Below are 111,473 nucleotides of genomic sequence, written 5' to 3'. Positions count from 1 at the left end.
ATGTTCCGCTCCGCCTCCTCGAAGGCACGGATGAACTCGCGGCCGATGATTCGACGCTTCTCCTCCGGGTCGCTGACATCGGCAAGGGCGGTCAGGAAGCGCTTCTTCTCATCGGCCACGTACAGCTTTGCGCCGGTGGCGGCGACGAAGTCCCGCTCGACCTGCTCGGCCTCTCCTGCGCGCAGCAGGCCGTGGTCAACGAACACGCAGGTGAGCTGCTCCCCTACGGCCTTCTGCACCAGGGCCGCGGCGACGGCGGAGTCCACGCCTCCCGACAGGCCGCAGATGACCTTCGCGTCGCCGACCTGCTCGCGGATCGCGGCGACCTGCTCCTCCACGATGTTCCCGGCCGTCCACTCCGGCGTCAGTCCTGCGCCCTGGTAGAGGAAGTTCTCTATGACGCGCTGCCCCTGCGGGGAGTGCCGAACCTCGGGGTGCCATTGGACGCCGTAGAGCCGACGCTCATCGTCGGCGAAGGCCGCCACCGGCGCGGCCTCGGAGGAGGCCAGCACCTCGAAGCTCTCGGGCGCCGCAGTGACCGCGTCGCCATGGGACATCCACGTGGTCTGAAGCTCATCCGTGCCGGAGAGCAGCCCGTGCGGGGCCGTGGTGGCGCGAACCTCGGTCTTGCCGTACTCGCGCTGGCCGGTGCGGGCCACCTCGCCGCCCAGGGCATGCGCCATGGCTTGGAAGCCGTAGCAGATGCCCATCACGGGGATGCCCGCGTCGAAGAGATCCTCGTCCACTCCCGGCGCCCCGTCGGAGTAGACGGAGGACGGGCCCCGGACAGGATGACGGCCGATGGCTTCCGGGCAATGATCTCGGCCGCGGAGAGGGTGTGCGGCACCACCTCGGAGTAGACCCGGGCCTCGCGGACCCTCCGGGCGATCAGCTGGGCATACTGGGCGCCGTAGTCGACGACCAGAACTGTCTGTGCATCATCCTGTGCGCGCTCCCGCGCCGGGGTCTCGAAACTCACCCACGCATCCTATCGTCCGCAGAGCCCGCTGCTCCCCGGGAACGGCCCTGCTCAGTATCGCGAGACAGCGTTCGGGTTCTCCTTAAGATCCTTGGTCACCAGGCTCGCCACCTTGCGCTCCACGAAGAAGCTGAAGAAGGGGATGAGCCCGCCGGAGATGATCAGGAGCATGCGGGCTGCTCCCCACCGCAGCATGTACCAGAGGCGGAAGCCCGCCACCAGATACACGATGTAGGCCACGCCGTGGGCCTGGGCGATGAGCGTTGAGACCGACCGGGCGTCGACCACAGTGTCCGGACGGTGGAATCCGATGCTGTTGCTCTCGTACCTGAGTCGTGCCTCCGATGTAGATCTCCCAGCCCGGCCACATGTGCCACCCGAAGAGGGACCCGCTGATCAGTATCTTGGCGACCATGATGAGCAGGAAGATGCCGGTGATGAAGGCCATCACGCGGTAGAAGCTGAACGCGCTGCGGATCTGCTCGTGCGTGCCGAGGTAGCGGCGCTGTCCCTTGCCGGGCCGGGGCGGCGGGGTCCCGAGATCGGCGGCGTTCGGCTCAGTTCTGTGCTGCTCAGTCATTGCTGTCCTTCTGCTGTGATGTCTCGGAGGCGTGGAGCGCTGCCAGCTGCTCGGCGCGCCACTTCTCCTCCCACTCTCGGTCGAGCCTCTCCTCCTCGAGCCTCCGAAGATGAGCGTCCTTGACCAGTCGCCACCACATGAAGAAGGCGAAGCCGGCGAAGAGCGTCCATTCCAGGGCGTAGAAGAGGTTCAGCCAATTGATGTTGGAGGTCTCCGGCTGGGTGTCCACCCACACCTGCTCCAGCCCCATCGACTCGGGCTCCACGACGTCGCCCGCGAACTCCATGTCGAAGGCGACCACGAAGCCGGAGTAGGAGTCCTCCTCCCACAGGTTGATGAGCTCCGCGGTGGACAGGGTCGGAAGGCCGCGGGGCGGCAGGCCCTCGCGCGAACCGGGGCCCGGCGCCTCGGGCGGCAGCAGACGCCCCTGGGCGCTCAGCTCTGGGAGGCTCTGCCCCTCCGCAAACTCGTCGGCCTCCGCGGCCCACTGGGGTCGTCGGTCCATCCGAGCACCAGCGGTATGACTTCGCCGTCGGGCGCACCGTCCACGCGCATCGCGGCCACGGCCCAGTAGCCCTCCTGCTCACCCTGGATGCGGGAGGCGATGAGCGCCTGAGTGTCGGGGACGATCTCACCGTCCAGGGTGACGATGCGGTCCGCCTCGTAGATCGTCATGCTGCGCTGGGGCTCGTAGACCTCGGTCAGCGCCACGGGCGTGTTGAGCTCTTCGGTGCTGACGATCTCGTCCTCGCTGCGTGACTCGCCGAACTGCCACGCCGACATGACCACAAAGACGGTCGCCAGCAGCAGCGCGAGGATCAGCGTTCCGATCCATTTCGGCTGCAGGGCGGTGTGGAGCACCCGTCGATTCTACGCGCGCACGCTCCTTCACTTCTACACGCGGTAGAAGAAGGGGCGCCGTTCAGCGGCTCCTCGATTTCGGGTATCACGCCCCGGTGCCAAGATGGGCCTATGCGGCTGGATCATGTCTCTTACGCAGTTGGACCCGACGGGATGGACGCCACGGTGGCCACCATCACCGAGGCTTTGGGCGTGGAACGCGTCAAGGGCGGAATTCACCCCGGTTCGGAACCACGAATGCGATCATTCCCTGGAGAACTGCCAATACTTCGAGATTGTGCAGGTTCTGGACCACCCCAGCGCGGACAAGGCACCCTTCGGGCAGGCCGTCCGCAACAGGTCACAGGTCGGCGGAGGCTGGATGGGATGGTGCGTCGCCGTCGATGAGCTCTCCCCATTCGAGGAGCGCCTGGGACGCAAAGCCGTTCCGGGAAACCGCAAGTTCCCCGACGGCCAGGAGCTCACGTGGGAGCAGATCGGGATCAAGGGGCTCATCGCTGATCCCCAGGTGCCCTATCTCCTGCGCTGGGACGACGGCACTGACCACCTGCACCCCTCCCGCGCATACGAGAAGGACGGCCTCTCCCCGAGGCGCGCCTGACCCGACTCTCCATCGCTTACTCCCGGGAGCGTGTGGCCGACTGGCTGGGCTCCCCGACGCAGACCCCTTCGACGACGTCGACGTGGAATGGGTCGCCCCTCAGGCACTCCCGGCCTGATGAGCGTCACCTTCCAGACGCCCAAGGGCGAGGTCACTCTCTGAACCCATGGCGTTCTCCTGAACACCCAAACGGTGGGCGACGACGGCGCCCCGTGGTGTTTCTGCCCGGCCTCTTCGGCCAGGGCAAGAACTTCTCGACGATCGCGAAGAATCTCCGCCCGGAGCTGAAGTCGGTGCTGGTCGATCTGCCCAATCATGGGGACTCGGACTGGACCGAGACTTTCGACTATGTCGAGCAGGCCGATCTGATCGCCGAGCACCTGAAGGACGGCATTGCCGCCCAGGGGCCGGTGGCCCTGGTCGGACACTCCATGGGCGGCAAGACCGCCATGGTGCTTGCCCTGCGGCACCCGGACCTGATCAGCCGCCTCACCGTCGTGGACATATCGCCGGTTGACCGTCCGGAGATGGATGAGTTCGAGCATCTTCTCGACGCGCTGCTCGGACTCGACCTCAGCGAGACGGAGTCCCGCAGGGACGCCGACGAGCAGCTGAAGGGCCCCATTCCCAAGACATGGTGCGCGGGTTCCTGATGCAGAGCCTGAGCACCGGCAGCGACGGGCTCCGGTGGAAGCCGAACCTCAGACTGCTGCGCGAGTCCCTGCCTGCCATAGGAGGGTTCCCTCAGATGGAGGCTCAGTACGATGGCCCCGTGCTGTGGATTGCCGGGGCGGAGTCCGATTACGTGGACAGCGATCAGCACGGTGATGCCATGCGCGAGCTCTTCCCCGCACCCGCCTGTTCACGGTCAAAGACGCTTACCACTGGGTCCACGCCGAGCAGCCCGACATCTTCACTGAGATTCTGAAGGGCTTCCTCACGGCCGACCGGTAGGTCTGGATGCCCGCCCCATCAGGCAGCGCACCTGCTCCGGAGCCTCTACGCACGCTTCCTCTCGGACTCAGCCCCTTCTCCCTGGTTCGGCGGCGCTCGTCCACGGACTTCTTCAGGGCCTCCATGAGATCGACGACGTTGCCCTCGCCATCATCATTCTCATCGGTCTCGCCGAAGGTCGCCTCGGTGTCGATGTCTTCACCTGACTCGAGCTTCTCCTCGATGAGGGTCTGAAGCTGGTGCTGATACTCGTCGGTGAACCGCTCCGGCTCGAAGTCCTCCGAATAGCTCTCCACGAGAGACTCGGCCATCTCCTGCTCCTTCTTCGACACCCTGGAGTCAGGTATGTCGAAATCGGGCTCACGCAGCTCGTCCGCCCAGCGCAGACCCTGGAGCACGATGACGCTGTCACGGATGCGCAGGACGCCCAAACGGGTCTTGGAGCGCAGCGTGAATGTCACCACGGCGACCCGCTCAGCCTCATTGAGCGTCCGTCGAAGGAGAACGTACGCCTTCGCGGACTTCCCTGCGGGCTCGAGGTAGTACGACGTGTCGAGCACCATCGAATCGATCTGGTCCTCGGGCACAAACTGCTCGACCGATATTTCCTTGGAGTCGTCCGCCGGCAGGTCGGAGATCTCATCCTTCGTGATGACCACCGACTTCTCACCGTCGTCGTATGCCTTGTCGATGTTCTTGTAGTCCACCGCCTCGTCGCAGACTTCGCACCGGCGCTGGTACCGGATGCGCCCGCCGTCGGCGTCGTGCACCTGGTGCAGGGACACATCGTGGCTCTTCGTCGCCGAATACAGCTTGACCGGCACAGACACCAGGCCGAATGAGACCTCACCAGACCAGATCGCACGCACCGGAGCAGCTCCTTCATCATCACGTCAGAAATTTTAGGAAGAATGGCACCGGCACCTTGATGCTCAGTGGAGGATCCGTGGGCCGACGCTGAACAGCCCTGCCGACCGTCACCGCTCAGACCTGCTTAAGCATGCTCGCCTACCCGGATCAGGGGCAGAGTCCTTCGTCTGCTTGAGCCGACGGCGCTCGCTCTCGACGTCGTAGTCCGCCGCGGGCCACTTCAAGCCGAGGTCGGCGAGCGCAGCGATCAGCAGCTCCTGCACAGCAAGCCGCGAATACCACTTGCGGTCCGCGCCGATCACGTGCCAAGGGGCGTGATCGGCATCAGTGGCTTCAATGAGCTGTGCGTAGACATCCTGGTACGTCTGGAACTGCGTCCGGGCATCAGCGTCAGAGGGGTCGTACTTCCAGTGCTTGTGCTCACGGTCCAGTCGAGAGAGCAGGCGCTCGAGCTGCTCATCCGCCGAGATGTGCAGCATCACCTTGACGATGACGAATCCGCGTCGGACGAGCTCCTGCTCGAAGAGCTGCAGCGCCTCCGTGCGCCCCTCCAGGTCCTGCTCGCCCAGAGTTCCGCTCACTGCCGGAACGAGGACGTCCTCGTAGTGGGAGCGGTCGAACACTCCGACGTGGCCGGGCCCCGGAAGTGCCGCGATGATTCTTTCGAGGTAGTGCTGACGGCTCTCCTCCTGCGTCGGCCTGCCGAACGCGGCGACGTCGACGCCGAGCGGGTCCATCGCCCCTGCGACGGACGAGACCATCCCACCCTTGCCCGAGGAGTCCATTCCTTGGAGCACCAGCAGGACCCGAGGCCCGCGCTCCACGGCCTCGAGCGCCTTCTCGACGTCCGGGGCGAACAGCTTCTCGCGCCGGGTGGCCTCCTTCGAGCTGCGCCGCTTCACCCGCGCAGCTATGCCCTTCTCCACGGCACGGCGCTCCTCCTCCGGGGCGGCTGCCACATGGGCCCACAGCAGCTCCTGCAGGTCGGCCAGCAGCTCGCCGCGCTGATCCAGGAGCTTCTTTCCGGAGGATTTGCCGCCCTCGAAGCCTCTGCGCCGACGGGTCGGCACCTCAGCCAGATCGAAGGGGCGCTGTACTGTGCGGGTCTCCAGAGGTCGCGCGGATCCTCGGCGAATGGCTGACCTTTGTGCGCACGCGGCCCACGGACTCCCGTGAGCTCTGCGTCCAGCGCAGACTCGCTGACTGGCATGTCGACCTCATTCCTTGCTAATTCTCAGTGGACGCTCAGCTGAGAATCCCACTCTGGGCTAGACACTCCGTCCCTGAACTCTGGAAACCGCCTGGGAGGCAGCCGATGGCCACGCGCCGACAGACCGTCAGCGTGGACGGACGTCAGCTGCGCGTCACAAGCCTCGACAAGGTCCTCTACCCGGCGGTAAGCACCACCAAAGCTGAGGTGCTGGAGTACTACCACGCGGCTGCCCCCGCCATGCTGCCCCTGCTGGCCGGACGGCCCGTGACCCGCAAACGATGGCCGGACGGCACCGGGGCGGGGACTTCTTCCGCAAGAACCTGGAGGACTCGGCACCCGAGTGGGTCAGGGCGGTCAAGGTGCAGCACTCCGACCACGTGAACACCTACCCTCGCAGACTCTGCGGCGGTGCTGGCCTGGTTCGCGCAGGTCGCCGCACTGGAGCTCCACGTCCCCAGTGGCGGGCTGATGCGGCAGCGGATGAGCCTCAGCCTCCCGGCAGCATCAACCCGGATCGGCTCGTGCTGGACTTGGATCCCGGATCCGGCGCCGCACTGGCGGAGTGCGCCCAGGTGGCCCGATGGTGCCGAGACCTTCTCGACTCGATGGGACTCCCCTCCGTGCCGGTCACCTCAGGGTCCAAGGGCATCCACCTCTACGCCGCACTGGATGGGGCCTACACGTCAGCGCAGGTCTCAGAGGTGGCGAAGGAGCTGGCCAAGGCCCTGGAGAAGGACCACCCGGACCACGTCGTGTCCGAGATGCCCAAGGCCAAGCGCAGCGGCAGGGTTCTCATCGACTGGTCTCAGAACAATTCGAACAAAACCACAGTGGCCCCCTATTCGCTGCGCGGCCGCGAGCGTCCGTGGGTGGCCGCGCCCCGCACCTGGGACGAGCTGGAGGACCCTGAGCTGAGGCACCTCGACCTCCACGACGTCATGGACCGCCTGGATCGCGGAATCGACCCCATGGAGGAGTTCTCGGCAGGCTCCGAAGGGGCACCGGAGGACACGCTCACCGCATACCGCTCGATGCGCAGCGCTGACAAGACCCCGAGCCGGTTCCCGAGGCGCGCCCCGAGCCGCGCACCGGAGACCCGATCTTCGTCATTCAGGAGCATCACGCTCGTCGGCTGCACTTCGACACCCGCGTGGAGCACGGCGGCGCACTGGTCTCCTGGGCTGTTCCCAAGGCCCCGCCGCTGAAGCAGGGAGCCCAGCGGCTCGCCGTCCAGACCGAGGACCACCCCATCGAGTACGCCGAGTTCCAGGGGACCATACCCAAGGGCCAGTACGGTGCCGGTGAGATGACGGTCTGGGACCGAGGGACGGCGCAGATCGAGAAGTGGGAGCCTGGGAAGATCATCGTCGTGCTCCGCGGAGAGCCCGACGGCGGTCTGGGCGGTACTCCTCGCCGGTACGCGCTGGTGAGGACCGGCAGGGGAAGGACGACGACCAGTGGATCATGCGGCTCACCAAGGAGCAGCCCTCGACGGACGGGAGGAGGAGCCGAGAGTCTCCGGAGGAGCACCGTCGCGCTGAGTAGGCACCCTTTCCCCGGCCGCTTCCCTCCCCGATGCTCGCCTCCTCGGCAAGCCCTCCGACATCAGGGGCGGAGGCTGGGTGTTCGAAGCGAAGTGGGACGGGTACCGGGTCATCGCCGCCGTCGACGAGTCGGGTGAGGTCCAGCTGCGCAGCCGAAACGGCCATGACATGACCTCCACGTTCCCGAACTGGAGGAGCTGGCCCAGGCAGTCCCGGCTTAGCACCGTCCTGGACGGAGAGGTGGTCGCCCTGAACAGCCGCGACCGTCCCGACTTCGGACGGCTGCAGAAGCGCGGAAAGCTCACCGCGCCGCGGGAGGTAGAACGCGCCGCCCGAGGCAACCCCGTGCATTACATGGCATTCGACCTCCTCCGTACGACGAAGCACGGCGACCTGCGGGGAGAGACGTACGCACGACGCCGAGAGCTGCTGGCTCAGGTGCTCAGTCCGACACGGCACGTGCAGCGGCCCGATGACCTGGGAGAAGACCTGTCCCACGCCATGGAGGTCTCCCAGGAGTTGAGTCTCGAAGGCGTCGTGGCCAAGCGCACCAAGGATGCGTACGACGCGGGTCGGCGCTCCGAAGGATGGGTGAAGCTGAAGCACGCCCAGCACGCCGACCTGGTCATCGTCGGCTTCCGCAGAGGTGCAGGGAGCCGGAGCTCCACCTTCAGCTCTCTGCTGGTCGCAGTGAAGAACGACGCCGGGGACCTCGTATACGCCGGACGAGTGGGCACCGGCTTCTCGGACAGTGAGCTGAAGCGGCTCAGGACCACGCTGAACGGCCTCACCCGCAAGACGCCGCCCTCGAGGGCGTGCCTGCCGAGGACAGCACGGACGCAGTGTGGGTGACCCCACCCTCCGCGCCGAAGCGTCCCATGCCGGATTCACACAGGAGGGACGCCTCCGCCACGCTGCCTGGCGGGGCCTGCGCTGAGCGCCGAAGCATAGGCTGACCCCATGGAGATCAAGGATTCCGCTGCCGACTACCCCGTGACCCACCGCAGAAGCCTGGCTTCGACGCCCATCTTTGAGGTGATCGAAGACCGCTTCGATCTGGGCGGCGAAGAGCTCACCCGCGGGTACGTCAAACACTTCAGCGCCGTCGCTGTCCTTGCGCTCAACGAGGACGACGAGCTGCTGCTGCTGCGTCAGTACCGGCACCCCGTCCGCCAGCTCCTCTGGGAGCTTCCCGCAGGCCTGCTGGACGTCGACGCAGAGTCCATGCAGGCTGCGGCGGTCCGTGAGCTCGCCGAGGAGGCCGACATCAGGGCGCATACCTGGCAGACCCTGCTTGACCTGCACGTCACGCCGGGCATGAGCGACGAATCGACCCGCATCTACCTCGCCCAAGGCCTTGAAGATGTCCCTGAGGCCGATCGCCATGCCCGCCAGGGCGAGGAGGCCGAGATCGTGCCCAGGTGGGTGCCTCTCGACGAGGCCGTTCAGCCTCGTCCTCACCGGTGAGCTCCGGAACAACCTCGCGGTCACCGGCATCCTCGCGCTGCAGGCCGCCCGGTCGCAGAAGCAGAGCCTGCGGCCGTGGGACGCTCCGTTTCGCAGCCACCCGCGCAGCATCCAGCCGTAGTGCGCAGAGAGGCCGGGTGCCCGTGGGGCTCCCGGCCTCTCTGCGCTTCAGCCTCCGCTCAGGCGAGGATCACTCGTAGTTGGACTTATTGATCTCCGCGATGAGCTTTTCGCGCCGCCTGTCCTGGACGACTGCAAGGCGCTCCGCGCGACGTTCCCTACGGGCCTTGGTGGGCCAGGTTGCAATGATGATGATCAGCGAGACCAGCACCACGAATGCAAGCCCCAGATCGCGGCATCGATCCAGAACTGATTGGGGTAGAGGGCCAGCAGGCCGGATTCGGCGCCGTCGAAGGACCACGGGTTGTCAGTCCAGAAGAACGCCGCCCGGTGGAACTCGGCGAAGAACGCCTGCCAGTCCAGGATCGCGAGGACACCTGCGGCCACGATCAGGGCGAGCGTCACCCACGCACCGGCGAAGAGACCTCGGGCGAATCCGCCCGGCCGCCATGCACGAAGCATGAGCAGGAACAGCAGCACCAGCAGTGCCAGGACCAGCCCGGCCGTCACGATCCACCAGACGACCAGCTTCACATCGAACATGTGAGCCACCTCGTCGGCGGTGAAGAGCTGCTCCCCGTCGTAGAGCACATTGCTCAGGTATTCCGTGCTTGCAATGTTGAACAGGTAGTCCATGCCGTAGGAGCCGTAGAGCTCCCGGTCTGCGGTGGACAGGCCCCAGGCGCTGCCGTCCGAGGGGAACCCCGGACGGTTGTAGGTGACCCACAGGAACAGCGGCGACGCCACGAACCTGACCGCAGCCGCGATGATCAGAACCGGTGTGAAGATGGCGATCAGAACCGTCAGGAAGCGGGAGACGCCGCGCTTGGACTTGCGCACCTCTTCATCGATGTCCGCATCGGTGATCTCTTCGTCCGCCGGGCGGGCAGCCGCGGTGGTGGTAAGCGCGCCTGCGGCCCGCTCAGGACGATGCGGCTCATCAGCAGCCGGCGCGTCTGCATGGGTGGGGTGGGTCCGGCCCGGATCGGACTGAGCCGGAACGTCGGTCCGGGTCCGCTCCGCCGACGCTCCGGCGGCCGACGCTGCGTCGCGGTCCTCCGGGAATGTCGATTCGCGATGGGGCTCATCAGCGGCCTCGGTCTCTGGGCGTGAGGACACGTCGGCCGCGCTCAGCGGCGCATCGGCAGAGGCCGATGAGGCTGCATCGGCCCGGTCCTCGCCGGTGGTCGCCTTGGCCGCAGCAAGCTCCTCGCTGAGGGACCGGGTCCGCTGGGGCTTCGCCGGGCCGTCGCCGGGGTCGGCTCCTCCGCTGCGGTTAAGCTGTCCCGTCGGCGCAGCCGAAGCTGCCTGCGGCTCGTCCGCACGCTCAGATGCCGGGGAGCCTCTGGCTGTCCCGAGTCGAGGCGGTCCTCAGGAAGTCGGGCTCGTCCGCGGCGAACGCCCCGTAGTCCAGCCCGGACTCGAAGTCGTCGTCTGCCGCGTCGTGATGCCGCTGCTCGTCAGGATTCTGGCTCATGGCTCCAGACTAAGCGCGCGGGCGGTGTTTGAGGCCCTAAAACGCCCGGAGAGTCCCAAATGGAGGCGGGGCGGCCTCCCTCATCATGCAGTGAGCTGGTGATGACCGCTGTCGTACTCCCCAGGGAGCCCGTTCTGCCTGCCCGCGCGGCCCGGGAGCCGACAATGATCGTGTAGGCCCAGAAGGCGCCGAGGGCGAGCACCCCTATGGCGATGCGAAGCCAGTAGGGAAGGTCGGAGGGGGTGACGAAGCCTTCGATGACCCCTGCGACCAGAAGCACGAACACCAGGCCCACCGCCACGGTGATCAGACGCATGGCCTCTTGGACCAGAGAGTCCGCGCGGCGCATTCTCCCGGCGCGACCCATGACCAGAAGATGCGCAGTCCCGCTGCCCCGGCCACGAACACCGCGGTCAGCTCCAGCAGCCCATGGGGAAGGATGTACACCCAGAAGTCGGCGGCAGCCCCTGCTCATGCATCACGCCGCCCGCCATGCCCACTCCCACGGCGTTGACCATCAGGACGAACGCCGGATAGATCCCCGTCACCCCGAATGCCACGCACTGCACCGCAATCCATGCGTTGTTCGTCCACACCTGGGATGCGAAGGCGGAGTTGGGGTGCTCATAGTAGTAGTTGACGAACTCGTCCTGGGCGTACGCCTGCCTCTGCTCCAGCGGCTGAAGCAGATCCAGCTGGGGATGAGTGGCCGTCCATACTCCCAGAGTGACGGCAACGGCCAACCAGACGGCCGTGACGGCCAGGGTCAGCCACCGGAGACGATAGAGCGCGGTAAGCAGGCTCTGCGTCACGAAATAGGCTGCCGCCGCGACCGGAGGAGGGCCGCTTCCGGTCAGATGCGCCCGTGCTCGCCCCAGGATGGCGGAGAGCTCCGCGGCCGCAGGCGAGTCAGGCTCGGAGGCCTGGACCATCGACAGGTGCACAGAGGCGCGCCGGTAGAGCATCAGAAGCTCATCCGCCTCCTCCGCAGTGAGCCTGTGCCGACGTGCCAGGGCCGCCAAGCGGTCCCAGCTGCTGTGGTGCACGCGCAGGAACGCATCGATGTCCATGGCCGCTAGGCTAGCGTGCATGCGGCGCAGTGTGCTCACCTCCGAGGCGGTATCCCTGGACCTGCCCGCGGTCTCCTGATCACCCGGGAGCGTCTCTTCTGCTGGACCTCCTCCTCTATGGGCTCCTCCTCCTGGTGGCAATGATTCTGCTGGGCGCCTTCGGGGCCGCGTTCGGCGCGAATGAGGCGGCGGCCGTCGCGTCGGTGACTGCGGTGACGCTGCTCTGCCTGGTGGCCGTGCCCGTGGCGGTAGAGACGCTCTCGCGCGGCCGCTCAGCGGGCAAGTTCGTCTTCGGCATCCGTGTGGTGCGCGACGACGGCGGCTCGATCAGGTTCCGGCATGCGCTGCTGCGCGGGCTCGTCCTCGTCCTGGAGCTCTTCACCATGGGTCTGATCTCTGTGGTCTGCGCCCTGGCTACTCGCAGGGGCAAACGCCTCGGCGACCTCGTGGCCGGCACCTACGGCATCGCAGCGCGTCACTCGAGAGTCCAGCCCATGATGCTGCCTGTGCCGCCGAGGATGGCGTCCTGGACACAGGTCGCTGACATCGGGCGTCTGCCGGAGGATCTCGCCGTTCAGACAGGACGGCTCCTGCGGACTGTGGAGCAGTCGGGGCGGGCACGGAACATGCGCGCCCTCGAGGCTGTGGGGCATGAGCTCGCCGCCGAAGTGCGGCAGCATGTGTCGCCCCAGCCGCCTACCTGCTCGCCCCTGGAGCTCCTCGCGGCTGTCATGGCGGAGCGGAGAAACCGGGAGCATCAGCGGCTGGTCAGGTCCCAGGGCCGCCAGCAGCGCCTGGCTGCCAGGCTTGAGCGCATCTGAGCCTGAGGCGCGGATGCGCTAGATGAGGCGCAGGTGTCCTCGGTGGGCCGTCGGCTCTGCGGAGTCGGGGTGCCCTGAGGGTGCCGTCAGGGGGCGGGCTTCTGCCGGGCCGGCGGGACGCTCTCGTCGCCGCGGTCCGTGGCTGCTCTCTGCCGCGATGGCCCCCGCACCGCATCGGCGAGCGCCAGGAGGTCTCCGTCCTGCTGCGCTTCGCGGGACGGTGCGGTCCGGTAGTCCAGACGCAGCACTTCCCAGCCTCGGGGTGCGCTCACCGTGTCGGCGTGCGGAGCGCACAGATCGTAGGTGTGCGGCTCGGCGTAGAGGCTGATCGGCCCGACGACGATCGTCGAGTCCTGATACGAATACGTCAGGGTCGCCGCTGCCGGTCCCTCGCAGCCGCTCTTGCTGCACCGTCGCTTAGAATCCACCCGGCTGACCCTAGACCCCGGATCAGCGGCGCAGCGTGACCGGCACGCTGGAGGGTCGGATTCGACGGAGGGACCTCCCAGCACGCTGAAGCGCCCATCGGCGTCGCGCAGAATGATCGCGGCGTGGACTTCGCCCGACGTCTGCTCGATCTCCGCCGCGTCCCCGCCCGTCTCGAGGTCGATCTGCGTCGAGGAGCGGGCTGGCACCTCCACCTGCTCGCCGCTCTCCAGAGTCACCGACGCATCCTCCTCGCCAGGGTTGAACAGGTGCAGCGCAGCGTCATCAGCCTCCCCGGCATGAGGTCTCCGGGCTGCACTGGAGCAGAGGACGCCGCCCAGCTGAAGTCCGGGGCGGGCGCAGCCGTCTCCTCCTCAGGGTCCTGGTCGACCTCAGTGGGCAGCCCGGTCACGGGATCCCACTCGACCACCGGCTCCTGCTCGACCACCGTCACCACCTCCTGGCCGTCCCCGCAGTGCGCACTGCCGCGTAGCTGGGGACGGGGTCCTGATCAGCCCCGGACTGCACCGACGTCCTCACCAGCACGTCATAGACCCCTGCGTCTTCGATCCCCTCGATGCTCACCACACCGAGAGCTCCCTGCTGCTGGGTGAGCACTCCGGGCGTCTCCAGGATCACCTGACCCTCGGGCCCGAAGACCTGAAGCTCGACGGTGAGCTCACCCGGCTCGTCCGATGCGGGAGCGTAGAGCCACAGCTCAGCGGGTTCGGTCTCGGCCCCTGCCTCCGGCATAGGAACCCCGGCGAAAGTGTGGGCGGCCTCAGGAGCAGACTGGGCGGGCAGGAGCTCCGCACCCTGGCTGGTGCTGCCGGATGCTCTCGAAGAGCGCAGGCTGGAGGCCACGGGCGCCCCTGACGCGGTGACTTCGACGACGAAGGGCTCGTCGCCTTCGGCCAGCGCGGACATGCTGACCTCTCGCTCCTCTTCGGGAGGCACCAGGACGGTCGTGGAGCCCAACGCTCCCCGCTCCCCTCTGCGCCGAACGTGACGACCTCAGCGGTGGCGGGACGGTCATACGGATTGGTGACGGTCAGGACCGAATCGGCTCCGCTCCCCGTCTCGGGGCCCATGAAGAGCTGGCTGCGCTGCGGGCGTGCGCATGGCGATGACGCGACCCCGGCGGACTCCCCTCGTCGGCCTGCTGGATGGTGGCGGTCAGGACGTCCTCCTCGCCGCCGGACTCCAGAGGCACCCTCTCAGCGCTCACTCCCTCAGGAGCAGCGGGGCAGAGCTCCGGCTGACCTCCGTAGTTGGTCTCGACGGTCTGAACGGGTGCCGCCCCGTCTCGCGGTCCTCCGTGGAGAAGGCGCTCCATGCCGCTGATCCCGCACCGAGTGCGGCGATGGTGAGTCCGACGGTGAGCGCGAGACCCCGGACGCTCCCCGCGGCGCCTGCGGCTGGCGGCGTGCCGGGCGGAGGCCGTCCGCGGCGCGGCCGATGAGTCATCTGGTGCGACGAGGTGCTGGGCGTCCTGCCCCGGAGCGGGGCTGCGCCTCTCCCTGCGCGCAGCGCGGCGGGCGTCGCGACGCTGTCGGCGCAGCTTGCGTGCCACCCGGCTCATGGGTCGTCCCCAGCGCGTGGGTTGAGGGGACCCTGACGGCTCGACCCGGCGTGCAGCTGCTCCCGCGAGGCGATGGGCAGAAGGCGCCAGCTGCGGGGCAGCGGCAGAGCGATCAGCACGACCAGCACCAGCAGAGTGCCCACGAAGACCAGGATCGGAAGCTGAAGGGCCGATCGGTGGCCCACGGTCAGCGAGCTGCCGGTGAGCTCCTCGGCAGCAGCGTCCTGCGGCAGGTGAAAGCGGCGCATCCAGGGAAGCTGCTCCGCGCCCGTGGAGCCTTCTGTGGCCGCGGCCAGGGGCTCACCGTCGAGCTGGGCGTTCCATCCCCGGGCGCGTTCGACGGAGAGCTCAAGGAACATCTCCTCCTGCGCATCTGCTGCGGAGATCCAGTCGTCCTCTGAGATGCGTGTCTGCACCCTGTGCCGGTCGCCGGGAATCTGCGCGAGGACTGACCCGTCCGCTGTCACGATCCGCGCCCACGAAATCTGCTCCTCGGCCCGCCAGAGGGGCCCCGGTCAGTCATCCCCACGCTCACCAGCCCCTGGGCCGTCTCGGCAGCTCCGGTGAGCGTCTCGTCCCCGTCCGGGATGAGAATGTGCCCGATGGCAAGCTCCTGCATCAGAGGTCCGACCCTCTCGCTTCCGGGGTCAGGAGGGCTCCGACGAGCTCTGCGGTCCGCTCGTCCGGAGCGTCGAGCTCAGCCTCTGCGCTGTCGGATGCGACGAAGAGGGGCAGGCCGTCCACTGACACAGGGGTGCGGTGAGCATCGAGGGTGCGGCCCTGCCCTGCCGTCAGCTCGGCCTCCACCATTCCGTCTGAGCTGCCCAGAATGAGAGTGCGGAGCTGCTGCGGGCCTGTTCCCTGATCTGCGGCGGAGGCGGGGATGTCGCGCAGACTGCCGCGTTCGACGAGCACAGGCTGGTGGTGCACGGCCGTGATGGTGCGGTCTGAGAGCTCGGCGGTAAGCAGGAGCCTCGGGGCGGCCCATAGGACTGCTGCCGCGAAGACGCCGAGCACCAGTAGCGTGGAGGCGACGGGGAGGAAGCTGCCGCTGGCGCCCGCGGCCGTCGCGGTCCGCAGGGCCATGAGTGCGCACAGGGTGAGGCACAGCAGCGTCGCGGAGACCAGAGGCCCTGTATGGGCTGCGACGAGCTCGCTGCCTGCTGCTCCTGCCGTGAGCCTCGAGGTGGCTGCTGAGAGCAGCAGCGCAGCGAGCGCTGAGAGCCCGGTAAACAGCAGCACACGTCGCGCGGGGGCTGCGACCAGAGCAATGGCCGCAACCGCCAGCAGCGGCGCACCCATGAGCAGCGCGAGCCGGAGGGCCCAGAAATCACCTTCGAGGAATGCTGGCAGCCACGATGCCTACCCGGGCGCTGCGCCGGGCAGCCCCGCAGCCGGGTCGAACGCCTGCGAGTGGCCGAGCAGCTGCTGCCACAGCGGAGCGGACTCTCCCGCAGCATCGGGCGATACGGTCCGGCCCGGCTCAGCGAGCAGAACTGCTGCGAGATTGGATCCTCGATCCAGCGCGGAGACGAGCATCGGCCCGAAGAGAGCAAGCGCGGGAAGCGGCAGCAGCCACGCAGTGCGAGCGCCCCTGCTGCGCATGAGTCCCGCCGCGAAGCAGACGACGACGGTCAGGATGAGCAGAACGGGAGCAGCGGCGCAGACCACGGCCAGCAGAAGCGCCGCACCAGCTGCCGACTCCAGACCGGACCCCCGGCACGGCGGCGCTGCAGAGCACGCACGCCCAGAACGACCGCAGCGGGGAGCACTATGTGAGCCACCACAGCACCTACGCGTCCCTGGTCCCCGGCGATCTGCAGGGCGGGGCCAGGGCCCAGATGAGCGCGGCGAGCATTCGGTGGAAGGCTCGCCTGCTGACGAGCCCAGCCGCCCACCAGGCGGTCGCCGCACTCAGCGGGGCGCTGAGAATGACGATCCAGAGCAGGACGCCGGAGGCATGTCCCAAGGACACCAGCGAAATGAGCAGCAGGACTGCCGAGAAAGGGTCGGCCGCGGACCGTTCGCCCAGGAGTCGGCTGCCAGGAAGCTGGTGGCGTGCTGCCACGTCTCAGCGATGCTCACCGAGACCGGAAGGCTTGCGCCGCCTCCGAGCGACCCTGCCGTCAGCAGCTCCCGGCTGCCGATGAGCGAAACTCCCGTGAGCGCTGTCAGGACGACGAACAGGCCCAGCCTGTCCTCGGACGGGCGGGCAGGCATCTCATCGAACTCGCCGCCCTGCGCACCCACGTCAAAGAGGCTCTGCCCCTCAGCGAGGTCCTCATGGGTCCCCGACCCCGTCCCGCGTCGGACCTGAGGCGCCAGCGTCTCGGCGGTGACGTCACGGCCTCGCTGGACGCTCAGCTGCCTGCGGGAGAGCGTCTGCGGGGAGGCGAGGACGCTCTGCGCGGGCACGATGAGCCTGCGCCGCCTTTCGGCCCGAGCGCCTGAACCTGCGCAGGTGGCCGATCAGCGGGAGGCGAAGAAGTGCGGATGCCGAGGCGCCGAGCTGGCTGAACCCGGCGGTAGGCGCCTTGCAGCTGATGAGGGCCAGGCACCGCAGCAGAGCCAGCACCCACTGCCCGAGCCACAGCGGCAGCACGGCAAGAAGGTGAGCATCTGCGAGGCGGGACATGATCTGCGCACGGCGCTGCTCCCCAGGCAGCCACAGTCCTCCGCCGAGCCGGTGGACAGCCTCTCGCTGAGGCGGCTGGTCCTGGTACATCCGGGCGCGCGGGGCGACAGCCGCCTGAGCCCCACCTCGCGCGCCCTGGCGCAGAACCTTGCGGCCGAGTATTCGGGCGAGAGCCCGGATCAAATCCTCCGAGATCTCCGAACAGCCCGGCGGACACGAGCATCCCTGAGCCGGACACCGCGGGCACCGCATCGCGGCCGTCGTACTGGCCCTGGTCGAGCTCCAGGGGCTCCGTGAGGCTGAGCACCTCACCATTGGGCGCCGCATACAGTCCCACATCTGAGATGCGGTCCTCTGCGAAGCCGGCGTGCAGCTGCTTCGCGCCCACGATCTCGAAGGGAGGGACGATCCCTCCTCCGCCATGCCGCCTGTCCTCCGAGACCAGGAGCCTCTTCTCCAGCTCCCGGAGCGCCTCCGGATGGGGGCGCTGCCGACGGGGAGGATCCACAGCCACTGGTATCGGGGGCGAATCCTTCGCCCAGACCTCGTTCGAGCCTGCGCCACAGGGGCTCTGCTGCACTCCGCCCGGGCCAGTCGTCACCGACTGCTTCGCAGCGCGGCGATCGTCGATGAGCCCCGAACGCAGGGACCGGCTCAGGTCCTGAACACCCGAATAGTCTGAGCCATGGAGCTCCACCACAGAATCGGGACGACGCGTCTGACTCTCCACCGCCTCCCGCAGGGCTCTGAGCGGCCCAGGGTCAGACTCCTCCCCGTCGCCGAAGAGGATGACGGCAGCAATGCTGAGACCGCCGGTGGGGCTGATCAGGCTCTCCGCTTCTTCAGCTTGCGGCGTTCCCGCTCGGAGAGACCCCCAAATGCCGAATCGTTCGTCATTGGCAAGGGCATAGTCGAGGCACTCCTGCTTGACGGTGCAGGCGCCGCAGATCTTCTTGGCGTCTCTGGTGGAGCCGCCCTTCTCAGGAAGAAGGCCTCCGGGTCGGTCTGCGCGCACAGCGCATCGACCTGCCATGCGAGCTCCCCCTCCACCTGCTCCGTGGGCAGAAGGCTGGGCATTCCCACCGTGAGCCGCTGGCTCTCTGCGTCGCCTGGCAGCTCCCGGGGCGCGGACGTCGGAACGGGTGAGCGTCGGGACGGGGCCTCGTCGAGCGAGGTCACCTTGGTCTCGACCTCTTCCTCGACTGCCTTCTCGAGGGCTTCCGCCGCTCGCAGGTATGCCGTCGCCTGATCCTCGATCGAGGCGCCGTGCTCCATGCGATCCGCTGCCGACGGATCAGCCGGGTCTATGAACCAATCGTGAGGGACATCCAGCCCACGGTGCCGCGCCGCTGACTCACCTTCGGTTTCGCCGGTATTCAGCTCGGCTGCGTGCTGTGCCTTCCCCATACGGTGCGGGCCTCCCCAAAGTCGTCAATCCTGTCGCACTGCTGCGTTCGCTTGCCTCGCGCTTAATTACACGGGCGTAAGCACTTCGCCGTCAAGTGGCCCCGGCGTGTCTGCGCGCGGACTCCATCCCGCCTGCGCGATGATCTGCGGTCACTACACTGAGGCGCATGGCTTCCCTCACCCTCGGCAGCTCCCTGAAGAGCCCAGCCGCACCTACTCCGACCTTCTGGACCGGCTCAGCGCCTCACCCCGCCCGGCAGCCGTCTGGTACGACGGCCACTCGGGCGAACGCGTCGAACTCTCCGGCCGAGTTCTCGCCAACTGGGCCGTGAAGCTGATCAACCTCCTCTCCACGGAATGGGAGATCACACCCCAGACTCATCTCATCGTGGACATGCCTCCGCACTGGAAGGCCGCGGCAGTCCATGTCGCGGCCCGAGCACTGGGGCCCGCGGCCGTTCGCTGCGACGCGGCAGCGGACCCGGAGCAGCTGGTGGTGACCTCTGACCCGCAGAGCTGGATCGCAGGCGGAACAGAGTTCGACGAGCTGGCGGGGGTCTCCCTCGGACTCTTGGACAGCTCTTTCGAGGAGGTAGGCGGCGAGCCTCTGCCCGCGTGGGCGCTGGACATCTCAGCTGAGGTGCGTCAGCACCCGATCAGCTGGTGCAGCCTCTGGAGCCGGTCCTCTGCCCCGGTTCGGCAGGATCGTCCTCGTCGCTGCTGATCACGCAGTGGGACGACGTCGCAGCCGAAGCTATGGTGTCGACGCTGGCCGGAGGGGGACTGTCGTGCTGTTCCAGGGCAGCCAAGAGGGCGACGCCTGGCAGCAGATGCTTCGCCAGGAGGGCCTCTCCGGCGCGTGATCCGGCAGGGTCCTGTGCCGGGGTCAGTCCTCGGGGTCGGGCCGAGGATGTCCGCATCGCTGATGGCGTGGGGCGTCTCCACGGAGCCCGTCCGGGCAGCGGATTCCGCTGCATCGGCGTCGCCCGTGAAGACCCAGAACTTGTAGGCCACGAACCTGAAGACCATGGCCAGTCCCATGCCGATGATGGAGCCCGAGACGAACGAAGCCTCCGGAGAGGTCAGTCCGAGGATGTAGAAGCTGATGGCGACGCACCCGGATTGAATGGCCAGCCCGATGAGGTTCATCAGCACGAACATGACCAGTTCGCGGGTCTTGGTCTTGGTCCTGCGGTGCCGGAAGGTCCAGTAGCGGTTTCCGAGCCAGGAGAACAGCGTCGCAACAGCCACAGCGATGGCCTTGGCCTTCACATGGGAATCATCCATGGGCCCCGCGATGAGCCACACGAAGATGACGGTGTCGATGACGAATGCCGCGGCGCCCACCGCCCCGAACTTGGCGACCTCTCGCCAGATCCGAGCGATCAGATCGCCCACCCGCAGGTGCAGCGGCCTCATCGAACAGCCTGGACAGCGTCGGGTGCGGAGGCCAGATAGGCCGTCGTCCCGATGTCGCCTCCGAAGCGGATCGCCTCACCTGGGGCCAGGAAGACGGACTCACCGGGTCCCAGCGTCACATGAGCCGGTCCCTCATCCGCCGGATCCCCAGCACCGTCAGCTTGCCTGCGGTGCACAGAAGGATGCCGGGCGCGTCGACGAGCCGCCGGCTCTTCACATCTCCGTGGGTCTCCACCGAGAAGCGGGTCAGCGCGAACTCCTCGAAGGGAGGCCGGTAGGCGAGCTCGCCGCGGGTGACCAGCTCAGGAGCGCAGCCGGGGCATCGAGCACCTGGGTGTCGGCGACATCGATGAGGGCCCGGGCGTCGATGTGCTTCGACGTCAGACCGCCGCGCAGCACATTGTCGGAGTTGGCCATCACTTCCACACCGGCGCCGCCCAGGTATGCGTGAAGATTCCCAGCGGGAAGGAAGATGGCCTCCCCGGCCGGAGGTCGACCCTGTTCAGAAGCATCGCCAGCAAGATCCCGGGATCGCCGGGGAAGTGCTCGGTGATCCGGGTGAGCGTGTCCCAAGCAGCCGACCCGAGACGATCCGGCGCGGTCTCAGTCTCCTGAACCAGGGCGTGCAGAGCCCGCGCAGCCTCGGCCGACTGCTTCTGACCGGAGGCGAGGATGTACTCGAGAGCCGCCGCGTAGTCCTGACGCTCCAGCTGGTCCTGGACCGTGCTGAGCACCTCACGCAGGGCTGGTCCGCCGTGCCCCCGCTCCTCGGCGAGCGCCTGCACGCTGCTGAGCTCAGACGCTGCCTCCGTGTGCCGTCGGAAGCCGCTCAGGGCGGCGAAGTCGGTGAGGGCCACGATGAGTTCGGGCTTGTGGTGGACGTCCGGGTAGCAGCGGACGCGACTCTCCAGGGGATGCCCTCCGCCTCTTCGGCGTCGAAGCCAAGCCTTGGCCTGATCCGCGGTGGGATGGACCTGAATGGACAGGGGCTTCGCTGCGCTCAGCACCTTCATGAGGAACGGCAGCTCTCCGTAGCGCTGCCCGGACGCGCCCAGAAGCTCCGGGCGCTGGGCGAGGAGCGCGTCGAGGGCCAGAGTCTCGCCGGGGCCGATCTCGACGAGGGATGCCCCGTGGGGTGCGCCCCCATCCACATCTCGGCCTGAGGGTTTGGGGCGACATCCCAGCCGAAGAGGCGGCTGAACGCTGCAGTGGATCCCCAGGCGTACTCGCGGAAGGGATTGGTCATCCTGAACACAGCGCAAGACCATATCAGCGCCGATGCCCCTCAGTCCGGGGAAATGCCCGTAATCTCCCCGAGCGTGGCAGGGATCACTCAGGCTGCTTCTGCAGCAGTGCGAAGAACATGGCGTCCGTTCCGTGGATATGCGGCCAGAGCTGGACGGTCCTTGCGGCGGTTCCCTCGAGAGACGGGCCTGCAGTGAGCAGCTGCTCACCGTCCGGGCGAGCCGCGCTGCGCATCGGCTCCTGGGCATCGAGGAGGGTCAGCTGGGGTGGCGCTTCAGCGCATCCTCCACCTGCAGAAGCGTCTCGGCGTGGTGCGGCGAGCAGGTGGCGTAGGCCAGCAGTCCCTCCGGCTCGAGCACCTCGACGGCCGCGTCGATGAGATCTGCCTGCAGGACCGTCAGGTCGGCGAGATCCTTGGGCTGGCGTCGCCAGCGCGCCTCGGGGCGCCGTCGCAGGGCTCCCAGCCCGGTGCATGGGGCGTCGATGAGGATGCGGTCGAAGGTCTGCTCGGTCTCTCTGATCGTGCGGCCGTCGCCGGTGCGGATCTCCCAGGCGGACTCGTCGACGGGGGCGAGCGCCTTGGCCACCAGTTCGGCTCGGTGCGAGGTAGGCTCGTTCGCCAGCAGGGTCACCTCGTACTGGGCGGCGAGCGCGGCGAGAAGCGCCGCTTTGCCGCCGGGGCCTGCGCAGAGGTCGAGCCAGCGCTCCCCATCTGCACCGCAGGCTCGGCAAGGGCCTGAGCTATCCACTGGGAGCCGATGTCCTGGACGCGCAGGGCCCCGTCACGCACACCGGGAGGCGTCCGACGTCGCCGCCGTGGTGCACGGCTGCGCCGTCGATGAGTCGGCTGGGGCGGCGTAGGCCTCCACCGCTGAGGCGAGGGCCGCCTGCCCGGCTTCGTCGGCGAGGCCCGGCAGACCCACGAGGTGGACTTCGGGAGCGGCGTTGTCGGCCTCGAGGAGAGCCTCGAGCTCGTCCGCGCGCCCGTGGAGCCTGAGGGACTGGCGAAGGGCCCGCACCACCCATGCAGGGTGTGCGTAGCGCACTGCGAGGGCGTCGGTGGGGTCGGCGTCCGCGGTCAGCTCGGCGATCCACCCCTCCAGGGACTTCTGGGAGATGCGGCGCAGCACAGCGTTGGCGAAGCCGCCGGGTAGCGCCGATCTGATCGCGGACGAGGCTGACCGTCTCGTTGACTGCCGCGTGGTCATCGGTGCGCATCGCGAGCAGCTGGTGGGCTCCCAGGCGCAGTGCGTCGAGCACCGGTGCATCGAGGTCGGCGATCTTCCGATCGATGCAGCGACCAATGATCCGGTCGTATGTGCCTGCGGCACGAAGTGTGCCGTAGGTGAGTTCGGTGGCGAACCCTGCGTCGCGCTTGTCGAGCTTGGCGCGGCGAATCTGCTCCGGGAGCACCAGGTTGGCGTAGGCGTCGTCGCGGCTGACGGCGGTGACGGTGCGGAAGGCGGCCAGACGGGCGGGGTCCGCGCGGCGGGTGCGCTGGGAGGGCGCCGCCTTGGAGTACCGGCGGGGCTGATCTCCGGCGCCGCGGGAGCGCTGTCGGCCCGACGCGCTGCGGCGCGGGCCCTGATCATTGGACTTCTCACTCATGGCGGCCTCCCAGTATCGGCGTCTGCTGCTGGCCGCGGAGCCAGTCAGCCGCAGGTGTCATCTTCTTCCCGGCGGGCTGCACCGCAGTGAGCACGACCCCGCCCTCCCCGGTGACCAGCACGGGCACATGGCCTTCTCCCTCTGCGACGGCGGAGAGCGCCTGCCCCGGCGCGGCGGTGCTGGGCAGCTGGCCGTGAAAGCGGCGTACGGGCCCGAGCTTGAGCCGCTGGTCGCCGAGCCAGGTCCAGGCTCCCGGCTCAGGGATCGTGGCGTTGATGCGGTGCATGACCGCCTCGGCAGCTGCGGCAGGGTCGATGTATGCATCGTCACGGGTGAGCTTCGGGGCGAAGCTGGGCTCCCCGCGCTGCGGCGACGGGACGGACGCACCGGCCAGCAGCTGCGGGCTGAGTCCGATGAGCATCTGAGTGCCGAGGGCGGTGAGGGCCTGGAGCAGCTCTCCTGCGCTGACTCCCTCGTCGATCGGGTGCTCGGCGGCGGCGTGGACCGGTCCTGTGTCCATGCCTGCTTCGAGCTGGAAAATGGTCGCCGCGGTAGCGGCCTCCCGTTGAGGATCGCGTGCTGCACGGGCGCCGCACCCCGGTATTTGGGGAGGGATGAGTAGTGCAGGTTCACCCACCCGCGCTCCGGCACATCGAGCGCATGCTGCGGAAGCAGGGCCCCGTATGCGACCACGATGCCCAGGCGGGGCTGTGCTCCCTGAGCCGCCCGGCGACCTCCTGATCGACCCTGTCTGCCTTGATGACAGGCAGACCGGCCTCCTCCGCGGCCTGGGCCACCGGGGAGGGTGAGGTGCGCTTCCGGCCCAAGGGGCGTCGGGCCGAGTGAGCACCGCAGTGATCTCACCGCCGAGCTTCTCCGGACCGGCCGCGAGGAGGCCGCGCAGACAGTCGGCGGCAATGGGCGGGGTGCCTGCAAAGATGATGCTCATGTCGGCATCCATCCTACGGGCGTTGCGGGTGTGGGGTCCTTGGCCTTCGACGCGCATAATGGGGGACTGTGAGTGAGACTTCTGTTCCCGTCGTGGGCGTGCTCGGCGATGGCCAGCTGGCCCGGATGATGGCACCCGCCGCAGTGGAGCTTGGGATCGAGCTGCGGCTGCTGGTAGCTCCGCCTCCGCCTCCGCCGCGCAGGCGATACCCCGGACCACCGTCGGCGACTACCGAAGCGTGGCCGATGTGACCGCGTTTGCGGAAGGGTGCGATGCCGTCACCTTCGACCATGAGCATGTGCCCGCCGAGGTGCTGGCTGCTCTCGAGGACCAGGGGCGAACGCTCAACCCCACCCCCGCCGCATTGGTGTACGCGCAGGACAAGCTGGCCATGCGCCGGGCCATCGACGATCTGGGTCTGCCGAATCCGAGGTGGGCCGAGGTCCGCGCCGCAGAGGATCTGGTGTCCTTCGGCCGGGCAATCGGCTGGCCGGTGGTGCTGAAGACGCCTCGCGGCGGCTACGACGGCAAAGGCGTGATGATCATCCGCGACGCCGACTCGGTGCAGGACGCCGCAGAGTGGTTCGCTCGGGCCCAGCGGGAGGGTGCCACCTGCTGGCGGAGCAGAAGGTCCCGTTCACCAGGGAGCTCTCCGCCCAGATCGCCCGAACGCGGGACGGCGCCGTCGCTCCCTACCCCGTCGTGGAGTCGACCCAGACCAACGGGTGTGCGACGAAGTGGTGGCCCCGGCACCGCGCACATCCCCGCCCACCTGGCAGAGGCGGAGCGCATCGCGCGCGCCGTCGCTGACAGGCTCGACGTCACCGGCATGCTTGCCGTGGAGCTGTTCGAAGTGGCCGAGACCGGCGGAACCGACGCGACCCCGCCGGGCATCTACGTCAACGAGCTCGCGATGCGCCCCCACAACTCCGGGCACTGGACCATGGACGGCTCAGCCACCAGCCAGTTCGAGCAGCACCTGCGCGCGGTCCTCGGCCTGCCGCTGGGCGCGACAGACGTGACCGGCGGCGCCAGCGGTCACGTGGTCATGAAGAACCTGCTCGGCGGAGCGAACCCCAGCCTCCACGCTGCGCTTCCCGCCGCGATGCAGCGCTCCCCCACTCGAAGATCCACCTGTACGGCAAAGACCCCAAGCCGGGGCGAAAGATCGGTCACGTGAACATCCTGTCCCAGACGACCAAGCCCAACGAGGACTACGACACAGCTCGCGCCCGGCTCGAACGGGCCCGCAGGACCGCTGCCGAAGTGGCCGGAATACTCGTGGAGGGCCCAGCATGAGCGAGGACGCCGACAGCGGCCCCTGGTCAGCCTCGTGATGGGATCGGACTCCGACTGGCCCGTGATGCGGGCCGCGGCTGAGGCGCTCGACGAGTTCGGCATCCCCTTCGAGGCCGACGTCGTGTCCGCTCACCGCATGGCCTCCGAGATGATCGACTACGGCAGGCAGGCGCACAGCCGCGGACTGCGGGTGATCATCGCCGGCGCAGGCGGAGCAGCCCACCTGCCCGGGATGCTGGCCTCCGTCACTCCCCTGCCGGTCATCGGAGTTCCTGTGCCGCTGAAGCACCTGGACGGTATGGACTCGCTGCTGAGCATCGTGCAGATGCCCGCCGGAGTGCCTGTGGCGACCGTATCCGTCGCAGGAGCGCGCAACGCAAGCCTCCTGGCGGTGCGCACCCTGGCCGCCGGAGAGGGGCCTGCAGCAGCGCAGCTGCGCGAGAAGCTGGTGAGGTTCCAGACTGAGCTGGCGGCCGCCGCCCACGCGAAGGGCCAGTCCCTGCGCGCAGAGGCTGCCGAGCTGTCCGCCTACCGAGCCCGCGACGGCGTCGCAGGGACCGAGCCCACGCAGTGAGTCCGACCCCCGCGCGCCGAGGCCCAGCCACGCAGAGACCCCGACGCTCACCTACCACGACTTCTCCGGGACCGAAGATGTCGTACGGAATCCCGAGCCGCCTCGTCGACCGAGCGCACGCGCCGGGCGGTGCTTCTCACCGGCCTCACGCTCTTTCTGCCGGGCGGAGCGCAGGTCACTGCAGGCTCGCGCACACTGGGCCGAGCCGCACTGGCGGTCACCATCGGCTGCTGGTTCACTGCGCTGCTGGGCGTGCTGCTGCTCCTGCTCCTGCGCGGCCCCCTCCTGAGCGCTCTGACCCAGCCGTTCGTGCTCTGGGCGGTCAGCATTCTGCTGGCCGGACTTGCTGCCGGGTGGTTGGTGCTCTGGCTGGACACGCTGCGGCTGATCCGTCTGGCAGGTATGGAGAGCAGGCCTCGGTGGATCGTCGGCATTGTGCTGCTGCTGCTGGCGGCCCTCACCTCCGGAGGCCTGGCCTACAGGGCCTCCATGGTGCACCAGGGGCGACTGGCCCTGGCAGGCATCTTCGACAGCGGCCCGGCGATGCCAGCAGAGGACGGACGCTACAACTTTCTGCTGATGGGCTCGGACGGAGATGAGGAGCGGGGCGATCAGCCGATACGCCCGGACTCCATCCATGTGGTCTCCGTCAATGAGGACTCAGGCGAGTCGATCCTCTTCTCCATCCCTCGCAACTTCCAGAACGCACAGTTCTCGGAGGACTCCCCGCTGAATGCGGTGTACCCCGAGGGATACAACTGCGGCAACGAATGCATCATCAACTTCCTCTACCCCGAGGTGCACAACGACCACCCGGAGCTCTATCCGGAGGCCGATGACCCGGGCGCCCAAGCCATGATGGACGCCGTATCCGGCACCCTGGGCCTCGGCGTGCACGGCTACGTGATGGTCGATATGGACGGCTTCGAGGAGCTGATCGATGCCATGGGCGGCATCACGATCGAATCCGGCGGATTCGTCCCCTACAGGGGCGAGCGCCCCGACGGCAGCTGGGGCGACGTGTGGTTCGAGCCGGGGACGCTCACCCTCGACGGCCAGGACTCCCTCTCCTATGCCAGATCGCGCGAGTTCAGCTCCGACTACAACCGCATCCAGCGCCAGCAGTGCATCCAGCAGGCCATGGTGGGCCAGTTCACGCCCCAAACACTGCTGACCCGGTTCACCGACATCATGCGGGTAAGCGACAGCATGATCCAGACCAACGTTCCCCAGTCGCAGCTCGGATCCTTCGTGGACCTCGCCGCCGACGCCCAGGAGCACACGCCGCAGCGTCTGACCCTGGGCGCTCCTGACTTCGGCAGCGCCGGCGACCTCTTCTCCACCTACCCTGACTTCGACGCCATCCACTCCCGCGTCGATGAGCTGATCGCCCAGGAGCAGGCCGATGCGGACGAAAGCGACGCGGAGGAGCCTGCGCAGGAGGACGAGGATCGGACCGAGCCGGAATCTCCCGAGGACGCGGCGGACCCGGAGGGCGAACCGCCCGGACCTACGCCCGAGCACGATGACCCGGCCGTGGCCGACGACGAGCCCGCCTCCGAGCCGGAGGAGACGGGCCTGCCGACCCAGCCGGACGGCTCGGAGCTGACCGCCGAATACCTCATGGACGCCCAGGACCGCGGCGAGACGATGATTCTCGAGCAGGCGGCCAGCAGCAACTACGAATGTGGTAAGTAGGCTGATCCGCAGGGTGAGCATCTACCACTCCCCGACAAACTCTTCCGGCGCGGGCAGATCGTCATATGACGAGATAAGGCTCACGTCCATCGGGACCATAGCCCTCAGACGCCATTGCTCGTCCGTGAAGGCCCAGATCCATAGGCCCGTCTCCGGCCCGATGCTCGTGAACGCAGTGGTGTCCTCCTCTCCGTCCCCATTGAGAACGTACGAGGAGACGTCGGCCCAGTACTTCTGGTACACGAGATCGTCAGCTTCGCGGTGCGTCTGCACCTGAACGAGCTGCACATCGTAGCCCTCGTAGAGGCCGCCGTCGGCATACAGGTCCTCGATGGCCTCCAGCTCATTCGTGCACTGCTCGCAGAGCTCATGGATGAGGGGGCAGGCCTTCTCGGTGTCGCCGGTGATGCGAGCCTGCGTCAGCGTCTCGAACCAGTGAAGGGCAGCCTCCGGCACGGCCTCGTCGGAGTTGATCGACCATTCGGCCGGAAGAGACACCGCATCTTCGTCGCTGCCTGAAGTGCTCCCCTCGTCATCATCCGGCTCCGGGTCCGTGCCCACATCCTCGGAGCCGTTGTCCTCCGGTGCCGCCGATGGGGACCCCTGCCCCTGGGGCGGGAGGTTGTCAGGAACGCCCGCCGACTCGTACGAGCACGCGGTGAGTCCATGCGGCGGCAATCAGGGAGATGGTGATCGCGCAGTGAGCGTGAGATCGCTGACGCATGAGAATTCCGTTCAGCAGAGGCCGTGAGCAGCGCTTCCCGGCCGCTCGCCTGGAGGAGCCTAGCGAGGATGAGTGAGGTGGGGAGCGCCTTGGGCCGCTCCTGTGGAAAACGCGCTCCGGACCCTCAGATCCGCATAGGATCGGAGCATGACGGCTATTCATCCTTCGATCCTGTCCGCGGACTTCGCCAACCTGGAGTCCGAGCTGGGGCGCATCCGCGGCGCCGACGCGGTGCATGTGGATGTCATGGACAACCACTTTGTGCCGAACCTGACGCTGGGCCTGCCCGTCGTTCAGGCCATTCGGAAGGTCACAGATCTGCCGCTCGACATCCACCTGATGATCGAGGACGCCGATGTGTGGGCTCCGCAGTATGCCGAGCTCGGCGCAGAGTCGGTCACCTTCCATGCCGAGGCGGCGAAGGCTCCGATCCGTCTGGCCCGGCAGCTGCGCTCACAGGGCTCCAAGTCAGCGATGGCTCTGCGCCCGGCCACGGCGGTGGAGCCCTACCTCGACATGCTCTCCGAGCTGGACATGCTGCTCCTGATGACCGTCGAACCGGGGTTCGGGGCCAGAAGTTCCTGGACATCATGCTCCCGAAGATCCGCCGCGCACGGCAGGCCGCTGATGACCTGGGCAGCCGCGTGGCGATCCAGATCGACGGCGGGGTCAGCTCCGAGACCATCGAACGGGCGGCGGAGGTAGCGCAGACACTTTGTGGTAAGCTCTGCCGTGTACTCCGCTGAGGACCCGGAGGAAGCCATCGCAGAGCTTCGCCGTCTCGCAGCGTCTGCGGCGGAGTCGTCCTAGCTGGACTCCGGCTCCCGGTCAGCACCGGGAATCTCACAGTCCGGGTCTGGGGAGCCCTCGTGCTCGTCCGCGCGCCCGACCTCGTGCGACTCTGCGGAGGCGACGGCGCCCAGGAGCGAGATCAGCGCCGCTTCGCCCTCAGGGCTGCTGCGAGCTGAGTCGAGGTTCTCGTCGGCCACGGCCAGAATCAGCTCCTGCCGCTGGACCCTGACGTGGCGGGGCGCGTCGATGCCGATCTTGATGCCGTCCCTGCGCACATCCAGGACTGTCACGGTGATCTCGTCCCCGATGACAACCTGCTCCCCACCTTCCGCGTCAGCACCAGCATGGAAATACCCTATCGGCGATGGCACCCGCTGCGCGTCCTGTGACGGCTTCAGCGATTCGAGGCTTCAGCACAGCGCTCACGGCTGATGCACCGGCAGGCCCAGTTGACGGCCCGTCTCGGGGTGAGGGTCTGCTCCGCGGCCAGCAGCACGACCCCGTCGACTGTACGGTGCTCAGCCAGCACGGCCAGCCAGACCCTGACATCATCCGGCTTGTGCCGAAGGTCCACGGCCGCCCACAGCTGATCGGCCTCCTCGATCACGGCAGCATCGGCACGGCTGGGCACTCCCTGCGAGGAAACTCAAGCTCGGTAAGCGCCATCACCGGCAGGTCGGCTGTGACGGCCTGAGCCCGAACCTGGCGCAGCTCACGCCGCTGAGCGTGCAGGGGCTGGCCGCGGAGCCGTGACGGATCCCAGACACGGGCGCTGCCCTCGGCATCGAGAGTCTGGAGCGCCGCCGCCGCGTCGCCGTGCATCCCCGCGACCACCACGAGCGCACCCGCGTCGCGGAGCACCTTCGGCGCCCGCGGGGACCGCCAGCGTCGGGACCGGGGTCCCGGCGGGCTCCTTCAAGGCTCTCCACAGATCATCCATCATGCGGCTGAAATGCTCGTCCGAGGCCTCCGCCGACTCCAGTCTGCCGCGCGCTCTGAGCCGCTGGGACGGCGTCTGCAGACCTGGGTCCCGGGCGGCGTCGACGGCCTCGGGCCGGATGAGCACGACGTCCGCAGCAGTGTCGGCGCTGCCCTGCGCCGACGGCTTCACGCTCTGCGGCGGGCCCTGCAGCTCGTTCGCCGCTTCGGGCGCCTGGGCAACCTCGACCTCAGCCTCGTAGTAGACGCGGCCCACCAGACGCCCCCAGCCGCCTGCACTGATTCGTGCTGATGAGACGATCCGCGCATCGGGCCCGTATTTGCGGATCGCCTCCGCGCCCAGCTGGGCGAGCGAGGGGCCCCTAAGACGGTATCTGCTCGGTTCCACGAATCACTCCCACCGTTTCGATGTCGGCCCCCACTGCCGAAGCCTCCTGATATGACAGCACGGGCAGCCCGCCTACCTGCGGTGAGACCAGTCTGCGCACCGAGGGACGCAGGGCAGGCGCGCAGACCAGCACCGCGGACTGCCCGCGAGCCTCGACCTGCGCCACCGTGTCCCTGACTGAGGTGTGCACCGCCTCGATCCGGGACGGATCGAGAACGATCTGGGTTCCGCCCTCCGCGGGCCGCAGGCCCTCGAGCATCGACTGCTCAAGCGTGGGATCCAGCATGATCACGCGCAGTCTGCCGCCCTCCGAATACCTGTCCCCGATCGCCGGGCCCAGGGCGGAGCGCGCCGCTTCGATGAGCTTCTCCGGCTCGGCGGAGGACTTCGCCTGCAGTGCCAGAGCCTCATAGATGCGCTGCAGATCGTTGATGCTCACCTGCTCCTCGAGCAGCCCCTGCAGGACCCTCTGGATCTCGGCCAGGGAAAGGGGCTGCGGGGTGAGCTCCTCCACTGCGGCAGGGTTGGTCTGCTTCAGGGCATCGGTGAGCACACGCACGTCCTCTCGGGTGAGCAGGCGCGAGGCGTGACGCTGGATCAGGGTGGACAGGTGTGTGACGACCACGGAGGTGCGGTCGATGGTCATCGCCCCGGTGCGCTCTGCGTTGTGGCGCAGCTCCGCGGGGACCCATTTGCCCTGCAGCCCGAAGACAGGCTCCATCAGCGACTCTCCGGGCAGGCTCTCCAGGTTGTCGCCCAGGGCGAGCACCTTGCCGCGGGGATGGTTCCCGCCCGGCCTCCACCCCGGCGAGCCGGACGGCGTAGCCCGACGGCGGGAGGTCCACCGAATCGCGGGTGCGGACCGGCGGCACCAGGATTCCCATCTCGAGCGCGAGGCGCCTGCGCAGCGCCTTCACGCGGGCCAGGAGGTCGTCTCCGCCTCCGCCGACGATGTCCACCGCATCGGGAGCCAGTTGGATCTCGAGGCTGTGGACCTTCATCTGCTCGATGAGATCCGCCGTGGTCTCCTCGGGCACCAGGGCTGCCTCATCGTCGGCGGCGCGTGCCGCGGCCGACGCCTCCTTCCGGTCCTGGCGGCGCATCCACCAAGCGGCTGCGATGAGGACCGCCCCCACGGCCATGAACGGCGCGGTAAGCATCCCTGCGATCAGCCCCATCACCATCGCTGCCACCCCCGCCACAAGCAGCGCAGCCTGTGACTGGGTCAGCTGCCGGTGGGCGGTGGACCCCAGGTCGCTCTCGGAGTTGGCACGGGTGACGATCATTCCCGTTGAGACAGCCATCAGCAGTGCGGGGATCTGCGTGGCGAGCCCGTCGCCCACTGTCAGCAGCGCATAGGTGTTCAGGGCGTCCGCGGCGGACATCTGGTTGACGATCATGCCGATGGCGATTCCGCCGACCAGGTTGATGAGGGTGATGACGATCCCGGCGATCGCGTCGCCCTTGACGAACTTCGATGAGCCGTCCATCGCTCCGTAGAAGTCCGCCTCGGCTGCGATCTCCTCACGGCGTCGGCGCGCTTCCTTGTCGGTGATCAGCCCGGCGTTGAGGTCGGCATCGATGGCCATCTGCTTGCCCGGCATGGCATCGAGGGTGAATCGCGCGCCGACCTCCGCCACACGCTCCGCACCCTTGGTCACCACGACGAACTGGATGACGATGAGGATCAGGAAGATGACGAATCCGACGATGAGACTGCCGCCCACGGTGATCTGCCCGAAGGCTCCGATGACCTCCCTGCGTACCCGTTGCCGAGCACCAGGCGCGTGGAGGCGACGTTGATGCCCAGGCGCAGCAGCGTCATCACCAGCAGCAGCGAGGGAAAGACGGAGAAGTCAAGCGGCTTCTTGGCGAACATGGTGGTCATCAGCACCAGGATGGCGCCGATGATGTTGATCACGATCAGCACGTCCAGGACGGGCGCCGGTATGGGGACGACGAGGAGCATGGCGATGAACACCACGCCCAGCGGGACAGCAAGCTTGGGGAAGGCGCTGAGCCTCACAGGGTTCCTCCTTGCGCGGGATCGGGGATGGTGTGCACTCCTGCGTGGGCGCCGCGGCGCTTCAGAGCCATGACGAACGCCAGCACGCGGGCCACCTGGGTGAAGTGCTCCACCGGCACCTCCTGCCCGAGTAGGCATTCGGCGTGCAGCGCACGGGCCAGGGGCACATCCCTGACGATGGGAACCCCGCGCTCGACCGCCTCCTCTCGGATGCGGGCCGCGAGGAGGTCCGCGCCCTTGGCCACGACCTTGGGGCGGCCTCCCCCTCCCTGTACTGCAGCGCGACCGTCACATGGGTCGGGTTTGCCAGCACCACGTCCGCGTCCGCGACGGCAGCAATCATGCGGTTGCGGCTGAGGTCCATCTGGCGGGAGCGCCTCTGCTGCTTGATCAAAGGGTCCCCGTCCGTCTTCTTGGTCTCATCCTTGACCTCCTGGCGGGTCATCATGGTGTGCTTGCGGTTGCGCTTCTGCACCACGACGATGTCGATGACCGCCAGTCCCACGCAACCAGGATGGAGGCTCCCAGCAGCATGGTGACGCCCGCGGCGGCGGATGCCAGCAGAGAGTCCAGAGACATGGAGTAGGCGGTCAGCAGCTCGGGGACGAGCGTCTGCACCACCGCGTAGATCATCAGTCCCACGGCTGCTGTCTTCAGCAGAGCCTTCACGCCCTGCCACACAGCCTGCATGCCGAAGACGCGCTTGAGCCCATTGACCGGCTGAAGGTGCTCCCCTTCAGGGCGAACTTCTTGAAGCGGACTCCGCCCTGCAGGGCCGCGGCGGCGAAGACCCCCACGAGAGTGGCCAGCATCAGGGGCCACAGGACCAGCAGCACCGACCGCAGCGCCTCGCCCAGAAGGGTCAGGGCGATCTCCGGCTCGGGGCTGCGCGTGATCTGCACGACCGTTCCCAGCTGAACCTGGTAGGCTTCCCACGCGGCCATCAGCACCAGCGGCATGGTCGCTGCTGCCGCACCGATGCCCACCCACGCCGTCAGGTCCTGGGAGCGCGACAGGCGTCCCTTCTCCCGGTTCTCCTTCTGGCGCTTCGGAGTGGCCTTCTCTGTGCGCTCCCCTGCCTACTCGCTCATCAGATCACTCCTCGGAACAGGTCGATGCCCTGAGTCACCAGGCTGTTGACGGCTGCGGGGAGGACGACGAAGACGGTGCCCGCCAGCGCGATGGTGATGAAGATCTTCAGCGGGAAGCCGATCGTCAGCACATTGAGCGCCGGTGCCACACGGGTCAGCAGGCCCAGGTAGGCATCGGCCAGGAACAGGACCAGCAGCAGAGGACCGGCGATCTCCAGGGCGGAGAGGAACATCTGCCCCACCCCGACGGCGAGGCTCTGCCCCAGCCCGGAGGAGCTCACAGCCGCTCCCAGCGGCAGGGCGTCGAAGGACCTGAAGATCCCGGCCATGATCATCATGTACGCCTCCGAGGAGACCATCAGCGCCAGGGCTGCGATGTAGAAGAGCTGCTGGAACTGAGCGCCGTTGACTCCCGTAGCCGGGTCGAACATCATGCCCAGCGAGAAGCCGCCCATGAGGTCGATGAAGCCGCCGGCAGTCTGCACCGCGGCGAACATCAGGAAGACCAGAAAGCCCAGCGCTGCTCCCGAGATGATCTCCTGGACGATGGCTGCCGCGTACTGCCACGTCTGCATCGGCACGTAGTCGTCGATCGCACGGGGCGTGACCGCCAGGGCCAGCGTGGCCCCATTGCCCCGCGCACGCGCATGGGGATGCTGCCGTGGCTGAAGGGCGGTGCGATCACGATGAACGCGGTGATCCGCACCGCGACCAGCAGGGCGGCCTCCAGCCACTGCAGGGGCAGTTCGATCTCCATGGCAGGCCTCCGGGTCTCTCAGCTCGACAGCAGCGAGGGCAGCCGGTCGAAGAGCAGGTGCGTGAACTCGATGAGCTCGGTGATCATCCAGTGCCCGGAGACCAGCAGGGCGACGCCGACGGCCAGAGCCTTTGGAACAAACGTGAGTGACCTCCTGGATCTGGGTCATCGACTGGAAGAGACTGATGGCGAAGCCGACCAGCAGCGACGTCAGCAGCACCGGCGCCGCCACGGTGGCCGCTGTGAGCAGCCCGGCCAAGCCGATGTCGAGCACTGCGTTGGTATCCATGCGGGCTCCTAGGTGTAGCTTCCGACGAGGGCGGTCACGATCAGTCCCCATCCGTCCACCAGGACGAACAGCAGGATCTTGAAGGGCAGCGAGATCATCACCGGGGAAGCATCATCATGCCCATCGACATCAGGGCGGAGGCGACGACGAGGTCGATGATGAGGAATGGGATGAAGATGACGAACCCGATGATGAAGGCCGCCCGGAGCTCGGAGAGCATGAAGGCGGGGACCAGAGTCGTCAGCGGCACGGCCTCCGGGCTGGTGGGATTGTCGATGTCCGCGGCCCGGTGCATCAGCGCGATGTCCTCCTCGCGGGTGAACGCGACCATGAATCCGCGCAGCGGTTCGGCGCCGGCGTCGAGCGCCTCCTGGAAGTCGATGGATCCGTCCGTGTAGGGCCCGATCGCCACCTCATTGATCTCCGTCAGCACCGGCGCCATGATGAACATGGACAGGAACAGCGCAAGCCCGGCGAGCACCTGGTTCGGCGGGATCATAGGCGTCGAGAGCGCGTTGCGGGTGAGAGCCAGGACCACAAAGATCTTGGTGAAGCTGCTCATCATCAGCAGCAGTGCCGGTGCCACGGAGAGCAGCGTGACAGCGATGAGCAGCAGCACTGCGGAGTTCGGCTCACCGTCAGGTCCGTTGACCTCGATGGAGACGCCCAGGGAATCCCATGCAGCAGGTTCGCCACGCTGACAGTCAGCCCGGGAGCGCTCAACGGCTCCGCACCCGTCGCAGGGCCTCAGCCGCCTGGCGCCACGTGCTGGGAGCGAAGACGCTTCCGTGCAGCCGCGACGCTCCAGGCTCCGGGGCTGGGCCGAGCTGATGGTGGTGGGGTGAGATCGAGCACGGTGTGCGGGTTGGCCCGGGCGAGCTCCGCCTGGAAGTCGACGGCGCTGGGCGGCGGAGCCGTGTGGTCACCTGGGTCCGCAGCCTCGGGCTCGGGCGCAGCGGTGCTCTCCGAATCGGCCGCGTAGCTGTCCAGCAGGCTCACCGACTGCTCGGAGACTCCCAGCACATACCGGGTTCCTCCGACATCGACGACCGCAACGGCGGCTTTGGCTGCCAGGCCCTGTCGGTCCACCACGGCGATCAGCCGCCGGGATCCTGCCCCGCGTCCGCTGCGGTAGTACCGTCGCCCGACGAACCAGATCAGGGCGAGGACAGCGCCGAGCGCAACGGTGACGCGCAGGAACAGGAAAAGCTCGTCCACCTCAGGCTGAGCCCTCCGCGGCATCGAGGATCCGTGTGATCCGCACCCCGTAGTCCTGGTCCATCACGACGACCTCGCCCTGTGCGATGAGGCGTCCGTTGAGCCGCACGTCTGCCGGGGCACCGGCGTTGCGGTCCAGTTCGATGACCGCCCCCGGCTCGAGGTCCAGCACGTCGCGCACCGAGACCCGGGTCCGGCCGATCTCCACCGTCAGCCCCATGTGCACGTTGTGCAGACGGGACAGCCGCGAGGTCACATCGCCGACGCTGCCGACATCGGCCCCAGCCACCCAACAGAGGAAGGCTGCGCTCGCCGCCGCCTAGCCCGCTCGCTGTCTCTGACCCGCACCGCGTACCAGCCGACCGCCCGGCTGCCGTCCTGAAGCACGAAGAGCTCAGCGGACTCGTCCTCCAGCAGAGTGCGTGCAGCGGAGGGTCAGCGGCTGAGAGGACTCCGGTGCCCAGCACGGCGGCGGCTGCTTCGAATGCCGGACGCAGGACGTCGTCGAGGGAGACGAGCTGAGGGTCCAGCTGCTCGGAGCCGCCGATGGCTGCCGGGTCCAGGTGGATTGCGAGATCGGCCGACGCGGCCCCCACCAGGGTGGTGACGGCCACCGACCCTGCACCGGTGAGCTCGGCGGCGCTGCGGGAGTAAGCCGCCGCTCCGCGCTCACGCCGGAGCGTGTGGGCAGAGCCTGGGCGACGGCCGAGGCGGTGTCGTTCAGGAGGTCGAACTTGGTCATGCGGGGTCAGCTTTCTTCTCGGGATGCCACGACGGCCGCGATGCGGCCCGACTGCTTTCCAGCTGCGGCGGTTCCGACGCGCTGGCCGTCGGCGGTCAGGTGCAGAGGCCGGTGGGCGGCATGCGTCAGTCGGAGGACGTCGCCCTCCACCAGGTTCAGGATCTGCTCGGAGGTCACCGGCGTCTCGGTCAGGGCCAGTGCGAGGTCCATGGGCACATGCACGAGGTGACCGCCCATGCGCCCCCTGACCTGCTCCTCAGGCTCGACCTCCGACTCGTCGCAGAGCTGAGGCAGGACCGCCTCGGCGGGCAGCGCCAGCGAGGCCTGGACCGACTGGTCACCGACCTGCACGGTGAATCCTGCGGTCACCATGAGCTCCGACTTCGCCGCGGCCTGCGCGAACTGTGCGTTGTAGTGCACGGTCTCCACGGTGATCTGCCCCTGCAGCAGTCCGCCGAGGAGTAGTGCAGATCCTCCAGCGTCTCGGAGACCAGGGTGCTGATGAGCGTGTGCTCGATGCGCGTGAACTTGCGCTCCTCGGCGCGGTAGGCCCTGGGCGAGCCGAGGATGTGGGAGACCCAGTTCAGCGCCCCGGCCGCAGGGAACTGGACCACGGCGCTCGCGTCGGAGCGCTCGACGCCGCAGAGGACCATCGCCGTGGTCGGCGGCAGAGAGGCCACATAGTCGTCGTAGGTCTTCATCTCCACCCCGTGATGGGTCACAGATGAGAGGACGCGCACGCGAGCGGTGAGCTGGGTTCCCCATTGGCGCGCGAACGTCTCGAAGGCAAGCTCAAGGGTCCTGGAGTGCTCGCGGGTCAGCGTCGTGGGTCGACGAAAGTCGTATAGAGCCGGAGGGCGGTAGGCCTGCACCTCCTCGGGACTGCGCACAGCGCCGGTCTTCTCACTGAGCGGAGAGTTCACACGGGCTACCATCGGCGGCGGACTTCGCCCCGTTAGCGGAGCGGCCGATCAGTTGGACGCCTCGAGCAGAGACCCCAGGTCCAGCTCCTCCCCGGCCTGGGCGGCGTCGCGGATCTGCGGCAGCAGCTCGCGCACACGGTCCGGCTGGTCGGAGAGGATGCTGACGTCGACGCGGCGGTTGCGCCACAGGTCGTCGCTGATGGGGTGCTCATGTCCGTAGCCCACAGAGACGATGCGGGTGGGGTTGACCTCTCCCTCCTCCACCAGCTCCCGCAGGGCCGAGGTCGCCCGGGCGGAGGACAGCTCCCAGTTGGTCGCGTAGGTGTGCAGCGGCTGGCGCTGATCGGCATGGCCGCCCACCTCGAAGAACCTCTCGGTGGGGGCGATGACCGGGGCGATGATGCCCATGATCTCGGCTCCGTCTGCGCTGAGCTTCGACTCGTAGGGATCGAAGAAGGTCTCGGCGCCGATGAGATGCACGTGCAGGCCCTGCTCATCCAGGGTGAACTCCACGCTCTCCTCGTGGTAGGCGTCGAGCAGTCGGCTGCGCAGCTGCCTCTTGAGCTCCATGAGATCGTCGTACTCCTGCTGCGCAAGCATGAGGTCGTCCTCGAACTCGTCAGAGTCCTCGATGTCGTCGAAGATGGTCGTGTCGTGATCGTAAGCGAGCTCCTCCGAGATGAGAAGCCCGGAGTCCTCCACCAGGTCGGACTCCTCGCGTCCGAATCCTGTGGCCAAGGACAGGCGCAGGGCTTCGTACCGCTCCTCGTCCACGGTCGACATGGCATAGAGGACGATGAACAGGCACATCAGCACCGTGACGACATCCATGTACGATGCCATCCAGCGGTCCGGGTTGTCCCGCACCTCCTCAGCCCTGCGACGTGTGCGCGTCCGCTTGGGGCTTCCGCTGCGGATCGCGCTTCCCTCCCCGCCATCAGGCAGGCTCTCCCTCCGCGGGCGCACGCTCAGCCCGTTTGGGCGCCAGTTCGCTGCTGGGCACCAAAGACCTCAGCCGCTCCTCCAGCAGCAGCGGCTGGCTGCCCTCCTGGATCGCCAGCAGACCCTCCATCGTCACGTTCATCTCCTGGACCTCCAGTTCGGAGAGCCGCCCAGGCGGGCCCCGATGGGAAGCCACATCAGGTTCGAGGACACCAGCCCCACAGCGTCGCCACGAAGGCCGCGGCGATCATCGAGCCCAGCTGCTCAGGCTCTGAGAGATTCTCCAGGGCTTGGGTGAGGGCGACGACGGTGCCGATCACGCCGATCGTCGGGGCGTAGGCGCCCATAGTGGTGTAGAACTTCGCAAGCACCTTGTCCTCTGCGGCTTTGGTGTCGATGTCGTCCTCGAGCTGCTGGCGCAGCGCCTCGCCGTCGACGCCGTCGGCCAAAGACTGCAGCCCCGCCGAGAAGAAGCGGTCCTCCTCCTCCTGGGCGTAGGGCTCCAGAGCCAGGAACCCTTCGCTGCGGGCTACGCCTGCCAGCTCCACCAGAGCGTCGATCCGACTGGCCACCGACGGCTTGCGGCCCAGCAGGGCCTTCGGGATACCTCGGGCGCACATGCCCAGGTCCTTCATGGTGCCGGAGGCGACGGCCACGGCGATGGTCGCGCCGAACACGAAGATCATCGGCGAGGGCAGCAGGATGGAGAACGGGCTGGCGCCCTCGAGCATAAGCATCGCGAACATCGCGGCGAAGGCGATGATGATGCCGATGATGGTCGCCGGATCCATCAGGCGGCCCCTTCGGAACCTGCACCGGCGGAGACGGCTGCGGCCGCGGCGACCACTGCGGCACGGTGCTCGACGACGAGCCGGATCACGTCCTTCATGGATTCGGTCACCACGTACCGCTCGCCATTGACCATCAGCAGCACCGTGTCGGGGTGCTCCTCAATGCGCTCTACCAGGTCCGGGTTCACCGCAAATCTGCTGCGGTTGAGCCGAGTCACAACGATCATGGTGAGGCCCCCTTTCAGGTGCCACTGTCGGCGCGCACCATGCCTGCGGTTAGCGCCGCACCGCTGGGGTCATCGTTTGATGTTCGCCAGCTCCTGCAGCACCTCGTCCGAGGTGGTGATGATGCGCGCGTTCGCCTGGAAGCCGCGCTGGGCGACGATCAGGTTGGTGAACTCCTGCGAGAGGTCCACATTGGACATCTCCAGCGCACCTCCCACCAGGCTGCCGACCCCGCCGGTGCCGGGGCTGCGAAGTTGACTCCGCCGGAGTTCGCGGTCAGGGCGTAGCCGGAGTTTCCGACCTTCTGCAGCCCCTCGGGTTGTCCACCTGGCCCAGGACGATCTGGGCGATGTCGATGGAGGCGCCGTTGGAGAAACGTCCCGTGAGCGTGCCGTCGGGACCCATCGTGTAGGACTGCAGCACTCCGGCGGCGGAGCCGTTCTGCGAGGAGATCGAGGCGCTGTCGACGCCGGCGAAGGTGGTCACGGCAGTGAGATCCACGGCCACGCCGCCCACAGTGAGTCCGCCGTCGAGGGTGCCTGCAGCGTTCGCTCCGCCGAGCGATCCCGCCACGTCCCAGCCGCCTGCGGTGCGGGTGAAGGTCAGCGAGAGGTTCTGGCTGGTGCCGTCGTCGGTGAAGACCTCACGGTCCAGGGTGCGGGTCTCGCCCACAGCGGCATCGGAGGGAGGTTGCCCTGGACCTGGGCGACGGTGGTCGCCGTTCCGCCCACCGCCATGTTCGGCGGCAGGACGATGTCCTGCAGTGCACCTCCGGCAGGCAGCTGGCCGTTCTCTGCCATTCGCCCCTGCACGATCCCTCCGTCGGGGCTGGTGAGGCGGCCCTGGTTGTCGAAGCTGAAGGAGCCGGAGCGGGTGAGGATCTGTTCGCCGCCCTTGTTGAGCACGAAGAAGCCGTCGCCGGAGATCATCATGTCGGTGGCGACATCGGTCCGCTGCGCCGCCCCTTGGGTGAAGTTCGTATTGGTGCTTAAGCCACCTGGACCCCCAGGCCGATCTGCGCGGGGTTCTGTCCGCCCACCTGGGCGCCGCCTCCTGCCGCGCCCTGGGTGATCTGGCTGAGGGTGTCCTGGAACTGGGTGGACTGAGCCTTGTAGCCGGTGGTGTTGACGTTGGAGATGTTGTTGCCGGTCACGTCGAGCATGGCCTGGTGGGAGCGGAGTCCGGAGATGCCGGAGTTCATGGAGCGGAGCATGGGTGCAGCCTTTCGAGGGAATGGATGTCAGAGGTGTGGGCGGAGGAGGGCATCAGCGTCAGGTCCGGTCCTCCTCAGCAGGAGGTGCGGCGACTGCTGCGATGGTGGAATAGGCAACGGCGCGGCGTCGACGGCGACCATCGGCTCCACTCCGTCGAACGAGATGCCGGTGACGACGCCGGTGATCGGCTCCTCGCCGTCGGGCCCGTCGGCGGTGGTCACGACCTGGCCCAGCAGCGATGAGGCCGCGGCCCGCTGATCCATGGACAGCAGCTGGTGCTGAACCTCGGCCATGCCGCTCATGGTGGTGCCCATCTGGGTCAGCTGCTCCATGGAGGCCAGCTGCGTGGTCTGCGCGATCATGTCGTTGGTGTCCATCGGAGAGGAAGGGTCCTGGTTGGCCAGCTGGGTGACGAGCAGATGCATGAACACCTCGCCGTCCATCTGCTGCTTCAGCTCGCGAGGCGGCGCTGCGGAGCCGCGCCCGGCCCGCATGGCATCGTCGATCAGCGCAGGGTCGATGCCCGGTGAGGCTGGCGGAGCAATGGCATCCGGCATGTTCTCTCCTTCTCTCAGGCCAGCAGATCCAGGCTGCCGGGGATGTAGTGGGTTCGGATGTCGGGCAGTGGAGGCTCGCCCTGCTCCGCGTCGGCCGCCGCAGCGGGTCCGGCCTGGGGCGTGTCCGCCTCGGCGGAGGCGCCGTCGCGGGCGTGCTCGCCGAACTGCTGACGGCTCTGCTGCTGGGCGTCCAGCAGCTGCTGATCGGCCGCGCGGGAGTGCTGCCCCAGGTGCGTCGAGGGCTGAGAGGCCGGGGCCTCCTGGTCCGAGACGCTCACCTGAGAGGTGCCTGTGCTCACTCCTAGGCCTGCCAGATCTCGGCGCAGATCGGCCACGATGCCGCGCAGCGCTTCTCGGCCCTGCTCCTGGGAGGAGAACAGCTCGATCCTCATCCCCTCGGGCGTCATATGCGCCCTCACGGTGACCGGACCGAGGCTCTCAGGGGCCACCGTGATCGTCAGGACCTGCTCACCGCCGCCTGCGGCGACGATTGCGGGTGACGGCTGGGTGACGGGAGTGCTGAGCTGGGCATTGAGCGGCTGGGCCACGGTCGGCGCCGCCCCGCTCGCCGACGGGTAGGCGGCTGAGTGCACGACCGTGGTCTGAATAGCTGTGGCCTGAACTGCAGTGCTCTGCCCTGGTGCGGCGCCGCTCTGCGGCGGGAGGAGGCCGAGGCATCCGCTCCCCTGGGGCTGGGCTGCGGAACGGCGTCATGCTCCTGAGCAGGGACCGTGCTGGGCAGCGTCTCAGCCGTCACATCCGGCGTCTCAGAGCTCTCATGGGGCGTGGCAGCCATCACCTCGGATGCATCGATCGCGCCTTCATCCGTAGCCTGAGCTTCAGTGTCAGCGCCTGACTGCTCGCCTTCACCGCCCTGGGCGTCTCCTGCCGGTGGGTCAGGCAGAGCGAGGCCCTGGGTGTCGACGTAGGGATCGCGCGTCGGCGGCCCGTCTGAGGAAGCCGCAGTGTCGGGGAGAGCCGGCGTGCGCGACGTGGTGTGAGTCTCCTCTGGGCTCTCCGGCGTCTCATCACGGTGCGCAGGATGCAGGAGCTCCGCACTGGGAGGAGCCTCGGCCCGCTTCTCTGCTGAGTCCGGCACCTGAAGCCGCTCATCGCCCTCGGGGTGCTGCGCCGGGACCTGCGCCCCATCCGCATCAGAGTAGGCATCCTGCCGAGGAGCCTCTCCGGCTATGTCGGATATGCGCGAAGTGTCTGCGGGCGAGAGGTCTGTGGGCGGCTCCCCGCGGGGCGTCTATGCGGTCCGCGGACGGCGCCTTCTCCAAGGTCGAGGGAGGGCTCTCACCTCCGCCGGGTCGGAGGAGACGAAGAGCGCCCTCTCTGAGCTCGCAAGCACATCGTCCGCTGTCTGCTGGGCGCCTAAGCCTCGGCTTCAGACTCTGAGGATGGGTCGTGGCGCTGGGCGATGGGAGCCTCCTCAGCGTCGGCTGCACCGTCCTGAGCCGCGGCACCCAGCAGGTGGGAGAAGGAGGCATCAGCATCCGTCGTCCTGTGGGCTGACGCTGCGGAGGGCGTGGGAGCGGTCAGCGATCGGGCGGCGAGCAGGGCGATGAGAGCGGTCATGTCCGTGCTCCTGCCAAGCGAGCCTCGAAAGCGCCGCGGTCGGCTGAGGCCGTCTGGGCCGCAGGCGATGCTGACGTCTCCTGCGGGAGTCCACCATCCGTCGGATGGTCATGATGGTGCCGCTGACCGGCTCGGTGACTACGCTGCGGCCCGGACGGGGGCATGGGTCCACTCACCGCTGCTTAAGCATAGATGCCGATGTGGCCTCCGCCACGAGTGACGATGAGGTCTCCCGGCTTCGCCTGATCGAGGGAGGGCACTTCCTTGCCCGCGCGTGCCTGCGCGGCAGCGACCCGCGGGACGCTGATGCCGAACTCCGCCATCACATTCTTCACCAGCCCTGAGCAGTCAAGCCTCTGCTCGGGTCCGTTCCTCCCCACAGGTACGGAACTCCGTGATGCTTCTGAGCGGCTGCCACGATGTCTCGTCCGCTGCCCCCGCCGGATGAGGCACTGCCTGCGGGGGTAACCGGCGAGGCAGAGGATGCTGGGGATGCGCCGGGGACCGAAGAGGACGCATCCCGCGGCGCTGCGGAGCGCGGACCCGCGGCGAGCTCCTCGGCGTAGCTGAGCACGCGCATCAGCGCTTCGAAGTCCGAGGCCGGGCCGCTCAGCGGCTGGGGCCCTCGCAGCGCGGTGCCGGGCTCCGCGCTGACGGCGCGGGTCTCCGGCGCCGCGAGCGCCGGAGCTCCCCGGCACGCGGCACGTTCTGGGCCGCACCCGGAGGAGGAGCTTGGGGGCTGTATGCGCCGATGGCAGATTCGATCTGACCAATCCGACCCATTGCTGAGGAGAACGTCATCGGGGTCCCTCCTCACGGAGGCTGCGCCGCTGCCCAGCCTCGTCGAGAGCCGCCTGCTCTGCAGCGAGGCGCTCATGCGCAAGCCGCTGGTCATGACGAGCCTGCAGCTTCTCCACCACCTTCACGTCCTGGCGGGCGCTCCGGTAGTCCCATTCCGCCTGCTCCTGATCCGAGGAGGCCTGCTCCGCATAGGCCCGGAGCTCATCGAGCATGCTTCGGGAGGAGGATCGAGCGGCGGCGACGGCCAGGAGCGACTCGGGCGGCCCTTGGGGCGCCTCGCTCTGCGCCGCCTGAACGCGGAACTTCTCCAGGCGCTGATTGGCCCGCTGAGTCTTCTCATGGGCGGTGAACAGCCTCCCGGCCGCGTCGGCCTCGCGGAGGCTGCGCAGACGCAGCAGGCCTGCGAGTGAGAAAGCGGCTGCCATCAGATGCGGTCCTTCCATCGGCCGACCAGCTCAAGCAGCCGCGCCCAGGAGTCGGCCGCCGAGGCCGTCTCCTCGAGGCTCTGCTGCAGAAACTGCTCTACGGCGTCGCTGTGCTCCAGGGCGATGTCCACCAACGGCTGGGCGCCGCGCTGGTACGCCCCACATCGACCAGGTCCTGGGCGCCCCGCCTCGCCGCCATCACCCGGCGCAGGTCTGCGGCCGCGCTGCGGTGCTCGGATGTGGTGACGCGTGACGCCAGCCGGGAGACGGACTCAAGCACATTGACAGGCGGGTAGTGCCCCTGCACCGCCAAACGTCGGTCCAGCACCAGGTGCCCGTCGAGGAACGAGCGGGCCGCGTCGGCCACGGGCTCATTGTGGTCGTCGCCGTCGACGAGGACCGTATAGATCCCGGTGATTGATCCTGCCTCGTCCATGCCGGCGCGCTCGACGAGCCGCGCCAGCAGCGAAAAGGTGCTCGGCGGGTAGCCCCGTGTGGCGGGCGGCTCCCCACCGACAGTCCGATCTCCCGCTGGGCCATCGCGACCCGCGACAGCGAATCCATCATGAGCAGCACATCCATGCCCGCATCGCGGAAGGACTCTGCGATGCGTGTGGCTGCGAATGCTGCGCGCACGCGCATCTGGGACGGCTCGTCCGAGGTGGCCACCACCACCACGGAGCGGGCCAGACCCTCCGGGCCGAGATCGTCCTCGATGAACTCGCGCACCTCGCGCCCTCGCTCGCCGATCAGTGCGATCACGTTGATCCGAGCCTCTGTGCCGCGCGCCGCCATGGACAGCAGAGAGGACTTTCCGACGCCGGAGTAGGCGAAGAGCCCAACGCGTTGACCCCGTCCCACCGAGGTCATCGTGTCCACGCTGCGGATTCCCAGCTGAAGCTGCTCATGGATGCGACGGCGACGCATCGGGGAGGGCGGGGCCTGATCCAGTGCGACAAGATGGTGCGGCCCCAAGGGTCGCGCCGAGACCCCGAGGCCCTCAGCGTCGAGCGGGCGACCCAGCCCGTCGATGACCCTGCCGATGAGCCCTTCGCCGACCGGCACCAGGGACGGGCCCTCGGAGAGTGGACCTCATCCCCACAGCCACCCCGTGGAGGCCGGAGAGCGGCATGCAGCGCAGGCGGTCGCCTTCGGCGGCCACCACTTCTGCGGGTGTCCTGGCCGTGCCGATCTCGACGACCGCGCCCACCGGTACGGAGAATGCGCTGCTGAGCGCTTCGGCGCCCTCGGCCGAGAAGCCGTCGGAGGGGCGGCCCTGCCTCAGGCCTCCCACCTCGACTCCGAGTCCGACGATCCTCGTCACTTCGTAAGCGGCCGTCGGCTGGGCGGCGCGCAGCATGGCGGGCAGCGCAGCCGGAACGTGCACCTCGGCGGGTGCGGCGGTCACGCGGCGGCCTCCGACGCCGGGGAGGGGGCTCCGGCACGATCGATCGCCTCTCGGCACCGCGCCACAGCGGTGGTCAGGCGCGCATCGAGGAACCCTTCCCGGAGGTCCGCGACCGCGCTTCCTTCAGGCATGGAAGCATCGGAGATGACGCGCACCCCGGCCTGCTCGGCTTTGTCTGCGATGAGGCTCGCCGCGTGCGGGCTCATGCGCACCGCGCGCACCGACTCGGGCTCCGCGTCTCTGAGCACACGGAGAAGTGCGGCCTGAGCTGAGTGCGGACCGTCCTTCAGCTCAGCCCCGAGGAGCGCCTCGGCGAGCTGCAGGGCTGCCGCTGCCAGTGAGCGGTCGAGCGTGTGCACCGATTCGAGCGCCCGGTGCGCGAACGCGTCAGCCGCCCGGGCGAGCGCATCCAGCGCCTCCGCCTGCTCTGCATGGGCCTGCTCGCGCTGTGCACGGAGCTTCTGGTCGTGCTCGGCCCGCTGGGCCTGCGTCTGCTCGGCGGCGGCGCGCATTCCGGCACCGTAGCCTGCGGCGTAGCCCTGTGTGCGCGCCTGCGCGCGGTCGGTCTCGACGGAGGGGGCTGCGCTGGCGCCTGCGGCGGAGAGGGTGGCGAAGCTCAGCGGAACGATGCTGCTCTGCTCAGAGGACAAGAGCGTCCTCCTCTTCGACACGCTGGACAGTGATGATGCCTTCGTTCTCCAGTTCGCGGATCTGCCGCACCACGTCCGCGCGCGCCTCCTCCACCTGCGACATGCGCACCGCCCCGAGTGAGCTGACCTCGGCGTCGAGAATCTCCTTGGTCCGCTCGGAGATGTTCGCCCGAATCACCTGCTCGACGTTCTCAGGGGCACCCTTGAGGGCCAGTGCGAGCACGGTGGGATCAATGCCTCGCATGATCTGCTGGACGTCGCGGCGGTCGAAGCGCACCAGGTCGGCGAAGGTGAGCATACGAGCGCGCACCTCTTCGGCGAGGTGCGCATCGCGCTCAGCGAGCTCCTCCAGCAGCTCCTTCTCCACGTTGACCGACGAACGGTTGATGATGTCGACCAGCGGCTGCACTCCGCCCACCGCCGCAGGGGCTCTGCCGGGGCTGCAGAGGCACCCATCTGGGACTTCAGAGCATCGGAGACGACTCGGACGGCGTCCGGCGAGGGCGGCCCCATCGTGGCCAAGCAGGTGGCCACGTCTGTGCGCCGTGCGGCGTCGACGCCGGAGAGGACCACCGAGGCCACGTCGGGCTTGAGGTGGGCCAGCACCAGCGCCACGGTCTGCGGCAGCTCCTCGTCCAGGAGGACGGCGATCTGCTGAGGGTCGGCGGACTCGAGGAAGTCGAAGGACTTTCCTGCCATGGAGGATGCCAGGCGTCCCATGACCACGTCGGCCCGCTCTGAGCCGAAGGTGTCCTGCAGCAGCGCGGCAGCGAAGTCCTTGCCTCCTCGTGCGGCGGGAACAGCCGCGCGGATCGCTCCGTGCACCTCGGCCAGGACCTTCTCGATGGTGTGCCGGTCCACTCGCCGCAGCCGCACGATCTCAGCGATGACCTCATCGGATTCGAGCTCGCTGAAGTGCCGCAGGACCTCGGATGCCTGCTGACGGTCCATCTGCATCAGCACCAGCGCGACCTTCTGGGTGCCGGTGAGAGCGACGGCGACCTCACTCATACTTTGGACGCCTCCTCGTCCATCAGGGCTCGGAGATGCTCGGCCATCCGCTCAGGGTCCTGGGCTGCCAGTGCGTTGAGCTCAGCCCGTCGCTGAACAGACTCCTCGCCGTCTGCCCCGAATGCCGCACCGCCGCCGTCGGCCGCGTCGGGCTGGGCCACCGGCAGCACCGCCGTCTCGGCATCGGGAGGAAGCAGCGTGGCAGGCCGCTGACCTGCCCCCACAGCGGCTGCCTCCGCAGCTTGGCCCGCCCCAGCGCCTCGTAGGGGTATGACTCGCCGAGGTCTTCGAGCTCCTCCGTCTGCTGCTTCCTGCGCCTGCGGAGGATGAGCAGGGCGGCCAGCAGCAGAAGCAGCAGGGCACCGGCGATGACGGCGCTGGTGAGAATCTGCTGGAACTGCTCACGCTGCGCTTCTGCGGCGGCCTCGGCCTCCGCCTCGGCGAGCGCCTCCGCGGCGGCGTCGGCGTCGGCGGTGGAGAAGGGCACGATCGAGACGTTGAGCGCGTCGCCGCGCTCTTCGTTGAGCCCCACGGCATCGGTGACCATGGCCGTGAGGACGGGCATGTCCAGTCCGGCGGCGGCGTTCTCGTCCACTGCGACGGAGATCGACTGGCTGTTCAGCGCTCCGGGCGGAACCGTCGTGGTCTCGGTGACTTTGCTGATGGCGTTCTCCAGCTCTTCGGTCTCCGCTGTGTAGGTGCCCTCGCCGTCGCCGCCTCCGGGCACCGCAATGTTGTCCGGGCCGAGCACTCCTGCGGCGCCGCCTCCGGTTCCCGTGTAGTTCTCCGTGGAGGAGGATTCGCGCAGCGCAGGGGCGTCCTCGGCGGCGTCGAACGTCTCCTCGAGGCGTTCGGCCGATTCAGGGTTCACATCGGCGGTGACCACCACCGTGGAGCCGCCTCGTCCGACGACGCTGTCCAGCATGGTCTGCACCGAGGCGGTGACCCGCTCCTCATACTCCAGGGCTGCGCCGCTGCTGCCGCCTACCCGCCCCTCCCCGACGGCCGAGCACGCCTCCGTCCCCGTCCACGACGGCGACGTTCTCGGGGCGGAGACCATCGACGGCTCCGGAGACCAGCTGGACCACTGACTGCACCTGGCTGTCTGTGATGGTGGTGCCCGGTGCCGCATTGACGAAGATGGAGGCAGTCGCGTCCTCCTGGGCGTCGGAGAAGACGGTCTCCTCGGGGATGGAGAGCGCGACCTTGGCGAACTGGACCACGCTGAAGGCCTCGATGGTGCTCGCCAGCTCGCCCTCGACGGCTCGGGTGTAGGTGACCGACTGCTGGAAGTCGGAGGAGGTGACGCCCATGTCGTCCAGCAGCCCGTATCCGCCTCCCGATGAGGCGGGGAGTCCCGCTGAGGCGGCCTGGATGCGTGCTTCGTAGACCTGCTCCTCCGGGACGAGGACCGTGGATCCGCCGGATGCCAGTTCGTAGGGCACCCCGTCGGCCCGGAGCTGCTCGACGATCTCGGCGGAGTCCTCGTAAGCCAGGCCGGTGAACGCCGGTGCCATGCTGGGCTGGGACATGACGTAGTAGAGGGCGTACCCGCCCAGGGCGAGCATGGCCGCTGCCAGGATGGCCAGGGTCTTGTGGGCAGCGGTCCAGCCTGAGAGGTAGCCCCGTAGGGTGTCCATGGGGCTTCTTCTCTCACCGGAGTCTGGGGCGTGGGTTGGTGATGTCATGGATCAGGCCTGCATCCGCATGATCTCGTTGAACGCCTCGACTCCGCGGTTGCGCAGAGCGGAGATGGTCTCGAAGCCCAAGGATGCCCGCTGCTGGGCCAGGGTGGCCTGGTGGAGGTCGTCGAGGTTTCCGGTCACGCCGTCCACAGCCAGCTGGCGAGCGCTAAGCCTCCATGCCGGAGACGCCGTCGACCGCGCCGCCCAGGATTGACGCGAACGACGAGCCTGCTGGCTGAGCCTCCGCGGTGGGGCTCAGCGATGCGGCACGCTCAAGCTGAGGATTCTGCTGCACATATCCGGTCGCGGCGGTGGGCGCGGCGGAGAGGATCGCTTCGGTCACTTCGGAGCTCCGATCTGGATGGCCGCCCGGTAGATGTCGATGGCTCGGTCCACCACGGCGGTGTTCATCTGATAACCGCGCTGGGCCATGACGAGGCTGCCCATCTGGTCCGAGAGCGTGATGTCGGGGTAGCGGACGTATCCCTCCTCATCGGCCAAGGGATGGTCGGGCTCGTGCACCACGCGGCCTTCCGCGTCGCCCCATTCGCTGCCGACGGCAGAGACGCCCTGGTTGTCCGCGTTGGCGACGGCGGTGACGTATCGGGCCTGGAAGGCCGCGTCCTCGGTGGAGGTCACCGTATTCACGTTGGCGAGGTTGTCCGAGACGGCGTCCAACCATTGCGGTGGGTGCTCAGTGAGGTCCCGGCTATTCCGATGGCATCCATGGGCATGGTCAGGCGCTCCTGAGGGCGGTGCGAACGTTGGTGAACTGGGACGTCAGCGACTGGGCGGCGAACTGGTAGCGCAGGACCGTGTCGGCGTTGGAGAGCGTCTCGGTGTCTGTGTTGACGTTGTTGCCGTTCAGGCGCGTGGGCTCCAGCGAACGGGCAGCCGAAGCTTCCGCCGCCCCGTCTCCTCGGCGGACCGAATCCGCAAGTGCGGATTCGAACTGAACGCGACGGGCGTGAAAGTTGGGCGTGCTGATGTTGGCGAGGTTGTCCGCGATGGCGTTCTGCCGTGCGGCAAGGCCGTCAAGAGCGCTGGTCAGCGCGCGGGACGTCACGGAATCGAACATTGCTCCCCGGGGATGCATGTGCGGACAGCGCACGAACGTGCGGCGTATCCACCTGTGGACGGCCAATCCATGGCCGGTTCGCTGGGAGCAATCCGTGCTCGTCCCCACTGTCGGCAGTTCGAGCAGGCGCGTTAGCCCCGTGGAGGATCTTCTTTCTCAGGCGGGGCGATCGACTCAGCCGCTGGTGTCCAAGTAGCGGGCCTGGTCAGTCTCATCCGGATGCGTCGGTGCCCGCCGCAGTGAGGTGATGCTCCTGCCGATCTCAGCCTGCGCGGCCCGCGCCTGCTGAGAGGCGCGCTCCAGGGCCAGCGACGCATCAAGGGCCCGCTCGGCGAACTCGGGGGAAGCGCGGCGCTCGGCTGCGCGGGCGGTTCGAGTGAAGAGGCGTCGAGCGCATCACGGTCGAAGGTCGGGTTCAGGACGTGCTGGGCCCACGTCTCAACCCGGCGCAGGTACTCCTCCCACTGAGCCTGGGAGGCGCGCCGCTCAGGCGACACCGAGGAGCCCGCTCTGCGGGGCGGAGTCTCCGTCCTGCTGGGCGAGGGCCTCGTGCCACGTCTGCCGCAGGGGTTCGAGAAGGTCGCGGGCCTGGCGGGTCAGGGCGGGGCTGCGCCGGAGATTCGCGGTGATGAGCAGCTCGGTGCAGAAGATGTAGATGCTCTGCAGCTGCGCAGCTGCAGACCACGCCTTCACGTCGAGGGTGGCGAGCAGCTCGCTGAGGATCTGCTGCGCGTGGAGGAGCTGCTCCTGGGCCCGCACCCACTCCTGCTGGTGCTGGGCCTCTTCGGCACGGTCCAGGTCGAGGATCAGCCGGTCATAGAGCATCGTCAGCAGCTTGCCGGGACTGGCGGAGAGCACGGCTTCGCGCTGCATCCGGGCTCGCATCTGCTCGGGACTGCCGGTGAGGGCTCCGAATCGGTTCATCGTCTTCTCCTGTGAGCGGCGGTGCTGGGACGGGGTCAGGCGGTGCGGCGGATGGCTGGGGTCAGCTGCTCTTCGGCCTGCTCTGCGGCAGGCTGGCCAGCTGGGACTGCAGGTAGTCCATCTGGGAGTTCATCTGCTGTATGGCGACCTCCAGCGCAGCGTAGGTCCGCTCAAGGTGGATCGGCGGGTCGCCAGACGGGAGTCCCAGGTCAGGATCTGGTCCTCGGTCCGACGGATGCTGGTCTCCTGGCCGGTGATGCGCGAGGTGATCTGGCCGTTGTAGCGGTCAGAGAGGGAGGATGCAGTGTCCGCCACACGGCCTGCCAGCACGGAGAACATCTCCTCAGTGCCTTCTCGGTCGTTCTCAAGCGCCTGCGCGAAGCGGGCCTGGTCGAAGGTGATCTCGCCCCGTCGGCTGATCTGTATGCCGATTGAGGCCAAGGACTCCCCGGCTATGGGCTGGATCGCGGCGTCGGTGAGCCTCTGCCGCGCCGCCCGTGCGGTGGAGTCGCCGGTGAGGGTCGAGGCTTGGACGTCGTCGCCATCGGTGGTCACCGCCGACTGTCCGGATATGAAGCTGAGGACGGAGCTGAGACGGGTGACCAGGGCCTGTGCGGAGGCGGTCGCGGCCTTCGTGTCCTGCTCTACGGTGAGGGTGACAGGAGCGGCGGAGACTTCGGCGACGGAGACATCCACCCCGGGCAGCAGATTCGCGAAGGTGCTGCTGGAGCTGGTGACCCGCTGTTCGGCGGCAGTGCCCGCCCACAGGGTGACGGCGGCGTCAGCGCCCTCGGCGGTGACGGTCGAGCCGATGCTCGTGCCGCCCAGGCTGAACGCACTGCCCGCCCCGGTGGCGGAGGCCGTGAGCTGGAGGCGATAGGTCCCCTCGCCGGTGGCCACACGAGTGGCGCTCACCCCGGCGGTGGAGCGGTTGATGGCGGCAACGACGTCGCTCAGCTCAGTGGAGGCGGCCTCCACAGCGTGCTCCTCGCCGTCGGCTCCGACGATGGTGAAGCTGGCGGTGTCCCACGCGGCGACTGCGTCGGTGACGGCGGTGTGCCGGGCAGCGAGGGAATCCACGGTGAAGCTGACCGTTCCGGGAGCAGCTTCGGGGCGCGCGGCAGCCGAGGCGGCGCTGCTGCTGGTCGAGGCGCTGTAGTGCTGCAGGGCCTCAGGACGTTTTGCCTCCTGGGCAAGCGTGCTGAGGTCGGCGACCCTGGTGTTGAGCTGACGGAGGGTGTCCACCAGCTCGTTCTGGGCTGCGGCCCGTCGCTTCAGCTGCTGCTGCGGTATGGCCTCCACGGCCATGAGCTGGTCGACGATGGCCCGGGTGTCCATGCCGGTGGCGATACCGGGCATTGACATGGAAGTCATCCGAAGCTCCTCTGGAGGTCATGGGGAGGGTGCGGAGCAGGACTGCCCCGGGAGAGATGCTGATGTCCCGGGGCAGCCCTACGCCGCGTCAGCCGGGGATCAGCCCAGGAGCTGCAGCACACCCTGGGTGGACTGGTTCGCCTGCGCGAGCATGGCGGTGTAGGCCTGGGACAGGATGTTCGAGCGCGTGAAGTTGGTCATCTCAGCGGCCATGTCCACATCGCGGATGCGGGACTCAGCAGCAGAGAGGTTCTCGCGGGAGACGTTGATCGAGTTGATCGCCGACTCGAGCCGGTTCTGGGTGGCACCCATCTCAGCGCGGGCTGAGGAGACAGAGGCAATCTGCGCATCGATGGTGTCAAGGGCGTCGCCCACGGTCGCGGCACTGATGTCCGTCAATCCCTCGATTTCGCCGCCCACGGCCGAGAGGTCGAAGAGGTTCACCGATATCTGGTTGGATTCATCGGCGCCTGCGCCGACCTGGAACGTCAGAGACGTTCCTCCAGCGGCATCACTGAGCAGGTCGATGCCGTTGAAGTTGGCGTTGTCGGCGATGCGGGAGAGCTCCTTCCCCAGCTCGCCGATCTCGTTCATGATGGCGGCGCGCGACTCCGCATTGTTGGAATCGTTTCCGGCCTGCACGGTGAGGTCGCGGACGCGCTGCAGCAGGTCGTGCGCCTGGTTCAGGGAACCCTCGGCCGTCTGGATGACAGACACACCGTCCTGAGCGTTACGAGCAGCGACCTGCAGGCCGTTGACCTGACTGCGCAGACCCTCGGAGATCGAGAGTAGGCAGCGTCGTCGGCCGCACGGTTGATGCGCAGACCTGAGGACAGCTTCTCCAGCGAGCTGGACAGGGAGTTCTGCGTGTTGGACAGGTTGCGGTGTGCGTTCAGGGCCGCGACATTGGTGTTGATCTGAAGAGACATATCTCATTCCTCCATGAAGAGTTCTTCTGCTGATGATCGGGTCCGTCCATGGACCTCACCCACCGCTATCGGCGCGGCCCCACCCAGCCGTTAGCAGATCGCCGAAGAACTTTGTCGCCGCCTCAAGGGCCGCTCAGGCGATGAGAGCCAGCCGTCCGGCAGCCAGCAGGCCGCCGAGCACACGCTGGCCGTACATCGCGGAGTACTGCTCCCGCCGCTTGGCTCCTGCGCCCTTCGCCGCCGCGGGTTCAGGGGTGCCCATGGCGTAGTGGGCGTTCAGCGCGGTGCGCAGCATGCGCATCGCCTCTGTCCTCTGCTGAGAGACGGCCGAATGGGTCACGCCCAGCTCAGCGGCGACGTCCTTCACGGTGCTCCCGTCGAAGAAGAGCCGCGTGACGATGAGCCGCATCCTCTCAGGAAGCGCCTGGACTGCTTCTCGCGTGACGTGCGCCTGTTCGGCGGCCAGCAGCTCCTGCTCCGGGGTGGAGCTCTCCGCCACCAGATAGTCGGACATCTCGTCCTCCAGGGAGACCTCGGTGAGCTGAGCGTCCCTCATGGCTGCCCCGGCCGTCTTCTCGTCGACTCCCATGGCGGCCGCCACCTCAGCGACAGAGGGTCTGCGTCCCAGGGCTCCTGTGAGCGCGTCCTCGGCGGATCGGCTCTGCCGGATCTTCTGCCGCTGGAGCCGTCCCGCCCAGTCAGAGGACCGCATCTCATCGGCGAACGCCCCAGGATGCGGCGGCGCGCGTACGCGCCGAACGGAACGCCCTTCTCCGGGTCGAAGGCATCCGCTGCCTGGATGAGCGCGATGGATCCCACTGACGTCAGATCCTCGCGCGAAAGGTGCGTCGCTCGTGAGCAGAGGTCTGACACGAGGTATCCCACGAGCGGGAGGTTATCGACCACAAGCTGATTCCGTGCATGCGTGTTCAAGGTGCAATCCCCATATTGCCTTGAGCCCAGAGCGGCCGCCTCAGCCGCTCTGCTCTCATTCAGTTGTTGCGGTCCCGAGCATCCATTCCTGGGAACCACCTTAAAAAGTCCTTAAGTCATCCTGACTGCTTCAACATTGAACTAGATCATTGCTAACTGCAAGTTAAGAGGAGGTAACCGTCGACAGCACGCACGCCGTTTGAGAAGATTTCATCTTACGGAGCGCGGATCCGTGCCGACAGTGTGCGGGTAGACACCCCGCTGATCTGCGCAAGGAGCTGCTATGACGCTGAACTCGCTCACCGCCCTGCTGTGGCGCGAGCGTGAGCTCCTCGACCTCCTGGAGTTCAAGATGGAGGAGCAGCAGCTCCTGCTGGTCTCAGGCAAGACCCAGTGGCTGGACCGGGCCACCCGGGAGATCGACACCGTGGTCGAAAAGGTCAGCGCGGCGTCGCTGGCCCGAGCTGTGGAGTCCGCCGAGGTGGCCGCATCGCTGAACCTGGACGGGGATTCGACGCTGGGCCAGATCACCCAGGCCGTGACGGAGCCGGCCTGGCGGGACATCCTGGAGAACCACCTCAGCGCCCTGCGTGCCACCGCGGAGCGCATCGCGGCGCTGAAGGACACCAACACCACCATTCTTCGCGGAGCGCAGCGCGCCACCCAGGAGACTCTTGCGAGCCTGGATTCCGACACCTACACATATGACCAGCCGCGGCAGGGCGGCTCAGACCCGTCCCCTCGGCTGCTGGATACGGAGCTGTAGACCATGAGCACCTTCAGCGGGCTCAGCACAGCCTGGAGCGGCCTCGCCGCCGCCCGGCGCGGCCTCGAGACGGCTAACCACAACATCGCGAACGTGGGCACCGAAGGCTACACGCGCCAACGCGTGGAGACCGCGTCCGTCGCTGCCCCTGCGACGGTGGGACGCCTCAGCCTCGGGTCCAGCTCCTCCGGAGGAGTAACAGTCACTGACGTCGCTCGGCTGAACAGCCTGCACCTGGATGCCCGGGTGCGAAGCACCGGGGCGGCCGCTGAGCAGACGTCGGTCAGCGTCGACGGTCTCTCTCGCATAGAGAGCATCCTGCGCGAACCGGGGAGGGCGGCCTTTCGGAGCTGCTCAGCGAATTCTGGCAGTCATGGGACGACGTCGCTGCGGCGCCGGGTGAGCAGCCGCCCGCGGCTGTCCTGATATCGAACGGGAAGGCTGCTGCGGATCAGCTGAACAGGATGCACGAGGAGCTGTCCTCCCAATACGCCTCAGAGCGCCGCTCCTCGACGCAGCGATCACGGAGGTCAACTCCGCTGCCGCATCGGCAGCTGCCCTGAACCAGCAGATCAGCAGCCAGGGGGCGGCCGGAGGGTCGGTCAACGAACTCTTGGACAGGCGCGATCAGCTCACGGCGCGGATTGCGGAGCTGACCGGAGCCGAGGTGCGCTACAACCCGAATGGCACGGCGGATGTGCTGATCGGCGGCACAGCACTGGTTGAGGGCTCGTCCTCCAGGAGCCTCGCGGTCTCGGGCGGTTCGAGCATCAGCGATGCGGAAGGTCCCCGCGTGACATGGTCGCACCGGGAAGCCACGGGGATGCGGCCTCACTCACCGGCGGTGAGATCGCCGGCAGAATCGCCATGCTGGCTGCGCCTGAGGACGGCGGCCCGCTGAAGGCTGCGGCTGCGGCGATGGACGACATCGCCCTGGAGCTCGCTTACCGAGTGAACGGGGCTCAGGGTGCGGGGTCACAGTGGCGGGCGGCCGCGGTGAGGACTTCTTCTCAGTGGATGCTGCCCATCCTGCAGCATCGTTGAAGGTTGTGGTGTCTCAGGCGGACCAGATTGCTGCGGGCACCCCTGGAGGCGGCGCGCTGGACGGCTCCAACGCGTCGCGGATCGCGGAATTCGGCACCGCGTCCGGCGGACCGGACGAGATGTGGGGCGCTTTGTGGCCCGGGTGGGAACAGCCCTGCGTGACGCGTCGGCTGTGTCTGTGAACGCAGCGACCGCTCATGTCAGCGCAGTTGAGGCGCAGCGTTCGCACGCGGGGGTCTCGTTGGAAGAGGAGAACGTGTCGCTGCTGACCCACCAGCATGCCTATCAGGGGCGGCCCGAGTGATGACGGCCATCGACCAGATGTTGGACACGCTGATCAACCGCACCGGTGTGGTCGGGCGATAGGGAAGGTGGTGAACATGCAGCGCGTCAGCTCCATCTCAGTCGTCGCGGCGGCTGATCGCAATATTCAGGCTGCCCAGCAGCGGCTCGCCGCGGCTACTCGTAAGGCCTCGTCCCTGAAGGAGATCGAGCGGCCCTCCGACAACCCGACTGCGACCGCTCAGGCCATGGAGGTCCGGGCTCAGCTGCGCGCGAATGTCCAGTATGAGCGCAACGTGAGCAATGCCAACGCCTGGCTGTCGAGCGCAGATTCGGCTATCTCGCGCGGAGTCAATACGATCCACCAGGTCAGAGACGTCCTGCTGTCTGCGGCGAACCAGGGCACGATGACGCCCAGCACCCGTGAGACGCATGCGCTGCAGCTGGAAGCCTTGAGGAAGGATCTGCTGGACGCGGCGAACACCCAGTTCATGGGACGCAGCGTGTTCGCGGGAACGTCCGATGCGCCCCGTGCCTTCGATGCGGATGGGATGCATCAGGGGTGGCGGACACCTCGGTGACCCGAAAGGTGGGGCAAGGCACCACTGTTCGCGTTGATGTGGACGGCGCTGCTGCCTTCGGCACTCGTGAGGACAACGTGTTCGGCATGCTGGCCCGCGCAGCCGAGAGCGTGCGCTCCGGCGAATCGCTGCTGCCGACGATTGAGGAGTTGGACGGCTGGTTCTCGCGCCTGCAGGCTGTTCAGGCTGAGGTGGGCGCCCAGCATGCGACGACGCTTCGTCAGGAGGCAGTTCTCATGGATGACAGAGTGCGGCTCGAGACCCGCAGGAGTGATCTGGAGGACGCTGACTTGGCGTCCGCCGCTCTTGACCTGCAGGCCCAGGAGGTCGCATACCAGGCGGCACTGATGTCCTCGGCGCGCGTGCTCCAGTCGTCGCTGATGGATTATCTGCGGTGACGTCCCAGCTTCGCTTTCCCCAGTCGCTTCCGGGCTTGGCGCCGTTGACGCAGTTCGTGCTCTCGGCCGTGGAGGGGGCCGTAAGCCTGTACTCGTTGGAAGCGGATGAGCTGCCGGAGCTGAAGCTCTTCCTGATGGACCCGGCCCTTCACATCCGGGACTACGCTCCGGACATTCGCGCCCATCTTTCGGAGGTGGACGCCGTATCCGCAGATCAGGTGCGGGTGCTTGTGGTGGTCAATACCGCTCAGGGCGAGTTAGGCTGCCAACCTTTTGGCCCCGGTGCTGGTGAACGTCGATACCCTTCAGGCGGCCCAGGTCATCCTTGAGGGACAGGACTTTCCTGTGCGGCGAGTGCTCACCCCTTCTGAATGACACGGCTCGATGGCCCAGTCCCGGGTGGGCACCGGTGGTGGTTCACAGAGACAGGCCCATCTCGGCGCGTTCCCTGCGCTCACGGATTCGGCGGCGGGTGTCCTCTGTGTTGCGGTCAGGCTGGGGGCCGCCTGACGCTGCGTGAGGGGATGCAGTGTCCGAGGGTCTGTCCGCCCCGGTGAATGACAATCGGGTCGGTGCTTAAGCGAGGTAGATCTCCAGCCGCTCACGAAACTCTTCGATATCAACGCTTTTGACCACGAGGGTCCCTTCCGCTCGATGAACGTGAAAGGCGTGTGAGGACTGCCCTTCCCGGTACAGTCCTCACACGCCAGATCTGTTGAGGCGAATCAGTTCGCTCTCTTCTCGGAGGGGCGGAGACCATGCGGCGGCGGATCGGGCCTTCCTGGACCCCGACCGCTATGCCGACGGCCTCCTGTTCCCGTTCCTCCGTTAGGAGACCTCGGTGCGTCGCCGTGGGGATTTGGCGACCCACCAGGTCCCCGCACCGGAGAGCAGCAGGGCCAAAGCGCCCAATGCCGCACCTCCGGTGCTCACTCCGGTCCGCGCCAGCTCGTCCTCTGTGTCATCCGAGTGAGGCGTCTCGGATGCGGACTCACTGGTCAGCTGACCGGGAGTGTCCTGCTCCCCTGCCGGTGATGGCTCAGGGGTGATCTCTTCGACGGGCTTCGGCTCGTCCTCGGCGGCAGGAGCAGCCCCGCGGAGGAGTCGTTCTCGTCACCGTCCTTATGCTGCGGCTGAGCTGCTTCCTTCTCGCCGCTTCGTCTCCAGACGTCTCATCCTCGGGCTGAGGCGCCTCGTCTTCGACCGCTTCGTCCTCGGACTTCTCGTCCTCCGGCTGAGGCGCCTCGTCTTCGACCGCCTCACCCTCGGAGTTCTCGTCCTCTGGCTGGGGGCTTCTTCCCGAGGCTCAGAGGGTTCGTCGGTCACAACGGGCTCAGAGGGTTCGCCAGCTTCTTCCTCATCGCGCTCTTCGTCGACGTCGTCCACGGGCTCTTCGATCGCATCGACTCTCACGTCGACCGATTGGCTCGCCGCGTCGCAGTCCTCACCGTGCTCGCTGCACCATGTCACCTCTGCAGTGCTGGTGAGGTGACCGGGGCTGCGTCAGAGGCGGTGCTGACGTGGAGCTCAATGGGATCCACCTCGTCACCCGCATCGAGGGAACCATCCAGATCGCACGTCAGGACCCCGCCGAAGCCGTCATCATCCTGCCCACTGACCTCGCAGGCCTGCCACGTGTCGTCGCTGCCAGCGATCACCTCGTCGACGCGAATTCGCTCATCCAGCTCGTCAGTGAGTGCGACCTCGTAGGCGGGACCCCGCTGAGGTGCTCCAGGTCGACCTGGTATGCGAAAGTTTCGCCGGGCTTGGTGCTCTCGACCGAGGCGCTCTTGGTGATGCCGAGGGATGCCGATTCGACCGTATCGGGCTTGTCCTTGCCCGGCTTGTCCTTACCCGGCTTGTCCTTACCGGGCTTGTCCTTGCCCGGCTTGTCCTTACCGGGCTTGTCCTTACCGGGCTTGTCCTTGCCCGGCTTCTCCTGCTCCGGTGCCTCCTGCTCCGGCTCTTCCTCCTTCGGCTTCTCGACGGGGAGGTTCTTCAGATGGCAGATGATGTCGGCGCCCTTCTTCACTTTGAAGCTGAACGCGCCGTCATCCCCAAGCCGAATCGCGTGGCTGAGGTTGGTCTTCTTGTCGGTGCAGTGACCGGAGCGGAACTTCAGGCCCAGCTGCGCCTCAGCGTTGACAGTGACCGTGCGGTACCCCTTGGCGCCCACTTCGATGTCGAACAGAGCTCCCCGGTTGGTGAGAGTAGCCTTCGTCTGCTTGCTCAGGCCTTTGCCATCCAGGTGGAAGATTGAACCGATGAGGCGCTTCGAATCCCAATGACTTCCGGTAACAATCTCGTTGTTTACGATCTCAATACTAGCCTCTGCACTGACTTGCTTGCCGCCCTCCAGCCATTTCGGCCCGTGCGCCATGGCTGGCGCTGCCGCACCTGCGCTGACTGCGGTGATCGTCACCGCAGCCGCTGAGCTCAGCACTGCGCGGCGCAGCCTGTTCCTGCGCCGCGCAGCCCTGTCCCGCTGATCCCCTGCTTTTCAACCATTCCCAAGTTCCCTAAATCAGAGTGCTTATGACGTTCCAGCGTTTGAATTCCCGTTCATCCGCCAGAGATCACGCTAGCCCCCAAATGGTCGCTCTGACCCGGAAAATGGCACTCTCAGGTACTGATCACGGGGATGCAGGTGCTTCACGGGGAGACCATCGGACCATGGCACGGGAATCCCCGTGGTCGCCCCAAGAGACCGCAGGATGCGGCAGGGCAGGCGCTAAACCGTACCCAGCGCATGAAGCTCTGCGAGCAGGCCGAACACCCGCTCGTTCATCTCCACTTGGGTCATGACGATGCAGATCCTGCCGTCGGGGTCGACGAAGAAGTCGGTGCCGAGTCCGCCGGACCAGCCGAACCGACCGCGGCAGGGTCCCCTGTCACGACCGAGACCCCAAACCCCCAGCCTGTGCTCTCCCAGAAGCCCGGGTAGAAGCTCTCAGCCGTCTTTGAGCCAGAGGGGATCTGGTCGCTGCGCAGCTCGTCCCTGAATTCGGGGCTGAGCAGTCGACCATCAAGCAGCGCTCGGAGGAACGCGTGATAATCCCACAGTGTCGAGACCAGTTCGGAGTGGCTGACATCGAATGGCGGAGGGGCGCAGTAGAAGCCCTCTCCCGGGGCTCAGACTCCTCGAACCCCTCACCTCGGTGCCGGAATGCCGCAATCAGACGGTGCGCCTGAGCGGGCGGGACGCTGAAACCGGTGTCGGCCATTCCCGCCGGAGTGAACACCGTGTCAGCAAGCACGCGCTGCGTGCTGCCCCTGCCGAGACGTCCGAGCAGGATTCCCAGCAGACCGAAGGAGTGATGGTAGCGCCATCCGCGGCCCGGCTCGAAGGCGAGGGGCAGGGCCGAGAGTGCGTTCAGCCAGTCCTGAGTCCCTAGGGCCACCGGCGCCGCACCTGCTTCAACTCCCGCCGCGACCATGGCCTGCTTCAGCGGGGAGTCCGTGGTCATGACGCCGAAGCCTGATTGGTTGGTGAGCAGGTGGCGCACGGTGATCGGGGTCTGTGCTGGTTCCGAGTCGCTCAGAGCGGCGTCGGGGCGGGAGAGCACGCGAGGTTCGGCCAGCTCAGGCATCCAGGCGGCGATCGGATCGTCCAGACCGATCAGTTCGTCCTGGACCAGGCGCAGCGTCGCCACTGCGGCGACGGGCTTCGTCATCGATTGGATGCGGAAGATCGAGTCCGTCCGCAGAGGCTGCCCACCCGGTGCATCACGCCCGACGCTGATCGGATGATGATCCTTCCCCAGCTTGCGACGGCCCCAGGCATCGTCCCAGTCTCGACGTGGCGAGCCAGGAGGCCATGGAGAGCATCGGACACAGAGGCCCCTTCGATCAGGAGACGACGCGTGTGCGAATACTAGCCCCGATCATCAGGCAGGCACAGGGGGTGTCAGGTGGTGAGGCCTCGTGGCTGCAGCATGCGGCGCAGCTCGTGCCGCGATCTCAGGCTGAGCTTTCCGAGGACGTTGGTCACGTGAAACTCGACGGTGCGGACGGAGAGCACCAGGTCCTGGGCAATGTCTTTGTTCGTCAGCCCTTGGCCGACCAGCAGCGCAACTTCGCGCTCCCGCGCGGTCAGAGCGGACATCATCCGCACGGCTTCGTCGGGCACCGAGGTGGGCAGGTCGTAGATGACCCGCTGCATGGAACCGGTCGGATGGGCGTCGGCGGTCGGCACGATAGGCATCGGCGCGGTGGGCACGTCAGCGCCGCTGTACACGTGGATAGTGGGACGGTCAGCTTCTGCCGCCTTCTGATCCTTCTCTGCGCGGCAGGTCAGCGCCGTGAGGAGAGCCTGGGCCTGCCCTGTGAGACTCGGGGACGAGCAGCTCTGCCAGACCTGCACTGCCCACGCGAGCAGCTTCCCGGCCCGCTCCTCGTGATGGGCCAGCTCGGTGTGATTCTCAGAGACAGCCTGCCCGATGTCCATGGCGAGCAGCGCGCGGAAGATCCTGTAGCCGCCGCCTTCGCCTTCCGGCATGCCGCGCCGAAGCGGCGGCTCCGTGGTCATTTCATCGAGTGCCGCCAGAAGAGATGTCACACCGTCCTCAGCGCGCCCCTCCCCAGTGAGCCCAGCCCCTGAAGGTAGAGGGAGGCGAAGGAGCGGGTGCGTTCGACCGCCGCCGAGTTCGACTCCAGATCCCGGAGCAGCGCCGGGATGGCGCTCGGCTGGCCTGCGTGAAAGTACGAGCGGGCCAGCAGCATCCCGGACGTGACCCCTCCTCCACCAGCGGTAGGCGCCGTGCATTCTCAAGAGGAAACCGACCGCCCGCTCATGGTCCGCGCGCATGATCGCATCCCACGCCAATGCGTAGAATCGGGCCGCCTGGGCCATAGGGCCCGCGCGCTCCCCGACATCTGCGACTGCCTGCAGAGTCCGCTCCCACTCCGACAGCTGAGACCTGCAGGTTTGGCACGAGGGCGACCACGCCATAGGCGATGATCGCGGCAGGGTCCTCCCCGTCCAGCAGCACCGACCCGGCAGCTTCGAGGGCGAGCTCCGCGGCATCGTCCCACAGGCCTGCGTCGAAGAGCGCGTACACAAGCTGCACCCTGGCGTACGTCACCGCTCCGTCCTCCAGGTACTGCCAGTGGTGACGGCTGACCCACTCCAGATCCTCGACGGCATCAGCCCGCGCGCCCATCTGTCTCAGGCCTGCGCCCCTGATGGTCCTGAGCATGGCCTGTGCGGACTCGGTCCCCGGCTGCAGCTCCAGGTCCATCAGCATCTGCCCGACAACGGAATGGGCCGAGGCGAGACGCGGGCCTTCGCATCCGGCGAGAGCTGACCACATCTTCAGCATGGCACGGACGTTGATGAGATCGGTCCGCGCACGAGCAGCAGTGTGGGCTTACTGACGACCTTCCGAGAGACCTCGCTCCGTGACAGCCAGCTGAGCGAGGACGATCCGGAAAAGCCCGTGCATGACGCTGAAGTCGCCGAGCGCGGCTTGAACCCGGGCCAGCATGCACACGACCTCGCCGAACAGCAGGGTCGCCTCGGTCGAGGCGCCGGAGAAGTCGGTCACCCGGTTCAGCTCGAACTGAGCGGCGTCGAAGCGGCCAGCATCGAGGTGCAGGCGAGCGCGAAGGGCCGATCTCAGGACTCCCGGAGGAAGACGGTCAGCCGCGGAGGCGATCTGACGCAGCCGCCTGCTGCGCTTGGCTCGCAGGGCAGCCCTCGCGAAGCTCTCCAGCGCCGCCGGGGACTCCACTATCTCGCACGTGGCAGACGTCAGCTCGAGGGCGCCTCTGCGCTCTCCCGACGCCACGCTGTCCGCGGCCGCATCCAGCAGCTGAGGGATAAGCCCCTCCGTCTCCTCGCCGTTGAGCTGCGCCGCCTGCGCCAGGTGCAGGAAGCTCCTGCTCGGCTCGTTGATCTCTGCCAACGCTGAGTGATGCGCCGCGAGCCGCTCCGGCGGAATCAGGCGACGCAGCGCGGCCCGGACCACACCGTAGCGAAGGTCGAAGCGGCCCATTCTGCTGGCGACAAGCGGACAGTCCTGAAGACCCTCAGTCACGGGCGTCACGCCGAGCACGGCCTTCATGTCAGCGATCGAGAGCCCTCGGTCAGCCGCAGCCAGCAGGTCCATAAGGACTCTGGTGCCGCTGTCGCAGTGCAGCAGCGCACGAGCAAGGCTTAGCTTTCAGGTCCGCCGAGGGACCGCCGCCGTCGCCGAACGATTCCAGCGCGTCATCGATGTGACGGCTGCCGCCGGGACCTGAGCTCGCCAGCCAGCGGCCCACATGGTCCACAAACGCTGGGAAGCCGTCGGTGGCCTGCAGCACTCTCTCCGCGACCGGCGCGCCGACGGAAGCCCGCTGGCATCGACCAGCCTCTGCCTGATCTCGTCAGCACCCAGCGGCTCCAGCACCAGGTGCACACTGGTGGAATGCGCATCGGCCAGGCGCCCGAACCGCGACACGGACTCATGGTGCTGCGGCTGGACTGTGGCGATGATGAGCAGAGGTGAGCGCGTGGCATCCCGTGCCGTCTGATAGAGCACGTCTCGTGTGCCGTCGTCGGCCCAGTGCAGGTTCTCCACCACCATCACGAACGGTTCGGCGAGGCGCTGAGTCTGCTCCAGAAGCATCTGTACGAGCCTGGGCACGTCACGAGGCGCGTCCGCTCTGGCGTCGTATCTCAAGAACTGGACGACAGCGTCGAGGGGACGGTCGGCGTCGCTGGGATCAAAGTGAACTTCGTGGGACTGCCAGTCCGGCGTGACCACACGCAGGGCTTCGTGCACCAGGGCCGACTTGCCGATCCCGGGAGGCCCTTCTATCAGCACCACACGGGGTCCCCGTCTCGGCGCATTCGCCTGCCTGCTTGGCGATCGCCGCCAGTTCTGCCTCACGCCCGGTGAATGCACGCACAGAGCTCACCGTCCGTCCTTCCAGCACAATGCGATGCCCGGAGCCGTTCTGCCGCGGAGTTCAAGCAGCTCCCTACGCCCGCTGCTCCACCGAGGCGGCTCGGAGCAGCTGGCGGAGCTCCTTCCTGGACTCCAGGTCCAGCTTCTGCAGAATGTTCCCCACGTGGTATTCAACAGTCCGCACCGAGATGACCAAGTCTTCGGCGACCTCCCGGTTCGTGTTCCCCTCAGCGACTGCGAACGCGATCTCCTGCTCTCGCGACGAGAGGTGCTCCAGCACGTCGGTCAGCGGCGGCCCGTCCCCGCTGATCTGGGGCATCGGAGCAGCTGAGGGCGCGGTTTCCTGGGCAGGCGGAGCCTGGATCGGGCTCGTACGCGGAGCGGGGCGTCGTTCGGCCTGGTCCGCACCCGTTCCATGAGCTCCGAGGCAGCGTCGAACAGGGTCTGGCTGCCGCATGCCTGGAAGACGCTTGCCGACCAGACGACCATCTCGAGTGCGAGCGAACGATGTGCGGGGAGAGCCTCGCGGTGCTCAACGAACAGAGCAGCCATATCGAGGCCCAGCATCGCGCGCAGCAGTCGGAACCCGCCGCCTTCGACGGCTGCCTGTGAGGCCTGCAGCGGAGGCTGCCTGTCGAAGAACTTCAGGGTTCTGACGAAGCTCTCCATGGCACGCCCGGGCTCGCCCTGGCCCCAGGACTCGAACCCTTTGAGGTACTCCAGCACTGCGAGCTGGGAGCCCACCAGGCTCGGGACGTCTTGGGAGGCGGACCGCATCAGCCCAGGGAGAAGCTCAGACCACTCGGAGCAGTGCAGCTCTCGGGCCAGGAGCAGAAGCGGCTCGAGCCCGACCAGCCACCATCCGCTCGATGCGCTGCGCGCTGCGAGCAGGTGCTGCGCAGCCTCGCTGTGCGCGCCCTCTGAGATGGCCGCCCATGCTTTCACGGTGCACAAGACGCCCTCCACAAGAGGACCTGACAGCGGAGCTTCCTCGAGCTGTCGGATCACAGGCTGAACTTTGTACACCTGGCCACGGGCCGCGGGGACCAGGCAGGTGAGCGCATATGCCAGCAGCGACGCGCCGTTCTCGTCGTCGAGCAGCGCCTCTCCTGCGGCGGCCTCGGCCGTCTCGTGGGCTTCGCGCCATTTGCCCGCGTTGAAGAGCAGCAGCGCCGTCTGAGCGCGCGCCTGGAGCGAGTAGGCGTCCGTTCCCCAAGATTCGTCAGAGGCGTCAGCTCGCCGAGCGCCTCGCGGTGCTCCGAGAACTGGGCCATCCTGGTTCCGCGCAGGCTGCGCAGGATCGCCCGTGGGCGCTCAGTGCCCGGGAACTTCTTCAGGAGCTCGACATGAGCGGCGATGGTCTGCAGCCCAGCCGTGACCGATTTGGGACTGATGCCTTCCACTGTTCGCCAGACTGTCAGCATCCCGTGCAGCCCGGCCGCGTACCCCAAATCCCATGCGGGTTCGATGTCCTGCCCCGACGACAGCTGCTTCGCGCGTTCGCTGCGCAGTCTCTCCTGGTGCCGCTCCACGGCTTCGAGAGTGCGGCTCAGCGTGCCCTGAGGATGGATCGCACCCCGAGAAGAATCAGGTGTCCGCACACATCCGACAGTGTCTGAGCGTAGAGAAGCAGTCCTGACTCTTCCCTGAGAGGTCCGTACGCCTATCCAGCTCCTTCAGGGCACCCTGCGGGTCGGCCCGCTGGATGCTCAGCATCGCCAGAAGAGCCGAACGGCCCGCCGAGGCCGGAAGGGCGCGCACAGCTGGCTCGAACTCGACCAGGTCCTTCCGGCGGTCAGCCGACACCGCGAGCAGCCCCAGCCGTGTCAGGCCCTCGACGTCGGGACGCAATCTGGCACTGAGGCGCACGAGCTTGAAGGCCTCGCCGCAGTCACCTGCCTCAGCCGCCTCGCGGCCAGCTTCGACCAGCTGCTCGTGGAGACTCTCTGCTTCCACCGCCTCCGGGTCGAGCTGCGCGGCGGCCACCTGGTGATGCATGCTCTCGCGGCCGCTGAGCACCGCGGCAAGAGCCAGATGAAGATCACGGCGCTCCTCGCAGCTGAGGCGGCCGATGAGTCCGCGGCCTGCGGCACGCATCCTCAGCGCGTAGCCGCAGGAAGCGTCATCCCAACGCACCATCCCGGTCTGAACGAGCTCCCGCGGGCTGATCCGTTCACCGAGGATGCTCTCGAGATTCCGTTCGGAGATCGGTGTCTCCGCCGCAGCGAGGATGTCGAGCACACGGCCGGTCGGCTCCCCGACACCCTCCAGGCTGATGGCGAGCTGAGTGCGGATGTGAAGAAGGTCCTCGTGCTCCAGCGCGTGCCGAATCGCCTGATCGATCCCGCGGCGGCCCATAGGAGTCGACTGCAGCCACGTCCCCACGCATCGGACGAGGAGCGGATAGCCGTCTGTGGCCCGATGGACCCTGGCAGCCGCCTCGCGACTGACGGCAAAGCCGGTGCAGATGCCCAGATAGTCCTTCACATCGTCCAGCGTCAGGGGGCCAGGGCGATGTGCGTGCCCTGGGACTGACCTGTGCCAGCTGAGCAAGGCGCTGGATCTCAGGGCGTGCACTGGGCGCGGAGGACATCAGGACGAGCACGGGGCTGTCCACCAACGTGCTCAGAACCTGCCACAGCAGCTCAGCGGAGAAATCATCCGCATGATGGAGCTCTCCGACAGAGACGATCATCGGAGCCTCGAACTCCTGCGCGCCGCGAAGAAGCTTCGCAGCGATCTCCTCGACGCTGGCTTCGTTGCAGGCAACTGCGCTGCCCTCCAACAGGCCGTGCAGGACCGCACTGTGAGTGGCCCTCTGGTGACGGCTGAGCACGACGCCGTACTCCGGCCATTCGGGGAAGCTGTCCCGAGCCCGGCGCATCAGCTCTGTCTTGCCCACGCTTACGAGCCCCTCCAGGAGCACGAACTGCGACTGTCCTCGCCGAACCCGTTCGCCTGCTGCGCGAATCCTGAGCAGTTCGTCGCGGCGACCTACAAAGGGGTAGTCAGCAGCGACCATCGCCTGTTCCGTCCTTGTCTGTGCAAAGTTCCCCTGGACCATCCCGTTCACAGGGCCGTCGCCTCCGTCGTGCGGCCAATGGGCGACCGGAGCCACCCTAACTGCAGCGGCATGCGTGCGGAAGTGGATGCCCCGAGGCCTACTCAATGTGACATCCCCCGACGCCGCGCGCCGTCCCGGCGGATGCGCTGCTCGGCAGAGCATCCGCACCTGCGAAGAAACCGGCGGCCGGGTCCAACCTTCCCTGAAGAACCCGGCCATACTGCGTCTTTGAGTCTACCGGAAACCGAACCGGGGCTGGACCACGGTGGCACCGCTGCCCGAAGGCTCGTGCTCCTCCCGGCGCAGCTCATCGATCGCCTCCTGGAAGTCGTCGAGGTTCTCAAAGCCCCGGTATACGCTCGCGAAGCGCAGGTAGGCGACGAGATCGAGGGCGCGCAGCGGGCGAAGGATGGCGAGGCCGACGTCGTTGGCGTCCACCTCGGCATTGCCGGAGGCGCGGATCGCCTCCTCCACCTCTTGGGCCAGGACGGCAAGATCATCGGCGGAGACGGGTCTCCCTGGCACGCCTTCCTGACACCGTTGATGACCTTCGAGCGGTCGAACGGTTCAGCCGCCCCCGAACGCTTCACAACAGTCAGGCTGGTCGTCTCGACCGTGGTGAAGCGCTTGGAGCACACGGGGCACTGACGCCGACGTCTGATGCCGGAGCCGTCGTCCAGGGTGCGCGAGTCCACGACTCGTGACGAATCGTGTCGGCAGAACGGGCAGTGCATGTGCGGGGCCTCCTTCATCTCCTGGTTCAGAGCCTACGCGCCACATATTGTGTCGGCCACCGCAAGGTTCAACTACATCTTGTGCCCTGGTCAGACCTCGAGGCAGGCGGGGCCCAGCAGGACCTTCAGATCGCCGTAGAGCGCGGGCGAGGGATCAACCTTGTACTCCTCACCCAGGCGCATGATCTCCACACGATCTCCGGTGAGCAGCCGCACGTGGACGTCCGATGTCCCTCGGTGAGCCTTAAGCACATCGCCGAGCTCCGTAACGGTCTTCTCCGTAGCCTTCTGCACCGGAAGCGCAAGCACCAGCGGACCAGAGCCGCCGTCGTCGGTGATCTCGGGGACTGTCACGTCCTGGGCCTTGACCACCACGCCCCCGTCCTCACGGCGGTCCACCTGCCCCTTCACGGCCACGATGAGGTCCTCAGCCAGAACCATCGAGACCGCCTGATAGGTCTTGCCGAAGAACATCACCTCGATCGAGGCGCCCATGTCTTCGATCTCGGCCCGGGCATAGGGGTTGCCGGACTTCGCCACCTTGCGCTGCAGACCCGTGATCATGCCGCATATGACGACCGTCGCGCCATCAGCAGGGCCATCTTCGCTCACCACTGAGGCCACGGACCTGTCGGCGTAGTGGGAGAGGGTTCGCTCCAAGCCTTGGAGCGGGTGGTCCGAGACGTAGAGGCCTAGCATCTCGCGCTCGAAGCCCAGCTTGTCCTTCTTATCCCACTCCGGCAGGTCCGGCACCGGCACCGCATCGAAGCCGCTGAGCTCGTCATCGTCCGCGGCGAACGCGCCGAAGATGTCGGTCTCATACTGCTGCGAGTCCTTCTTCTGCTTCACCGCCTGGTCAATGGCCTGCTCGTGCACGGTGACCAAAGCTCGACGAGTATGGCCCAGCTCGTCGAAGGCACCGGCTTTGATCATGGATTCCACTGTGCGCTTGTTGCAGACCTGCATGGGGACCTTCTTGAAGAAGTCGCCCAGGCTCTCGAACGCTCCTGCTCCTGACGGGCGCTGACCATTCCCGCCACGACGTTCGTCCCGACGTTGCGGACCGCGCCCATGCCGAAGCGGATGGTGTCATCGCCCACCGGCGTGAACGTCAGCGCCGACTCGTTGATGCTCGGTGCGGTCACCGTGATGCCCATGCGTCGGCACTCTGCGAGATAGATCGCCAGCTTGTCACGGTTCTCACCGACGCTTGTCAGCAGGGCCGCCATGTACTCGGCCGGGTAGTTGGCCTTCATATATGCGGTCCAGTATGCGATGAGACCGTAGGCGGCCGAGTGGGCCTTGTTGAATGCGTAGTCGGAGAAGGGCAGAAGGATGTCCCACAGCGTCTGCGCTGCCTGCTCCGAGTAGCCGTTGGCCTTCATGCCCTCGAAGAAGCCGACCTGCTGCTTGTCGAGCTCCGACTTCTTCTTCTTGCCCATCGCGCGACGCAGAATGTCTGCCTGCCCCAGGCTGTACCCCGCCACCTTCTGAGCAATGGCCATGACCTGCTCCTGATAGATGATCAGACCGTAGGTCGTGTCGAGAATGTCGGAGAGCGACTCCTCGAGCTCCGGGTGGATCGGGGTGACGTCCTGGACCCCGTTCTTCCTCTTGGCGTAGTTCGTGTGGGAGTCGGCTCCCATCGGACCGGGCCGGTACAGCGCGATCGTCGCCGAAATGTCCTCGAAGTTGTCCGGCTTCATCGCCTTCAGCAGCGACTGCAGCCCTGACCCGTCCAGCTGAAAGACGCCCAGGGTCTTGCCGCTCGCCAGCAGCTCGTACGAGGCGGGATCGTCGACGCCGAGCATCTCGAGGTCAATGTCCTCCCCTCGGTTGAGCTTCACGTTCTCGAGGGCGTCCGAAAGGATGGTGAGGTTGCGCAGGCCCAGGAAGTCCATCTTGATGAGCCCGAGCGTCTCACAGGTGGGGTAGTCGAACTGGGTGATGATCGCACCATCCTGTTCACGCTTCATCAGCGGAATGATGTCGATCAGGGGTCCGAAGACATGATCACGCCAGCGGCGTGGACTCCCCACTGACGCTTCAGCCCCTCCAGGCCCGTCGCCAGGTCGAAGATCTCCCGATAGCGAGGGTCCCTGTTGATGGTCTCCCGCATCTCCTGCGCCTCTTTGTAGCGGGAGGATTTGTCGTTCTCGATGTCGCCCAGCGGCATCGGCTTGCCCTGCGCGTCCGGAGGCATGGCCTTGGTCAGCGTCTCGCCGGTCTGGAAGGGCTCGCCCATGACGCGGGCGGCGTCCTTCAGCGCCTGCTTGGACTTGATCGTGCCGTAGGTGACGATCATCGCCACCCGCTCGTCCCCATATTTGCGAATGACGTAGTCGATGACTTCGGAGCGGCGGCGGTCGTCGAAGTCGACGTCGAAGTCCGGCATCGAGACGCGCTCGGGATTGAGGAAGCGCTCAAAGATGAGACCGTGCTGCAGCGGGTCCAGATCGGTGATCCGCATCGCGTAGGCCACCATGGAGCCTGCGCCGGAGCCTCGCCCGGGTCCGACTCGAATCCCGTTCTCCTTGGCCCACTTGATGAAGTCCGCCACCACCAGGAAGTAGCCGGGGAAGCCCATCTGAAGGATGACGCCGATCTCATACTCGGCCTGCTTCCGCACCGCGTCCGGGATTCCGGAGGGATAGCGATAGGCCAGCCCCCGCTCGACCTCTTTGACGAACCAGGACTCCTCCGATTCGCCCTCCGGCACCGGAAAGCGCGGCATGTATTCGCCGTTGGACTCGTGGAATTCGACCTGGCACCGCTCCGCGATGGCGAGGGTGTTGTCGCAGGCCTCCGGGAAGTCCCTGAAGAGCTCGCGCATCTGAGCGGGGACTTCAGGTAGAACTCATCCGAGTCGAACTTGAACCGCTTGGGGTCATCCAGGGTGTTGTTCGACTGCACGCACAGCAGCGCGCCGTGCGCCTTCGAGTCGTGCGCATGGGTGTAGTGGAGATCGTTGGTCGCCACCAGCGGCATGTTCATCTCTCGGGCCAGCTGGATGAGCTCCTTCTGCACACGGCGCTCGATCTCAATGCCGTGGTCCATGATTTCGCAGAAGAAGTTCTCCTTGCCGAAGATGTCCTGAATTCCCCGGCTGCGCGCTTCGCCTGCTCATACTGCCCTGACGCAGCCACGTCTGAATCTCTCCGGAGACGCACCCGGTGGTGGCGATGAGCCCCTTGCCGTAGGTCTGGAGAATCTCGCGGTCCATACGAGGCTTGTAGAAATAGCCCTCGATCGAAGCCAGGAGCTGGCACGGAACAGGTTGTGCATACCCGTGGTGCTCTCAGCCCACATCGTCATGTGGGTGTAGGCCCCGGCACCCGAAACGTCGTCCACCCTGTCGCCGAAGCGCACGCGCGAACGGTCCGTGCGGTGAGTTCCCGGCGTGAGATAGGCCTCGAGCCCGATGATGGGCCTTACGTCGTACTGCTGGGCAGTCTTCCAGAACTCATACGCCCCGAAGATGAATCCGTGGTCCGTGGTGGCGACCGCGTTCATCCCCAGGTTCTTGGTCTGCTCGAAGAGCTCTCCGATCTTCGCAGCACCGTCGAGCATCGAATACTCGGTGTGATTGTGCAGGTGGACAAAGTCCTTACTCACCAGCGCCTCCTCCTAGTCTCCAAGAATAGCCAGGGCCTCGGACAGGTCATTCGCGTACTCGCTGCGGAACTCCACATACTCGCCTGAGGCCGGGTGGGCGAATCCCAGCTCAACGGCATGAAGCCACTGGCGGGTGAGCCTGAGCTCGGCAGCCAAGGCCGGGTCTGCGCCGTAGGTGAGGTCACCGGCGCAGGGCCTGCCCATGGCGGAGAAGTGGACGCGGATCTGGTGCGTCCTCCCCGTCTCAAGTCGAACATCGACCAGGAGGCGCGGCCGAAGGCCTCAATCAGCTCGTAGTGCGTGCGGGCCGGGCGACCGCCCTCCACCACAGCGAACCGCCACTCGTGGCCGGGATGCCTTCCGATCGGCGCGTCGACGGTGCCCTGAGTGGGGTCGGGCAGCCCCTGGACCAGAGCGTGGTAGCGCTTATGCGGCGTACGATCCCGGAAAGCGTCCTTGAGCGCGCTGTAGGCACGTTCGGTCTTCGCCACCACCATCACCCCCGAGGTTCCGACATCGAGTCGGTGGACGATGCCGCGACGCTCCTGCGCGCCGGAAGTGGCGATCTCCACGCCCAGGGCGAGCAGCCCCGACCACCGTGGGGCCTCTCCACCCCGGAGATGGGTGGGCGGCCACTCCGGTCGGCTTGTCGACGACGACGATGTCGCCGTCCTCATGAAGCAGCTTCAGACCTTCCACAGCCTCCACCTTCAACAGATCTTCGGGAACAGGGCGATCGACGCGGATGAGCGCATCCACCGGCAGCCGATCCGACTTCTTCACGGCGGCACCGGCTGCCCGCGAGTGCTGGGCACCTGCCTGGCTGCGGTGCTGGCCCCAGAGGACCCGACCCTCGGAGATCCACTGCGCAGCCTCCGTCCTGGAGATCTCATGCAGCGCCGCGACCACCGCATCGGCTCGGGCTCCGCCCAGCTCTGCCGGGACATGCTGGAGCATCGGCTCCGACGCAGAGTCTGCACTCCACGCATCAGCTGCAGCCTCGTTGCCAGGCGCCGCCTCGCCGCTCATGACGCCGGAGTCTCATCCCTGTCGGAGGCCTCAGCCCTCTCCCGGCTTCCGTCGATCCCCCAGCCGAAGATCATCAGCGCGCAGAGACCGATGATCGAGCAGACGATGAAGCTGTCAGCTACGTTGAACACCGCAAAGTTCGGCACCCTGATGAAGTCGACGACTGCCCCGAGGCCGAATGTGTGCTCGCCCCGTCCCCGGGCGCCATGGGTCGGAAGAGCCGGTCCGTGAGGTTGCTTACCACTCCCGGCCAGGCCTCCCAGTGCCAGCGCCCACAGCCAGGAGCCGCCGAGACGACGGAACCACCACAGCGCAAGCACCAGGACGGTGGCCTGGATGAGCGTGAAGATCCATGTGTAGTCGGTGCCCATGGAGAAGGCGGCCCCGGGATTGAGGTGGTGCCTGAAGTAGAGAACAGGAGGCAGCACATCAATCTGCTCACCAAGGGCCAGGGTCTGCTCGACCCAGAGCTTGGAGGCCTGGTCAAGGGCAAAGCGAGGGCCGCGATACCTCCTGCAAGGAGGATCGCGGCCCGTCTGCTCGGTCTGCGCCTCTGGGGCGCTGTGGAGATCTCGGACATCTCCACCAGTCTACGCGTCCGTCAGTTGGAGGCTTCCTTCTCGATGGAGCCCTTTGAGTTGAGGTCATTGAGCTGACTCTCGATGTAGTCCTGAGACGTGCGCGGTAGTCCCGCTCGAAGCCGGTGAGCTCGGTGACGCGGCTCTCCAGGTCAGATTTCTTCCGCTCCAACGCATTGAGCGTGCGTGTCGAGGTGAGCTCAGCCTCCTCGATCATGTTCTCAGCGCGCGTCTCAGCGTCAGTCAGGATCTCTGTGCGCCTGGTTTCGCCCTCGTTCACCAGCTCGTCCCGCTTCGACGTGCCCTCGCTGACCAGCTGCTCCTTGGTGCTCTCACCGTCGCTTATCAGCTCAGCCCGCTTGCTCTCGCCCTCGGCGATGTAGGCATCGCGGGTCTGCTCGCCCTCAGCGATGTAGGCGGCGCGTGTCTCCTCACCTTCGGAGACGTACTGATCGTGCAGCTTCTGCGCCATGGCGAGAACCCCGGCCGCAGAATTCGCCTGATCCTCGACGGGCGTCGAAGGGGCCTACCGCTCCTGAGCGGGGCGAGTGCCGAGCTCGTAGTCCGGGTAGGCCGTGACGCTGGGGTCTGCCTGAGGTCCCGACTCGTCCTGGGCGGGAAGGGTGCCCGTCATCTCGCTGTCGGTGCCTGCGTAGCCTGACAGGCCTGCATCGCTGAGGCTGTCCGGCTCGACGTGCCGCGGATCGTTGTCCAGCTGCTCCTGGAGGGACTCGTTCCTCGCCGCGAGGTCCTCATTCTCCTGGATCAGGCGGCGCCACTCGACGACAATTTCGTCAAGGAAGTCATCCACCTCGTCCTTGTCGTAGCCGGGACGGAATTTTGTCTCCGGGAACTCCTTGTTCAGGAGATCTTCGGGAGTGAGAGCCATTCTCAAGTCACCTCGTAATCAGTGGCTGGCAGAGCTTCGGAACGGGACATCAAAAGCACGTTGGACGAAAGAATACCCAGACCGGCGTCAGGCCCTCGACCCGAACCTTCAAGTCCGGGTTTCAAAGGTTGAAGCTCTGCCACGCGAAAACTGCCGGTCAGAGCGCCGACCGGCAGTTTTTTCACGCGAACGAGATCAGGATCCCCTGAAGGACGATCACCGCGAAGAACACGATGATGAAGGCCATGTCCAGGGCGATCCCTCCGAGCTGGAGAGGCGGGATCTTCGACCGCAGCCAGCGAATGGGCGGGTCGGTGACGGCGTACGTTCCGACGGCCAGCATGAGCCACGGGCCCTTGGGACGCCACTGTCGAGCAAACTGCTGCGACATATCGAAGATGATGCGCACAATCAGCGCCAATTGGTAGACGCCCAGCAGCAGCCACAGCGAAGCAAGTATCAGATCCATCGGAGGGAAGCCTACCGCCTTTGACCCTGGACCGAATCAGGACTGGTTGAAGAACTGGGCATCCGGCTCGGCCAGCGCTGCCTGCTCCTCGGCGAGAATCTCGACATTCTTCGAGTCAGCAGGAAGACTTTGTTCGTGACCCGTTCGATCGAACCGCCCAGGCCGAAGACGAGGCCCGCTGCGAAGTCCACCAGGCGCTTAGCCTCAGCCTCGCCCATCTCCGTGACGTTCATGATCACGGGAATGTCCTCGCGGAAGGACTCACCGATGACCTTCGCGTCGTTGTAGGAGCGGGGGTGAACAGTAGTGATCTTTCGCATGGGTTCGCTCTCGTCCCGGGAAGAGGGGGCACGCTTGATGGGGGTCACCGGCGCACGGTAGTCGGGGTCCACGGCCAGGTTGGTGGAGTTGTAGGAGCCGGTGTGGTGCTCCATCTGACCAGCGGGCTGGCGCTCCGAGAGCGAGACGACATTGTCGCGGGCGCTCTCGGCGGACACCGCCTCGCGACGGTGGGCCGCGCTGGGCGCTGGTGCGGCAGCGGCGGGCTGCCTGGTTTCTGCGGGACGCTCCGCGGCGGAGGACTGCTGCGAGCGAGGGGAACGGTCCTCGCTGCCGAAGCTGTCCTCAGCATAGTCGTCACCGTCGGCTAGGCCGAGGTAGATCATGGTCTTCTTGAAAGCACCAGCCATGGGGTTCTCCTGGGGAAGGTTGAGAGTGGCATCGGTCTTCAGACGAAGTGTCTTATTCACGTGTCGGTGAAGATGACCTTACCGGGGCTGGACGCTCTCCCAACACATCGCGGCCGATTCTCAGGTGTGTCGCCCCGCACTGGATCGCTTCTTCGAGGTCCTGGCTCATGCCTGCCGAAATGGCAGCGGCCGTCGGATGCTCCTCCTGGAGGCGCTGCGACAGCTCGGCCAGCCTCTCAAAGGCCTGCAGCGGGCTCTCCTCGAGCGGGGCCACAGCCATCAGTCCGCCCAGTTCCAGGCCCTCAGCCTCGGCGATGAGGCTCCGCGAGGCCCAGCACAGCATCGGGTGCGGTGCCGCCGCGGCCGTCGTCCGGCGCCGACCGGCGAAGATCGACCTGGATGAGGCATTGAAGGCTGCCTGTCCGCTCACCGCTCTCCAGCGCGGCCAGGACCCCTGCTCAGCGGTGCGACCAGCTTGCCGCGGTCGACCGAGTGGACTGCATGGGCATATCGGGCCACGGACTTGGCCTTGTTGGACTGCAGCTGGCCGATGAAGTGCCACCTGGGCGACTCATTCTCCAGCTGCTCAGCGACCTGCTTCGCCTTGGCGGCCGCCTCCTGGTCCTTGTTCTCGCCCAGCTGCGCTGCGCCCAGCCGAACGAGCCGCACTGCGTCCTCGGCCGGAAAGTATTTGGTCACCACGATGAGCTCGGGAGCGACGCTGCGTCCGGCTGAGGCGACCGCCGCATCGATGCGGCGGTTCACCGCGGCGAGGCCCTTCGAGAGCTCCTGGCTGCGGGGTCGCTCATGGCTTCCACACGACCCCGGCGAGCCTGCCCTCAGGGGCGCCCCAGCTCTGCGCGGCGCGGTGGGAGAAGAGTCGAGCCTCTTCGATGGTGCACCCTCCCACATCGTGCACATCGACTGACTGCTCCTCAAGGAGTGCGGCGCGTGCGCGCGCAGGTCCAGTGCGGGCGTCCCCCACCGTGTGAGGGAGGCAAGGCCCGGTCGGTGCGAGGCAAGATCGTTCACCATCTCCTGGGGCACCTCATAGCAGCTGCCGCAGGCACCCGGCCCGATCCACGCTCGTATGCTCTGCGCCCGGCGCTGGCGCATGGCGCGCACCGTGTTCTCCAGGACACCTGCCATCAGGCCGCTCCGACCGGCATGCGCCGCCGCTGTGACGGGGCCTCGTGGGCCGCCGCCCACCAGCAGCACAGGCAGGCAGTCGGCCACAGCCACAGCCAGCGAGACGCTGCCGTCTTCGCACACCCACGCGTCACCCGAGGGCGGACTGTCCGTCGGCTCCAGGGCGTCGTGCACGTCAGCAGAGTGGGTCTGATTCAGGAAGCGCAGAGAGCCTGTCACCCTCTCGAGGGCAACTCGGTTTCGACGGGCAGCGTCCGCCGAGCCGACGTGCGCAGCCAGATTGCTTACTTCGGCCGACGTGAAGCCGAGCTGAACGCCCTCGTGCTCCCCGCGCCAGTAGAACACTCTTCTACTTCAGGAAGTCGGGAACGTCGAGTTCGTCGTCGCTCTTTCCGGTGTAGTCGGACTCGAGAACCTCGGGAAGCTGCTCCTCCTCCGAGGACTTGTGTCCACGCTGCTGGGCTGCGTCGGGGCGCGGTGTAGGCGCTGTGTCCTGCGAGGCTGCCGACGCTGCGTAGCCGCCGGCTGTCGCACCCGCCACGGGCGCCACAGGCGAGCCGTACTGCGGGGACGAACGCTGAGAGGACTGGTGCACAGGCTGCGGCGCCGCAGGCTTGACGTCACGTCGGGCTGGTCGAAGCCTGCCGCGATGACGGTCACCCGCGCCTCGTCGCCGAGCGCATCGTCGATGACTGCGCCGAAGATGATGTTCGCCTCAGGGTGCGCGACCTCCTGGACCAGACGCGCGGCTTCGTTGATCTCGAACAGTCCGAGGTCGGACCCGCCCTGAATGGAGAGGAGCACACCGTGCGCACCATCGATGCTGGCCTCCAGCAGAGGGGATGCGATAGCGAGCTCCGCGGCCTTGACGGCACGGTCCTCGCCATTGGCCGATCCGATGCCCATGAGCGCTGATCCGGCTCCCTGCATCACTGACTTCACGTCGGCGAAGTCGAGGTTGATCAGACCGGGTGTGGTGATGAGATCGGTGATCCCCTGCACGCCGGAGAGAAGGACCTGGTCAGCTGATCGGAACGCGTCGAGAACGGAGACGTTCTTGTCGCTGATCGAGAGCAGCCGGTCGTTGGGAATGACGATGAGGGTGTCCACTTCGTCCCGGAGCGCTTCGATGCCGGTCTCGGCAGATGTGGCGCGGCGACGGCCCTCGAAGGTGAAGGGTCGGGTGACCACCCGATGGTCAGGGCGCCCAGGAACGAGCGATGCGAGCCACGACGGGGCTCCGCCGGTGCCCGTGCCGCCGCCTTCGCTTAAGCAGTGACGAAGACCATGTCCGCACCGCGGATCACCTCTTCGATCTCCTCAGCGTGATCCTCAGCGGCCTGACGGCCCACATCCGGGTTGGCTCCTGCGCCGAGGCCGCGGGTCAGCTCGCGCCCCACGTCCAGCTTGACGTCGGCGTCCGACATCAGCAGCGCCTGAGCGTCCGTATTGATGGCGATGAACTCCACGCCGCGCAGGCCCACCTCGATCATGCGGTTAACGGCGTTGACTCCACCGCCGCCGATGCCGACGACCTTGATCACGGCCAGGTAGTTGTTGGGTGCTGCCACGTTGTACGTCCTTAAATCTCTCGGAGCCCAGACTGACTGCCATTTTTCTTCTCTGCCAGGCTACGGGCAACCGCCACTTTGCACCCGGACATGAACCTTAGCGTGTCCTGGTCGCGGCTCAGCGAGTCACGGGGGTGCTCGGTGTGGAGATGTCTATCGTCTCAGCCTCGGTCAGAGCCTCGTCCTCGCTCATCAGCACCGCTTCGAGCACCTCTGCCTTGGCAGGCCCCTGATCGGCGCCGCCCCAGAGGATCGTGCGCCCGTCGGAAAGCTCCAGGGTCACAGAATCGATGGTCTCCGCCGATGCGGACTCGAGCTCCGCGCGGGCGCTTTCGGGAAGCTCTCCCAGGACCTGGACCACCGATTCGAAGACCCGCTCGTCCTGGAGCGCGGCCTGGGAGGAGATCTCCGGCACCGCGTAGCTGTCGTCGTCGAGAGCCTCGGGGTCGTCGGCCCCACGGATGACCTCACCGTGCTCGCTGTAGAGCTCCACTCCGTCGTCTCCGGTCACCTGTGCGACGGGCGGGTGCTCCGTGATCTCTACATGGAGCGTGTCGGGCAGCTCCGCCCGCGTCCGGACCTCGTCGACTGCATTCTCCTGGCTGAGCCGCTGGGCCACATCGTCGGCTCCGATCTGAGGCAGGGGCTTGCCGTGCAGGTCCGACAGAAGCTCTTCGACGCGGGCCTCTGAGACCAGGCCGGATCCTTCCAGCTCAACATGGCGCAGGGCCAGCAGCGGGGAGAACCAGACGACGGCCACGGCGATCCCGAGGAGTCCCAGGGCTAAGGCCAGGGCGGCCGCAGCGCGGCGCCGGTGCCGTCTCCGCCCTACGTTCTCGGGCTCGGGGAAGGTCAGAGGCGAATCATCGTGCTCCTGGAAGGTGTCCTCCGAGGAGGTGCCTCCTCAGGGACCATCGACGGCTCCGCCTTCTGCAGGCCGTGCCTGCCTGAGACCCTCGACGATGTCGTCTCCGAGCTCCGTGACGTCACCGGCGCCCAGCGTGAGGATGATGTCGCCTGGCTGCGCAGCCCTGACCGCCTGGTCGACAGCCGCCTGCCGCTGCAGCACGGGGTGTCCCAGGAGCTCCGCGGTGACTCCTCGATGGGCTCTTCGCGGGCCGGGTAGATCTCCAGCACGGCAGCGGTGTCCGCCCTGCGCAGCTCCTCGCCGAATTCCTTCGCAAAAGCCTCGGTACGGGTGAACAGGTGCGGCTGGAAGATCGCGTGGACCGCGCTTACTCCGACCGCGCTGCGGGCTGCCGAGAGGACCGCCGCCAGCTCCGTCGGATGGTGGGCGTAGTCGTCGATGACGCGTATCCCGGCGATCTCTCCGCGCTTCTCAAAGCGTCGGGAGCTGCTTACGAACGAGCTGACCGCCTCTGCGGCGTCGCTCAGCGCCATGCCCGCGCACAGGCCTGCGCCCACTGCCGCAGCAGCGTTGAGCGCGTTGTGCCTCCCTGGGGCGGCCAGCACCACCTGAGCGGTCTCATCGTGGCAGCTGAGGGTGAATCGCTGTCCGTCCGCTCCGTCGCTGTGGTCGCTCAGCCGAAGGCCGGCGATCGGCGGCGAACCCGTAGGTGAGCACGGAGCCGCCCTTCGACTCCAGTCCCCGGCGACCTTGCGTCCGAGGCTGCGGGCACCGTCGTCATCCGCGCAGAGCACCAGGGCGCCCCTGGAAGGATGTTCCCACGAACGTGACGAAGACCTGCTCGAACTCCTCGGCGCTTGCGTAGTGGTCCAGGTGATCGGGTTCGACGTTGGTGACGATGGCGATCTCGGGACAGTAGTTGACCAGCGTTCCGTCCGACTCGTCGGCCTCGGCGACGAACCACTGACCGGCCCCTGCCTGCGCGTTCGTCCCGAAGCCGGAGACGGTCGCTCCGATGGCGAAGCTGGGCTCCAGCCCGCTGCGCTGAGCATCACTGCGGTCATGGACGAGGTGGTCGTCTTGCCGTGAGTGCCCGCGACGGCGATGCCGCGTTTGGCGGACATGCACGCGGCCAGCCCTCTGAGCGGTGGAGCATGCGTTTGCCTGCAGCCGCTGCGGCGTCGTACTCGACGTTGCGGCTTACTTTGGCCACCGAGGACGCAACAACGGTGTCGATGGTGGTGCCGGTCTCCTCCTCCACCGAGCGGATGTTGTCCTCGGCGTAGCCCACACGAACGGGCACCCCGGCGTCGCGGAACTCCCTCAGCACGGGAGGTCCTGCCGTCGGTGCCGGAGACCGGCACACCCTCGGCGAGCATCAGACGAGCGATGGCGGATACCCCGACGCCTGCCATGCCCAGAAAGTGAACACGTCCCAGCTGGCTCAGCGAACTCATGCCGGGGCCTCGGCTCCGGCAGCTGAGAGCGCAGCCTGTGCCATCCGCTCGTCCGCGTCGGTGATGCCTCTGGCGGCCGCGTGCTCCCGCATCGTCAGAAGCAGACGCGGGTCAGATGAGCAGCGGCCGAATGTTGCGCATGATCCACGGCTGTGTGAAGTGTTCGTCCTTCACCAGAAGAGCACCCCTGCGTCGACGAGGCCGCGGGCGTTCAGCTCCTGCTCCCCGTTGCCGATGGGGAGCGGCACGAAGACTGCGGGCACTCCCACGGCGGCAGCCTCGCACACCGTCGCGGCTCCGGCGCGGGCGACCATCAGGTCGGCCGCTGCGTAGGCCCGGTGCATGCCTTCGAGATACTCGCGCTGGACGTATCCGTCCGCGCTCAGGGGCCTTCCGGCCTCGTCCGTCACCGCTTTGTCCCTGCCGGTGAGGTGAAGCACCTGCGCCCCGGTGTCCAGCAGCTGCGGCAGAGCGGGAGGCGATCGCCCTGTTGAGATTCAGAGCCCCGGAGGAGCCCCCGGTGACCACCATGGTGGTCCGCTCCGGATCGAGTCCCAGCTCTTCGCGAGCCTCAGCGCGAGCAGCCGCCGCCTGAGAGGAGTCCATGCGCCCCATCTCCGAGATCTCTCGGCTCATCGGCATGCCGACCCACTGGCTCGACCTCAGGGGCGTGTCCTCGAAGGCTGATCCGACGAAGTGCGCCCCGCGTGCGCCCACCCTGTTGGCCAAGCCCGGGCGGGCGTTCGCCTCGTGGATGACGACGGGGATGCCGAGCCGCCGCGCCGCCACGTAGACGGGGGTGCAGACGTATCCGCCCACACCGAGGACTGCTGCGGCGCTCTCCTCGGTCAGGATGCGCTTGACTCCTCCACGGCCCTGCGAAATCGCCCGGGGAACCGCAGCGCGTCGCGGCCGGGACGGCGGGGCATGGGCACCTTGTCGATGGTGCGCAGCGGGTACCCGGCTCGGGGCACCAGTCGAGTCTCCAGGCCGTCCGGGGTACCGATGATGGTGCAGCGGGACTCGGGGCCAGGCGTCCGAGTGCTTCCGCAATGGCGAGCATAGGGCTGATGTGCCCAGCGGTCCCGCCGCTTAAGCAAGCACGATCGAGGGATCACGCATGAGTGTCTCTGGCTCCTGTGGAATATGTCAGCGTTTCAGGTCTGGAGGTGCACGGGATCGAAAGCCGCCTCAGGCCCTCGGCGATGACAGTGTAGTGCCCTTAGCTTTTTGGCCCCTCGGCTTCTGCCTCGGGGCTTCATCGCCTCCAGGCGCTGCCGCCGGGCGAAGTTCAGCACGACGCCTATTCCCAGCATCGCCATCGTCAGCGCTGAGCCTCCGTAGGAGATGAAGGGCAGCGGCACCCCGACCACCGGGATCAGACCGGTGACCATGGAGATATTGACGAACGCCTGTCCGACGAGCCACGCGGCGATGCCGATGCACACCAGTCGCACGAAGTGGTCCTTGGAGGCTGAGGCGATTCTGAAGATTCCCACGACGAGGGTCATGAAGAGCCCCAGGACGAGCACTGTGCCCAGAAGGCCCAGCTCTTCACCGATGATCGTGAAGATGAAGTCGTTCTCCACCTCAGGAATGTACGCCCACTTCTGACGCGATTGGCCCAATCCGACCCCAGAAGCCGCCGGAGGCCAGAGCGTAGAAGCCCTGCTGGGTCTGGTGGCAGGGCTCTGTGGGGTGATCGCAGTTCATGCCCAGCCAGGCGTAGACGCGCATCATGCGGTAGGGAGTCATCCACATCAGGAGAGCGCCCGCTGCCGCTGCGAGTCCGGATGCGAAGAGGAAGTATCGCATCTTGACCCCGGCTGCGAAGAGCAGCGTGCCTACGATCATCGTGATCACGATGCTGGTGCCCAGGTCGCCGCCCGCCAGCACGAGCACCAGCACGGTGAGCGCGCCGGGCGCCACGAAGGGCATCATCCAGTGGGTGAACCGCTCGACGAGCCGTCCCTTTTGGCGAGCACAGAGGCGCCCCACAGAATCAGGGCCAGCTTGGCGACTTCTGAGGGCTGGCCTCGCACCGGCCCGATCTCCAGCCAGTTGGTGGAGCCTCCGGCCGTGGAGCCCAGCGGAGTGAAGGCAACCAGGCACAGCATCACGCCTGAGGCGATCATCATGACCCACCCGATGCCTCCGAGCCACCGCGTAGGCACCAGGGTCATCAGAAGCATGCCGATGACGCCCAGCCCTGCCCATGATGCCTGCCGCGTGAAGGTGGTGAAGGAGTTGCCGTCGGCGTCGACCGATGTGGAGGACAGGACCATGGTCAGCCCTATGGCGGCCAGCGCGACGGTGGCCCCCAGGACCAGCCAGTAGTTGGTATAGGGGTTCCCGCCTTCGAAGAACTGCCAGATGCCGCGGACCCGTTCGCGGCGGCGATTGTCTCTGTCCGCGCGCCATGCACGGCCGGCATGGAGCCGTCGGACACGTGGTCTTCGTCGTCCTCGACCACGGAGAGGCCGGGGCGTGCAGTGGTGCTCATCTCGGCCCCTCCTGTCGGGCTAGTCGTCGTCCTGCTCGATCACTGCCGCTACGGCCCGCACAAAGGCTTCTCCGCGTGCGATGTAGGAGGCGAACTGGTCCATGGACGCTGCAGCAGGGCTCAGCAGCACTGTCTGCCCGGGCTGGGCGATCCGCTGTGCGGCACGCACGGCCGCCTCCATTGCGTCGTGACCATCTTCGCCGTCGAACCCTGACGTGACCGGCACCTGCGGCGCGTGTCGCGCAAGGCTCTCGGCAAGCGGGGAAGGATCTCGTCCCAGCAGAATCACATGCTGAAGACGGTCCGCAGCGGCCTGCACGAGCGGGTCGTAGTCGACGCCCTTGGGCAGACCGCCTGCAATCCAGACGATGCGGGAAAGGAGACCAGGACGCCTGAGCGGCATGGGGGTTTGTCGCCTTGGAGTCGTTGATCCACAGGATGTCGTTCTGACGGGCGACAGGCTGGATGCGGTGGTCCGCCGCCTCGTAGGAGCGGATGCCGGCACGCACTGCTTCCGGGAGACTCCGGCCGCCCGGGCCAAAGCCCCGGCTGCCAGGGCATTCTCCACGAGATGCTTCGGAGCAAGACCGCCGAAGTCAGACATCGTTGCCAGCTCCACCGCCTCGTGCCGCCTGTTGTCGAGGAAGGCCCGGTCGACGAGGATGCCTTCGCCCCCTCACTCATGACCAGACCGACCTGCGAGACATCGGGGTGTCCAGCGTGAAGCCGATGGCTCGGCATCCCTCTGCGACGTCAGCCTGCTCGACCATATGCATGGTCGCGGCGTCCGCCGTGTTGAAGATGCAGGCGGTGCGAGTGCCGTGGTGGATCTTCGCCTTGGCCGCGGCGTAGCTCCCATAGGACCCGTGCCAGTCCACGTGATCCTCGGCGATGTTCAGGACTGCTGAGGCCGCTGCGCTCAGGGCCTCCGTGTAGTGGAGCTGGAAGCTCGAGAGCTCTACTGCCAGCACGTCGAAGCCCTCGGGATCACGGATCGCGTCGAGGATCGGCATGCCGATGTTCCCGCAGGCCACTGCGCGTCGGCCGTCTGCGAGGAGCATCTCCTCGAGCAGGCTGACAGTCGTGGTCTTGCCGTTGGTGCCGGTGACGGTCAGCCACAGGGGGCCGCCTCGGGCTGCGAGGGTCTCGGGCCTGGGGCCGAGTCGATGGGCCAGCTGCACATCGGACCATACGGGGATGCCCTGGTTCGTCGCCGATGCGATGAGGCGAGAGTCTGGCCTCCATCCGGGAGAGGTCACCACAAGGTCCGGAGCCGACCCGTCGAACTGTGCTATCTCGTCGGCGGCCTCCGGGCCGAATCGGATGTCTCGCACGCCCACGAGGCGCAGGGTCTCCGCGTCGAGCTCCTTCTTCTCGGTGAACTGGGCATCGATGACGATGACATCGGCTCCGAGTTCGGCGAGCGTGTCGGCTGCTGAGAAGCCGGTCACCCTGAGACCGGTGACGACCGCACGAAGCCCTCTCCACGCGGGGGCATCCCAGCCCCGCAGCTGTTCCGTCGAGGTCACTGAGTCAGCACCCATTCGCCGTAGAAGATCGCCATGCCCAGGCCCACACACAGCGCTGCGACGATCCAGAAGCGCACGACGACGGTTTCCTCGGACCAGCCTTTGAGCTCGAAGTGGTGCTGCAGCGGCGCCATCTTGAAGATCCGCTTGCCGCCGCTGAGCTTGAAGTATCCGACCTGCAGAATGACCGAACAGGTGATGATGACGAAGAGGCCGCCGAGGATGATGAAGAGCAGCTGCGTGTGCGTGAGGATCGCGAACCCGGCGAGCGCACCGCCCAGAGCCAAGGATCCCGTGTCGCCCATGAAGATCTTCGCGGGCTTGGTGTTCCACCAGAGGAACCCGATGAGCGCACCGGTGATGGTTGCAGCCAGCATGGCCAGATCCATCGGATCTCGGACCTCGTAGCAGACTTCCTCAACCGAGCGTCCTCGTCCGCACGACTGGTTGTGCTGCCAGATCGACATGATCGTGTAGGCGGCCGTCAGCATGGCAGTGGCCCCGGCAGCGAGGCCGTCGAGACCGTCCGTCAGGTTGACTGCGTTCGTGGCGGCTGTGTTGATCAGGTTGGCCCAGATGACGAAGAGGATCGCCCCCACGATCGTCCCGAAGAAGGCAAAGTCCAGCCATGGGATCTCCTCGCGAACGAGACCATGGTCATCCCCGGAGTCTGCCCCTGGGCGTTGGGGAACAGCAGCGCCATGATGCCGAAGGCCGAGCCGACGCTGAGCTGTCCGGTGATCTTTGACCATGGTCCGAGTCCCAGGGACTGCTTCTTTGTGATCTTGGCGGCGTCGTCGAAGAAGCCGACGAGGCCCATGCCGACCATCAGGAGCAGAAGAAGGAGTCCTGATACCGTCGGTCCGGAGGTGGATTCGCCGAACAGGAGCACGATGCTGTGCGCGATCCCGTAGGCCAGCAGCACAGCCAGAATGATGACCGCCCCGCCCATGGTCGGGGTGCCTCGCTTGAGGTGGTGGCTGGTCGGCCCATCGTCTCTGATGAACTGCCCATAGCCTCGAGCTTCGAGGAACCGGATGAACAGGGGCGTCCCGAACAGCGTGAGGAGGAGCCCCAGCATGGCACCTATCACGACAGCGATCACTGGGAGTCCTCCCGCCCGGCGACGCGGTCGCCCAGGAGTCTCAGTCCTACCCCGTTCGATGACTTGAAGAGGACGACGTCGCCGGGGCGGAGGTTCTCCTGCAGCCAGGCCTCCGCCTCTTCGGAGGTCGGCACCCATTGACTTCGTCGTCCCATGAGCCTTCGGCCACGGCCCCGCGGTAGAGGGGGTAGGCATCATCGCCGACGACCAGCGTCCGGTCGATGTTCAGCCGCACCACAGTCTCTCCCGTGCGGATGTGCGCGATGTTGTGCTCGTCGCCCAGCTCGAGCATGGCCCCGAGCACGGCGACCGAACGGCGGTCTTCGCCTGCTTCAGGATGCGCCAGGCGTGCGAGCGTCTTGAGCGCCTCCCGCATGGACTCGGGGTTGGCGTTGTAGGCATCGTTGATGATGGTGACGCCGTCTGCCCGCTCGATCCGCTCCATCCGCCAGCGGCTTGAGGGGCCGAGCCCGTCCAGGCGGGCTGCGATGGTCTGAAGGTCGGCGCTTAAGACGGTATGCGGCGGCGGCCGCCGCCAGGATGTTTGTCACGTGGTGCGTGCCCGTGAGGCCACTGGTGATCCGGTACCCTCCGACGAGGCGGAGTCGGCGTCACGGTGGGCCAGTGTGAGCACCGGATGTCCCGCAGAGTCGGTGGTGACGTCCTGCGCTTGGATCTCCGACGACGCAGCTTCGCCGAACCATGTGACGGGGGCCGAGGCGCGCTCTGCCATGGCCGTGACCTGCGAGTCATCGGCGTTGAGCAGGACGTGACCGGTCGCTCCTGCGGCCAGCTCTCCCTTGGTGAGGGCGATCTTGTCCGCACCGCCGAACTTTCCGGCGTGGGCGGAGCCGACCATCAGCACGACGCCGATGTCAGGACGGACGATCTCGCACAGGTCAGCGATGTTGCCGGGTGCGTCGGCTCCCATCTCGACGATGAGGTGGCGGGTCTCCAGCTCGGCCATGAAGATGGTGAGGGGAACGCCCACTTCGCCGTTGTAGGAGCCCTGAGGCGCCACTGTCGGACCTTCCGGCTCGAGGAGGGCGCGGAGCAGGTCCTTCGTGGTTGTCTTTCCGGATGACCCGGTGATGCCGATGACGGTGGTCTCTGAGTGCGCGCGGATCCGCCGGACGATCTCTGCCGCGAGGGCTCCCATGGCACGGATCACGTCCTCGACGATCACTGCAGGGTGCGGAGTGCCGTTGGGAGAGTCCGTCTCCCTCTCGGCCAGCACGAGGACTGCGCCTGCCTCGAGCGCGGCGTCTATGAAGAGGTGGCCATCGGTGCGCTCTCCGGGTTTGGCGACGAAGAGCGAATCAGCCCGCATGCCTCGTGAGTCCGTGTCGGCGTGAGTGACGGTGAGCTTCTCGGGGTTGGCTGCGCCTCGCAGGCGGCCTCCGACTGCTGAGGCGATCTCTTCGGCGGTGAGCGCGATCATGAGCTGACACCTTTCCGTGAATCGGCCCCGGGGCAAGCTCGGTGCAGTCGAAGCCGTTCGCACGCAGGGCGTGGGCGAGCTCGACGCGGTCGTCGACATCGACGCGTTCTCCGCCGACGTCCTGGTGGTCCTCGTGGCCTCGTCCGGCCAGCAGGATGGTGTCTTCGGGGCTCGCTGCGGCGACTGCTGCTTCGATGGCGGCTCTGCGGGAAAGATCTCCTCCACCGTGGTGGTGAGGCCGCCGCCTTCCACGGCATCGGCGGCGCCCTCCATCAGACCGGCCCGAATCTGGGCTGGGTCCTCGGCGTGAGGATCATCGTCGCTGATGATGACGTGGTCGGCCATCCGCGCAGCGATCGCCCCCATCGTGGGGCGCTTGCTCGCGTCACGTTCAGTAAGCGGCGCCGATGACCAGTATGAGCTTCCCTGAGCGTTCCGGGACCTCGGACGGCCTCGAGCGCGCGGATCATGGCGTCCGGATTGTGGGCGAAGTCGACGATGGCCGCTTACTTCTCGCAGATGACCTGCATACGTCCCGGGACGGCGACGTCGAAGGGACGGCTCTGCTCCAGCGCGCGGATGACGTCCTCCCTGTCGAATCTCTGGGGCCGCTGGGGATCGGACGCGGCTTCCAGAACCATGACCGCTGCCAGGGCCGCGTTGGATACGTTGAACGCCCCGGCAGGGCGGTGGAGGTTCGGATGCGCTCCCCGGTGAGAGTGTTCTCCAAGGTGAAGGCGCTCCCCAGTCCCGCAGACGATACGTCTCCCACGGACCAGTGGGCCTCGGTCGGCCCGCTTACCGTGGTGAGGGTGATGACGCGGCCCTCCGCCTCTGCCGCCATCCGATGTCCCCACGAGTCGTCGACGGTGATCACGCTGGTTCTGGTGCGTGCCTGTGAGAACAGCTTCGCCTTCGCGGCGCAGTACTCCTCCATGGTCCCGTGGAGATCAAGGTGATCCTGAGTAAGGTTCGTGAAGCCCGCGACATCGAAGTGGAGCCCTGCGATGCGCCTGTAGCTGATGGAGTGGCTGGAGACTTCCATGGCCGCGGCGGCGACGTTCTCGGTGCGGAAGCGGTGCATCAGCCCGTGCAGGGCCGGGGCCTCCGGTGTCGTCATATCTGAGGCGATGCGTTCGGATGTCTCCGGGGTGAGTCCCGCTGCGATCTCGATGGTTCCGATCAGTCCGGTGCTTCGGCTCTGCGGCGCCAGCAGCGAGGAGAGGAGCGACCGCAGGAAGTACGTCGTCGTCGTCTTGCCGTTGGTCCCGGTGACGCCGAAGAGGGAGGGATCGGACGTGGGAGTGGTCCCGTACACGGCCCCAGCGGCAGGTCCTGCTGCGTCGCGCACACGGTTCACTTCGATGACGGGGATGCTGTAGCCCAGCGCCTCCCTGACCTTCGCGACGCCTGCAGCATCGGTGACGACGGCTGCGGCGCCTGCGCCGTAGGCTTCCTCGATGAAGTCGGCACCGTGCGCGCGTGCCCCGCGCACAGCGATGAAGAGGTCGCCTACCCGCACCTGCTGGGGCTCATCGTGGCCCCGGTGAGAGGGGTCCTTTCGGCGGTCCCCGATTCCGGAGTCAGAATGGGCGCATGTCCCGCGCTGGTCAGGTGCTCGACGAGCTCCTTCACAGTCGTCGCATGGGATGCGGGCGGCCTCGGCGGCGCCTCGATGCTGCTGGTCACCACGGATAGTCCTGACGTTCGCCCACGAAACCATCATAGGCTCCAGAATCATCTCCGGACGGCGGCACATCGTAGCTGGACAGAGCGTGCTCCATAATCTCTTGGAAGGTGTCGGACAGGTCCCAGTCTCCGTACTCGCCGCTGGGCCGGTGAACAGTGATGGCGGTCAGGAACTGGGGGTCCTCGATGGGAGCGACGCCGACGAAGCTGATCGTAAAGCCGTCGAACCCTCCTCCTTCGCCTGCTGCCTGGGCTGTGCCGGTCTTGCCTCCGACTCGGTAGCCCTCGATCTGCGCTCCCTGGCCTGTTCCGTATTCGACCACGCCCTCCATGAGGCGAAGCATCTGCTCCGAGGTCTCCGACGAGAACACCCGCTCTCCCTCGCTCTGCACGAGGTGCTCCGTGCCGTCGGGATCCACGTAGGAGTCGACGATGCGCAGCGGATGGTTGACTCCGTCGGTGGCCAGCATCGCGTGAAGCTGCACGTTGTGCAGGGCCGTCGCCTCGTAGCCTTGTCCGAACTGCGTGGACAGCGGCTGCCGGTTGTCCCACTCCTCGGGCGGCCGGAGCGCACTCTGCCCCTCGAGGCCCAGACCGATGTCGATGGGCTCGCCCAGACCGGCTTTGCGCATCCAGTCGTAGCGCTGCTGCTCGGAGAGCTCATTGCCGATCATGACCGTCCCTGTGTTGTAGGAACGCGCGTAGATGCCTGCGGCTGTCATATCGAACCTGTCGTGCCGGGTGGCGTCGCGGATGGTCTCCCCGCTGACGGTGTGCCGGTCTCCGACGCTGAAGCTGCTCTCGGGATCGACCACGCCCTCCTCCAGCGCCGCCGCGAAGGTGATGGTCTTGCCCACTGAGCCGGGTTCGAAGCTCTGCCCGAGCGCCAGAGGAGTGCGGAAGAGCTCCTCGGCGTCGCCGGGCGAGGAGGGGTCCACGAGTCCGGAGTCCGCCATGGCGAGGATCTCCCCCTCGCTGCCCTCTCGAAGGTCGACGACTGTGGCGTTCCCCACTGCGCGTTGTAGGTGTTCGCCTTGGACGCGATGGACTCCTGCGCGAACCACTGGAGGTCCTGGTCGATGGTGAGCCGGACGTCCTGTCCGTCTTCTGCGGGTACGTCCTCGTAGGTCGCTGTGGGGATGCGCACCCCGTCGGCTCCCACTTCGTAGATCCGCTCTCCGTCTTCTCCGGTCAGGTGCTCGTCGTGAGCGGCTTCGATGCCTTCGAGCGGACCGTCCGAGCCGACGAAGCCGATGATCGACCCGGCCACGGGGCCAGAGGGTAGGTCCGGGCCGACTGAGGCTCAGCCGAGACCCCGGGTGCCTGGACCTCCATCGCCTGTGCGCGCTGCTCGGGTGTGACGGAGCGCGCCAGCGGCACCCAGTGGTACTCGTCGGGGTCGCGGGTCATGCGTTCCTCGACTTCGTCCGGATCCTCATCCAGGATCCGTGCGAGCTCTTCGGCGGCCTCGCGGACAGTGACGGGCAGCCTGAGCCCGGAGTCCTCGTCGAAGACGGTGTAGTCAGCGGTGAGCCGGGGTCGACGACGATGTCGTAGCGCTCCACCGAGGAAGCCATCACCCGGCCTTCGGTGTCGAGGATGTCTCCTCGCTCAGTAAGCAGGGCGACAGTTCGAAGCCGCTCGGAGACCGCCTCCTGGGCGTGGCCGTCGATGTCCAGGGCCTGGACTTGGAAGAGTCGGCCGCCCAGAAGCACCATCATCACCAGTGCGACGGCCAGGCCGATGCGCAGGCGGAAGGCCAGCCGCTTGCTGCGGGCCTGCTTCTCTGCGGCTTTGGAGGTGGCTGCCATGGAAGGTGGACGGCCTTTCGGTCTTCTCGTCAGTCAGTGGTAGGGCGGAGAGGGAGATGGTCAGGGACTCAGCGAGGGAGCGGGGATGTGCCCTTCGCTGAGCTGAACATCCTGATCATTGTCACTGCTGGAGCCGCTGCTCAGCGTATTCAACGCGCCGGTCCCGAGCATGCCGCTCGGTGCGTCCACCACGTCGTCTGAGAGGTCGGTGCTCGCGGCGGTCTCTCCGCCTGGGGCGGCCGCTCCGTCGACGAAGCTGGTCGGCCTCTGGTCGCGATCGGCGGCCTCTGCATCGGACGCGATCTCCCCGGTGGCGGCATCGATGGCTCCCGCCATGGCGGGCATGACCAGGCCCAGACTGACTGCAGCGTCTGCGAGTGCCTGCGGGGACTCCTGGTGCTGGACCTGCTGGGCGAGTGCTTGGTTCTCCTGCACGAGAGTGCGGTGCTCATTCTGCATCTGCACCACGTGGTATTGAGCATTCGCCACGTGGATGTTGACTCCGAGCACGGCCGCCAGGGCAGCAGCAAGGAGGATGATGGCTCCGGCCATCATCCCGCGCTGACGCCGCCGAACCTTGGGCAGGGCTCGGAGCGCCTACCGCTTCTGCGTCTCTGCTGAGGCGTCTTTGCGCGCCCGGTGGCCGGGATCGCTGAGAGGCTGAACGCTCATGCCGCACCCCTTCCAGTGGATCTGATCTTTTCAGCCGCTCTGAGCTTTGCCGAGGCGGCGCGCGGGTTGGCGGCGATCTCGTCGGGCGTTGGCCTCTCGGCGCCGCGGGTGAGGCTGCGGAATGTGGGCTTGTGCTCATCCAGCTCCACAGGAAGCCCATGGGGCGCGGAGGAGACCGTCCTTTGGCCAACGCCTGCTTGGTGATCCTGTCCTCAAGCGAGTGATAGCTCATCACGGCGATCCGTCCCCGAGGGCGAGGGCGTCGCAGGCCTCGGGAAGAGCCGCGGTCAGCACGTCCAGCTCCCTGTTGACGGCAATCCTTATCGCTTGGAATGTTCGTTTGGCGGGATGCCCGCCGGTGCGTTTCGCCGCGGCGGGCACCACCGAGTCCACGGCCTCAGCGAGCTGCTTGGTGGTCCGCAGCGACTGACTGGCGCGTGTCTGGACGATCCTGCGGGCGATGCGGTTAGCGAACTTCTCCTCGCCGTAGGCTCTGATGATGTGCCGCAGCTCGTCTTCGCCAGCCTCGGCGAGCAGCTCAGCGGCGCTCGCATCATCGGAGTCTGCCGATGCGTCCATGCGCATGTCGAGGGGGCGTCGTAGGAGTAGGCGAATCCGCGTTCGAGCTCGTCGAGCTGAAGGGAGGAGACGCCGAGATCGAAGAGGACGCCGAGGAGCCTCTGTTCGGCATCGAGAGCGGCTGCGATCTGCCCTATGTCGTCGTAGACGGCGCGGGCTGGCTGGAACCGAGAGCCGAAGCGAGCGAGGCGTTCTCCCGCGATGCGGTGGGCCTCGGGGTCCCTGTCGATTCCTATGACGGTGACGGCGGGGTGGGCCTCGAGGAGCGCCTCGGTGTGACCGCCCATTCCTAGGGTCGCGTCAATGATGACTGCCTGAGTCTCCTCGGCGGGAATGTGCTCTGTGAGGAGCTCGACGCAGCGCTGAAGCATCACGGGGGTGTGGCGGTCACCGGCGGATCGTGACTCTGCACTGACCATTGACCCTCCCGTGGCTTTAACTTTGTTGGGCCAGCTCCCCTTCCGCTCCGGGGTCCGCCTGACATCGGGGAAGAGAAGTCAGGTGGTTCCGGGCGGCCGGAGAGCTGGCCCAAAATCGTTGGCTCTGCTCTGCTGCTGATCAGAAGAGACCGGGGATCGCTTCCTCATCTGTTGATGAGAACTCGCTCTCCTTCTCCTCAAGGTAGGCGTTCCAGGCTGATGAGTCCCAGATCTCAGCGCGGTCTCCCGCCCCGATGACTGTGACCTCCCGGCCCAGACCGGCGTATTCCCTCAGCCCCGGCGGGATGGTGATCCTGCCCTGCTTGTCCGGAGTCTCGTCAGAGGCACCGGAGAGGAAAACGCGGATGTAGTCGCGTGCCTGACGGGATGTCAGAGGCGCCTTGCGCATCTGCTGATGCACATTGGCAAACTCCTCTGCGCTGAATACGTAGATGCAGCGCTCCTGACCACGAGTCAGCACCAGCCCATCCACGAGCTGATCCCGATACTTGGCGGGCAGGATGAGGCGCCCCTTCTCGTCAAGGCGAGGCGAGTGAGTGCCGAGGAACATGCACCCACCTCCACGCTTCGTCGATCAGGGGCCTCGTCTTCCCATCGCGCTCCACTTTACTCCACTTTCCCCACCTGACCAGCAATCTGCCCCCGGCCCTTGCGGACACCCGTCGCTGCGCGCATCTGCGCAGGAGGAGAGGCCTCAGGATTCCGTCCTCCAGCCCGAAGAGGACCGCCTTTGGGAACCCTGAGGCGCTTCAAGCAGCCTGTGGGGAGGAAAGTGGAGAGTGCTGTGGAGGGCGGCGAATAGGCGCTGCAAGCAGAGGAGACACAGAAAGAGCCCCTCCGGAGTGGAGGGGCCCTTTCTGTGAGAGAGGCAGACCGTCAGCGGTGCGCGTTCTGTCCTATGGCTGGTTGCGGCGCTGGTCCCACTTCTCCTCCAGCGAGCTCATGAACCCGCCGGATGGAGTCGGTGTGGAGGAGCGTGGGCCGCCGCCGCCTCCACCGCCGCCGTTGTCGCCGTTTCCTCCCTGCCCGGGCGCTTCGCCCTGGGAGGAGCCTCCGGCAGTCGCGAAATAGCCGCCCGCCCCCATCATGAGGAAGCCGACGATCCCCACGGGGATCCACTGCTGATAGATGCCGAGGAGCAGCACCCCGATGCCCGCGACGGCGAGCAGAAGTCCGAGCACCAGATTGCGCACGTTGAACTTCCCGCCACTTAGGCTCCTGAAGCTGGCTGGCGAAACCGGGATCCTCGGTCTGGAGCTGCTCCTCCAGTTCCTGCAGCAGCCGCTGCTCGCGCTCCGAGAGTGCCATCCTGTGCTCCTCCGCTATACGTACTCTGTGTGCTAGATCAACCATTCTATCGGCTAGAGGGGCGCGGGACATAGCCGGGGTGCGCCTCCAGGCAACTTATGGGCACATTCACAGCCTGGGGGCAGGTTCGCCCGACGGCGACGGGCCCGATTCGCCCCGCCGTATGACAGAGGTAGGCTGTATTCGCGCTCGCGGAAAACGCTCCGCCACAGCATCGAGGGCCTGCTCGGCCTTGGCCCAGGCCCCAGCATGTTCAGCGGCATGCTCGGCATCTGATTCCAGCGAAAGGCTGAGCTGAACCTCCCCGCATCCTGGACGAGCCTTTCGGCCCGGAGGCCCAGAAGGCGGACCGGCTGGGGCGCGGCCCGACCTCGGCGAGCAGACCTCGAGCTCGCTGGTAGAGCACCGGGGCCGACTGCGTCGCGTGGAGGAGAGTGGAGGAGCGGGTGAGGGTCGTGAAGTCGGTGTATCGGAGCTTCAGGGCCACGCCCTTCGCCGAGGAGCCGGAGGCCCGGAGGCGAGCTGCCACCCGATAGGCCATGTCCAGAAGCTCGGCGTGGAGATCGGCGTCCTGAATGAGGTCGATGTCGAAGGTCTCTTCAGCACCCATGCTCTTCTCCGGCCGGTGCGGCGTCACAGGCCGTGGATCGTGTCCCCATGCGAGCTCGTAGAGCTGGGCCCCCAAGGCGCCGAACCTGCGCTGGAGGACCTCCTGCGGAGTGTGGGCGACCTGTTCGACCGTCCGAAGGCCCAGACCTTCAAGCGCCTGCGCTGTCTTGGCTCCCACCCCACAGCGCCTCGACGGGCAGGGCGTGGAGAAATCGAAGGCGTTCGCTCGGCGGCACCAGGAGCAGCCCGTCCGGCTTGGCGCGCTGGGAGGCAATCTTCGCGATGAACTTCCGGTCTGAGATGCCCACCGAGATCGGCAGTCCGAACTGGGATCTGACGTCCGACCTGATGCGCTCCCCATCTGCTGGGGATTCCCCAGCAGCCTGTGGGCACCGGAGAGGTCGAGGAACGCCTCGTCGACGCTGAGCCGCTCCTTGACCGCCGTGACGGTGTCGAAATAAGCCATGATCCCAGAGGAGATTTCGCGGTAGAGCCTCATGCTCGGCTCCAGGACTATGGAGTCCGGACTCATCTGCCGCGCTCGGCTCAGCGGCATCGCAGAACGCACACCGTCCGCCCGAGCTTCGTACGATGCCGAGAGAACGACTGATCGCCCTGAGGACCCGGCGACGATGAGCTTTCGGCCGCGAAGCTCAGGCTTGTCCAGCAGCTCTGCCTCCACATAGAAGGCATCCATATCCGCGTGAGCTATGACAGGGGACGGGTGCCGCCCCGGGCATGTCCAGCGTCGAGACCCTCCGCAGAAGCCATAGGATCAGGGTATGCCCACCCCGGACATGCACCTGAGCCAGAGACTGCCGAAGCATTGGCTCCCGAACCCAGCCTTCCCCGAGACCGAGGTGGCCCCAGAGACGACTCCGGCCCAGGAGGAGTACGTCACCGACGTCAACGCGCGGCTCCGGCAGGTGCTTCACCAGAAGAGATCCGAAATGGTGAAGATCTCTGCAGAGGCAGGGTCGCTGGCTGAGTCCCTTCTGGCTCTGACCTCTGGCGGCAAGAAGCTCCGCCCCGTACTGGCCTGGGTGGGCTGGCGGGCAGCCGCTGGGGAGTCGGAGCACCTGCCGCGGCCGCTCGTCGAGCTGGGCGTCGCCCTGGAGCTCTTCCAAGCCGCTGCCCTCGTCCACGACGATGTGATCGACCGCTCCTCCACTCGGCGGGGCCAGCCGAGCACTCACACCCGCTTCGAGCACCTCCACGCCAACCGCGGCTATTCCGGCTCAGCACCTCATTTCGGAACCAGCGGCGCCATCCTGACCGGAGATCTCTCCTCTCCTGGGCCTCCGAAGCCTTCGAGAACGCGGGCGTCGACGGCGCCCCACCGTCTCCGGCTGCGCGTGAGATCTTTCGGCGAATGCATACCGAGGTGATCACAGGCCAGTATCTCGACCTGCTGTCCGAGGTCGCCTCAGCCCCTGAGAACGAGGAGCAGGCGGTGAAGCAGGCGCGGAATGTGCTGACGTACAAGGCAGCCAAGTATTCCACGGAGTACCCGATCGCCCTGGGCTGCGCGCTGGCCGACGGAAGCGAGGAGCTGCGCAGCGCCCTGTCGGAGGCCTACCTGCCGCTCGGGGAAGCGTTCCAGCTGCGCGATGATCTGCTGGGAGTCTTCGGCGACCCCAGCGTGACCGGCAAACCTGTCGGAGACGATCTCAGAGAGGGAAGAGGACTGAACTGATCGCCTACGGCCTGCATCGTTCCTCCCCGCCGAGGCTCAGCGGCTCGAGTCGATGCTCGGGAACCCTGAGCTGAGCGAGCACGATGTCGCCGACGCCCGCGACATCCTGACGGTGTGCGGTGCGATGACGCTCGTGGAGGAGGAGATCACCAAGCTGACGGAGCGGTCCGCAGCCGTCGCGGGCCTACTGGTCGGCCTGGGGTCTCGGACTCCGTCGCCGCCGATTTCGACCGGATCGCCCAGCGCTTGGCGGCGCGGACCTCGTAGAGCCTGAAACCCTGCGGCACGCGGGCACGTTACTCTGGCTGACGTGAGCGAAGAGAGCAGCTGGATCGACTCGACGATCGAGGGTCGTTACCGCATTCAGGACCGGATCGCCCGTGGAGGCATGTCCACGGTGTATCGGGCCCGCGACGAGCGCCTGAATCGTGACGTCGCGGTCAAGGTGCTCTTCCCGCACATGGCGGAGGATCGCAAGGTCGTCACCCGGTTCGAGAATGAGGCCCGCAACTCTGCCCGCCTGGCTCATCCGAACGTGGTGCAGGTCCTCGACCAGGGCCAAACCCGCGAAACGGCCTACATGGTCATGGAGTACGTGCCGGGTGTGACCCTCCGCACCCTTCTCAGGAAGGGGCCGATGACCCCGGCTCGCCCTGGCGTACGCCGAGGCGATCTTGGGCGGCCTCTCCGCCGCACACCGCGCCGGTCTCGTCCATCGCGACATCAAGCCCGAGAATGTCCTGGTCTCCACCGAGGGGCGCATCAAGCTCGCCGACTTCGGCCTGGCGCGCGCTGCGACGCACCACTCCGGAACATCGACGCTGATGGGCACGGTCGCCTACATCGCTCCGGAGCTTCTCTCGGGCGAGGGTGCGGACGAGCGTGCCGACATCTACGCGCTGGGGATCGTCCTGTACGAAATGCTCACCGGAGTGCAGCCCTACACCGGTGAGTCAGCCGTGCGCGTAGCCTTCCAGCACGTCAATTCGACAGTGCCAGCACCGTCCTCCCTCGTCCCCGGGCTGGCACCGGAGCTGGACGAGCTGGTGAGGGCTGCGACCCAGGCCGACCCCACGGAGCGCCCCACGCATGCCGACGACATGCTTAGGAGCCTCATCGCCGTGCAGGAGCAGCTCGCGGACGAGCAGCTGGACTTCAGGGGCGCACAGGAGCGGCGCTCGCGGCAGGAGCCTTCGGCGGCCCCGGCCGACCCGTCAACCGCAGCGATCCCCTCACCGAGGACCACGCGAAGCACGACAGCTCCGATGAGCCTGAGGAGGCCTCGGCCCCGCCCCTCCCGAGGAGGAAGAGGAGGAGGACCGCACTCGCGTGATGGATGCGGTGGAGGACTTTCCCACCACAGTGGAGCCGAGCAGCTGGGATGAGGACGTCACGACGGCTCTGGGCACCGCACGATCGGCCCCGCCACGCCCACAGGCTCCGTCGAGCCTCGCCGAGGAGGAGCGTCAGACAGTGGCGCAGGTGCCTCTGCCCGGCCGCCTAGGCGTCAAGGAGGACGACACCGGAGTGCATGAGGAGGCCCTGTCGGCCAGCCCCGGATCGCACGCTTCGATCCGAGTCGGGGCCACGAAGAAGGAGCGCCAGCGCCCTGCCGTGCAGCTCGCGGCGCCGACCCCTGCACGCCAGGGAATGGCAGTCGCCCTGCTGATGATCATCCTGGCAGTTGTGATGCTGGTCGCCTACCAGCTGGGAATCAGTCCTTCGATCATCCTGTCGCTGGGCGGCGGCGAATAGCCTCCGCAGCATTCCACGTTCCCCATAGGAGAGCCTCGGGGCGGCTCCATAAGCGGGCCGCCCCGAGGGTTGGTGCTTAACGTCAGCCCCGGCTCATGTCCTTGAGCGACTCTGCGACCAGGAAGGCCAGCTCGAGAGACTGCTTATGGTTCAGCCGCGGGTCGACGAGCGACTCGTAGCGGTCGTTGAAGGCTGACTCATCGATGGGGTCTGACCCGCCCACACACTCGGCCACATCGTCTCCGGTCATCTCCACGTGGACACCTCCGGGGTAGGTGCCTGCGGCCTTGTGCACCTCGAAGAACCCGCGGACCTCGTCCATGATGTCGTCGAAGCGGCGGGTCTTGTAGCCGTTGGCGGCGTTGATGTTGTTGCCGTGCATCGGGTCGGTCACCCACACGGGCCGGTGCCCGGCATCGCGCACAGCTTCGACCACCGGGGGCAGTCCGTCGCGGATCTTCGATGCGCCGAAGCGGGTGATGAGTGTGAGTACCCGGCTCCCGGTTGGGGTCGAGCTTCTCGATCAGCTCCAACGCGGTCTCGGGGGTCGTCGAGGGGCCCAGCTTGATGCCGATGGGGTTCCGCACCCGGGAGAGGTAGTCCACGTGGGCCCCATCCAGCTCGCGGGTCCGCTCGCCGATCCAGATGAAGTGTCCGGAGGTGACGTACGGGGAGCCGGTGCGCGAATCGATGCGGGTCAGTGCGCGCTCGTAGTCCAGCAGGAGCCCTTCATGCCCGACATAGAATTCGGTGCGCTTCAGGGAGTCCGACGAGACCCCAGCAGCGTGCATGAACTTCACCGCCCGCTCCACCTCGCCCGCGAGCTGCTGGTACTGCGCGTGAGCGGGGTTGTCCATGAAGCCCTTGTTCCACTGCTGCACGGCGCGCAAGTCGGCGAACCCGCCCTCTGTAAAGGCGCGGATGAGGTTCAGCGTCGCCGCAGATTTGTTGTATGCCTGGAGCATCCGCTTGGGGTCGGGGATGCGGGCCGCTTCGGTGAACTCGTACTGGTTGACGATGTCGCCTCGGAAGGAGGGCAGGGTCACACTGTCTCGCGTCTCCTCGTCCGAGGAGCGAGGCTTGGCGTACTGGCTTACCATGCGTCCCATCTTCACGACAGGCACTGAGGCCCCGTAGGTGAGCACCACGGCCATCTGGAGTATGGTCTTGATCTTCCCGGAGATGCGCTCGGCGGTGATCTCCTCGAAGACCTCTGCGCAGTCTCCGCCCTGGAGCAGGAACGCTTCCCCTCCGCAACGGCCGCGAGGCGTCGGCGGAGGCGGTCCACCTCGTAAGCGAACACCAGCGGAGGGTTGTCCGAGAGCTGCTGGCACGCGGCCTCGAAGTCCGGGTGCGATTGCCATGCTGGCTGCTGGGAGAGCGGCAGAGAGCGCCACGTGTCCAGGCCGGGATACTCGGCCGCGCCGGTGTGGAGGATCTCTCCCGGAGCCGTGAGCGGCTCGGTGCTGCTGAATTCCTGGCTGGGGCTCTGGCGGGTCTCTGCTTCAGTCACTCAAATAGGTTAAGTGACGGGCGCGGCGACGCCGAATTGTCCATCCTGCATCCCACATCACGGACTCCCGTGCGCTTCGGGGTCAGTCGTGGTGGCGCCTCTCCTGAATATTGGCGACGAACTTGTCACGTGCCTTCGCGGCGCGCTCCCGCGCGTGATGGGCGGCTTCGCGTGCCGCGGCGGCGCGTGAGTAGAGCGAGTCGACGACGCCGTCGAAGTCCCTCATCACCTCCGGTCGACGTATCTTCAGCGAGGGGTGAGATGCCCGGCGGAGATCGTGAAATCCTGCTCAAGAATGGTGAAGCTGCGGATGGACTCCGCCTGCGAGACCGATTCGTTGGCCTTGTCGATGACGGACTGCACGTGCTTGATCACTTCGGGGTGCTCGGTGAGCTCGACGATGGGCGTCTCAGGGTCGATGCCGTGGCGCTCGCACCACCCCGGGGCCATCTCTTCGTCCAAGGTCACCAGGGCTCCGATGAAGGGCTTGTCATCTCCGACCACCACAGCCTGGGAGATCAGCACGTCGGCCCGCATGCCGTCCTCAAGCTGGGCAGGAGAGACGTTCTTGCCGCCCTGCGTGATCAGTATGTCCTTCTTGCGCCCCGTGATGGTGAGGCGGCCGACCTCATCGAGTGCTCCCAGGTCACCGGTGCGGAACCAGCGGGTGCCGTCCTCGTCTGTCACGAATGACTCGGCGTTGGCGTCCTCGTTGTTGTAGTAGCCGCGGAACAGCGCCGTCCCGGAGGCCAGCACCTCACCGTCGTCTGCGATGCGGATCGAGTTCCCGGGCAGCGGAGTGCCCACCGTGCCGATGCGGTAGATCGAGGGGATGTTGCCGGTGACGGGCGCGGTGGTCTCGGTGAGTCCGTACCCTTCGATGATCTGGATGCCGATGCCGTTGAAGAAGTGGCCGGTGTGCGAGCCCAGCGGCGAGCCGCCGGAGAACGCGTGGGTGACATTGCCGCCCATGCGCGTGCGCAGCTTTGAGTACACGAGCTTGCTGAAGACTGCGTGCTTGGCTCGAAGCATCAGGGAGGGGCGGCCATTGGTGCTCGCGAGCGAGTAGTCGGCTGCGACGTCGACAGCTTTGAGGAAGATCGTTGCTTTGCCCTCGGCCTCAGCTTTGGCGTGCGCTGAGTTGTACACCTTCTCGAACACGCGCGGCACCCCGAGCAGGAAGGTCGGCCGGACGCTGCCGAGGTCCTCGACGAGGTGCTTGATGTTCGAGGTGTGAGCCACCTTGCCGCCCATCGCTACGAAGAGGACGGAGACCCAGCGCGCAAAGACGTGGGCGAGCGGGAGGAACAGCACGGTCGAGGAGTGCTTGTTGAGCACTCCGTCCATCGCTGCGATGGTCTGGGCGCAGTGAACGGTGAAATTGCCGTGCGTCAGCTCGCACCCCTTGGGACTGCCGGTGGTCCCGGAGGTGTAGATGAGAGTGGCGAGGTCAGTGCCGGATGCGGCGGTCCGGCGCTCTCCCAGTGAGGCTCCGTCGACTTTGACGCCCGCGGCGCGCAGGGTCTCCAGATCGCCGTTCTCGAACGTCAGAACGCCCATGAGGCTGAGCTCCTCCTGCTGCGCGGCCTCCTCCACCGCAGCCTTGAGCTCGTTGTTCTCGACGAGGGCGAGCTTGGCTCCGCAGTCCTTGAGGATCCAGCTGATCTGTGACGCGGCCGAGGTCTCATAGATCGGAACCGAGACCGCCCCCGCATACCAGACGGCAAAGTCGACCAGCGCCCATTCGTACCGGGTGGTCGACATGATGGCGACGCGGTCCCCGGACTCGACGCCTGAGGCGATGAGGCCCTTTGCGACGCGGACGACGTCAGCTCGGAATTCCGCCGCAGTGATGTCACGCCACGTTCCGGTCCCGTCGTTGACGGTGTAGAGAACGTTGTGGGGATCACTCTCAGCCTGCTGCTCGAGGAGGTCGGTGATGTTGAGCTTAGGGTCTACGTCGACGAGCTCTGGCGTTGAGATCTCCTGCACGGCGTGCTCCTCCTTGGGTCGGTGTAAGCGTTGTTGGGGTCCTCGGCGCGGAGCAGCGTTCAGAGCTGCGCGCCGTTGCCGCTGCCGCTGCGCTTCGAGGGCATCTGCAGGAACAGGACGATCAGTCCTATGATGACGAGCGCAATGAGTCCAGGAACGATCCACGGCGCCAGCAGGACGGCCAGTCGATCGGGATGAAGGGCACGGAGACCAGGGCGATGATGCCGATGATGACCATGCCCCAGCCGAGGACGATGGTAAGCCTGGAGCTTGCCAGGGGTTCTTCGGGTTGGGCGGGACGAAGTCGTCCTCGTCCTCAGCTGGGCCGAAGTTCCGGGGCCCCTTGGGCCGCCCGCTGTCGCCGAGGTTCTTGGGAACCGGGCGACCGGCAACGGGACGTCGTCCCGGGCCGTTGGAATCTGGTCGCTGAGTCATGACCCCAGCCTAGCGCCACCTTCCTCGGCAGATCATCATCGTTTCGTGGGAAGAGGCTCCGCCGCAGTCATTCACGCGACAGCCTGGCCTCGGCGCGCTGGCTGCCGGAGGGAGCTTCGAGAAGGAGCAGCGAGGAGGACTCGGGCCTGAACTGGGTCATGGTCAGCATCCTGCGGGCGGTCGCTCTTCGATGGTGCAGCGTCCCCAGCGTCACGCACGCCAGGACGAGAGTCAGGGTCAGGGTGATGATCGAGTAGGCCGTCAGCGGCGGAACGACGCTGGCGAACCAATGCCTGTGGGGTCGAACTGCGCACCGGGCTCGGGGCCGCCGCGTAGGGAATCTCCTCAGTCGGAACCATGCTCTCCTCCTGGAACACCATGGGGGCGTTCGCCGGCGGACTGATGGACAGGGGCCTCGCGAGCCGCGCGGCGGCATTTGGTCAGATCGGCAGTCCACGCCGAACCGGTGCGTGTGGTAGATCCGCACGTAGTCCGTTCCGGAGTCCGTGGTGAACCGGTGGACGACCGTGCCTGAACCGTGAAAGCCGTAGTTGGGACGAAGCAGGTTCTCACGATGGCCCGGGAATCCATGTAGCTAAGCAAAGAGCTCCTGCGCCACTCGTTCGGCATCGAGCACCTGGGGCGTGCTGCTTCCCGATCTGGACGTGTAGGCGACGTTCTCCCCGCCGGACAGGCAGTAGGCATTCTGCATGCCTGCACTGATGTGCGCCTCATCGTGCCAGATGTGCTGGACGTTCATCGTTAGGTATGACCATTCGGCCGCGCCTGCCTCAGACGCGCTCAGCGGCTCCCACTGCTGCAGAGCCTCCACGCCCCTCTGCGATCGCGCCTGGTTCACCAGCGAGACGAATGCTTGATCCACGTCGGACCAATGGTGGGCGGGCTCTGGGTGATCCGTCCGCGGCTCGCTGAGCCATAGGCCCGCAGAGGTGAGGGTCGCCAGGATCAGGGCGGTGATCAGCACACGTATGCCCGACTGATGCAGTCCCGCCACGCCCTGGTCCTACTTTCTTCACAGCGGGCGCTTCACCTGACCTACGGATTCGCATCGTCATGATGAGGCCCGGCCCATCCGTACCATGGGCCGGACCTCATCATGGGGTTTGGGGCGGAGGCGTGGGCCTCCGCATGGGGTCAGAGTTCGACGTCGAAGGTGTCGTCCGTGCCGGGGGCGGTTCCGTCGTCCTCGTCTGCCGGAGCTGTGCTGTCGAGCTGCGGCTCGTCTCCTGGCCGGAGCCGACACCTCCTCCGGCCTCGCGCAGAATCCATATGTATCCCTCCATGCGGGCGACGGTCTCGCCGAACAGAACGTCCGGCCCTGAGCCGAGGCTCGCGGAGGAGCCCGGTTCGCTTTCGCTGCCGCCGTCCTCCTCGTCCTCGGGCGCGGAGCCCTCATCGTCGGAGGGGTCCGCCTCGGCGTCGGGGTCCTCGGAGGCGGGAGGTTCGGTCTGCGGGGTCATGGGCAGGCTCAGCGGAAGGGGCGTGACGCTGAAGCTGGCAGGCTCGGCACCGTCCTGGTCGCTGTCGTCATCGACTCCGATGGGCGGCGCGTCCTCGTCGTCGTCACCGTATGCCTCGAACCGCAGGGAGGTCAGAGTCGTGTACCTGTCCCCGTCTGGACGAGGCGGACGAAGTGCCGGATTCCGGTGGCGCCGCCTGACACTTCGATGACGACCGGGACTGCCACGAGCTCGCGTCCGCTGAAGGGTCGCCGACGCCCAGGCCTGCGCCGTCCTGGGGTCGCCCTCATCGCCGGCGTCCGCTTGGTCTGCAGGTGAAGGCGTCTCGGCACCGTCCGGCCCTGTGCCCTCACTGTCGGTGAGGTCTCCGAATTCCCCGCTGCCTTCGCCCTGCCACGGTGAGACGCCGAGATCGAAGACGACCTTCTCCCCGTCTCCATGACGCGGTATTCGACGCTCTGCTCATCGGCGATGAGGTCGAGGTCATCGATGTACCGCGCGTACTGGTTCTCTTCAGGGAATGCCTGAAGCTGGCGGGCGAACTGCTCGCGCCGTTCGGTCAGAGCCTCTGAGTCCTCGGCAAGCTGCTCCAGCTGCGACTGCAGAAGCGCGTTGTGCGCCTCGGCCGTCTCCCGCTGCGATTCGGCAGCGGCAGCGTTCTCTCGCTGGGGCATGATTCCGAAGAACAGTCCGGCGGTGACCACCAGTACGCCGATGAGAAGCGTGACCAGGAGGGTCACTCGAATCTTAGGGCTCATTCTGCGACCTCCGGGACGGTGAACAGTGACTCTTGAAGCTGGAGCTGCATGAGGACCTCGTAGCCTTCGCTTTCGTCGCCCTCCATCTGCACCACTGTGGCTTCGTCGAATCCGGGGACGTCCTCGAGTCCGCGAGTCCAGACGGCCAGTTCGGGAGGTCCCCGGACAGGGCGGTGAATTCGATGTACCCCGCCCGCTCCCCTTCGACGTAGGGACCCTCGCGCTGGTCGTAGGGCTCCAGCGGGCTTGCTGAGTCGATGCTCAGCGCTTCGATGCGCACGTCCGACGGGATGCTGCGTCGCAGCTCGGCCATGATGTCGAACCAGCTGATGTGGGTGAATGTGGCCGCTTCGGCAGCTGAGCCGAGCGCCTCGACCGTGTCTGCGAGTTCGCGGGCCTCCTGGAACTGAGCCTGGGCGGCGGTGAGGTCGGTGGAGAGCTGCTCCGCTGCCTGCTGCTCGGCCTGGGCCTGGCGTGCGTCCTGCCACGCGATGAGGGTGAGCCCTGCCATGAGGGCGGCGACCGCCAGCACGGCGAAGCCGCCGGCGCTCTGTGCGGCACGGGTCCGCTTCGCGTCCTGAAGCTCGGGCGGCAGGAGGTCGACTGCGGGAGGAAGCCCCATAGGCAGGCTCTTCCTCTGCGCGAGCGTCTGGTTGAGCCGGTCCTTGAATGTGCCGCGGCTGCTCTTCTTCTCCAGTCCGGCTGCTGAGAGATTGTTCAGCTGCTCTGCAGTGGTCTCAGGCCGCGACTGTGCGCCAGCGGCAGCGGAGCCGCGGGCGCGGTCCGGGCGAGCGGCCGAAGGCGCCTTGCCGTCGCGTTTCAGCGGCGGGAGCTTCTCCGCCTTGTCCGAGCGCCTGGCTGCGTGCTCGGCCTTTGCCGCCTGCGCTGCCTTGCGGGCGTCGCTCTTCGTCGCTCCTCGTGCTCTGCGGGTCTTCTTCGCGGACTGCGCAGCGAGCTTCTTGGCCCGCTCGGCAGCTTTTGCCTCCTCCTTGGCCTTCTTGGTCCGGGCTGCGGCTTGGCGCTTGCGCTCCTTCGGCGTCAGCGGGCGCTCATCGTCCTGCGGCGGCCGCAGCTTGTCTGCCATGCTCCGACCTCTGGGCGATTGGGGCCTCGGGGCACGTCGGGTAAGCTCATCCGCGGAGGAGCGTCCGGAGCCTCCTGCGGGCGGCGGGGAAGCCATGCGCGCCCCTGCTGGCGAGGCGGCGCGCTTCCTGCTGGCGCCTCGTCGCTCCTGGTCATAGGGCTCGAGCTCTTTGGCAGGGGCCTTGGGGGCTGCGCTGGCCGGGGCTCCTGCGGCTGTGGGCTTGGAGACTCGAAGGTTCGGGCGGGCCCTGCGTCGGGCACTGTGTGCTCTTGGGGGCGCCGCGTCTCGTCCTGTGACATCGCCATGGCACGTTCCCACAGGTCGGAGCCGATGGTTCCTTCCTCAGCCGCCAGGCGCAGGGCGTCAGTGAGGTCTTGGGTGTTGGTGGCGTTGTCGTAGTAGTAGTCCTGGGAGGGCGGCGCCAGCGGCTCGTAGTCCGAGGGGCGGGGCTCCTCTCGGCCTCGTCGCTGAGGGCCTGTGCGGCGGCCCACAGGTCACGTCCGCGTTCGTCGAGGGGCTCGTCGATGTCGAAGGTCTCTTCTGGACGGTTCGGGTCGGGGCTCATAGCCAGCTCTCTCCTCCCATCGCGAGGCCGATGGCTGCAGAGGGCGCCGCGATGCGCATCTCCTCTGCGCTGATGGTGTCGTGGAGGCCGAAGCCGCCAGTCGGGTGGGCGATCTTTGTGATGTCGCCGAAGAGTCCGGAGAATCGCTCGAAGACGGCGGGTGAGTGCATATTTCGTCCTGACAGCAGGACTGTGTCGATCTTCTGTCCGGTGCTGTTGGCCCAGTAGTAAGCGGTGCCGTGGGCTGCTTTCGCGATCTGTTCGCTGGCCTCGCCCATGGCCTCGTTGAAGCGCTGGGGGTCCTGTGCGCGGGGTCGCGTGGCCAGCTCTGCCGTGAGCTCTTCGTGTCCGAGGCCGAGCACCTGCTCCATGTGGGCGGTGACGTCTTCGTCTCCGGCGGGAATGATGCGGACGAACCGCGGCACGCGGTTTGTGGCGATGAGCACTGTGGTGGATGAGGGCGCCTGGTAGATCAGGGCGATCGTTCCGTTGGAGTATTCGCCCCAGAGGTGCACGCGAGACAGGGCGAAGGGAATGAGGTCAACACGGTGCGTGCGCAGCTTGGCGATGCGTATGGCGCGCACTGCTTCGTCGATGGCGTGCTTGGCGGCCGCGACGACGAGGCCGTTGACGCGACCGGCGTCGTTGGGGTGGCGTTCGATGGGGTAGAAGTCGATGAGCGCATCTTCGGAGCGGAAGGGAAGTATTTCCTCGACGAGAGCGGGAAGCGCCTCTCGCACGCGGGAGGCGGGCTGGTCGTCGACGGTGAAGGGCCGCACGAGGACTCGTTGGTTTCCGACTCCTAGGGCCACTTTGTTGGTGCTGAAGCTCCCCTTTTCCCAGAGGCGCTTCAGGGCATCGCCGACGGTGTTCGGCTCCATGACCTCCCCATCTTCGACGGCGCCGGAGGGGAGGGCGATCCGCGCGAATCGCCTGACCTGGGGTCCTTTCTTGGGGTGGGTGGTCACTTCGACGCCGCGCACCGAGCTGGTGCCGAAGTCGATGCCGACTACACGTTCGGGTGCCTTGAGAGGGCTCATGGGGTGTCTTCCAGGGGGTGAAGGGGGTCGGTGTGTGGGACGCCAGGCTGAACAGGTCGAGGTACCACCCGGTGAGCGCGCCGCCGCAGAGGATTCCGAGTGCCGCGCCTGCAAGCATTGACGGACCGAAGGGGATTCTGGTTCTGCGTCCCTCGCCGGTGGCTGCGGCGCGGACCAGGCCGAAGACTGTTCCGATGGCGAATGCTGCGATGGCTCCGGCGGCGAGTGCGCCCCAGCTGTGCCAGGCGAGGAAGAGGCCGAGTCCTGGAGCGAGCTTCACGTCGCCTGCGCCCATTCCGCGCGGGGCGATGAGCCAGAGGCATAGGTAGAGGAAGAACAGGAGGAGTGCGCCGAGTGCCGCGCGGCCGAGCTGCCCCCATTGGCCGAGCAGACCTGCGGCGAGCGTGAATGAGGCCGCCCCTGTGATGAGGAGGCCGAGGGTGAGGGCGTTGGGAAGCCTGTGGGTGTCGAGGTCGATCAGGGCGAGCGCCATGCCGATGCCGATGAGTGCCAGGTGGGCAAGGAGCACGATGGTGTGGCCTGACCCGGCGAGCACGTCGCCCTGTGCGAGATATTGGGCCGCAGGCACACCCAGCTGCCAGGCAAAGAGGCCGAAGAGGGCTGCGGTGAGCAGCTCCACGAGCAGGTATCGGAAGGGTATGGGGTGGTAGCAGTCGTGGCAGCGTCCCATGAGCAGCAGCCACGAGAGGATCGGAATGTTGTGCCAGGCACGGATTCTGTGGCCGCAGGCGGGGCATGCGGAGCGGGGCGCGACGACGGATTCGCTGCGCGGCAGCCGGTAGGCCACGACGTTGACGAACGATCCGATGGCGCCGCCGAGGAGGCCCACGGTCAGAAGCATCGGCATCATGAACCGCCGACTACGTCGCGGTAGTACACGGACCTGATTCGAGGTCGAGGTAGGGCTCAGTGTGGAGCCTGTCTCTGCTGTCCAGGTCCATGGGCAGTCCGGGGAGGAGGTCGTAGTTCATGGCCATCGGGCGCTGGGTGTAGCGGCTTTCGGTGCCGTTGGTGTCGGCGCCTTCGTACCGGCCAAGCGTAGATCTGACCGGAGAAGTCGTTGTTGCTGCCGATGGTCACGCTGCAGGGCGAATACAGCATCATGGGTGTATTCGTGGCGGTGTTGACGTTTTGGTTGAGCCGAAAGCTTCCACCGCTGCATGTGGGCTGGTTGTTGCCGCCGGTGTCCGGTCCGATGGCGAACAGCTGGTAGCTGCCGCCGCCTCGTGAGCTGATGTTGACTCGGTTCATGTCCAGCTTGTCGGTGAGGAAGACGACGTGGTTGCGGAGCTGGAGGTTGTAGGGGCGGGATGTGAACCAGCTCGAGGTGCCTGCCAGCTGGATGCCGTTGGCGCAGCCGCGGGCGTCGACGACCACGCGGCTGTTGGTGCTGAGGGCGTCTTCGACGGCATTTCCGGTGTTGCTGCACTGGCTGCCGCTGAACACGACAGATTGGTATCCGAGGCTTTCGAAGTCGGAGACGCTGGGGTTGAAGGAGTTCCATTCCATGACGCCGGGAGGGTGACGTCCACGCTGCTGCGCGGGTCGAGCTCTCGTGTGCTCCCCACTTGGCCGCGACGCTGCAGACCGCACAGCTGACCGGTGAGGCTGGTGTCTTCTCGAGCTCTCCAGCCGGTGCCTGTGGTACATCCGCCGGCGGTGTGGAGAGTGGCGTCCTGGGGAATGGAGAACCGGCCCTTGATGCTGGCATCCGATCCGACGGTGTTGGAGTGCGGCTGCGGTCCTTCGGGGGACGTATGGTCTGGTCGTGCACGCGCACGTTGCCTTCGACGACACCGGCGGTGAAGCTGAGGCGGCCAGTGACGAGCACGTCTCCTCCGACGGAGGTGGCCCGGCTGCCGTTGCGCTCGATGACCAGGTTTCCTCCGGTCTCGACGTCTCCATTGACACGGCATCCGTCACGCAGCGCGACGCTCTGGTTGCTTTCGACGATGAGGCTTCCGGGGATGGTGGCGCCGTTGCACTGTACGGGGCGGGTGATGGACCGCTCTCGGATGATGAGATCGCCCTTGCTGCTGGAGTGGGGCTGCATGTTGATGTTGAAGCCTGCTGCCCGCACGGCGTACATCGCGACGTTGCCGAGGCGTTCCTCCGGGGTCTCGGGCGCGATCCATTCGTAGACGGCTTCGGCGGTCTGCTCGTCGCCCGAGGCGTCTCGCATGCCTTCGGCTGCGGCTTCGCCGGTGGCACGCAGGTGCACCCAGCCGTCGACGTCGTCAGGGCAGCTCAGGGTGTGCTGTCCCAGTCCACGTCCTGGGGGTCTTCGGCGGCGCTGAATCGGATCTCTGCGGTGAACTGGGGTCGTCGTTGGTGAGGGTGGTGCTGGTGCATCCCTGGTCGACGTGGCTGGTGGCCGTCTCGACGCCTGCATCAGCGGCGGAGGACGATTGGACGGAGGCTCGTGTGGCACTGGTGGTGCTCACGGAGTTGGAGATGAGGACGAGGAAGGTCAGCCCGAGCGCTGAGATGATGACGATGGTGACGATCACGGGGACGAGGCTGGAGCCGCTGTCGACGGCTCGCAGCCGTCGGATGCGGGCGTTCAGCTGCTCCAGCATGTGTTGCTCTCCTCGCTCTGGTATCGGGGAATGCGGTGGTGGTGATGTCGACGGGGTCGGTCCGGTTGGTGTCGACCCTGAGGCTCAGGGTGACGCCGGGGAATGAGGCGATGCCTTCTGAGTCGGCGTTCTCGAAGGACCCTTGGGCTCCTCGCGCCAGGAGGATCTCTCCGCCTCCTCCCGCACGGCCGTAGAGGTTCCCGTCGGCGAAGCGCCAGCTCATGCATTCGCCGCTGCTGGCGTGCTGCGTCCGGACGACGGTGCCGGACGCGGCGACCTGCAGGTGCGCCGCGTTGCGGACTCCCGCTGTGAAGGTGCGGGCGGCTGTCTGCGCCTGAGTGGAGGCGGAGGTCTCGCCGTCGACGAACCCGTAGCCCCGTACTGTGTTCTGGAGGATGGTGGCGACGCCGAACAGCACCCCACTCAGGAGCAGGACGGCGACGATCATTTCGGCCAGGCTGAGCCCGCTCTCGTCGCGGCGCAGCTGCAGCGCGCGACGGGTGATCCGGCTAACCACTGCTGTCCTCGTCACCGATCCGCACGACGGTGCTGACGTCGCCGAAGGCGCGCCCGCCGCCGGTCACCCGGACGGTGACCTTCGCGGTGCCTGGAGTGCTGCACGCTCCGATCTGCCGCTCGGCGACCAGCTCCACACCGTGAGATGTGATGCGTGGGCTCTCCGGAGAGAGCGGCAGCCCACTGTGCCAGCCCCTGGCAGGTGTGCTCCCGCGAGGAGACGTGGGAGATTTCGCTGTTCATCAGCTGGGAGGCTTCGGCCGCGTTGGTGGTCAACCGTGAGTTCTCCAAGGACATATGGAGCATCGGCAGTGCCATGATGGCTGCTACGCCCAGCAGCAGCATGGCAACCAGCACCTCGACCATGCCGAAGCCCTCCTCGTTGGAAAACCGCGTGCTCATATCTGCCTGCTCCGAGTTGTTCGAGGAATTGTCCGCTGAAGAAGCCCGCTGCGTCGGACCTTCGCCGGTGAAATACCGGCGAGGGTCCGACATCATGCAACGAACCAGATTCGGCGAGGATCAGATAGAGACGCCTTCGCAGGTGGTAAGCGTATCTCCGCCGTAGTCCACCGAGAAGCTGATGTTGTCTGTCCCGTCGCCACCGGCCACAGTGACCGTGTACTCGTCGGACTGTCCGTTCAGTGCCTGGACGACCTGCTCACCCATACCAGCGCTGTAGCCGCCCTCTTCGAATGCGGCGGAGGTGTACATGGAGAGTGCGTTCGAGCAGGTGGCGTCAGCCGCGGCCTCTTCCGCCGTCTCCACCGAGGAGAGGTACAGGGGCACTGCGATTGCGGCCAGGACGGCGATGATGAGGACGACCACGAGGAGCTCGACCAGGGAGAAGCCCTGCTCGGACTCTTTCAGCTGGGCGCGCTTCTTGTTGAGGGCGTCGAGGACGCGGTCAAGCGTAGACATAGGTGTGCTTCCTAAGAGTGAAGATGGGAATCGGGACGCACTGCGAGCGCAGGGTCCCCGCGAAGATGCGGGAACCCTTCACGCGCTTCGCGTGCTTCTCAGCCGCCCTACCACAGGTGCTGAGCTGTTTATAAAACTAGCATGCATTCACAGGCGAGATTCAGCTTTTACGGCATTTCTGGATAAAACCCGTATATAACCTCGTAGTTAATACGGGGCCTCGTGATGAACCCCGGGGCACCCCGTAGTCACTAGGGGTCCCGCGGAGATCACCAGCTGATGCGGTCAATGCTGTCGAGCGCCTCTTCGCGAAGATCTGCGCTCAGCGGGGAGGACCCGGCAACATCTGCTGCGGCGTTCTGGGCCTCCGCGGACACCAGGTACGTGGCGAAGGCCGCCGCCAGCTGCGCCTCCTCCTCGGAGTCGTACTGGTTGCACCAGACAGTGTATGAGACCTGCACCAGCGGGTATGCGTCGGAACTCTCCGTATCGCGAGAGAGCACAAAGCCCATGTCGTTGCCCGGCCCTCCATCGGACCGCTCCGAGGCGGCCAGAGCCTCAGCGGCCGCTTCAGCCGAGGGGTCGGTGTAGTCCCCGCCGACGGCCAGGGAGGCTCTCAGCGCGTTCTCCCCACCTGACCGGCGTCAGCGTAGGTGATGCCTCCGTCGTGCCGGGCCAGCTCCTCCAACACTCCGGTCGTCCCTGAGCCGAATTCGGCCGTCAGGTCAGCGGGCCAGTCGCCGCTGGACGACCACTCCCAGTTGTAGGCCGCCTCCTCGAGATATTCGGTGAAGTTCTCGGTGGTTCCGGACGTGTCGGAGCGATGGATCACCGTGATGTCAGTCGAGGAGATCCTCCTCATTGTGCTCCGCAATCCGCGGGTCATCCCAGCTCGCAACCCCGGAGAAGATGTCGGCCAGGACCTCGGGGCTGAGGTTCAGCTCGTCCACCTCCTCAAGGTTCACCGCCACTGCAATGGGAGAGACGTAAGTCGGCAGGTGGAACGCGCCCTGGGGTCCGCAGCGCTCCTGCGACTGTTCGACCTCATCCGGGTCCAGAACAGCGTCCGTGCCTGCGAAGGCATACTCACCCGTGAGCAGGCCAGCCCGACCGTCCCCGAGCCCACCGGCGAGTAGGTGACCTCCGCGCTCGAAGTCTGCGCGAAGATCTCAAGCCAATGATCCATGGCACGCTGCTGAGAGGAGGCTCCCCGCCGTTCAGCCTGCCTTGGACCTCTCCGAAGTCGAGCACCCCATCGCCCGCTTCGAAGTTCCACCCTTCGTGGTAGGCGTCTCGGACGCCTGAGCAGACTGCGCCTCTGCCCCTCATCCGCATCCGCCATGGCTCCGCATGACGTGAGAACCAGCGCTGAGCCGGTGAGACCAACGACGGAGAGTCGCCCAGGGAACCAGTTCATGATATTTCCTTCGTTTTTGATGTGACACTTAAATCAGGAAACTAAATTGATCTTACGGATACGAAAAAGTGAGTCCCGATGAATCGAGGCCCCTTTCGCGCGCACTTGACGGAGGTGCAGAG

108 protein-coding genes and 41 pseudogenes (1 of these 149 cut by a window edge) are annotated in these 111,473 nt (G+C 66.8%); 24 read left to right on the top strand and 125 right to left on the bottom strand.

Going from position 1 to position 111,473, the window contains the following annotated elements:
- The 4 genes and pseudogenes from guaA to K0H76_RS08725 form a co-directional block, all read right to left on the bottom strand.
- Positions 1-979, bottom strand: a pseudogene (guaA, locus tag K0H76_RS08740) (glutamine-hydrolyzing GMP synthase); it reaches 619 nt to the left of the window's first position.
- A gap of 51 nt (positions 980-1,030) precedes the next feature.
- Positions 1,031-1,267, bottom strand: coding sequence for a DUF3817 domain-containing protein (locus K0H76_RS08735; protein ID WP_258935163.1), 237 nt, complete (start codon positions 1,265-1,267; stop codon positions 1,031-1,033).
- Between the two features lie 284 nt (positions 1,268-1,551).
- Positions 1,552-2,064 carry a hypothetical protein gene (locus K0H76_RS08730; RefSeq protein ID WP_258935162.1) on the bottom strand — a complete coding sequence of 171 codons (513 nt, stop codon included), beginning with the start codon at positions 2,062-2,064 and terminating at the stop codon, positions 1,552-1,554.
- Entirely contained in the window at positions 1,995-2,420 is a 426-nt protein-coding gene (locus K0H76_RS08725) for a hypothetical protein (RefSeq protein ID WP_258935161.1), read from the bottom strand. Before K0H76_RS08725 ends, K0H76_RS08730 begins: the two co-directional genes overlap by 70 nt.
- Positions 2,421-2,697: 277 nt before the next feature.
- On the opposite strand from K0H76_RS08725, the gene K0H76_RS08720 reads away from it, so the two are divergent.
- Together K0H76_RS08720 and K0H76_RS08715 are read left to right on the top strand one after the other, a co-directional pair.
- Positions 2,698-3,021 carry a VOC family protein gene (locus K0H76_RS08720; protein WP_258935160.1) on the top strand — a complete coding sequence of 108 codons (324 nt, stop codon included), beginning with the start codon at positions 2,698-2,700 and terminating at the stop codon, positions 3,019-3,021.
- 177 nt (positions 3,022-3,198) lie between these two features.
- Positions 3,199-3,975, top strand: a pseudogene (locus K0H76_RS08715) (alpha/beta fold hydrolase).
- On the opposite strand, the gene K0H76_RS08710 reads toward K0H76_RS08715, so the two are convergent.
- Positions 3,900-4,844 carry a Ku protein gene (locus tag K0H76_RS08710; RefSeq protein ID WP_258935159.1) on the bottom strand — a complete coding sequence of 315 codons (945 nt, stop codon included), beginning with the start codon at positions 4,842-4,844 and terminating at the stop codon, positions 3,900-3,902. The pseudogene K0H76_RS08715 and the gene K0H76_RS08710 overlap by 76 nt on opposite strands.
- 108 nt (positions 4,845-4,952) lie before the next feature.
- Positions 4,953-5,915, bottom strand: coding sequence for a polyphosphate kinase 2 family protein (locus K0H76_RS08705; protein ID WP_258935158.1), 963 nt, complete (start codon positions 5,913-5,915; stop codon positions 4,953-4,955).
- Between the two features lie 245 nt (positions 5,916-6,160).
- On the opposite strand from K0H76_RS08705, the pseudogene K0H76_RS08700 reads away from it, so the two are divergent.
- Positions 6,161-8,539: pseudogene (locus K0H76_RS08700) on the top strand (ATP-dependent DNA ligase).
- Between the two features lie 23 nt (positions 8,540-8,562).
- A complete protein-coding gene (locus K0H76_RS08695; protein ID WP_258935157.1) occupies positions 8,563-9,069 on the top strand; it encodes an NUDIX hydrolase in 507 nt (168 codons plus the stop codon).
- Positions 9,070-9,259: 190 nt separating this feature from the next.
- Here the strand turns inward: K0H76_RS08695 and K0H76_RS08690 are convergent, their stop codons facing one another.
- The 4 genes and pseudogenes from K0H76_RS08690 to K0H76_RS08675 form a co-directional block, all read right to left on the bottom strand.
- The gene (locus tag K0H76_RS08690; RefSeq protein ID WP_258935156.1) at positions 9,260-9,403 is read right to left on the bottom strand and encodes a hypothetical protein; all 144 of its coding nucleotides are present in this window, start codon (positions 9,401-9,403) and stop codon (positions 9,260-9,262) included.
- Positions 9,385-10,308 (bottom strand): DUF1461 domain-containing protein, encoded by a 924-nt coding sequence (locus K0H76_RS08685; protein WP_258935155.1) that lies wholly within the window; start codon positions 10,306-10,308, stop codon positions 9,385-9,387. Before K0H76_RS08685 ends, K0H76_RS08690 begins: the two co-directional genes overlap by 19 nt.
- A 208-nt stretch (positions 10,309-10,516) precedes the next feature.
- A complete protein-coding gene (locus tag K0H76_RS08680; protein WP_258935154.1) occupies positions 10,517-10,666 on the bottom strand; it encodes a hypothetical protein in 150 nt (49 codons plus the stop codon).
- A 121-nt stretch (positions 10,667-10,787) separates the two neighbouring features.
- Positions 10,788-11,736: pseudogene (locus K0H76_RS08675) on the bottom strand (stage II sporulation protein M); the annotation flags it as partial.
- Between the two features lie 140 nt (positions 11,737-11,876).
- On the opposite strand from K0H76_RS08675, the gene K0H76_RS08670 reads away from it, so the two are divergent.
- Positions 11,877-12,557, top strand: a complete 681-nt coding sequence (locus K0H76_RS08670) for an RDD family protein (RefSeq protein ID WP_258935153.1) — start codon at positions 11,877-11,879, stop codon at positions 12,555-12,557.
- Positions 12,558-12,643: 86 nt separating this feature from the next.
- On the opposite strand, the gene K0H76_RS08665 is transcribed toward K0H76_RS08670, so the two are convergent.
- From K0H76_RS08665 to K0H76_RS08615, 11 genes and pseudogenes are all read right to left on the bottom strand, one after another.
- Positions 12,644-13,222 carry a DUF3499 domain-containing protein gene (locus K0H76_RS08665; protein ID WP_258935152.1) on the bottom strand — a complete coding sequence of 193 codons (579 nt, stop codon included), beginning with the start codon at positions 13,220-13,222 and terminating at the stop codon, positions 12,644-12,646.
- Positions 13,219-13,431 (bottom strand): hypothetical protein, encoded by a 213-nt coding sequence (locus tag K0H76_RS08660; protein WP_258935151.1) that lies wholly within the window; start codon positions 13,429-13,431, stop codon positions 13,219-13,221. Before K0H76_RS08660 ends, K0H76_RS08665 begins: the two co-directional genes overlap by 4 nt.
- 2 nt (positions 13,432-13,433) lie before the next feature.
- Entirely contained in the window at positions 13,434-13,940 is a 507-nt protein-coding gene (locus tag K0H76_RS08655) for a DUF5719 family protein (RefSeq protein ID WP_258935368.1), read from the bottom strand.
- Positions 13,941-14,034: 94 nt separating this feature from the next.
- Entirely contained in the window at positions 14,035-14,565 is a 531-nt protein-coding gene (locus K0H76_RS08650; RefSeq protein WP_258935150.1) for a hypothetical protein, read from the bottom strand.
- Positions 14,562-15,032 (bottom strand): hypothetical protein, encoded by a 471-nt coding sequence (locus K0H76_RS08645; RefSeq protein ID WP_258935149.1) that lies wholly within the window; start codon positions 15,030-15,032, stop codon positions 14,562-14,564. Before K0H76_RS08645 ends, K0H76_RS08650 begins: the two co-directional genes overlap by 4 nt.
- On the bottom strand, positions 15,029-15,184 hold the full coding sequence (locus K0H76_RS08640; protein ID WP_258935148.1) for a hypothetical protein: 156 nt from the start codon (positions 15,182-15,184) through the stop codon (positions 15,029-15,031). The genes K0H76_RS08645 and K0H76_RS08640 overlap by 4 nt, the downstream gene beginning before the upstream one ends.
- Positions 15,184-15,867 (bottom strand): hypothetical protein, encoded by a 684-nt coding sequence (locus K0H76_RS08635; protein ID WP_258935147.1) that lies wholly within the window; start codon positions 15,865-15,867, stop codon positions 15,184-15,186. The genes K0H76_RS08640 and K0H76_RS08635 overlap by 1 nt, the downstream gene beginning before the upstream one ends.
- A 60-nt stretch (positions 15,868-15,927) precedes the next feature.
- Complete coding sequence (locus K0H76_RS08630) at positions 15,928-16,236, bottom strand: hypothetical protein (RefSeq protein ID WP_258935146.1); 309 nt, start codon at positions 16,234-16,236, stop codon at positions 15,928-15,930.
- A gap of 243 nt (positions 16,237-16,479) precedes the next feature.
- A complete protein-coding gene (locus K0H76_RS08625; protein WP_258935145.1) occupies positions 16,480-16,980 on the bottom strand; it encodes a hypothetical protein in 501 nt (166 codons plus the stop codon).
- Positions 16,907-17,383 carry a hypothetical protein gene (locus K0H76_RS08620; RefSeq protein ID WP_258935144.1) on the bottom strand — a complete coding sequence of 159 codons (477 nt, stop codon included), beginning with the start codon at positions 17,381-17,383 and terminating at the stop codon, positions 16,907-16,909. Before K0H76_RS08620 ends, K0H76_RS08625 begins: the two co-directional genes overlap by 74 nt.
- 642 nt (positions 17,384-18,025) lie before the next feature.
- Positions 18,026-18,277, bottom strand: a pseudogene (locus K0H76_RS08615) (WhiB family transcriptional regulator).
- A 469-nt stretch (positions 18,278-18,746) separates the two neighbouring features.
- On the opposite strand from K0H76_RS08615, the gene K0H76_RS08610 reads away from it, so the two are divergent.
- A complete protein-coding gene (locus K0H76_RS08610) occupies positions 18,747-19,331 on the top strand; it encodes a TIGR03089 family protein (protein ID WP_258935143.1) in 585 nt (194 codons plus the stop codon).
- Here K0H76_RS08610 and K0H76_RS08605 read toward each other — a convergent pair.
- The 6 genes and pseudogenes from K0H76_RS08605 to K0H76_RS08580 all read right to left on the bottom strand — a co-directional run.
- Positions 19,253-20,005 (bottom strand): GtrA family protein, encoded by a 753-nt coding sequence (locus K0H76_RS08605; RefSeq protein WP_258935142.1) that lies wholly within the window; start codon positions 20,003-20,005, stop codon positions 19,253-19,255. The genes K0H76_RS08610 and K0H76_RS08605 overlap by 79 nt on opposite strands.
- 17 nt (positions 20,006-20,022) lie before the next feature.
- Positions 20,023-20,145, bottom strand: a complete 123-nt coding sequence (locus tag K0H76_RS08600; protein WP_258935141.1) for a hypothetical protein — start codon at positions 20,143-20,145, stop codon at positions 20,023-20,025.
- A 127-nt stretch (positions 20,146-20,272) separates the two neighbouring features.
- Positions 20,273-21,294: pseudogene (gene manA, locus K0H76_RS08595) on the bottom strand (mannose-6-phosphate isomerase, class I).
- A gap of 61 nt (positions 21,295-21,355) precedes the next feature.
- Positions 21,356-22,879: pseudogene (locus tag K0H76_RS08590) on the bottom strand (rRNA small subunit methyltransferase B).
- Positions 22,872-23,399 (bottom strand): hypothetical protein, encoded by a 528-nt coding sequence (locus K0H76_RS08585; RefSeq protein ID WP_258935140.1) that lies wholly within the window; start codon positions 23,397-23,399, stop codon positions 22,872-22,874. The pseudogene K0H76_RS08590 and the gene K0H76_RS08585 overlap by 8 nt, the downstream one beginning before the upstream one ends.
- A gap of 101 nt (positions 23,400-23,500) precedes the next feature.
- Positions 23,501-23,572: pseudogene (locus K0H76_RS08580) on the bottom strand (hypothetical protein); the annotation flags it as partial.
- A 381-nt stretch (positions 23,573-23,953) separates the two neighbouring features.
- Between K0H76_RS08580 and K0H76_RS08575 the strand changes: the two are divergent.
- The 3 genes and pseudogenes from K0H76_RS08575 to K0H76_RS08565 all read left to right on the top strand — a co-directional run bounded on the left by K0H76_RS08575 (position 23,954) and on the right by K0H76_RS08565 (position 27,399).
- Positions 23,954-25,127, top strand: a pseudogene (locus K0H76_RS08575) (5-(carboxyamino)imidazole ribonucleotide synthase).
- 37 nt (positions 25,128-25,164) lie between these two features.
- Positions 25,165-25,701: a 5-(carboxyamino)imidazole ribonucleotide mutase gene (purE, locus tag K0H76_RS08570; protein WP_258935139.1), complete on the top strand. Its 537-nt coding sequence runs from the start codon at positions 25,165-25,167 to the stop codon at positions 25,699-25,701.
- Between the two features lie 129 nt (positions 25,702-25,830).
- Positions 25,831-27,399 (top strand): LCP family protein, encoded by a 1,569-nt coding sequence (locus tag K0H76_RS08565; protein WP_258935138.1) that lies wholly within the window; start codon positions 25,831-25,833, stop codon positions 27,397-27,399.
- 21 nt (positions 27,400-27,420) lie between these two features.
- On the opposite strand, the gene K0H76_RS08560 is transcribed toward K0H76_RS08565, so the two are convergent.
- Positions 27,421-28,077, bottom strand: a complete 657-nt coding sequence (locus K0H76_RS08560) for a DUF6318 family protein (protein WP_258935137.1) — start codon at positions 28,075-28,077, stop codon at positions 27,421-27,423.
- A gap of 193 nt (positions 28,078-28,270) precedes the next feature.
- Here K0H76_RS08560 and rpe point away from each other — a divergent pair.
- Positions 28,271-28,933 (top strand): annotated as a pseudogene (rpe, locus tag K0H76_RS08555) (ribulose-phosphate 3-epimerase).
- A 188-nt stretch (positions 28,934-29,121) separates the two neighbouring features.
- Here rpe and K0H76_RS08550 read toward each other — a convergent pair.
- From K0H76_RS08550 to K0H76_RS08540, 3 genes and pseudogenes are all read right to left on the bottom strand, one after another.
- Positions 29,122-29,261: pseudogene (locus K0H76_RS08550) on the bottom strand (carbon storage regulator); the annotation flags it as partial.
- A 48-nt stretch (positions 29,262-29,309) separates the two neighbouring features.
- A complete protein-coding gene (locus tag K0H76_RS08545) occupies positions 29,310-29,522 on the bottom strand; it encodes a hypothetical protein (protein WP_258935136.1) in 213 nt (70 codons plus the stop codon).
- Complete coding sequence (locus K0H76_RS08540) at positions 29,519-29,776, bottom strand: hypothetical protein (RefSeq protein WP_258935135.1); 258 nt, start codon at positions 29,774-29,776, stop codon at positions 29,519-29,521. The genes K0H76_RS08545 and K0H76_RS08540 overlap by 4 nt, the downstream gene beginning before the upstream one ends.
- Before the next feature lie 91 nt (positions 29,777-29,867).
- Between K0H76_RS08540 and K0H76_RS08535 the strand changes: the two genes are divergently transcribed.
- On the top strand, positions 29,868-30,146 hold the full coding sequence (locus tag K0H76_RS08535) for a hypothetical protein (RefSeq protein WP_258935134.1): 279 nt from the start codon (positions 29,868-29,870) through the stop codon (positions 30,144-30,146).
- Between the two features lie 70 nt (positions 30,147-30,216).
- On the opposite strand, the pseudogene K0H76_RS08530 reads toward K0H76_RS08535, so the two are convergent.
- From K0H76_RS08530 to K0H76_RS08365, 34 genes and pseudogenes are all read right to left on the bottom strand, one after another.
- Positions 30,217-32,211, bottom strand: a pseudogene (locus K0H76_RS08530) (flagellar biosynthesis protein FlhA).
- A gap of 53 nt (positions 32,212-32,264) precedes the next feature.
- Positions 32,265-32,713, bottom strand: a pseudogene (locus tag K0H76_RS08525) (EscU/YscU/HrcU family type III secretion system export apparatus switch protein).
- Positions 32,713-33,284, bottom strand: a pseudogene (locus tag K0H76_RS08520) (EscU/YscU/HrcU family type III secretion system export apparatus switch protein). The pseudogenes K0H76_RS08525 and K0H76_RS08520 overlap by 1 nt, the downstream one beginning before the upstream one ends.
- A gap of 74 nt (positions 33,285-33,358) precedes the next feature.
- Positions 33,359-34,116, bottom strand: a pseudogene (locus K0H76_RS08515) (flagellar biosynthetic protein FliR).
- Positions 34,117-34,134: 18 nt separating this feature from the next.
- A pseudogene (locus K0H76_RS08510) lies at positions 34,135-34,405 on the bottom strand (flagellar biosynthetic protein FliQ).
- An 8-nt stretch (positions 34,406-34,413) separates the two neighbouring features.
- Positions 34,414-35,075 (bottom strand): annotated as a pseudogene (fliP, locus tag K0H76_RS08505) (flagellar type III secretion system pore protein FliP).
- A 77-nt stretch (positions 35,076-35,152) separates the two neighbouring features.
- The gene (locus K0H76_RS08500; protein WP_258935133.1) at positions 35,153-35,623 is read right to left on the bottom strand and encodes a flagellar biosynthetic protein FliO; all 471 of its coding nucleotides are present in this window, start codon (positions 35,621-35,623) and stop codon (positions 35,153-35,155) included.
- A 1-nt stretch (position 35,624) separates the two neighbouring features.
- Entirely contained in the window at positions 35,625-35,912 is a 288-nt protein-coding gene (gene fliN / locus K0H76_RS08495) for a flagellar motor switch protein FliN (protein ID WP_258935132.1), read from the bottom strand.
- A 105-nt stretch (positions 35,913-36,017) separates the two neighbouring features.
- Positions 36,018-36,365 (bottom strand): hypothetical protein, encoded by a 348-nt coding sequence (locus K0H76_RS08490; RefSeq protein WP_258935131.1) that lies wholly within the window; start codon positions 36,363-36,365, stop codon positions 36,018-36,020.
- A gap of 6 nt (positions 36,366-36,371) precedes the next feature.
- Positions 36,372-36,785, bottom strand: a complete 414-nt coding sequence (locus K0H76_RS08485) for a FliM/FliN family flagellar motor switch protein (protein WP_258935130.1) — start codon at positions 36,783-36,785, stop codon at positions 36,372-36,374.
- Complete coding sequence (locus tag K0H76_RS08480; RefSeq protein ID WP_258935129.1) at positions 36,731-37,300, bottom strand: hypothetical protein; 570 nt, start codon at positions 37,298-37,300, stop codon at positions 36,731-36,733. The genes K0H76_RS08485 and K0H76_RS08480 overlap by 55 nt, the downstream gene beginning before the upstream one ends.
- A 36-nt stretch (positions 37,301-37,336) precedes the next feature.
- Entirely contained in the window at positions 37,337-38,155 is an 819-nt protein-coding gene (locus tag K0H76_RS08475) for a flagellar motor protein MotB (RefSeq protein ID WP_258935128.1), read from the bottom strand.
- A gap of 70 nt (positions 38,156-38,225) precedes the next feature.
- Positions 38,226-39,021 (bottom strand): annotated as a pseudogene (locus K0H76_RS08470) (MotA/TolQ/ExbB proton channel family protein).
- Positions 39,021-39,248 (bottom strand): flagellar FlbD family protein, encoded by a 228-nt coding sequence (locus tag K0H76_RS08465; RefSeq protein ID WP_258935127.1) that lies wholly within the window; start codon positions 39,246-39,248, stop codon positions 39,021-39,023. The pseudogene K0H76_RS08470 and the gene K0H76_RS08465 overlap by 1 nt, the downstream one beginning before the upstream one ends.
- 69 nt (positions 39,249-39,317) lie before the next feature.
- Positions 39,318-40,459, bottom strand: a pseudogene (locus K0H76_RS08460) (flagellar hook protein FlgE).
- 27 nt (positions 40,460-40,486) lie between these two features.
- On the bottom strand, positions 40,487-41,017 hold the full coding sequence (locus K0H76_RS08455; RefSeq protein ID WP_258935126.1) for a flagellar hook capping protein: 531 nt from the start codon (positions 41,015-41,017) through the stop codon (positions 40,487-40,489).
- A 14-nt stretch (positions 41,018-41,031) separates the two neighbouring features.
- The gene (locus K0H76_RS08450; protein WP_258935125.1) at positions 41,032-41,610 is read right to left on the bottom strand and encodes a flagellar hook-length control protein FliK; all 579 of its coding nucleotides are present in this window, start codon (positions 41,608-41,610) and stop codon (positions 41,032-41,034) included.
- Positions 41,611-42,394: 784 nt separating this feature from the next.
- Positions 42,395-42,598 (bottom strand): hypothetical protein, encoded by a 204-nt coding sequence (locus tag K0H76_RS08445; RefSeq protein ID WP_258935124.1) that lies wholly within the window; start codon positions 42,596-42,598, stop codon positions 42,395-42,397.
- Between the two features lie 182 nt (positions 42,599-42,780).
- Positions 42,781-42,921, bottom strand: a complete 141-nt coding sequence (locus K0H76_RS08440) for a C40 family peptidase (protein WP_258935123.1) — start codon at positions 42,919-42,921, stop codon at positions 42,781-42,783.
- Positions 42,922-43,395: 474 nt separating this feature from the next.
- A complete protein-coding gene (locus K0H76_RS08435; protein WP_258935122.1) occupies positions 43,396-43,824 on the bottom strand; it encodes a flagellar FliJ family protein in 429 nt (142 codons plus the stop codon).
- Positions 43,824-45,184 (bottom strand): annotated as a pseudogene (locus K0H76_RS08430) (FliI/YscN family ATPase). The gene K0H76_RS08435 and the pseudogene K0H76_RS08430 overlap by 1 nt, the downstream one beginning before the upstream one ends.
- A 44-nt stretch (positions 45,185-45,228) precedes the next feature.
- On the bottom strand, positions 45,229-45,882 hold the full coding sequence (locus K0H76_RS08425) for a FliH/SctL family protein (RefSeq protein WP_258935121.1): 654 nt from the start codon (positions 45,880-45,882) through the stop codon (positions 45,229-45,231).
- On the bottom strand, positions 45,872-46,180 hold the full coding sequence (locus tag K0H76_RS08420; RefSeq protein ID WP_258935120.1) for a hypothetical protein: 309 nt from the start codon (positions 46,178-46,180) through the stop codon (positions 45,872-45,874). The genes K0H76_RS08425 and K0H76_RS08420 overlap by 11 nt, the downstream gene beginning before the upstream one ends.
- A 209-nt stretch (positions 46,181-46,389) precedes the next feature.
- Positions 46,390-46,833: pseudogene (locus K0H76_RS08415) on the bottom strand (flagellar motor switch protein FliG); the annotation flags it as partial.
- 82 nt (positions 46,834-46,915) lie between these two features.
- Complete coding sequence (locus K0H76_RS08410; RefSeq protein WP_258935119.1) at positions 46,916-47,953, bottom strand: hypothetical protein; 1,038 nt, start codon at positions 47,951-47,953, stop codon at positions 46,916-46,918.
- A complete protein-coding gene (fliF, locus tag K0H76_RS08405; protein ID WP_258935118.1) occupies positions 47,847-48,533 on the bottom strand; it encodes a flagellar basal-body MS-ring/collar protein FliF in 687 nt (228 codons plus the stop codon). The genes K0H76_RS08410 and fliF overlap by 107 nt, the downstream gene beginning before the upstream one ends.
- Before the next feature lie 51 nt (positions 48,534-48,584).
- The gene (locus tag K0H76_RS08400; RefSeq protein WP_258935117.1) at positions 48,585-48,719 is read right to left on the bottom strand and encodes a flagellar hook-basal body complex protein FliE; all 135 of its coding nucleotides are present in this window, start codon (positions 48,717-48,719) and stop codon (positions 48,585-48,587) included.
- Positions 48,720-48,744: 25 nt separating this feature from the next.
- Entirely contained in the window at positions 48,745-48,921 is a 177-nt protein-coding gene (locus K0H76_RS08395; RefSeq protein WP_258935116.1) for a hypothetical protein, read from the bottom strand.
- Positions 48,918-49,312 (bottom strand): annotated as a pseudogene (locus K0H76_RS08390) (flagellar basal-body rod protein FlgC). The gene K0H76_RS08395 and the pseudogene K0H76_RS08390 overlap by 4 nt, the downstream one beginning before the upstream one ends.
- Before the next feature lie 2 nt (positions 49,313-49,314).
- The gene (gene flgB / locus K0H76_RS08385) at positions 49,315-49,656 is read right to left on the bottom strand and encodes a flagellar basal body rod protein FlgB (protein ID WP_146339139.1); all 342 of its coding nucleotides are present in this window, start codon (positions 49,654-49,656) and stop codon (positions 49,315-49,317) included.
- Between the two features lie 486 nt (positions 49,657-50,142).
- Positions 50,143-50,580 carry a flagellar protein FliS gene (locus K0H76_RS08380; protein WP_258935115.1) on the bottom strand — a complete coding sequence of 146 codons (438 nt, stop codon included), beginning with the start codon at positions 50,578-50,580 and terminating at the stop codon, positions 50,143-50,145.
- Positions 50,581-50,709: 129 nt separating this feature from the next.
- Complete coding sequence (fliD, locus tag K0H76_RS08375; protein ID WP_258935114.1) at positions 50,710-51,954, bottom strand: flagellar filament capping protein FliD; 1,245 nt, start codon at positions 51,952-51,954, stop codon at positions 50,710-50,712.
- A gap of 99 nt (positions 51,955-52,053) precedes the next feature.
- Positions 52,054-52,883 (bottom strand): annotated as a pseudogene (locus K0H76_RS08370) (flagellin).
- A gap of 133 nt (positions 52,884-53,016) precedes the next feature.
- On the bottom strand, positions 53,017-53,595 hold the full coding sequence (locus K0H76_RS08365) for a sigma-70 family RNA polymerase sigma factor (protein WP_258935113.1): 579 nt from the start codon (positions 53,593-53,595) through the stop codon (positions 53,017-53,019).
- A gap of 504 nt (positions 53,596-54,099) precedes the next feature.
- On the opposite strand from K0H76_RS08365, the gene K0H76_RS08360 reads away from it, so the two are divergent.
- The 7 genes from K0H76_RS08360 to K0H76_RS08330 all read left to right on the top strand — a co-directional run bounded on the left by K0H76_RS08360 (position 54,100) and on the right by K0H76_RS08330 (position 57,216).
- On the top strand, positions 54,100-54,582 hold the full coding sequence (locus K0H76_RS08360; RefSeq protein WP_258935112.1) for a flagellar protein FlgN: 483 nt from the start codon (positions 54,100-54,102) through the stop codon (positions 54,580-54,582).
- Between the two features lie 3 nt (positions 54,583-54,585).
- Positions 54,586-55,008: a flagellar basal body protein gene (locus K0H76_RS08355; RefSeq protein WP_258935111.1), complete on the top strand. Its 423-nt coding sequence runs from the start codon at positions 54,586-54,588 to the stop codon at positions 55,006-55,008.
- A gap of 372 nt (positions 55,009-55,380) precedes the next feature.
- On the top strand, positions 55,381-55,626 hold the full coding sequence (locus tag K0H76_RS08350; RefSeq protein WP_258935110.1) for a hypothetical protein: 246 nt from the start codon (positions 55,381-55,383) through the stop codon (positions 55,624-55,626).
- Positions 55,627-55,634: 8 nt separating this feature from the next.
- Positions 55,635-55,808: a hypothetical protein gene (locus K0H76_RS08345; RefSeq protein ID WP_258935109.1), complete on the top strand. Its 174-nt coding sequence runs from the start codon at positions 55,635-55,637 to the stop codon at positions 55,806-55,808.
- Positions 55,809-56,006: 198 nt separating this feature from the next.
- On the top strand, positions 56,007-56,489 hold the full coding sequence (locus K0H76_RS08340) for a hypothetical protein (RefSeq protein WP_258935108.1): 483 nt from the start codon (positions 56,007-56,009) through the stop codon (positions 56,487-56,489).
- The gene (locus K0H76_RS08335) at positions 56,486-56,887 is read left to right on the top strand and encodes a flagellin (RefSeq protein ID WP_258935107.1); all 402 of its coding nucleotides are present in this window, start codon (positions 56,486-56,488) and stop codon (positions 56,885-56,887) included. Before K0H76_RS08340 ends, K0H76_RS08335 begins: the two co-directional genes overlap by 4 nt.
- A gap of 68 nt (positions 56,888-56,955) precedes the next feature.
- A complete protein-coding gene (locus K0H76_RS08330) occupies positions 56,956-57,216 on the top strand; it encodes a flagellar assembly protein FliW (RefSeq protein ID WP_258935106.1) in 261 nt (86 codons plus the stop codon).
- Between the two features lie 1,137 nt (positions 57,217-58,353).
- On the opposite strand, the gene K0H76_RS08325 is transcribed toward K0H76_RS08330, so the two are convergent.
- From K0H76_RS08325 to K0H76_RS08120, 42 genes and pseudogenes are all read right to left on the bottom strand, one after another.
- A complete protein-coding gene (locus K0H76_RS08325; protein ID WP_258935105.1) occupies positions 58,354-58,545 on the bottom strand; it encodes a hypothetical protein in 192 nt (63 codons plus the stop codon).
- The gene (locus K0H76_RS08320) at positions 58,542-59,267 is read right to left on the bottom strand and encodes a hypothetical protein (RefSeq protein ID WP_258935104.1); all 726 of its coding nucleotides are present in this window, start codon (positions 59,265-59,267) and stop codon (positions 58,542-58,544) included. The genes K0H76_RS08325 and K0H76_RS08320 overlap by 4 nt, the downstream gene beginning before the upstream one ends.
- A gap of 511 nt (positions 59,268-59,778) precedes the next feature.
- Entirely contained in the window at positions 59,779-60,561 is a 783-nt protein-coding gene (locus tag K0H76_RS08315; RefSeq protein ID WP_258935103.1) for a beta-lactamase family protein, read from the bottom strand.
- A 233-nt stretch (positions 60,562-60,794) separates the two neighbouring features.
- Positions 60,795-61,415 carry a helix-turn-helix transcriptional regulator gene (locus K0H76_RS08310; RefSeq protein ID WP_258935102.1) on the bottom strand — a complete coding sequence of 207 codons (621 nt, stop codon included), beginning with the start codon at positions 61,413-61,415 and terminating at the stop codon, positions 60,795-60,797.
- 26 nt (positions 61,416-61,441) lie between these two features.
- Positions 61,442-61,609 carry a hypothetical protein gene (locus K0H76_RS08305; protein ID WP_258935101.1) on the bottom strand — a complete coding sequence of 56 codons (168 nt, stop codon included), beginning with the start codon at positions 61,607-61,609 and terminating at the stop codon, positions 61,442-61,444.
- A 68-nt stretch (positions 61,610-61,677) separates the two neighbouring features.
- Complete coding sequence (locus K0H76_RS08300; protein ID WP_258935100.1) at positions 61,678-62,127, bottom strand: hypothetical protein; 450 nt, start codon at positions 62,125-62,127, stop codon at positions 61,678-61,680.
- A gap of 129 nt (positions 62,128-62,256) precedes the next feature.
- Entirely contained in the window at positions 62,257-62,997 is a 741-nt protein-coding gene (locus K0H76_RS08295; RefSeq protein WP_258935099.1) for a hypothetical protein, read from the bottom strand.
- A gap of 54 nt (positions 62,998-63,051) precedes the next feature.
- On the bottom strand, positions 63,052-63,699 hold the full coding sequence (locus tag K0H76_RS08290; protein WP_258935098.1) for an ATP-binding protein: 648 nt from the start codon (positions 63,697-63,699) through the stop codon (positions 63,052-63,054).
- A gap of 154 nt (positions 63,700-63,853) precedes the next feature.
- Positions 63,854-64,060 (bottom strand): helix-turn-helix transcriptional regulator, encoded by a 207-nt coding sequence (locus K0H76_RS08285; RefSeq protein ID WP_258935097.1) that lies wholly within the window; start codon positions 64,058-64,060, stop codon positions 63,854-63,856.
- A gap of 5 nt (positions 64,061-64,065) precedes the next feature.
- Complete coding sequence (locus tag K0H76_RS08280; protein WP_258935096.1) at positions 64,066-64,734, bottom strand: hypothetical protein; 669 nt, start codon at positions 64,732-64,734, stop codon at positions 64,066-64,068.
- A 50-nt stretch (positions 64,735-64,784) separates the two neighbouring features.
- On the bottom strand, positions 64,785-65,381 hold the full coding sequence (locus K0H76_RS08275) for a hypothetical protein (protein WP_258935095.1): 597 nt from the start codon (positions 65,379-65,381) through the stop codon (positions 64,785-64,787).
- On the bottom strand, positions 65,368-66,267 hold the full coding sequence (locus K0H76_RS08270) for a hypothetical protein (RefSeq protein ID WP_258935094.1): 900 nt from the start codon (positions 66,265-66,267) through the stop codon (positions 65,368-65,370). Before K0H76_RS08270 ends, K0H76_RS08275 begins: the two co-directional genes overlap by 14 nt.
- An 811-nt stretch (positions 66,268-67,078) precedes the next feature.
- Positions 67,079-67,578 (bottom strand): annotated as a pseudogene (gene nrdR, locus K0H76_RS08265) (transcriptional regulator NrdR).
- A 90-nt stretch (positions 67,579-67,668) separates the two neighbouring features.
- Positions 67,669-71,148, bottom strand: a pseudogene (gene dnaE / locus K0H76_RS08260) (DNA polymerase III subunit alpha).
- Between the two features lie 57 nt (positions 71,149-71,205).
- Positions 71,206-72,150 (bottom strand): annotated as a pseudogene (locus tag K0H76_RS08255) (RluA family pseudouridine synthase).
- Positions 72,151-72,218: 68 nt separating this feature from the next.
- Positions 72,219-72,656 (bottom strand): signal peptidase II, encoded by a 438-nt coding sequence (locus tag K0H76_RS08250; protein WP_258935367.1) that lies wholly within the window; start codon positions 72,654-72,656, stop codon positions 72,219-72,221.
- Between the two features lie 49 nt (positions 72,657-72,705).
- The gene (locus tag K0H76_RS08245; RefSeq protein WP_258935093.1) at positions 72,706-73,272 is read right to left on the bottom strand and encodes a hypothetical protein; all 567 of its coding nucleotides are present in this window, start codon (positions 73,270-73,272) and stop codon (positions 72,706-72,708) included.
- A 54-nt stretch (positions 73,273-73,326) separates the two neighbouring features.
- The gene (locus K0H76_RS08240; protein WP_258935092.1) at positions 73,327-73,689 is read right to left on the bottom strand and encodes a DivIVA domain-containing protein; all 363 of its coding nucleotides are present in this window, start codon (positions 73,687-73,689) and stop codon (positions 73,327-73,329) included.
- Positions 73,690-73,870: 181 nt separating this feature from the next.
- Complete coding sequence (locus tag K0H76_RS08235) at positions 73,871-74,158, bottom strand: YggT family protein (protein ID WP_146339180.1); 288 nt, start codon at positions 74,156-74,158, stop codon at positions 73,871-73,873.
- A gap of 36 nt (positions 74,159-74,194) precedes the next feature.
- A pseudogene (locus K0H76_RS08230) lies at positions 74,195-74,847 on the bottom strand (cell division protein SepF).
- A 52-nt stretch (positions 74,848-74,899) separates the two neighbouring features.
- Positions 74,900-75,690: pseudogene (locus tag K0H76_RS08225) on the bottom strand (YggS family pyridoxal phosphate-dependent enzyme).
- Positions 75,691-75,837: 147 nt separating this feature from the next.
- A pseudogene (locus K0H76_RS08220) lies at positions 75,838-76,341 on the bottom strand (polyphenol oxidase family protein); the annotation flags it as partial.
- Positions 76,342-76,345: 4 nt separating this feature from the next.
- A pseudogene (gene ftsZ / locus K0H76_RS08215) lies at positions 76,346-77,567 on the bottom strand (cell division protein FtsZ).
- A 118-nt stretch (positions 77,568-77,685) separates the two neighbouring features.
- Entirely contained in the window at positions 77,686-78,327 is a 642-nt protein-coding gene (locus K0H76_RS08210; RefSeq protein WP_258935091.1) for an FtsQ-type POTRA domain-containing protein, read from the bottom strand.
- Positions 78,328-78,471: 144 nt separating this feature from the next.
- Positions 78,472-79,892 (bottom strand): annotated as a pseudogene (murC, locus tag K0H76_RS08205) (UDP-N-acetylmuramate--L-alanine ligase).
- Positions 79,889-80,964 (bottom strand): annotated as a pseudogene (locus K0H76_RS08200) (UDP-N-acetylglucosamine--N-acetylmuramyl-(pentapeptide) pyrophosphoryl-undecaprenol N-acetylglucosamine transferase). Before K0H76_RS08200 ends, murC begins: the two co-directional pseudogenes overlap by 4 nt.
- 85 nt (positions 80,965-81,049) lie before the next feature.
- Positions 81,050-82,177 (bottom strand): annotated as a pseudogene (locus K0H76_RS08195) (putative lipid II flippase FtsW).
- A gap of 8 nt (positions 82,178-82,185) precedes the next feature.
- Positions 82,186-82,395 (bottom strand): hypothetical protein, encoded by a 210-nt coding sequence (locus K0H76_RS08190; RefSeq protein WP_258935090.1) that lies wholly within the window; start codon positions 82,393-82,395, stop codon positions 82,186-82,188.
- 19 nt (positions 82,396-82,414) lie between these two features.
- Positions 82,415-83,939 (bottom strand): annotated as a pseudogene (murD, locus tag K0H76_RS08185) (UDP-N-acetylmuramoyl-L-alanine--D-glutamate ligase).
- Positions 83,921-85,029, bottom strand: a pseudogene (gene mraY, locus K0H76_RS08180) (phospho-N-acetylmuramoyl-pentapeptide-transferase). Before mraY ends, murD begins: the two co-directional pseudogenes overlap by 19 nt.
- 46 nt (positions 85,030-85,075) lie before the next feature.
- Entirely contained in the window at positions 85,076-85,474 is a 399-nt protein-coding gene (locus tag K0H76_RS08175; protein WP_258935089.1) for a hypothetical protein, read from the bottom strand.
- A gap of 102 nt (positions 85,475-85,576) precedes the next feature.
- Positions 85,577-86,836: a Mur ligase family protein gene (locus tag K0H76_RS08170; RefSeq protein ID WP_258935088.1), complete on the bottom strand. Its 1,260-nt coding sequence runs from the start codon at positions 86,834-86,836 to the stop codon at positions 85,577-85,579.
- Between the two features lie 100 nt (positions 86,837-86,936).
- Positions 86,937-87,992, bottom strand: a complete 1,056-nt coding sequence (locus tag K0H76_RS08165) for a Mur ligase family protein (RefSeq protein WP_258935087.1) — start codon at positions 87,990-87,992, stop codon at positions 86,937-86,939.
- Entirely contained in the window at positions 87,983-88,162 is a 180-nt protein-coding gene (locus K0H76_RS08160) for a hypothetical protein (RefSeq protein WP_258935086.1), read from the bottom strand. The genes K0H76_RS08165 and K0H76_RS08160 overlap by 10 nt, the downstream gene beginning before the upstream one ends.
- Positions 88,156-89,172, bottom strand: coding sequence for a penicillin-binding transpeptidase domain-containing protein (locus K0H76_RS08155; protein ID WP_258935085.1), 1,017 nt, complete (start codon positions 89,170-89,172; stop codon positions 88,156-88,158). The genes K0H76_RS08160 and K0H76_RS08155 overlap by 7 nt, the downstream gene beginning before the upstream one ends.
- A 178-nt stretch (positions 89,173-89,350) precedes the next feature.
- The gene (locus K0H76_RS08150; protein WP_258935084.1) at positions 89,351-89,569 is read right to left on the bottom strand and encodes a hypothetical protein; all 219 of its coding nucleotides are present in this window, start codon (positions 89,567-89,569) and stop codon (positions 89,351-89,353) included.
- Positions 89,566-89,970: a hypothetical protein gene (locus K0H76_RS08145; RefSeq protein ID WP_258935083.1), complete on the bottom strand. Its 405-nt coding sequence runs from the start codon at positions 89,968-89,970 to the stop codon at positions 89,566-89,568. Before K0H76_RS08145 ends, K0H76_RS08150 begins: the two co-directional genes overlap by 4 nt.
- A gap of 60 nt (positions 89,971-90,030) precedes the next feature.
- A complete protein-coding gene (locus K0H76_RS08140) occupies positions 90,031-90,525 on the bottom strand; it encodes a hypothetical protein (protein ID WP_258935082.1) in 495 nt (164 codons plus the stop codon).
- A 113-nt stretch (positions 90,526-90,638) separates the two neighbouring features.
- Positions 90,639-91,640: pseudogene (rsmH, locus tag K0H76_RS08135) on the bottom strand (16S rRNA (cytosine(1402)-N(4))-methyltransferase RsmH).
- A 139-nt stretch (positions 91,641-91,779) separates the two neighbouring features.
- Positions 91,780-92,211: a division/cell wall cluster transcriptional repressor MraZ gene (mraZ, locus tag K0H76_RS08130; RefSeq protein ID WP_146339210.1), complete on the bottom strand. Its 432-nt coding sequence runs from the start codon at positions 92,209-92,211 to the stop codon at positions 91,780-91,782.
- Positions 92,212-92,557: 346 nt separating this feature from the next.
- A pseudogene (locus tag K0H76_RS08125) lies at positions 92,558-92,969 on the bottom strand (DUF3040 domain-containing protein).
- Positions 92,970-93,222: 253 nt separating this feature from the next.
- Positions 93,223-94,275, bottom strand: a complete 1,053-nt coding sequence (locus tag K0H76_RS08120) for a DNA polymerase IV (RefSeq protein ID WP_258935081.1) — start codon at positions 94,273-94,275, stop codon at positions 93,223-93,225.
- 163 nt (positions 94,276-94,438) lie between these two features.
- Here K0H76_RS08120 and K0H76_RS08115 point away from each other — a divergent pair, with 163 nt between their 5' ends.
- The 5 genes and pseudogenes from K0H76_RS08115 (at position 94,439) to K0H76_RS08095 (ending at position 97,029) form a co-directional block, all read left to right on the top strand.
- The gene (locus K0H76_RS08115; protein ID WP_258935080.1) at positions 94,439-94,966 is read left to right on the top strand and encodes a polyprenyl synthetase family protein; all 528 of its coding nucleotides are present in this window, start codon (positions 94,439-94,441) and stop codon (positions 94,964-94,966) included.
- A pseudogene (locus K0H76_RS08110) lies at positions 94,939-95,253 on the top strand (polyprenyl synthetase family protein); the annotation flags it as partial. The gene K0H76_RS08115 and the pseudogene K0H76_RS08110, both read left to right, overlap by 28 nt.
- A 73-nt stretch (positions 95,254-95,326) precedes the next feature.
- Positions 95,327-95,548, top strand: a complete 222-nt coding sequence (locus K0H76_RS08105; RefSeq protein ID WP_258935079.1) for a hypothetical protein — start codon at positions 95,327-95,329, stop codon at positions 95,546-95,548.
- 400 nt (positions 95,549-95,948) lie between these two features.
- Complete coding sequence (locus tag K0H76_RS08100) at positions 95,949-96,659, top strand: protein kinase (RefSeq protein ID WP_258935078.1); 711 nt, start codon at positions 95,949-95,951, stop codon at positions 96,657-96,659.
- Entirely contained in the window at positions 96,604-97,029 is a 426-nt protein-coding gene (locus K0H76_RS08095) for a hypothetical protein (RefSeq protein ID WP_258935077.1), read from the top strand. Before K0H76_RS08100 ends, K0H76_RS08095 begins: the two co-directional genes overlap by 56 nt.
- 82 nt (positions 97,030-97,111) lie before the next feature.
- Here K0H76_RS08095 and K0H76_RS08090 read toward each other — a convergent pair.
- The 12 genes and pseudogenes from K0H76_RS08090 to K0H76_RS08035 all read right to left on the bottom strand — a co-directional run bounded on the left by K0H76_RS08090 (position 97,112) and on the right by K0H76_RS08035 (position 107,427).
- Positions 97,112-98,467: pseudogene (locus K0H76_RS08090) on the bottom strand (3-deoxy-7-phosphoheptulonate synthase class II).
- Positions 98,468-98,717: 250 nt separating this feature from the next.
- Positions 98,718-100,534: pseudogene (locus K0H76_RS08085) on the bottom strand (AMP-dependent synthetase/ligase); the annotation flags it as partial.
- Positions 100,535-100,593: 59 nt separating this feature from the next.
- On the bottom strand, positions 100,594-100,926 hold the full coding sequence (locus tag K0H76_RS08080; protein ID WP_258935076.1) for a hypothetical protein: 333 nt from the start codon (positions 100,924-100,926) through the stop codon (positions 100,594-100,596).
- Between the two features lie 110 nt (positions 100,927-101,036).
- Positions 101,037-101,456: a hypothetical protein gene (locus K0H76_RS08075; protein WP_258935075.1), complete on the bottom strand. Its 420-nt coding sequence runs from the start codon at positions 101,454-101,456 to the stop codon at positions 101,037-101,039.
- Positions 101,457-101,564: 108 nt separating this feature from the next.
- Positions 101,565-101,984, bottom strand: a complete 420-nt coding sequence (locus tag K0H76_RS08070; protein ID WP_258935074.1) for a hypothetical protein — start codon at positions 101,982-101,984, stop codon at positions 101,565-101,567.
- A 100-nt stretch (positions 101,985-102,084) separates the two neighbouring features.
- On the bottom strand, positions 102,085-102,450 hold the full coding sequence (locus tag K0H76_RS08065) for a hypothetical protein (RefSeq protein ID WP_258935073.1): 366 nt from the start codon (positions 102,448-102,450) through the stop codon (positions 102,085-102,087).
- Between the two features lie 131 nt (positions 102,451-102,581).
- Positions 102,582-103,208 carry a hypothetical protein gene (locus K0H76_RS08060; protein ID WP_258935072.1) on the bottom strand — a complete coding sequence of 209 codons (627 nt, stop codon included), beginning with the start codon at positions 103,206-103,208 and terminating at the stop codon, positions 102,582-102,584.
- On the bottom strand, positions 103,198-104,292 hold the full coding sequence (locus K0H76_RS08055; RefSeq protein WP_258935071.1) for a hypothetical protein: 1,095 nt from the start codon (positions 104,290-104,292) through the stop codon (positions 103,198-103,200). The genes K0H76_RS08060 and K0H76_RS08055 overlap by 11 nt, the downstream gene beginning before the upstream one ends.
- Complete coding sequence (locus K0H76_RS08050; protein WP_258935070.1) at positions 104,247-104,783, bottom strand: hypothetical protein; 537 nt, start codon at positions 104,781-104,783, stop codon at positions 104,247-104,249. The genes K0H76_RS08055 and K0H76_RS08050 overlap by 46 nt, the downstream gene beginning before the upstream one ends.
- A 70-nt stretch (positions 104,784-104,853) precedes the next feature.
- Entirely contained in the window at positions 104,854-105,897 is a 1,044-nt protein-coding gene (gene pilM, locus K0H76_RS08045) for a pilus assembly protein PilM (protein WP_258935069.1), read from the bottom strand.
- A gap of 238 nt (positions 105,898-106,135) precedes the next feature.
- Positions 106,136-106,759, bottom strand: a pseudogene (locus tag K0H76_RS08040) (prepilin peptidase); the annotation flags it as partial.
- Between the two features lie 65 nt (positions 106,760-106,824).
- On the bottom strand, positions 106,825-107,427 hold the full coding sequence (locus K0H76_RS08035) for a hypothetical protein (protein ID WP_258935068.1): 603 nt from the start codon (positions 107,425-107,427) through the stop codon (positions 106,825-106,827).
- A gap of 259 nt (positions 107,428-107,686) precedes the next feature.
- On the opposite strand from K0H76_RS08035, the gene K0H76_RS08030 reads away from it, so the two are divergent.
- Positions 107,687-108,253 carry a hypothetical protein gene (locus tag K0H76_RS08030; RefSeq protein WP_258935067.1) on the top strand — a complete coding sequence of 189 codons (567 nt, stop codon included), beginning with the start codon at positions 107,687-107,689 and terminating at the stop codon, positions 108,251-108,253.
- 56 nt (positions 108,254-108,309) lie between these two features.
- Here K0H76_RS08030 and K0H76_RS08025 read toward each other — a convergent pair whose 3' ends face one another.
- The 6 genes from K0H76_RS08025 to K0H76_RS08000 all read right to left on the bottom strand — a co-directional run bounded on the left by K0H76_RS08025 (position 108,310) and on the right by K0H76_RS08000 (position 111,034).
- Entirely contained in the window at positions 108,310-109,014 is a 705-nt protein-coding gene (locus tag K0H76_RS08025; protein WP_258935066.1) for a hypothetical protein, read from the bottom strand.
- 11 nt (positions 109,015-109,025) lie between these two features.
- A complete protein-coding gene (locus K0H76_RS08020) occupies positions 109,026-109,415 on the bottom strand; it encodes a prepilin-type N-terminal cleavage/methylation domain-containing protein (protein WP_258935065.1) in 390 nt (129 codons plus the stop codon).
- A 120-nt stretch (positions 109,416-109,535) separates the two neighbouring features.
- Positions 109,536-109,934, bottom strand: a complete 399-nt coding sequence (locus K0H76_RS08015) for a prepilin-type N-terminal cleavage/methylation domain-containing protein (protein ID WP_258935064.1) — start codon at positions 109,932-109,934, stop codon at positions 109,536-109,538.
- Positions 109,935-110,203: 269 nt separating this feature from the next.
- Positions 110,204-110,437, bottom strand: coding sequence for a hypothetical protein (locus tag K0H76_RS08010; protein WP_258935063.1), 234 nt, complete (start codon positions 110,435-110,437; stop codon positions 110,204-110,206).
- 113 nt (positions 110,438-110,550) lie between these two features.
- Positions 110,551-110,766: a substrate-binding domain-containing protein gene (locus tag K0H76_RS08005; protein ID WP_258935062.1), complete on the bottom strand. Its 216-nt coding sequence runs from the start codon at positions 110,764-110,766 to the stop codon at positions 110,551-110,553.
- Positions 110,767-110,773: 7 nt separating this feature from the next.
- On the bottom strand, positions 110,774-111,034 hold the full coding sequence (locus K0H76_RS08000; protein ID WP_258935366.1) for a substrate-binding domain-containing protein: 261 nt from the start codon (positions 111,032-111,034) through the stop codon (positions 110,774-110,776).
- Between the last annotated feature and the right edge of the window lie 439 nt (positions 111,035-111,473).

The sequence above is a fragment of the Nesterenkonia pannonica genome (assembly GCF_019575955.1).
Lineage (GTDB): Bacteria > Actinomycetota > Actinomycetes > Actinomycetales > Micrococcaceae > Nesterenkonia > Nesterenkonia pannonica.
This window is presented reverse-complemented; position numbering and strand designations above follow the sequence as displayed.

What these genes read in the sequence shown, in the direction of transcription:
- K0H76_RS08340 (WP_258935108.1), top strand. Translation starts at nt 56,007, where the DNA reads ATGCAGCGCGTCAGCTCCATCTCAGTCGTCGCGGCGGCTGATCGCAAT.
- flgB (WP_146339139.1), bottom strand. Translation starts at nt 49,656, where the DNA reads ATGTTCGATTCCGTGACGTCCCGCGCGCTGACCAGCGCTCTTGACGGC.
- K0H76_RS08695 (WP_258935157.1), top strand. Translation starts at nt 8,563, where the DNA reads ATGGAGATCAAGGATTCCGCTGCCGACTACCCCGTGACCCACCGCAGA.
- K0H76_RS08295 (WP_258935099.1), bottom strand. Translation starts at nt 62,997, where the DNA reads ATGGACCTGCTGGCTGCGGCTGACCGAGGGCTCTCGATCGCTGACATG.
- purE (WP_258935139.1), top strand. Translation starts at nt 25,165, where the DNA reads ATGGGATCGGACTCCGACTGGCCCGTGATGCGGGCCGCGGCTGAGGCG.
- K0H76_RS08535 (WP_258935134.1), top strand. Translation starts at nt 29,868, where the DNA reads ATGCTCGTCCGAGGCCTCCGCCGACTCCAGTCTGCCGCGCGCTCTGAG.
- K0H76_RS08355 (WP_258935111.1), top strand. Translation starts at nt 54,586, where the DNA reads ATGAGCACCTTCAGCGGGCTCAGCACAGCCTGGAGCGGCCTCGCCGCC.
- K0H76_RS08245 (WP_258935093.1), bottom strand. Translation starts at nt 73,272, where the DNA reads ATGGCGCAGAAGCTGCACGATCAGTACGTCTCCGAAGGTGAGGAGACA.
- K0H76_RS08680 (WP_258935154.1), bottom strand. Translation starts at nt 10,666, where the DNA reads ATGAGCCAGAATCCTGACGAGCAGCGGCATCACGACGCGGCAGACGAC.
- K0H76_RS08035 (WP_258935068.1), bottom strand. Translation starts at nt 107,427, where the DNA reads ATGGAATGGAACTCCTTCAACCCCAGCGTCTCCGACTTCGAAAGCCTC.
- K0H76_RS08360 (WP_258935112.1), top strand. Translation starts at nt 54,100, where the DNA reads ATGACGCTGAACTCGCTCACCGCCCTGCTGTGGCGCGAGCGTGAGCTC.
- K0H76_RS08190 (WP_258935090.1), bottom strand. Translation starts at nt 82,395, where the DNA reads ATGAGCACCACTGCACGCCCCGGCCTCTCCGTGGTCGAGGACGACGAA.
- K0H76_RS08640 (WP_258935148.1), bottom strand. Translation starts at nt 15,184, where the DNA reads ATGCAGGAGCTTGCCATCGGGCACATTCTCATCCCGGACGGGGACGAG.
- K0H76_RS08480 (WP_258935129.1), bottom strand. Translation starts at nt 37,300, where the DNA reads ATGGTAGCCCGTGTGAACTCTCCGCTCAGTGAGAAGACCGGCGCTGTG.
- K0H76_RS08585 (WP_258935140.1), bottom strand. Translation starts at nt 23,399, where the DNA reads ATGGACACAGGACCGGTCCACGCCGCCGCCGAGCACCCGATCGACGAG.
- K0H76_RS08145 (WP_258935083.1), bottom strand. Translation starts at nt 89,970, where the DNA reads ATGGCAGCCACCTCCAAAGCCGCAGAGAAGCAGGCCCGCAGCAAGCGG.
- K0H76_RS08020 (WP_258935065.1), bottom strand. Translation starts at nt 109,415, where the DNA reads ATGAGCACGCGGTTTTCCAACGAGGAGGGCTTCGGCATGGTCGAGGTG.
- K0H76_RS08410 (WP_258935119.1), bottom strand. Translation starts at nt 47,953, where the DNA reads ATGGTCTCCGCCCCGAGAACGTCGCCGTCGTGGACGGGGACGGAGGCG.
- K0H76_RS08175 (WP_258935089.1), bottom strand. Translation starts at nt 85,474, where the DNA reads ATGGAGCGGATCGAGCGGGCAGACGGCGTCACCATCATCAACGATGCC.
- K0H76_RS08440 (WP_258935123.1), bottom strand. Translation starts at nt 42,921, where the DNA reads ATGGCGGAGTTCGGCATCAGCGTCCCGCGGGTCGCTGCCGCGCAGGCA.
- pilM (WP_258935069.1), bottom strand. Translation starts at nt 105,897, where the DNA reads ATGAGCCCTCTCAAGGCACCCGAACGTGTAGTCGGCATCGACTTCGGC.
- K0H76_RS08730 (WP_258935162.1), bottom strand. Translation starts at nt 2,064, where the DNA reads ATGGACCGACGACCCCAGTGGGCCGCGGAGGCCGACGAGTTTGCGGAG.
- fliF (WP_258935118.1), bottom strand. Translation starts at nt 48,533, where the DNA reads ATGGACACCCTACGGGGCTACCTCTCAGGCTGGACCGCTGCCCACAAG.
- K0H76_RS08310 (WP_258935102.1), bottom strand. Translation starts at nt 61,415, where the DNA reads ATGACCACGGAGCCGCCGCTTCGGCGCGGCATGCCGGAAGGCGAAGGC.
- K0H76_RS08240 (WP_258935092.1), bottom strand. Translation starts at nt 73,689, where the DNA reads ATGGCTCTCACTCCCGAAGATCTCCTGAACAAGGAGTTCCCGGAGACA.
- K0H76_RS08445 (WP_258935124.1), bottom strand. Translation starts at nt 42,598, where the DNA reads ATGACCGCTCTCATCGCCCTGCTCGCCGCCCGATCGCTGACCGCTCCC.
- K0H76_RS08150 (WP_258935084.1), bottom strand. Translation starts at nt 89,569, where the DNA reads ATGACCCGCGACCCCGACGAGTACCACTGGGTGCCGCTGGCGCGCTCC.
- K0H76_RS08300 (WP_258935100.1), bottom strand. Translation starts at nt 62,127, where the DNA reads ATGGACCTGGAGCTGCAGCCGGGGACCGAGTCCGCACAGGCCATGCTC.
- K0H76_RS08120 (WP_258935081.1), bottom strand. Translation starts at nt 94,275, where the DNA reads ATGGATGCCTTCTATGTGGAGGCAGAGCTGCTGGACAAGCCTGAGCTT.
- K0H76_RS08365 (WP_258935113.1), bottom strand. Translation starts at nt 53,595, where the DNA reads ATGCGGTCCTCTGACTGGGCGGGACGGCTCCAGCGGCAGAAGATCCGG.
- K0H76_RS08420 (WP_258935120.1), bottom strand. Translation starts at nt 46,180, where the DNA reads ATGCTCACCTTCGCCGACCTGGTGCGCTTCGACCGCCGCGACGTCCAG.
- K0H76_RS08635 (WP_258935147.1), bottom strand. Translation starts at nt 15,867, where the DNA reads ATGGGTGCGCCGCTGCTGGCGGTTGCGGCCATTGCTCTGGTCGCAGCC.
- K0H76_RS08305 (WP_258935101.1), bottom strand. Translation starts at nt 61,609, where the DNA reads ATGCTGCTGGCCCGCTCGTACTTTCACGCAGGCCAGCCGAGCGCCATC.
- K0H76_RS08235 (WP_146339180.1), bottom strand. Translation starts at nt 74,158, where the DNA reads ATGGATCTGATACTTGCTTCGCTGTGGCTGCTGCTGGGCGTCTACCAA.
- K0H76_RS08060 (WP_258935072.1), bottom strand. Translation starts at nt 103,208, where the DNA reads ATGAGCCCTAAGATTCGAGTGACCCTCCTGGTCACGCTTCTCATCGGC.
- fliD (WP_258935114.1), bottom strand. Translation starts at nt 51,954, where the DNA reads ATGACTTCCATGTCAATGCCCGGTATCGCCACCGGCATGGACACCCGG.
- K0H76_RS08380 (WP_258935115.1), bottom strand. Translation starts at nt 50,580, where the DNA reads ATGAACCGATTCGGAGCCCTCACCGGCAGTCCCGAGCAGATGCGAGCC.
- K0H76_RS08350 (WP_258935110.1), top strand. Translation starts at nt 55,381, where the DNA reads ATGGTCGCACCGGGAAGCCACGGGGATGCGGCCTCACTCACCGGCGGT.
- mraZ (WP_146339210.1), bottom strand. Translation starts at nt 92,211, where the DNA reads ATGTTCCTCGGCACTCACTCGCCTCGCCTTGACGAGAAGGGGCGCCTC.
- K0H76_RS08065 (WP_258935073.1), bottom strand. Translation starts at nt 102,450, where the DNA reads ATGACCCCGCAGACCGAACCTCCCGCCTCCGAGGACCCCGACGCCGAG.
- K0H76_RS08650 (WP_258935150.1), bottom strand. Translation starts at nt 14,565, where the DNA reads ATGAGCCGGGTGGCACGCAAGCTGCGCCGACAGCGTCGCGACGCCCGC.
- K0H76_RS08140 (WP_258935082.1), bottom strand. Translation starts at nt 90,525, where the DNA reads ATGATGGCCGGAGCCATCATCCTCCTTGCTGCTGCCCTGGCGGCCGTG.
- K0H76_RS08465 (WP_258935127.1), bottom strand. Translation starts at nt 39,248, where the DNA reads ATGATCGTTGTGACTCGGCTCAACCGCAGCAGATTTGCGGTGAACCCG.
- K0H76_RS08490 (WP_258935131.1), bottom strand. Translation starts at nt 36,365, where the DNA reads ATGACCAAGTTCGACCTCCTGAACGACACCGCCTCGGCCGTCGCCCAG.
- K0H76_RS08455 (WP_258935126.1), bottom strand. Translation starts at nt 41,017, where the DNA reads ATGCCGGATGCCATTGCTCCGCCAGCCTCACCGGGCATCGACCCTGCG.
- K0H76_RS08105 (WP_258935079.1), top strand. Translation starts at nt 95,327, where the DNA reads ATGCTCGGGAACCCTGAGCTGAGCGAGCACGATGTCGCCGACGCCCGC.
- K0H76_RS08055 (WP_258935071.1), bottom strand. Translation starts at nt 104,292, where the DNA reads ATGGCAGACAAGCTGCGGCCGCCGCAGGACGATGAGCGCCCGCTGACG.
- K0H76_RS08320 (WP_258935104.1), bottom strand. Translation starts at nt 59,267, where the DNA reads ATGGCGCACGGGCCGAAATGGCTGGAGGGCGGCAAGCAAGTCAGTGCA.
- K0H76_RS08435 (WP_258935122.1), bottom strand. Translation starts at nt 43,824, where the DNA reads ATGGCAGCCGCTTTCTCACTCGCAGGCCTGCTGCGTCTGCGCAGCCTC.
- K0H76_RS08670 (WP_258935153.1), top strand. Translation starts at nt 11,877, where the DNA reads ATGATTCTGCTGGGCGCCTTCGGGGCCGCGTTCGGCGCGAATGAGGCG.
- K0H76_RS08170 (WP_258935088.1), bottom strand. Translation starts at nt 86,836, where the DNA reads ATGGGGGCGATCGCTGCGCGGATGGCCGACCACGTCATCATCAGCGAC.
- K0H76_RS08315 (WP_258935103.1), bottom strand. Translation starts at nt 60,561, where the DNA reads ATGACGAAGCCCGTCGCCGCAGTGGCGACGCTGCGCCTGGTCCAGGAC.
- K0H76_RS08610 (WP_258935143.1), top strand. Translation starts at nt 18,747, where the DNA reads ATGATCTGCGGTCACTACACTGAGGCGCATGGCTTCCCTCACCCTCGG.
- K0H76_RS08015 (WP_258935064.1), bottom strand. Translation starts at nt 109,934, where the DNA reads ATGTCTACGCTTGACCGCGTCCTCGACGCCCTCAACAAGAAGCGCGCC.